Origin of the sequence: Colwellia echini (assembly GCF_002843355.2) — a bacterium.
GTDB classification, from domain to species: Bacteria; Pseudomonadota; Gammaproteobacteria; order Enterobacterales; family Alteromonadaceae; genus Colwellia; species Colwellia echini.
In genome coordinates this window covers 1-115,343 of the sequence record NZ_PJAI02000013.1, presented here as the reverse complement: position 1 = coordinate 115,343, position 115,343 = coordinate 1, and the positions used below count along the sequence as shown (strand labels likewise).

The 115,343-nt window shown below is 36.5% G+C and carries 86 protein-coding genes and 1 other RNA gene (1 of these 87 running past the window's edge); 47 read left to right on the top strand and 40 right to left on the bottom strand.

The window, feature by feature from the left end; all coding sequences use genetic code 11:
* Positions 1–203 carry the 3' portion of a VolA/Pla-1 family phospholipase gene (locus CWS31_RS12125; RefSeq protein WP_101342598.1) on the top strand. It extends 2,389 nt beyond the left edge of the window, so the window shows 203 of its 2,592 coding nt (coding positions 2,390–2,592); its start codon lies beyond the left edge, outside the window; its stop codon occupies positions 201–203.
* A gap of 302 nt (positions 204–505) precedes the next feature.
* The gene (gene sohB / locus CWS31_RS12120) at positions 506–1,555 is read left to right on the top strand and encodes a protease SohB (protein WP_101342597.1); all 1,050 of its coding nucleotides are present in this window, start codon (positions 506–508) and stop codon (positions 1,553–1,555) included.
* 378 nt (positions 1,556–1,933) lie between these two features.
* Here the strand turns inward: sohB and CWS31_RS12115 are convergent, their stop codons facing one another.
* Positions 1,934–3,259, bottom strand: coding sequence for a dicarboxylate/amino acid:cation symporter (locus CWS31_RS12115; protein WP_101342605.1), 1,326 nt, complete (start codon positions 3,257–3,259; stop codon positions 1,934–1,936).
* A gap of 359 nt (positions 3,260–3,618) precedes the next feature.
* Here CWS31_RS12115 and CWS31_RS12110 point away from each other — a divergent pair, with 359 nt between their 5' ends.
* Together CWS31_RS12110 and topA are read left to right on the top strand one after the other, a co-directional pair.
* Positions 3,619–5,937: a beta strand repeat-containing protein gene (locus CWS31_RS12110; protein ID WP_101342596.1), complete on the top strand. Its 2,319-nt coding sequence runs from the start codon at positions 3,619–3,621 to the stop codon at positions 5,935–5,937.
* A 540-nt stretch (positions 5,938–6,477) separates the two neighbouring features.
* Positions 6,478–9,204: a type I DNA topoisomerase gene (topA, locus tag CWS31_RS12105; RefSeq protein ID WP_101342595.1), complete on the top strand. Its 2,727-nt coding sequence runs from the start codon at positions 6,478–6,480 to the stop codon at positions 9,202–9,204.
* A gap of 303 nt (positions 9,205–9,507) precedes the next feature.
* Here the strand turns inward: topA and CWS31_RS12100 are convergent, their stop codons facing one another.
* Both CWS31_RS12100 and CWS31_RS12095 read right to left on the bottom strand, forming a co-directional pair.
* Positions 9,508–9,876 carry a ribosome recycling factor family protein gene (locus CWS31_RS12100; RefSeq protein ID WP_101342604.1) on the bottom strand — a complete coding sequence of 123 codons (369 nt, stop codon included), beginning with the start codon at positions 9,874–9,876 and terminating at the stop codon, positions 9,508–9,510.
* 120 nt (positions 9,877–9,996) lie between these two features.
* Entirely contained in the window at positions 9,997–10,767 is a 771-nt protein-coding gene (locus tag CWS31_RS12095) for a hypothetical protein (protein WP_101342594.1), read from the bottom strand.
* Positions 10,768–11,041: 274 nt separating this feature from the next.
* Between CWS31_RS12095 and cysB the strand changes: the two genes are divergently transcribed.
* Together cysB and CWS31_RS12085 are read left to right on the top strand one after the other, a co-directional pair.
* On the top strand, positions 11,042–12,016 hold the full coding sequence (gene cysB, locus CWS31_RS12090; RefSeq protein WP_101342593.1) for an HTH-type transcriptional regulator CysB: 975 nt from the start codon (positions 11,042–11,044) through the stop codon (positions 12,014–12,016).
* Positions 12,017–12,380: 364 nt separating this feature from the next.
* Entirely contained in the window at positions 12,381–13,223 is an 843-nt protein-coding gene (locus CWS31_RS12085; RefSeq protein ID WP_101342592.1) for an HDOD domain-containing protein, read from the top strand.
* A 127-nt stretch (positions 13,224–13,350) separates the two neighbouring features.
* Here CWS31_RS12085 and rdgC read toward each other — a convergent pair whose 3' ends face one another.
* Together rdgC and CWS31_RS12075 are read right to left on the bottom strand one after the other, a co-directional pair.
* A complete protein-coding gene (rdgC, locus tag CWS31_RS12080; RefSeq protein ID WP_101342591.1) occupies positions 13,351–14,274 on the bottom strand; it encodes a recombination-associated protein RdgC in 924 nt (307 codons plus the stop codon).
* Positions 14,275–14,373: 99 nt separating this feature from the next.
* Positions 14,374–16,116, bottom strand: coding sequence for a sensor histidine kinase (locus tag CWS31_RS12075; protein WP_101342590.1), 1,743 nt, complete (start codon positions 16,114–16,116; stop codon positions 14,374–14,376).
* 726 nt (positions 16,117–16,842) lie between these two features.
* Here CWS31_RS12075 and CWS31_RS12070 point away from each other — a divergent pair.
* The 10 genes from CWS31_RS12070 (at position 16,843) to CWS31_RS12025 (ending at position 28,894) form a co-directional block, all read left to right on the top strand.
* Positions 16,843–17,877, top strand: a complete 1,035-nt coding sequence (locus CWS31_RS12070) for a porin (protein WP_101342589.1) — start codon at positions 16,843–16,845, stop codon at positions 17,875–17,877.
* A gap of 251 nt (positions 17,878–18,128) precedes the next feature.
* Positions 18,129–18,836 (top strand): phosphate regulon transcriptional regulator PhoB, encoded by a 708-nt coding sequence (phoB, locus tag CWS31_RS12065; RefSeq protein ID WP_101342588.1) that lies wholly within the window; start codon positions 18,129–18,131, stop codon positions 18,834–18,836.
* A gap of 36 nt (positions 18,837–18,872) precedes the next feature.
* The gene (gene phoR, locus CWS31_RS12060; protein WP_101342587.1) at positions 18,873–20,177 is read left to right on the top strand and encodes a phosphate regulon sensor histidine kinase PhoR; all 1,305 of its coding nucleotides are present in this window, start codon (positions 18,873–18,875) and stop codon (positions 20,175–20,177) included.
* A 145-nt stretch (positions 20,178–20,322) separates the two neighbouring features.
* Positions 20,323–21,282, top strand: coding sequence for a PstS family phosphate ABC transporter substrate-binding protein (locus tag CWS31_RS12055; RefSeq protein WP_101342586.1), 960 nt, complete (start codon positions 20,323–20,325; stop codon positions 21,280–21,282).
* Between the two features lie 352 nt (positions 21,283–21,634).
* Entirely contained in the window at positions 21,635–22,564 is a 930-nt protein-coding gene (ispH, locus tag CWS31_RS12050) for a 4-hydroxy-3-methylbut-2-enyl diphosphate reductase (protein WP_101342585.1), read from the top strand.
* A gap of 532 nt (positions 22,565–23,096) precedes the next feature.
* The gene (gene pilV, locus CWS31_RS12045; protein ID WP_101342584.1) at positions 23,097–23,684 is read left to right on the top strand and encodes a type IV pilus modification protein PilV; all 588 of its coding nucleotides are present in this window, start codon (positions 23,097–23,099) and stop codon (positions 23,682–23,684) included.
* Between the two features lie 43 nt (positions 23,685–23,727).
* On the top strand, positions 23,728–24,738 hold the full coding sequence (locus tag CWS31_RS12040) for a PilW family protein (RefSeq protein WP_101342583.1): 1,011 nt from the start codon (positions 23,728–23,730) through the stop codon (positions 24,736–24,738).
* The gene (locus CWS31_RS12035; RefSeq protein WP_148747761.1) at positions 24,732–25,274 is read left to right on the top strand and encodes a pilus assembly PilX family protein; all 543 of its coding nucleotides are present in this window, start codon (positions 24,732–24,734) and stop codon (positions 25,272–25,274) included. Before CWS31_RS12040 ends, CWS31_RS12035 begins: the two co-directional genes overlap by 7 nt.
* A 65-nt stretch (positions 25,275–25,339) precedes the next feature.
* Positions 25,340–28,411, top strand: coding sequence for a pilus assembly protein (locus tag CWS31_RS12030; protein ID WP_101342582.1), 3,072 nt, complete (start codon positions 25,340–25,342; stop codon positions 28,409–28,411).
* Between the two features lie 93 nt (positions 28,412–28,504).
* On the top strand, positions 28,505–28,894 hold the full coding sequence (locus CWS31_RS12025) for a type IV pilin protein (RefSeq protein ID WP_425457529.1): 390 nt from the start codon (positions 28,505–28,507) through the stop codon (positions 28,892–28,894).
* 217 nt (positions 28,895–29,111) lie between these two features.
* On the opposite strand, the gene CWS31_RS12020 is transcribed toward CWS31_RS12025, so the two are convergent.
* From CWS31_RS12020 to CWS31_RS11995, 6 genes are all read right to left on the bottom strand, one after another.
* Positions 29,112–29,720 carry a GspH/FimT family pseudopilin gene (locus tag CWS31_RS12020; protein ID WP_101342581.1) on the bottom strand — a complete coding sequence of 203 codons (609 nt, stop codon included), beginning with the start codon at positions 29,718–29,720 and terminating at the stop codon, positions 29,112–29,114.
* A 231-nt stretch (positions 29,721–29,951) separates the two neighbouring features.
* The gene (gene pheA, locus CWS31_RS12015) at positions 29,952–31,127 is read right to left on the bottom strand and encodes a prephenate dehydratase (RefSeq protein ID WP_101342580.1); all 1,176 of its coding nucleotides are present in this window, start codon (positions 31,125–31,127) and stop codon (positions 29,952–29,954) included.
* 122 nt (positions 31,128–31,249) lie between these two features.
* Entirely contained in the window at positions 31,250–31,972 is a 723-nt protein-coding gene (locus CWS31_RS12010; RefSeq protein ID WP_101342579.1) for an LrgB family protein, read from the bottom strand.
* The gene (locus CWS31_RS12005) at positions 31,965–32,345 is read right to left on the bottom strand and encodes a CidA/LrgA family protein (protein ID WP_101342578.1); all 381 of its coding nucleotides are present in this window, start codon (positions 32,343–32,345) and stop codon (positions 31,965–31,967) included. The genes CWS31_RS12010 and CWS31_RS12005 overlap by 8 nt, the downstream gene beginning before the upstream one ends.
* A 6-nt stretch (positions 32,346–32,351) precedes the next feature.
* Positions 32,352–33,299, bottom strand: a complete 948-nt coding sequence (locus tag CWS31_RS12000) for a LysR family transcriptional regulator (protein ID WP_101342577.1) — start codon at positions 33,297–33,299, stop codon at positions 32,352–32,354.
* Positions 33,300–33,968: 669 nt separating this feature from the next.
* Positions 33,969–34,769 (bottom strand): DUF481 domain-containing protein, encoded by an 801-nt coding sequence (locus tag CWS31_RS11995; RefSeq protein WP_101342576.1) that lies wholly within the window; start codon positions 34,767–34,769, stop codon positions 33,969–33,971.
* A gap of 346 nt (positions 34,770–35,115) precedes the next feature.
* Between CWS31_RS11995 and CWS31_RS11990 the strand changes: the two genes are divergently transcribed.
* Positions 35,116–35,775, top strand: coding sequence for a DsbA family oxidoreductase (locus CWS31_RS11990; RefSeq protein ID WP_101342575.1), 660 nt, complete (start codon positions 35,116–35,118; stop codon positions 35,773–35,775).
* A 128-nt stretch (positions 35,776–35,903) separates the two neighbouring features.
* Here the strand turns inward: CWS31_RS11990 and lysA are convergent, their stop codons facing one another.
* The 4 genes from lysA to CWS31_RS11970 form a co-directional block, all read right to left on the bottom strand.
* Positions 35,904–37,181, bottom strand: coding sequence for a diaminopimelate decarboxylase (gene lysA / locus CWS31_RS11985; protein WP_101342574.1), 1,278 nt, complete (start codon positions 37,179–37,181; stop codon positions 35,904–35,906).
* 358 nt (positions 37,182–37,539) lie between these two features.
* Positions 37,540–38,061, bottom strand: a complete 522-nt coding sequence (locus CWS31_RS11980; protein WP_101342573.1) for an NADPH-dependent FMN reductase — start codon at positions 38,059–38,061, stop codon at positions 37,540–37,542.
* Between the two features lie 165 nt (positions 38,062–38,226).
* The gene (locus CWS31_RS11975) at positions 38,227–38,907 is read right to left on the bottom strand and encodes a DUF2982 domain-containing protein (RefSeq protein ID WP_101342572.1); all 681 of its coding nucleotides are present in this window, start codon (positions 38,905–38,907) and stop codon (positions 38,227–38,229) included.
* Positions 38,908–38,967: 60 nt separating this feature from the next.
* On the bottom strand, positions 38,968–39,420 hold the full coding sequence (locus tag CWS31_RS11970; protein ID WP_101342571.1) for a DUF4124 domain-containing protein: 453 nt from the start codon (positions 39,418–39,420) through the stop codon (positions 38,968–38,970).
* A 198-nt stretch (positions 39,421–39,618) separates the two neighbouring features.
* On the opposite strand from CWS31_RS11970, the gene CWS31_RS11965 reads away from it, so the two are divergent.
* A complete protein-coding gene (locus CWS31_RS11965) occupies positions 39,619–40,551 on the top strand; it encodes a peptidoglycan DD-metalloendopeptidase family protein (RefSeq protein WP_101342570.1) in 933 nt (310 codons plus the stop codon).
* A 235-nt stretch (positions 40,552–40,786) separates the two neighbouring features.
* Here the strand turns inward: CWS31_RS11965 and ruvX are convergent, their stop codons facing one another.
* From ruvX to CWS31_RS11920, 8 genes are all read right to left on the bottom strand, one after another.
* Positions 40,787–41,233 (bottom strand): Holliday junction resolvase RuvX, encoded by a 447-nt coding sequence (gene ruvX / locus CWS31_RS11955; protein ID WP_101342569.1) that lies wholly within the window; start codon positions 41,231–41,233, stop codon positions 40,787–40,789.
* Positions 41,234–41,307: 74 nt separating this feature from the next.
* Complete coding sequence (locus CWS31_RS11950; RefSeq protein ID WP_101342601.1) at positions 41,308–41,928, bottom strand: YqgE/AlgH family protein; 621 nt, start codon at positions 41,926–41,928, stop codon at positions 41,308–41,310.
* 110 nt (positions 41,929–42,038) lie between these two features.
* A complete protein-coding gene (gshB, locus tag CWS31_RS11945) occupies positions 42,039–43,001 on the bottom strand; it encodes a glutathione synthase (RefSeq protein WP_101342568.1) in 963 nt (320 codons plus the stop codon).
* Positions 43,002–43,080: 79 nt separating this feature from the next.
* Positions 43,081–43,815 (bottom strand): 16S rRNA (uracil(1498)-N(3))-methyltransferase, encoded by a 735-nt coding sequence (gene rsmE, locus CWS31_RS11940; protein WP_101342567.1) that lies wholly within the window; start codon positions 43,813–43,815, stop codon positions 43,081–43,083.
* A 251-nt stretch (positions 43,816–44,066) separates the two neighbouring features.
* Complete coding sequence (gene metK, locus CWS31_RS11935) at positions 44,067–45,254, bottom strand: methionine adenosyltransferase (protein WP_101342566.1); 1,188 nt, start codon at positions 45,252–45,254, stop codon at positions 44,067–44,069.
* Positions 45,255–45,470: 216 nt separating this feature from the next.
* Positions 45,471–46,313 carry a glutamate racemase gene (gene murI / locus CWS31_RS11930; protein ID WP_246143499.1) on the bottom strand — a complete coding sequence of 281 codons (843 nt, stop codon included), beginning with the start codon at positions 46,311–46,313 and terminating at the stop codon, positions 45,471–45,473.
* Between the two features lie 124 nt (positions 46,314–46,437).
* Positions 46,438–46,618, bottom strand: a non-coding RNA gene (gene ssrS, locus CWS31_RS11925) — 6S RNA.
* Between the two features lie 226 nt (positions 46,619–46,844).
* On the bottom strand, positions 46,845–47,153 hold the full coding sequence (locus CWS31_RS11920; protein ID WP_101342565.1) for a cell division protein ZapA: 309 nt from the start codon (positions 47,151–47,153) through the stop codon (positions 46,845–46,847).
* Positions 47,154–47,401: 248 nt separating this feature from the next.
* Here CWS31_RS11920 and CWS31_RS11915 point away from each other — a divergent pair, with 248 nt between their 5' ends.
* The 8 genes from CWS31_RS11915 (at position 47,402) to CWS31_RS11880 (ending at position 59,217) form a co-directional block, all read left to right on the top strand.
* Positions 47,402–48,004 carry a UPF0149 family protein gene (locus CWS31_RS11915; RefSeq protein WP_101342564.1) on the top strand — a complete coding sequence of 201 codons (603 nt, stop codon included), beginning with the start codon at positions 47,402–47,404 and terminating at the stop codon, positions 48,002–48,004.
* Between the two features lie 144 nt (positions 48,005–48,148).
* Complete coding sequence (pepP, locus tag CWS31_RS11910; protein ID WP_101342563.1) at positions 48,149–49,507, top strand: Xaa-Pro aminopeptidase; 1,359 nt, start codon at positions 48,149–48,151, stop codon at positions 49,505–49,507.
* 6 nt (positions 49,508–49,513) lie between these two features.
* Positions 49,514–50,836: a 2-octaprenyl-6-methoxyphenyl hydroxylase gene (gene ubiH, locus CWS31_RS11905; RefSeq protein WP_101342562.1), complete on the top strand. Its 1,323-nt coding sequence runs from the start codon at positions 49,514–49,516 to the stop codon at positions 50,834–50,836.
* Between the two features lie 56 nt (positions 50,837–50,892).
* Complete coding sequence (locus CWS31_RS11900) at positions 50,893–52,173, top strand: FAD-dependent monooxygenase (RefSeq protein WP_101342561.1); 1,281 nt, start codon at positions 50,893–50,895, stop codon at positions 52,171–52,173.
* A 386-nt stretch (positions 52,174–52,559) separates the two neighbouring features.
* Entirely contained in the window at positions 52,560–53,648 is a 1,089-nt protein-coding gene (gene gcvT, locus CWS31_RS11895; RefSeq protein ID WP_101342560.1) for a glycine cleavage system aminomethyltransferase GcvT, read from the top strand.
* Positions 53,649–53,932: 284 nt separating this feature from the next.
* Positions 53,933–54,319, top strand: coding sequence for a glycine cleavage system protein GcvH (gene gcvH, locus CWS31_RS11890; RefSeq protein ID WP_101342559.1), 387 nt, complete (start codon positions 53,933–53,935; stop codon positions 54,317–54,319).
* Positions 54,320–54,516: 197 nt separating this feature from the next.
* Positions 54,517–57,444 carry an aminomethyl-transferring glycine dehydrogenase gene (gene gcvP, locus CWS31_RS11885; protein WP_101342558.1) on the top strand — a complete coding sequence of 976 codons (2,928 nt, stop codon included), beginning with the start codon at positions 54,517–54,519 and terminating at the stop codon, positions 57,442–57,444.
* A 108-nt stretch (positions 57,445–57,552) separates the two neighbouring features.
* Complete coding sequence (locus CWS31_RS11880; protein ID WP_101342557.1) at positions 57,553–59,217, top strand: KAP family P-loop NTPase fold protein; 1,665 nt, start codon at positions 57,553–57,555, stop codon at positions 59,215–59,217.
* 772 nt (positions 59,218–59,989) lie between these two features.
* Here the strand turns inward: CWS31_RS11880 and CWS31_RS11875 are convergent.
* Both CWS31_RS11875 and CWS31_RS11870 read right to left on the bottom strand, forming a co-directional pair.
* Entirely contained in the window at positions 59,990–60,652 is a 663-nt protein-coding gene (locus CWS31_RS11875) for an HAD family hydrolase (RefSeq protein ID WP_101342555.1), read from the bottom strand.
* 373 nt (positions 60,653–61,025) lie between these two features.
* Positions 61,026–61,385 (bottom strand): VF530 family protein, encoded by a 360-nt coding sequence (locus tag CWS31_RS11870; RefSeq protein ID WP_101342554.1) that lies wholly within the window; start codon positions 61,383–61,385, stop codon positions 61,026–61,028.
* 513 nt (positions 61,386–61,898) lie between these two features.
* Between CWS31_RS11870 and CWS31_RS11865 the strand changes: the two genes are divergently transcribed.
* Positions 61,899–62,909: a sulfite exporter TauE/SafE family protein gene (locus tag CWS31_RS11865; RefSeq protein WP_101342553.1), complete on the top strand. Its 1,011-nt coding sequence runs from the start codon at positions 61,899–61,901 to the stop codon at positions 62,907–62,909.
* 146 nt (positions 62,910–63,055) lie between these two features.
* On the opposite strand, the gene CWS31_RS11860 is transcribed toward CWS31_RS11865, so the two are convergent.
* Entirely contained in the window at positions 63,056–64,303 is a 1,248-nt protein-coding gene (locus tag CWS31_RS11860) for a DEAD/DEAH box helicase (RefSeq protein ID WP_101342552.1), read from the bottom strand.
* A gap of 147 nt (positions 64,304–64,450) precedes the next feature.
* On the opposite strand from CWS31_RS11860, the gene CWS31_RS11855 reads away from it, so the two are divergent.
* Positions 64,451–64,933, top strand: coding sequence for an FKBP-type peptidyl-prolyl cis-trans isomerase (locus CWS31_RS11855; RefSeq protein WP_101342551.1), 483 nt, complete (start codon positions 64,451–64,453; stop codon positions 64,931–64,933).
* 99 nt (positions 64,934–65,032) lie between these two features.
* Complete coding sequence (locus CWS31_RS11850; protein WP_101342550.1) at positions 65,033–65,260, top strand: hypothetical protein; 228 nt, start codon at positions 65,033–65,035, stop codon at positions 65,258–65,260.
* Positions 65,261–65,288: 28 nt separating this feature from the next.
* Here the strand turns inward: CWS31_RS11850 and CWS31_RS11845 are convergent, their stop codons facing one another.
* On the bottom strand, positions 65,289–66,305 hold the full coding sequence (locus CWS31_RS11845) for an oxidoreductase family protein (protein WP_101342549.1): 1,017 nt from the start codon (positions 66,303–66,305) through the stop codon (positions 65,289–65,291).
* Between the two features lie 279 nt (positions 66,306–66,584).
* Between CWS31_RS11845 and CWS31_RS11840 the strand changes: the two genes are divergently transcribed.
* The 3 genes from CWS31_RS11840 to CWS31_RS11830 all read left to right on the top strand — a co-directional run bounded on the left by CWS31_RS11840 (position 66,585) and on the right by CWS31_RS11830 (position 69,158).
* On the top strand, positions 66,585–67,877 hold the full coding sequence (locus CWS31_RS11840) for a glycerophosphodiester phosphodiesterase family protein (protein WP_101342548.1): 1,293 nt from the start codon (positions 66,585–66,587) through the stop codon (positions 67,875–67,877).
* A gap of 304 nt (positions 67,878–68,181) precedes the next feature.
* A complete protein-coding gene (locus CWS31_RS11835; RefSeq protein WP_101342547.1) occupies positions 68,182–68,850 on the top strand; it encodes a YiaD family glycine zipper/OmpA-like lipoprotein in 669 nt (222 codons plus the stop codon).
* Positions 68,851–68,852: 2 nt separating this feature from the next.
* Complete coding sequence (locus CWS31_RS11830) at positions 68,853–69,158, top strand: hypothetical protein (protein WP_101342546.1); 306 nt, start codon at positions 68,853–68,855, stop codon at positions 69,156–69,158.
* A gap of 322 nt (positions 69,159–69,480) precedes the next feature.
* Here CWS31_RS11830 and argJ read toward each other — a convergent pair whose 3' ends face one another.
* Positions 69,481–70,740, bottom strand: coding sequence for a bifunctional glutamate N-acetyltransferase/amino-acid acetyltransferase ArgJ (gene argJ / locus CWS31_RS11825; protein ID WP_101342545.1), 1,260 nt, complete (start codon positions 70,738–70,740; stop codon positions 69,481–69,483).
* A gap of 427 nt (positions 70,741–71,167) precedes the next feature.
* Here argJ and CWS31_RS11820 point away from each other — a divergent pair, with 427 nt between their 5' ends.
* The 3 genes from CWS31_RS11820 (at position 71,168) to CWS31_RS11810 (ending at position 77,614) form a co-directional block, all read left to right on the top strand.
* Positions 71,168–73,825, top strand: a complete 2,658-nt coding sequence (locus CWS31_RS11820; protein ID WP_101342544.1) for a tetratricopeptide repeat protein — start codon at positions 71,168–71,170, stop codon at positions 73,823–73,825.
* 185 nt (positions 73,826–74,010) lie between these two features.
* Positions 74,011–75,915, top strand: coding sequence for a tetratricopeptide repeat protein (locus CWS31_RS11815; RefSeq protein WP_101342543.1), 1,905 nt, complete (start codon positions 74,011–74,013; stop codon positions 75,913–75,915).
* Between the two features lie 166 nt (positions 75,916–76,081).
* A complete protein-coding gene (locus CWS31_RS11810) occupies positions 76,082–77,614 on the top strand; it encodes a DUF1570 domain-containing protein (protein WP_170252861.1) in 1,533 nt (510 codons plus the stop codon).
* Positions 77,615–77,737: 123 nt separating this feature from the next.
* Here CWS31_RS11810 and gloA read toward each other — a convergent pair whose 3' ends face one another.
* From gloA to CWS31_RS11760, 9 genes are all read right to left on the bottom strand, one after another.
* Positions 77,738–78,130: a lactoylglutathione lyase gene (gene gloA / locus CWS31_RS11805; protein WP_101342541.1), complete on the bottom strand. Its 393-nt coding sequence runs from the start codon at positions 78,128–78,130 to the stop codon at positions 77,738–77,740.
* Positions 78,131–78,620: 490 nt separating this feature from the next.
* Entirely contained in the window at positions 78,621–82,373 is a 3,753-nt protein-coding gene (locus CWS31_RS11795; protein WP_101342539.1) for a glycoside hydrolase family 9 protein, read from the bottom strand.
* A gap of 192 nt (positions 82,374–82,565) precedes the next feature.
* A complete protein-coding gene (locus tag CWS31_RS11790; RefSeq protein ID WP_101342538.1) occupies positions 82,566–84,728 on the bottom strand; it encodes a cellulase family glycosylhydrolase in 2,163 nt (720 codons plus the stop codon).
* Positions 84,729–84,902: 174 nt separating this feature from the next.
* The gene (locus tag CWS31_RS11785) at positions 84,903–87,059 is read right to left on the bottom strand and encodes a cellulase family glycosylhydrolase (protein WP_101342537.1); all 2,157 of its coding nucleotides are present in this window, start codon (positions 87,057–87,059) and stop codon (positions 84,903–84,905) included.
* A gap of 302 nt (positions 87,060–87,361) precedes the next feature.
* Positions 87,362–90,466 (bottom strand): glycoside hydrolase family 9 protein, encoded by a 3,105-nt coding sequence (locus tag CWS31_RS11780; protein ID WP_101342536.1) that lies wholly within the window; start codon positions 90,464–90,466, stop codon positions 87,362–87,364.
* Between the two features lie 887 nt (positions 90,467–91,353).
* Positions 91,354–92,601: a lytic murein transglycosylase gene (locus CWS31_RS11775; RefSeq protein ID WP_101342535.1), complete on the bottom strand. Its 1,248-nt coding sequence runs from the start codon at positions 92,599–92,601 to the stop codon at positions 91,354–91,356.
* 267 nt (positions 92,602–92,868) lie between these two features.
* Positions 92,869–93,987, bottom strand: coding sequence for a polysaccharide lyase family 7 protein (locus CWS31_RS11770; protein WP_101342534.1), 1,119 nt, complete (start codon positions 93,985–93,987; stop codon positions 92,869–92,871).
* Between the two features lie 98 nt (positions 93,988–94,085).
* Positions 94,086–94,745 (bottom strand): peptidylprolyl isomerase, encoded by a 660-nt coding sequence (locus CWS31_RS11765; protein WP_101342533.1) that lies wholly within the window; start codon positions 94,743–94,745, stop codon positions 94,086–94,088.
* Positions 94,746–94,988: 243 nt separating this feature from the next.
* Positions 94,989–95,873, bottom strand: coding sequence for an NAD(P)-dependent oxidoreductase (locus CWS31_RS11760; protein WP_101342532.1), 885 nt, complete (start codon positions 95,871–95,873; stop codon positions 94,989–94,991).
* A gap of 662 nt (positions 95,874–96,535) precedes the next feature.
* Between CWS31_RS11760 and CWS31_RS11755 the strand changes: the two genes are divergently transcribed.
* From CWS31_RS11755 to CWS31_RS11740, 4 genes are all read left to right on the top strand, one after another.
* Positions 96,536–96,802: a DnaJ domain-containing protein gene (locus CWS31_RS11755; protein WP_101342531.1), complete on the top strand. Its 267-nt coding sequence runs from the start codon at positions 96,536–96,538 to the stop codon at positions 96,800–96,802.
* A 97-nt stretch (positions 96,803–96,899) separates the two neighbouring features.
* Entirely contained in the window at positions 96,900–97,361 is a 462-nt protein-coding gene (locus CWS31_RS11750) for a hypothetical protein (protein ID WP_101342530.1), read from the top strand.
* 120 nt (positions 97,362–97,481) lie between these two features.
* Positions 97,482–98,129 (top strand): hypothetical protein, encoded by a 648-nt coding sequence (locus tag CWS31_RS11745; protein ID WP_101342529.1) that lies wholly within the window; start codon positions 97,482–97,484, stop codon positions 98,127–98,129.
* 54 nt (positions 98,130–98,183) lie between these two features.
* Positions 98,184–99,104 (top strand): DUF6178 family protein, encoded by a 921-nt coding sequence (locus CWS31_RS11740; RefSeq protein WP_101342528.1) that lies wholly within the window; start codon positions 98,184–98,186, stop codon positions 99,102–99,104.
* 130 nt (positions 99,105–99,234) lie between these two features.
* Here CWS31_RS11740 and CWS31_RS11735 read toward each other — a convergent pair whose 3' ends face one another.
* Complete coding sequence (locus tag CWS31_RS11735) at positions 99,235–99,999, bottom strand: MipA/OmpV family protein (RefSeq protein WP_101342527.1); 765 nt, start codon at positions 99,997–99,999, stop codon at positions 99,235–99,237.
* 168 nt (positions 100,000–100,167) lie between these two features.
* Positions 100,168–100,899: a FadR/GntR family transcriptional regulator gene (locus CWS31_RS11730; protein ID WP_101342526.1), complete on the bottom strand. Its 732-nt coding sequence runs from the start codon at positions 100,897–100,899 to the stop codon at positions 100,168–100,170.
* A gap of 385 nt (positions 100,900–101,284) precedes the next feature.
* Here CWS31_RS11730 and CWS31_RS11725 point away from each other — a divergent pair, with 385 nt between their 5' ends.
* The 7 genes from CWS31_RS11725 to fbaA all read left to right on the top strand — a co-directional run bounded on the left by CWS31_RS11725 (position 101,285) and on the right by fbaA (position 111,738).
* Positions 101,285–104,632 carry a TonB-dependent receptor gene (locus CWS31_RS11725; protein WP_101342525.1) on the top strand — a complete coding sequence of 1,116 codons (3,348 nt, stop codon included), beginning with the start codon at positions 101,285–101,287 and terminating at the stop codon, positions 104,630–104,632.
* Between the two features lie 132 nt (positions 104,633–104,764).
* Positions 104,765–107,029: a polysaccharide lyase 6 family protein gene (locus CWS31_RS11720; protein ID WP_101342524.1), complete on the top strand. Its 2,265-nt coding sequence runs from the start codon at positions 104,765–104,767 to the stop codon at positions 107,027–107,029.
* A 157-nt stretch (positions 107,030–107,186) separates the two neighbouring features.
* Positions 107,187–107,585: a cupin domain-containing protein gene (locus CWS31_RS11715; RefSeq protein ID WP_101342523.1), complete on the top strand. Its 399-nt coding sequence runs from the start codon at positions 107,187–107,189 to the stop codon at positions 107,583–107,585.
* On the top strand, positions 107,585–108,886 hold the full coding sequence (locus CWS31_RS11710; protein WP_101342522.1) for an MFS transporter: 1,302 nt from the start codon (positions 107,585–107,587) through the stop codon (positions 108,884–108,886). The genes CWS31_RS11715 and CWS31_RS11710 overlap by 1 nt, the downstream gene beginning before the upstream one ends.
* 149 nt (positions 108,887–109,035) lie before the next feature.
* Positions 109,036–109,986 carry a sugar kinase gene (locus CWS31_RS11705; protein ID WP_101342521.1) on the top strand — a complete coding sequence of 317 codons (951 nt, stop codon included), beginning with the start codon at positions 109,036–109,038 and terminating at the stop codon, positions 109,984–109,986.
* Positions 109,987–110,005: 19 nt separating this feature from the next.
* Positions 110,006–110,623: a bifunctional 4-hydroxy-2-oxoglutarate aldolase/2-dehydro-3-deoxy-phosphogluconate aldolase gene (gene eda / locus CWS31_RS11700; RefSeq protein WP_101342520.1), complete on the top strand. Its 618-nt coding sequence runs from the start codon at positions 110,006–110,008 to the stop codon at positions 110,621–110,623.
* 38 nt (positions 110,624–110,661) lie between these two features.
* The gene (gene fbaA, locus CWS31_RS11695) at positions 110,662–111,738 is read left to right on the top strand and encodes a class II fructose-bisphosphate aldolase (protein ID WP_101342519.1); all 1,077 of its coding nucleotides are present in this window, start codon (positions 110,662–110,664) and stop codon (positions 111,736–111,738) included.
* Positions 111,739–111,918: 180 nt separating this feature from the next.
* Here fbaA and CWS31_RS11690 read toward each other — a convergent pair whose 3' ends face one another.
* Positions 111,919–112,860: a hypothetical protein gene (locus CWS31_RS11690; RefSeq protein ID WP_101342518.1), complete on the bottom strand. Its 942-nt coding sequence runs from the start codon at positions 112,858–112,860 to the stop codon at positions 111,919–111,921.
* A gap of 672 nt (positions 112,861–113,532) precedes the next feature.
* Here CWS31_RS11690 and CWS31_RS11685 point away from each other — a divergent pair.
* Positions 113,533–115,137, top strand: coding sequence for an ABC-F family ATPase (locus CWS31_RS11685; RefSeq protein ID WP_101344183.1), 1,605 nt, complete (start codon positions 113,533–113,535; stop codon positions 115,135–115,137).
* Positions 115,138–115,343 lie beyond the last annotated feature (206 nt).

The window sequence follows — 115,343 nt, the reverse complement described above, 5'->3', positions numbered from 1 at the left end:
CAGTAAGTGCTGCAGTTCGCTTCTTAAATGGTACTCACAGCTCACTACTTAACCCTGCAACTGAAACTGGTATAGCCGACGATGCAGCGGCTAACTTAGCCGTGACGGTTGAAATGCAAACTGAAGTTGCAGCATTTGCGAAATCAGGCGGTAAGTTGCTCTTGATAGCAGATGATGAATACATACAACCAGTTAGTGAATAAGCAAAAATATGATTTAACTTGTATTTAGCTTACTTATTTAAAGCCCTCTTTTGAGGGCTTTTTCATAACCAAATTTCAGTAAATATATAGTAAATATGGGTAGTAAATATTAGTAGTAAATATTTTTAACAACTGCCATCGAATATTACTTTTCATTCGCTTATAAACGTTACTTTTAAACATTATTTTAAGCACTGCTTTTAAACCTTACTTTTAAATAATATTTTCAATACAGTAAAATAGTGTAGAATTAGCGCAATTAATTTTATTCACCTTAAACGATTAAACCATCAGGAGTCCTCTTGGAATTTTTATACGAATACGGCTTGTTTTTAGCTAAAGCGGTTACCTTTGTTTTGGCGGTTATTGCCATCATTATTGCCATTGCTGGCGCGGCAATGAAAAAACAACATAAAAAAGGTGAGTTAGATATCACTGACTTGTCAGAACAATTTAGTGATACAGAAGAAGATATAATTCACGCGCTATTAAGTGAAGATGAATTTAAAGAAAAAGAAAAAGCAGACAAAAAGAAAGCCAAAGAGCAAGCCAAAGCAGATAAAAAGTCAGCTAAAGCCGGAGAAGAAAAACCAGCAAGTAAAGCTCATGTTTTTGTGATTGATTTTAATGGTAGCATTGACGCTAAAGAAGTTAGTTCTTTACGTGAAGAAGTAACAGCCATTCTATCGGTAGCAAAACCTGAAGACGAAGTTTTTGTTCGTTTAGAAAGTGGTGGTGGTATGGTTCATGGTTACGGTTTAGCTTCATCGCAACTTGATCGTATTCGTCAAAATCAAATTCCATTAACTGTTTCAGTTGATAAAGTAGCGGCCAGTGGTGGTTACATGATGGCTTGTGTAGCTAATAATATTATCTCAGCGCCTTTTGCTATTTTAGGCTCTATCGGTGTTATTGCTCAAGTTCCTAACTTTAATAAATTATTGAAGAAACATGATATTGATTACGAACAATTTACCGCAGGTGAGTTTAAACGTACAGTCACTATGTTTGGTGAAAATACTGAGAAAGGTAAAGAAAAGTTTATTGAAGAGCTTGAAGAAACACATGTTTTATTTAAAAACTTTGTTAGTGAACGCCGCCCTAGTTTAGATATTGCAAAAGTTGCCACAGGTGAACATTGGTTTGGTACAACAGCGTTAGAACTTGGTTTAGTGGATAGTATTCAAACCAGTGACGATTACTTACAAGCTAAAAGCAAGAGCCATAAAGTGGTAGCTATTAAGTATGAAGTGAAAAAAGGCTTAGCTGAAAAATTCTCGAAAGCAGCATCTTTATCTGCTGAAAGTTTCTTAGGAAAGTTATTACAACGTAATAATATATTTCCTGGTTAAGTAGCATTAAGTTACTGTTTATATAGTGATGAATTCATTGTATTAACTAACCTGAACTCAGGTTAACTAAAATCTCATATAAAAAAGCCTCGCTGAATTTATTCAACGAGGCTTTTTTTTGACGTGTTTATTAAAGCGTTTTAAAGATAAATATTGCTAAAATCTTATTCTATTATAACTATTTAACTTGAGTTCGGGATAATGAAAGTGAGTAGAATAATAATATCAATCACTTAGGATTTTACCTTTACAATAGTTTTAATTATTCGTAGTACAAGGCAGGAAAGCGAAGCCAATAACGGGTTATTGGGAGCTTTCATAACGAAGTAATACGGGTAATTAAGGCTGTTGTAGCATTTTGCTTATCCCGAACTCAGGTTATTTAATGTCGACATTTTCACTATTACTACCGGCTTGTGGATCTGAGTACATATCATTATCAAATTGATCTTCACTTTTAGCCACAACAATACTTACCATACTATCTCCTGTAACATTAACTGCAGTCCGCGTCATATCAAGTATGCGATCAACACCGATAATTAGAGCAATGCCTTCAACAGGTAAACCTACTTGCTGTAAAACCATAGCTAGCATAATTAAACCAACGCCAGGAACTCCCGCCGTGCCTATTGAAGCAAGAGTTGCGGTTAGCACAACCGTTAAATAATCAGCCAAGCTTAAATCTTGACTAAATACTTGAGCGATAAATACCGTTGCCACACCTTGCATTATTGCTGTGCCATCCATATTGATGGTCGCACCAAGTGGAACCGTAAATGAAGCGATAGAATTTTTAACGCCCATTTTCTTTGTTGCGGTTTCTAGTGTTACCGGAATTGTTGCGTTAGAGCTTGCTGTTGAAAAAGCAAAGATGGTAGCGTCACGCATTTTTTTTAAAAATATAAATGGGTTTAATCCGGTTAATATTTTTAAAATAATAGGGTAAGTAATAAAAGCATGCATAAGCAGTACAAAAAATACCACGAAGAAGTACTCAATTAAATTACCAAAAGTAGCGAGTGACACCGTAGTAAATAAGCTTGCTAGTAATGCAAATACACCATAAGGGGCAATATTCATTAAAATACTAACTAAGCGCATTACAACAATATTCATATCTTCAAAAAAGACAGCAATACGTTCACCTGCTTTACCTGAAAGCGCAATGGCCATGCCGAATAACAAAGCAAATACAATTATTTGTAACATATTGCCTTGTGCAAATGACTCAAAAGGGTTGGTTGGAAACATTTGAATAATAACTTGTGCTAAAGATGGTGCTTCCTTGCTTTCAAAAGTACTATCAGTTGTCATATTAACCCCTTCACCAGGGGACACTAATAAAGCTACCGCTATAGCAATACTAATCGCTATAGCGGTAGTGATTAAATACATGCCAACTGCTTTGCCGCCAATTCGACCAAGTTTACTGGTGTCTTTTAATGAGCAAACACCACATATTAAAGACACAAATACCAAAGGGACAACTAACATGCGTAAACTTGCCATAAATATTTGGCCAATTATTTCTAATAACCCGTCAACGATAAATCCCTTTAAAGAAAGATCAAACCAATAAAGCGGTATTAATTTATCTGTACCATTAGGCATCAACCATTGTAAATATGTACCAAATAAAATGCCGGTAACCATACCAAAGACAATTTTGCTTGTTAAATTCATATTTTTTAAATTAGCAATAATATGACTTAAAAACGTTGTTTTATTTAGATCTGAAGGAGGTTTACTGTCGATGGTCATAAGTTATTTTCACTTTTGGTAATTTTAAGATTGTTGATAGATATAGGAAATAATCACTAATAAAATAGAAAGTTAATCGAACCGAATTCGAATTATAAGGTTAGCAATAATTGACTAGATTAAATACCAATTTATTTAGACTCGTTTTGCGTTGTATTAAAACAGTATAAATAAAAAATGTTTTACTTAAAAAAGATTGTATTCTTTTTGTAATAAGCGGTACTTTTTTGTTGTTTATCAGTTAATATGTAAATAAGTGTAAACTATAAATAATATAATAAAAATTTGAGGATGCTTTTATGCAGTTACTTCGACGTTTAAGTTTTACCATGCTATTGATGTCAATGATGACATTGGTTGCATGTGGTGGCGGTGATATTTCTGGTGGCGATGACGGCGGCGATGGTGGTACTTCGGGCGGCGTTGCATTAACGCTAACAAAGTCTGATGGTGAATTATCTGCTGCCAATGCTATTACCGTTACTGCTACGGTGTTAGATTCTGATACTCCAGTAGTAAACAAAACTGTTACATTTTCTCTTGCTGTTGAAACTATGGGAGTTTTAGATCCTGTATCAGCTACAGCAACAACCGATGCTAATGGTGTTGCAAGTATTGTGGTGAAAGTAACTAATACCCCAGGTTCGGTTAATGTAATTGCTAGTTATGAAGGTGTTACTGAGGATATTAGTTTTCAAAGTTTAGGTGATGGCGCTCAAGTTATTGTTGGTGAGCCTGAAGCTGCATCAATTAGATTATTTGCTAGCTCACAACAACTTGCATCGAGTGGTGCTCAAAGTATTGTATTGTCGGCTATTGCTAAAGATATAAATAACAATCTACTTGAAGGTGTTACAATTAATTTTAGTACAGATTCAGGTGCTTTAGCTAACGTAATTAATGGGAGTAATACTACCCCGAATGTAACAGGAGCTGATGGTAAAGTTTCTAAGTTATTATCAACCTTAGATGAACCAACCAACCGAATCATTAATGTTACAGTGGTTAGTGGTGATATAAGTGACTCATTAGAAATTGAAGTGGTAGGTACTACTTTAACATTAACAGGTTCTGCTTCTTTAGCGCTCAATGACGAAGCTACATATATAGTCAAGGTAGTTGATTCTGATGGTAATGGGGTAGCTAAAACTGCTGTCGCTGTTGCTTTGACAGATACTGATGCAGAGGTAACTATTCCAACAACAGTCACTACTAACTCTGAAGGTCAAGCAACAATTAAAGCTACGGGCACTTCAGGTGGAACTAATACAATTACTGTTTCTGCATTGGGAGCTACGGCCAGTCAGAAGGTTTCTGTACAAGCTGATTCTTTTCAATTCACTAGCTTTAGTAACGGTGTAGATACTATTAATCCTTCTACTACTCCAAATACTCCAGATGTTTCGTTAATTCAAACAGCTTCTGTAACTCTTACTTGGACAAGAGAGGGTGCTACAGTGCCAGACGGCACCTCTGTTAGCTTTACCACTACTCGTGGTAGTATTAAAGATAGTGGCGGAATTATAATTAATGAAGCAACGACAGTTGATGGTAAGGTATCAATTCAATTAACGTCAACGGATGCGGGTAAAGCATTAGTGACATTTGTGGGAACTGACACTGTAGGTTCGGAGAAAATAGAGTTAACTAACCAGATTGAATTTGAATTTTATGCGTCTAGTGCAGCTACCATTAAAGCTCAAGCTTCACCTAATTCTATTGGACCTAATGCTCAGACATCAAGTATTTCAGTTGTTGTTAACGATGCGAATGGTAATTTAGTTAAGAACAAAAAAATTAAATTTGTATTAGAGGACGTAAGCGGTGGTTCTATTTTTCCTGCTACAGCGGTAACTGATAGTAATGGTAGTGCTTCAACTATTTATACATCTAATAGTACTTCTGCCAAAAATGCAGTATCTATTACAGCGGTTGTTGTAGATTCTCCAGCAATAACGGATACTGTAAACTTAACCGTTTCTGATCGTGAGTTATTTATTTCACTTGGTACAGGTAACGCGCTTGAAGAATTAGGTAGTACAGATTATGTGAAAGAGTATTCTGTTTTTGTAACTGATGTTGATTCTAATGCGGTTGAAAGTGTGGCATTAACCGTATCTGCAATACCTGAAAACTATTATAAAGGTAAATGGGTTAAAGGCTATGATTTGCTTGGAGATTTTGTGTCTTGGGTAACCGAAGGTCAAGTTTTAAATGAATCAAAAACAAAGTGTAGCAACGAAGATATCAATTTTAATGGTATCTTAGATGTTGATAGTAATGGTTTTACTGAAGACTTTAATGGCGATAATGAATTAACGCCAGGTAATATTGTCTCTATTGCAGGAACGTTAACAACTGATACTGATGGTCGTGCGGTTATTCGAATTTCATACCCACAAAGTTATGGCAGTTGGCTAGATGTAAAACTTGTAGTTTCAGGCAAGGTAACAGGTAGTGAAAGCTCGACCCAAGCAATTTTTACTTTACCTACTCTAGCTAGTGATGTTACTAACGAAGATGTAACTCCTCCTACTCAAGGTATTAACCTTAGAGGGCCATTTGGATTGTCTAACGATTGTGAATTGAATATAAGTCAAGATCCATCGTCGGATTAAAAATTATATATAAATATATTAAAGGCTCCTTAGGAGCCTTTTTTATATATGAATAGTTTGTAATTAACTATTTAGATGTTTAAAGATAATTAACTAGACCTTATTTAGTGGGTATAAAGGCACTATATACTTTTAAATGATGGATGCATTGGTGCCAAAATATTTCGATTATTTACATTTTTTAACAATATCCCCTTATGTTTTAACGAAAAGTCTATTATGATTGCCGCTAATTATCGGTAAATTATGACTAGTAAGGCATAAAGTCGTTCAAATTTACCATCATTTAACTCATAAGCTGGGTTAATAGAATTCCCAAAGAAGTAAATAATTACTTGTTTGTTAGACTATTTATAGATATACCTATAAATAGGTAAGCAGAAAATCATTTCCAGTAAAATATAAAACGAAGTATTAAATAAGATATTTTTTGATATCGCGATCTAATTTATAGTAAGTACGCTCGCACTTAATTGACTAGATTAGCGTTTGAATAAAAAGACAAAACGATTTGTCTTTATTGAAGGATTAGAAATTTTTATGGCAAAATCATTGGTTATTGTCGAGTCGCCAGCCAAAGCGAAAACAATTAATAAATATTTAGGTAGTGACTTTATTGTAAAGTCGAGTGTTGGTCATATTCGTGATCTTCCCCACAGCAGTACCGGTAAAAAAGTTCCGGCTAAATCTCCCGCTGAAGTGCGAAAAATGGCACCCGCAGCAAAAGCAAAATATAAAGCTAAACGCGATAAACAAGCGCTTGTTAATAGAATGGGTATCGACCCTGAAAATAACTGGGAGGCTAATTATCAAATACTACCAGGTAAAGAAAAAGTTGTAGCTGAACTTCAAAAACTTGCCGATAAAGCAGACACTGTTTATCTCGCAACCGATTTGGATCGCGAGGGAGAAGCGATTGCTTGGCATTTAAAAGAGATTATTGGTGGTGATGATGAAAGATTTCGCCGCGTAGTTTTTAACGAGATAACTGAAAACTCTATTCAGCAAGCATTTGCTACTCCGGGTGAGCTAAGTATGCCTGGCGTGAATGCTCAGCAAGCAAGACGGTTTCTCGACCGCGTAGTTGGCTTTATGGTTAGCCCATTATTATGGAAAAAAGTTGCCCGTGGCTTATCTGCAGGACGTGTACAATCAGTTGCTGTTAAACTTGTCGTTGAACGTGAACATGAAATTAAAGCGTTTGTGCCGGAAGAGTTTTGGGAAGTTACCGCTGATACACACGCAAGTACTGGTGAAGTGTTAACGTTAGATGTAACTCATGAAAGCGGTAAAGCATTTAAACCGACCAATAAAGCCGATACGGATAAAGCATTAACTATACTTAAAAGCGCTGATTATGCGGTAAGTAAACGCGAAGATAGACCCTCAAAAAGTACTCCGTCAGCACCTTTTATTACCTCAACACTTCAACAAGCGGCGAGTACTAAGTTAGGTTACGGTGTTAAGCGCACTATGGGCTTAGCTCAACGCTTATATGAAGCGGGTCATATTACTTATATGCGTACCGATTCAACTAACTTAAGTAAAGATGCAGTAGAAATGTGTCGTAATTACATAAGCGACAGTTTTGGCAAAAATTACTTGCCTGAAAACCCTAAAACTTATGGTTCAAAAGCAGGGGCACAAGAGGCTCATGAAGCGATTCGTCCATCAAATGTAAAACTTGAAGGGGCATTTCTTGAAGGTGTTGATGCCGATGCTAAAAAATTATATGAATTAATTTGGCGTCAATTTGTTGCTTGTCAAATGACAGCGGCACGTTATACGGTTAGTACCTTAACTATAAGTGCACAAAACTACGATCTAAAAGCAAAAGGTCGAGTAATGCAATTTGATGGTTGGACTAAAGTTCATCCACAATTAAGTAAAGGTGATGATAAACATTTACCAGATTTACAGGTAGGTGAAGCATTAACACTAGACAAGCTAGAGCCAACACAGCACTTTACTAAGCCTATTGCTCGTTTTGGTGAAGCATCATTAGTTAAAGAACTAGAAAAGCGCTCTATTGGTCGTCCGTCAACCTACGCATCGATTATTTCCACTATTCAAGATAGAGGTTACGTTCGTTTAGACAAAAAACGTTTCTATGCTGAAAAAATGGGAGAAATAGTTACCAACAGCTTATCAGGCAGTTTCGAAAAGTTAATGAGTTACGAGTTTACTTCGAACATGGAACAAGAGCTTGATGAGATTGCTGGCGGTACTGCAGATTGGAAAACTGTCTTAGATGAGTTTTATAAAAACTTTACGACTAGCCTAGCCAAAGCTGATCAACCATCAGAAGATGGTGGTATGCAAACTAATGAGCCGGTTTTAACCGATATTGACTGCCCAACATGTGGCCGTAAAATGGGGATTCGCACCGCACAAACAGGTGTGTTTCTAGGCTGTTCTGGTTATGCCTTGCCACCTAAAGAACGTTGTACTAAAACGATGAACTTAACCGCAGGTGAAGAAGCGGTTAGCGTTCTAGCTGAAGATGCTGAAACTGAAGCGTTAATGGCAATGCATCGTTGTAATAAATGCGGCACAGCAATGGATAGCTATCTTATTGATGAAACTAGAAAGCTACATGTGTGTGGTAATAACCCAACATGTGATGGTATTGAAGTAGAGCAGGGCACATTTAAAATTAAAGGCTACGATGGTCCTGTTTTAGAATGTGATCGTTGTGAATCGGATATGGAGCTTAAATCAGGTCGTTTTGGTAAGTACTTTGATTGTACTAACGATGAGTGTAAAAATACTCGTAAGCTATTAGCCAGCGGAGAAGCTGCGCCGCCGAAAGAAGATCCTGTACAGTTACCTGAATTAGAATGTGAAAAGTCAGAAGCTTATTTTGTATTGAGAGATGGTGCTGCAGGTATATTTTTAGCGGCAAATACTTTCCCTCGTTCAAGAGAAACGCGAGCGCCAAAAGTTGCAGAGTTACAGCGTTTTAGAGATCGTATTTCAGAAAAATTCTATTATTTAGCTGATGCTCCTGCACAAGATCACGAAGGTAATTTGTCCATAGTTCGCTATAGTCGTAAAACGAAAGAACAATATGTCATGACCGAATTGCCAGCTACAGATGACAGTAAACCAAAAGCAACAGGCTGGACTGCTAAATATATTGACGGTAAATGGGTTGAAGATATTCCGGCTAAAAAAACAGTTAAAAAGAAAGTTGCTAAAAAGACCGCAGCAAAGAAAACTCCAGCCAAGAAAGAAGCTAGTAAAGTAACTGAAAAATCAGATTGATTTAGTTGAAACGTTAGCGTGGAAGTAACTGCTGTTAATAAAAAAATAGATACCCTAGGTATCTATTTTTTTATCTGTATTTTAAGCGTTTTTACCCTGTAATAAAATTTGATTAAGTGTGTACTTAACTCCGAGCTCTGCTCGATGGGTAGCGAATATCGAATAATCTCTCAAAGGGCGAAAACCTAATAAAAAAGTAAAGGCTTACATACTGCGTTATTGACTTTAGTGGGGACACTGCATGGATGGTGTTATAAAGAAAATGCAGGAGCTATTATTCACCAGTAGGCTTTGAAGGAGTTATCAATCTAATCCTTCTAACTCATCTAGCACCTTCCTTGCTTGTGCTAAGGTGCAATCTGTTTGAGCCATTAAACTGGCTATTGTGAGGTTGCTTAATCGGTTAGCGACTAAAAGTAAATTTTCGTGACTTAAATGCAGGTATTCTTTTTTAAGTAATGTTGTTAGCCATAACCAACTATCTTCCTCTTCTTGTTCAATAAACTCTACTATTTGTTGAATTTGACTAACATTAGCTTTTAATTGCCAGTTTCTTGAACGACCAATACGACTTAAGTCACAACCTAGTTGTCGAATGTGGGCTTTTAAAGCATATGCTTTCATGGTGCGGCGAAGAAAGCTTGGTAAATTAATGGTATTAATTGGTTCCACAGGGTAACAGTCTTGAAAGTTAAACGTTAAATAAGCCAAGCTTTTATTAATTTAAAATACTGACTTAAACTGTTGGTTTAAGTACGAGCTTAAAAAGATGAGATTATATATAGAATTAACTTACCATTTTTTCTTCGGTTGAAATAATAGATCTAACTCATTCTCTTCACTTTTTGCTTTTTTAGCTGCATCTTTAGCATTGGTATGTTTTAACGCATCCGTGATCTCTTCTAATTGCTGTGTAACTTCTGCTTGTTTAGCTGATACATAATCACTTCTTACTGTACTGCTAGAAAGGCTTTGTAAGGCTTTCTCTAAATATTGTCTTGCCGAGCCAAGCATATTTTTATTAAACGCTTGAGTACCTCGTTTAACCAAACTTTCAATATTTATTTTAAGCTGCATAGCGGCTAATTTATTATCTTCGCCAGTAAAGGTTTGCGCATCTAAAGCGCCTTTACTTTGCTCTGATTTCAAAACCACACGTAATTTCTTAATGCATTGTAAAATACTGACAAGTTGTTGTTCGTTATCTGGCAAGGTGAAGTTTTCATCTGTAGTTTCTTGAGTGTTTGCTAAGTCTTGCGAGGCTTTTAATCTAGTCGCTAATTCTTGAACTCGTTTTTTTATACCTTTTACTTCAGGCATTAACTCTTGCATGTTTTTTGCCGCATTTAAACTGCGTCGATTTAAAATTTGCTGGATATTAGGATTACTGGGTAGATTGGCTAAATGAAGTATTAGCTCTTCGCTTTCATCAATAATCGCTTTTTGTTTAGCGACTTTAATTCGTTTTTCAGCTTCAATTTTTTCTTTATGTTGCTGAATGGACGTTACCACAACAACAATAACGATCAACGCAATAATTAACCCAACAATAATAGCAACCATCTAAGATTCTCTTGAAAATATAAACTATTAAGCAGTCTACAAAAAATGCCATGCTTAGCATAGTATTAGTTGCACATTAATCAGAGAAACAGCTACTGGCTTAATTTGTTCCACGTAAATTTCAATGGACTCTAAAAGATATTTATAAAAGTATCAGGATTTATTTTTAAAAAATATAATGGAATAAACTGCTGATTAAGTATATTATTTTGCTATAACAAGGTAAAAATCATCGTATTTATCAATGCGATTATCAATACGATTGGGTATTTACATGAAATTGCAGCAACTGCGCTACATCGTTGAAGTATTAAATAACAATTTAAATGTTTCTGCAACGGCAGATAGCTTGTATACCTCTCAGCCAGGTATTTCAAAACAAGTACGAATGCTGGAAGATGAATTAGGGATTCAAATTTTTGGTCGTAGTGGTAAGCATTTAACGCATGTGACTGAGGCTGGTCAAAATGTGATTAACATAGCGACAGAAATTTTATCAAAGGTGGAAGGGATCAAAGCGGTTGCTCGTGAGCATACCCAACCCGATGAAGGTAAATTGCGGATAGCCACAACACATACACAAGCTCGATATGCCTTACCTGGTGTTATTCAAGGCTTTATTAAAAAATATAATAAAGTGTCCTTACATATGTCTCAGGGTACACCTGCGCAAATAAGTGATGCTGCAGCAAAAGGTGATGCAGATTTTGCTATTGCTACTGAATCTTTACATCTTTACAACGATTTAGTTATGCTGCCATGTTATCACTGGAATCGCAGTATTATCGTGCGTCAGGATCATCCTTTAGCGAAAAAGCAAAACATTACAATTACTGATATTGCACAATATGCATTGGTGACTTATGTTTTTGGTTTCACTGGCCGTTCAGATCTTGATGCAGCTTTTGATGCCGCAGGAGCAAAACCTAAAATTGCGTTTACAGCAACTGATGCAGATGTGATAAAAACTTATGTACGCTTAGGGGTTGGCGTAGGTGTTATCGCATCGATGGCAATTGACGAACGTATTGACAGTGATCTTGTGGTTATTGATGCAAGTCATTTGTTTAAAGCAAGCACAACCAAAATAGGCTTTAGAAGAGGCAGTTTTTTACGTGCCTATATGTATGACTTTATTGAGCGCTTCGCACCACATTTAACCAAAGATATTGTTACCCGTGCTATGTTATTGAAAAATAATCATGAAGTAGACGAGTTTCTAGCAGATATCGAGTTACCAACAAAATAATAAAAGTTTAACCTATTACCTTTGCATAAATTATATTGTGTACATTATATTATGTACATTATGCCGTATAGTTGGTTGCCAAATGCCCCTTAAATTCAAATAATAAATTCAACTAACTAGAAGTGCATGGTTTTGTCTATGTATGCCTAGAGTAACCACTTTAGAATTTATTTATCCCTATTTGAACCGATTTTTTTATCAACAAGTTCTCATATCTTAAGTTGCATTATCATGCATTAAAGCTTAATTAAATTACTATTCAACAATAAACATCTATTTCCTTTAAAATCAGTAAGAAAAAAATTATTTATTTATAAGTTGTGCTATTTTTAATGGTAAGCACAATCAATATAAAGGTGAACCTATGGCAACTGAAAATGCCTTATATACTATTTTAGTTGAAAAAATCAGACAAGATACACTTGTACTCCCAACATTACCTGAAGTGGCATTAAAAGTAAGGAGTGCTGCGGATGATCCTGAGATAACTTTAAATAATATGAGCACAATTATCTCTCAAGATCCTGCTCTATCTTTAGGTATGTTAAAAGTGGCTAATAGTGCACTTTTAGGCCGTAGTATTAAAGTTGAAACAGTTTCACAGGCAGTAACCCGTATAGGATTAAGACAAATAAAAAGTATTGCTACCGCGATGGCTATTGAGCAAGTATTTGTTTCTAATAACGATGTTGTTGCTATGTATATGAATAAAGCATGGGCAAAAACGATTGATATAGCGTCTGTAGCAATTAGTTTAATGACCTTATATTTGAAAGGTCATAAACATACCTCACTGTCTTTAGATAATATTACGTTAGCAGCTTTAATACATAATATTGGCATATTGCCTATTTTAACTGAAGCTGAAAATCACCCTGATGTATTTGCTAACCCTACTTTTTTACAACAGGCAATTGTTAAACTTTCAGGTCGTATTGGCGGGGAAATTACCCGTAGTTGGGGGTTTTCAGACGAGTTTGTATTATTAGCCGAAGGATGGAGTGATTTAAGTATTTTACCTAAAGAAGCGCATTATTTAGATTTTATTCGTGCTGGTGCTGTATATCATAATGTCTTCAAAAATGAATCGACCAAAAAAGCACTATTAAATAATTATGCTAAAAAAGGTATTTTGCCAGACATTGATTATATGGAGTCTGAGGAATTTAAAGCGGAATGTGATAATGTTAGAAGTATGTTTAACTAACATAGCTTGTAATAAATATTGTTTCAGGGCGATTAAATTGAACAGAAACAAACTAAACAGGTACAAATAGAACAGATCAAATAAGGGCGATATTTTATCACCCTTATTAAGATATCTAATAATACATCTAATCTTTTTCTAAAGGATCTGTTGTTTTCATTGAGAATTCAGCTAATAAATCAATAATGAATCGATTTAACTCGCCAGACATTAAGGCAAAATCTGCATCAAGTTTAGCTATCACGTCATCACTATCAATATCATCATTTTGTTCATGAATTACATCAAAAAACTTAACGCGTTTGATAGCTAAATCATCACATAATATAAATGATAAAGACTCATCCCATTCAAGTGCAACTTTCACCACATATTTATCGGCATCAAGGTGTGATTGAATTTCTTCGCCTATTAGATCTTGATTTTTAACTCTAACTATTGCGCCATCGTCGCCTAAAGCGTTAAATTCAGCTTCCATACCTAAGGTGAATTTATCACCTAAACTGCGTTTATTTAGCCAATCAGTCATGGTTTCATCAACACAAATATCAGGATCGAAACTAGTAACAGGTAGGGTGCCTATAACTTTTCGTAATAGTGCTAATAAATCTTCAGCTTTACCACGAGAACTTGAGTTAATAACAATAATATTATTAACTGGGCTAATGTATGCGTGAGTATCAGTAATGCGAGAAAAAGCACGAGGCAGTAACTCAAAAGTGATATCTTCTTTGAATTGTTCTTTTTCTTTTTTTGTAGCGCCACGACCTTGCTCTTGTTCTAGCAAGTTTACCTTTTCTTCTATCATGTCTTTAATAACAGAAGCAGGTAGCATTTTTTCTTCTTTGCGAGCACAAATAAGAAAGTTACCATTGGCACTATGAACGCTAGTATCACCATGTTTACCTAAGGCGTTAATCCAACCAAAGTGCGACATTTCAGTTGAGCCTAATGGGGTAAAAAGGTGTTCTGATAAGTGTTTCTCTAAGTCTTCTTCACTTAATTCAAATGGGCGAGTAAAGGCGAAAAAGTATAGGTTTTTAAACCACATAAGTAAATCCTAGGCTGATAAGGGAATGTTTTGCCGATATCATACCCCAATTTTGCGCTTTACACAGTAGCTTTTAGCCTTCGTTTTAGTTTGTTTTTATTAGGTATAACGCATATCTGGGAATGTTATGCGATAACTTAATCCTTCACCTAGTGTTGAGTTAGCGTCAATAGAGCCATTAAGGGTATCAATAACAAGATTTTGAATGATATGCGTGCCTAATCCTGTATTGCCTTTATCCGCTTTTGTAGTGTAAAACGGCATAAAGAGTTTCTCCAGTTGGTCGGGACTAACTCCTACGCCGTTGTCTTGATAAATCATTACTAATCTTTGTGCTTCAGCACTAATTTTTATAGATATGATGCCACGGTTAATATCAGCAAAACCATGCGTGATTGAATTGATAATTAAATTGATCACTATTTGTGCTATAGCACCAGGATGAGTATAAATCTCAATATGTGGATCACAATCAACCTTAACATGATGATTAGTTTTCTTTAATTTAGGGTGAAGGGACTGAATTATTTCATCTAAGTACTTTGCAACACTTATTAATCGTATTTTATCGTTAGTTTGATCTACAGCTACTTGCTTAAAGCTAGCGATTAATTCAGCAGCTCTTTGTAAATTATTTAGTAATAATGCCACACTGTGTTGGGCATTTTCGATAAAGGTATCGATAGTACGCTTTGACAGTTTTTGTTCATTAATATCTTGTTGTAGTTTGTTAAGAATGTCAGCGAGATAGCTTATAGAAGTAATACTTATACCAATAGGAGTATTTATTTCATGTGATACTTCGGCACTAAGTTGACCTAGTGAAGACATTTTCTCAGCCTCGAGTAATCTATCCTGTGCTTTACTTAGCTCCATAATAGAGTTTTTTAAATCTTTATTGGTTGTTATTAAAGTGTTTTCTGTTTTACTGCGGCGGCTATTCTCAGCTTCTAATTGATGCTGTTGGGTCAACATTTCTTTTTGCTGAACTTCCATACGCAGTAGAGTACTGCTTAATGTGGATGTTTTTCGCGCAACTTCTTGCTCGAGCAATAAATTTTGTTCGTCTAACTTTTCATTCGCTAAGTTTGTTTCGCGTTGAGATAGTGCTAATTTATCTTTGAATTCAATTAGCTCATCAATAAGATTGTTATAAGCATCTTCAAGTACATTTAGTTCGTTAGTTTCATTACTCATACGATGAAATTTAGAGGCATCTGGATCATGTAAATCCAGTTGCTTCATTTGGTTGGTAAGTGCTTGTAATGGTTCAGTGAGTAGCTTGTTAAATGCAAGGGAAAATAAAAGAATTAAAAATGCAGTTTTGACAATAGCATTGCCTATAAGAAAGTAGATACCAACTTCAATACGGCTAAAAATAACGTCATTACTAGAGAGAAGAGTTACTGTACCAACGGTAGTTGTGCGCCCTGAAAATTCGAAAATTAAAGGAAACGAGTGGCCAAATAAACCTTCACTGATAGAGCTGATAATATAGTGTTCGTTATCTCTATTTGGCGAGTTTTCAGGATTAAGTGAAAGCACTTCACCTAATTGGGTAATAACATTCTTTGCTTCATCAGTTACCGTGATGCCCTTGATCATTGGAATTGCAATTAAACCTTCTGAAATATCAACTGCTTGCTGGGTGTTTAGCTCCCAAACTGCCCGGGTTAAACTGCCACTAATTGTTTTTTGTAAAGTAAGTAACTCACTATTAATGTGACTTTTAGTATTAAAATACTCAGCAATAATCTGTACGCCAGTAACGCTGATCGTTAGAATAAAATAAACAGAGAGGACTTTAGATAGCAATTTACGCGATATGCTAGTTATTTTCATTTCAATTATCTTTTGAGTAATTTATAGGAAGTAATTGTTAATTCTAGCTAATCATTTATAAAGTGCGTAAAAATAATATTTTAGTCTAGAATAATATTTATTATATACCTTTGAGCTATAAAAATGCGAGTTGCAATAACAGTTGATTAAAATTGAGCTATTGTTAGTAAGGCTTAGTTAGTCAATGTGTTTATGGTTACTCATAAATAAATATCCTGCGCTCTGAATAATTAAATTGTAAAGTATAACAGTATCAACTATTTGTACTCACGCATCTACAATAGGCTGAGTTAATAGATTTAGTTATTCGTAGTACAAGGCGAGAAAGCGAAGCCAATAATGAGTATTCGGGGAGCTTAACTAAGGAGTACGGTATAAATAAGGTTGTTGTAGCACTTTGCTTAATCCCGAATTCAGGTTGAACAGTGTAAGTATTACAGTTTGATGTACTTTTTATGAATATATATCGTCCATTGTAATAAAACAGTAATAAAAGTGTCATAGAATATTTATCATTAGTTCTTCGCACTATTTATACAACTCCATTAATTAGGTGGTCTATTTTATAGATAGAACATCGAGAAAATGGCCAAATACATGATGTTTATTTTAATACACCTTGTTCTAATTATTAAATAAATCATGACGTAATTGGCTGTTTTAACAAGCATAAATGCTCATATATTTATTGGGATTGGTATTAAACATATAATTTTAGGAATTCTTATGAAACTGGTTAAAAGCTGTATTGCAATGACGATTTGTACTTTAATAAGCACAACGTCTTTTGCCGCCGAGCAAGATGCTGTTAAATCTAAAGAAGTTACAGCTAAAGCTGTTAATGAATTTTACGGAAAATTAAATATTTCGATACAATCTTCAGATGAAGATGGTGAAAAATTTAATGACTTAAAAAGTAACGCCTCTCGCGTTGGTGTAAAAGGAAAGTATCATTTAGATAGTGGTTTAACGGCTATCTACCAACTAGAATGGCAAGTAAACGTTGGTGACGACTCTAAAGATTCATTAACGGCACGTAATCAATGGATTGGTTTAAGAGGTGATTTTGGTGAAATTACTGCTGGTGTTTCAGATACAACCTTAAAAGTATCCCAAGGTAAATTTGATTTATTTAACGATTATGAAGGTGATTTAAAACATCTTTTTATCGGAGAAAACAGAGAAACTAACTCAATAACCTATAAATCACCTACATATAAAAAGCTTCAGTTTTTAGCAAGTTATATTATTAGTGATGAGCCAGAGCAATCCGACCCGTATTCAATAGGTGTTTATTTTGGTGATTTAAATTTAAAGAAAACTAATTTTTTCCTATCGGCTGCGCATGACGAAAATATGCCTGTTAAGTTTGTAGGCGTAAATAGTTCGGGCGCTACCAATACACTTTCCGAATCTTTAGCTAATACTCGTGTTACCGGTATGTATAAATTTGGTGATATACGCTTAGGTGCTATGTTGGTTGACACCGAAGTACTTGATTTAGGTAAGTCTGAAACAGGTTATGCCGTTAATGCTTCTTATAATATAGGTAGTAAAATTGTCGCTAAACTACAGTTTCAAGAATTTGCAGGTGCAGATTCAATAAGTGTTGGCGCTGATTACAAATTAGGCAAAGAAACCAAAGTCTATGCTTGGTATACAGACCGTGAAGGAGATGAAGTTATAGGAGCTAATGACTTTACGTATACACTTGCCGAAGCAGGTAAGTATTTTGCAATAGGCATGGAACAAAAATTTTAATAACTAAGCTATTTCAACTTCAAGTTAGAGCCACAAATTTAATACAAAAGCCGTTACTGTTATAAGTTAACGGCTTTTTTGTGGGAGTAGCCTTGCTAATGCATTAAACTTGCTGGATAATTTTATTTTGTCATAAAACTGTCATGTAACTTCTGCACAATAACCTATCAAGTGTGATCTATTGTTAATGTTTGTTTCATTACTAAGACATTCAATACATCATCTGTTAGTCATATTATTAGGATGTAAAAATGAGTCGAAAAATTTTAGTGGTTGAGGATGAAACACCAATCAGGGAAATGATCACTTTTGTATTAGACCAAAATGGTTTTAATGCGATTGAAGCGTGTGATATTGAAGAAGCTTTAGCTAAAGTTCATGAACCCTATCCTGATTTGATTTTACTCGACTGGATGTTACCTGGTGGTACTGGTGTTTCGCTAGCAAAAAAGCTTAAGCAAAATGAATACACCCGCAATATCCCAATTATTATGTTGACCGCTCGAAGCGATGAAGATGACAAAGTTAAAGGTTTCGAAGCCGGTGTTGATGACTATGTAACTAAGCCTTTTTCCCCAAAAGAATTAATTGCCCGTATTAAAGCGGTGATCAGACGCGTTTCACCTACTTCTCTTGAAGAAGAAGTTGATTTTCATGGTCTTAAACTTGACCCAGTTGCACATCGCGTTGCTATTAATGGGAATAGCTTGGATTTGGGGCCGACTGAATTTAGATTGCTGCACTTTTTTATGACACATCCTGAAAGAGTTTATTCGCGTGAGCAATTACTTGATAATGTTTGGGGTACTAATATTTATGTTGAAGACCGTACTGTTGATGTACATATTAGACGTTTACGTAAGGCCATATCAGGTGAAGGTCATGAAGACTTTGTTCAAACTGTTCGTGGCGCCGGTTACCGCTTTTCAAGTAAATTAAAGAAAGCTATCTCAGTATAAAAAGCAATTCGCTGTTGGAAAGTAATTAAAAAAAACATGCACTTTCGTTTATCTATTACCCATATTATTTATCGCTTACTTGTTATTTTACTTGCGAGTGCTTGTGTTGGCTGGTTAATTGGTTTTGTTTTCTTAACCATGTTATTAAGCACTTTGGTTTTATTGCTTTGGAATTATCATCACCTCTTAAAATTAATTAATTGGTTGTGGCAATCTAAGTCGCTATCTCCTCCTCAATCCGAAGGAATATGGGGCGATTTATTTGATGGCTTATATCATCAAATAAAGCAGCAACGAAATAAACAGAAACTGTTAAATGAAAAAATAAGACGTTTTCGAGATGGTGCAGAAGCGCTTCCAGATGCAGCATTAATGTTATCCGAAGAGTGGACTATTGAGTGGGGAAATAAAAAAGCGCAGCGACTTTTAGGAGTTCGATGGCCAGATGATTATGGTCAACGTATTGATAATTTATTAAGAGCACCTGAGTTTGGCGAGTATTTAGCTCATAAAAACTTTGATTCGCCATGCTTGTTAGTTTCACCTATGAATTCGGATATGCAACTTGAAATTAGAATTATGGCTTATGGCAGCGACGATGTTTTGTTGTTGGCAAGGGATATTTCTAATATTCAGCGCTTAGAAGATATGCGTCGAGATTTTGTTGCTAATGTTTCACATGAGTTAAAAACCCCATTAACAGTGGTTCGCGGTTATGTTGAAATGATCCAAGCGGCTGATAATACATTCGAACCACTTTGGCAAAAAGCATTTCAAACTATTGAAGGCCAGGTTTCTCGCATGGATCGTTTAGTCGAGCAATTGCTTAATTTGGCTAAAGTGGAAAATAATAGTTCTGATGATAAACAAACCGTCAATATGGCGCATTTAATAAGTACTTTAGTTGATGAAGTTACGTGGCTAAATCAAGAAAAAAATCATCAAATTGAATTAAATATCACAACCGATGTTGGCGTTGTTGGCTATGAAACAGAACTAAAAAGTGCTTGCGCTAATCTAATATCCAATGCCATTGCTTACACGCCTGCTAATGGTTGTATTGACGTTAGTTGGCAGATGATGGGGAATAAGGCTGTTTTTTCTGTCAAAGATAATGGCGATGGCATTAAACCTGAACACGTAAACCGTTTGACTGAACGTTTCTACCGTATAGATAGATCACGCTCTAGAGATACGGGAGGTTCGGGTTTAGGTCTTGCTATTGTCAAACATGTTTTACATCACCATCAAGCTGAATTAATCATTAATAGCTACTGGGGACAAGGAAGTGAATTTTCTATTCATTTTGACCCGAGCACGCTTTCAGTATTAAAAAGTTAATATTCCTCTCGAAAATTTATGATATGAGAGCTAATTGTTACTCATCTTTTTCGTAATAATTCTGTAATAAATAAGACATATAAATGTCATATTAAGTTCGTATAGTGTACACAATTAAACAATATAAGCTCTTATAGGAAACATCATGAGTATTAAGAAAGTTATAACTTCAATCGGTTTATCAAGCATGATCAGCATGTCTGCTTTTGCATTGGATGAAAACTTACCAGAATATAAAAAGGTAAGTGGTATCTCTGGTAATATCTCTTCTGTAGGCTCCGACACTTTAGCCAATATGATGACGTTTTGGGCTGAAGATTTTAAGCGTATTTATCCTAATGTAAATGTACAAATTCAAGCTGCAGGCTCTTCTACAGCTCCACCGGCATTAACTGAAGCAACTTCTAACCTTGGACCTATGAGCCGAAAAATGAAGTCTCGCGAAATTGAAGCTTTTCAAAAACGTTACGGATATAAGCCAACGGCGGTTAGAGTTGCTATTGATGCATTAGCCGTATTCGTTCATAAAGATAACCCACTTGAAGGTTTAAACATTGAACAAGTTGATGCTATCTTTTCGATAAACCGTAAGTGTGGCGCACCTAAAGATATTGACCGTTGGGGTGAGCTTGGTTTAACAGACGCATGGACAGGTAAAGATATACAGTTATATGGTCGCAACTCTGTTTCAGGTACTTACGGGTATTTTAAAAAGAAAGCACTATGTAAAGGCGATTTTAAAAATAGCGTAAACGAGCAACCAGGTTCAGCTTCTGTTGTTCAATCAGTTTCGGCTTCGCTAAATGGTATTGGTTATTCAGGTATTGGCTACCGTACATCTGGTGTACGTGCATTACCTTTAGCTAAAAAGGGTAATAAATTTATTGAAGCAAATATGGATAATGCGGTTTCCGGTGATTACCCATTATCACGTTACTTATACGTTTATGTAAACAAGCACCCAAATAAACCACTTCAACCAATGGAAGCTGAGTTCTTAAAATTGATACTATCTAAATCTGGTCAAGAAATTGTAGAGAAAGATGGTTATATTCCATTACCAAACTCAGTTGTTACAAAAGAGTTCAAAAGCTTAGGTTTATAATATCTAAGGTTTATAAAAGCTTAGATTTGTAAAAACACGAAAATTAATAGCTTACTTTAGGGGGGACATTTTTCAATGTTCTCCCTTTTTTGTTTTACAACTACGAATTATCCGCATCATCACTATCTACTTATACGTAAAACTATGATTTTATGGAGTGAAATATCTAAATTTTAGTAGAATTGCAATAGTAACTATCTGTTTTAAAGGCTGTAAATTATCACTTGTATAAGATTCAATTGACAATTAAAGCACAAAGCATAAAGTGTCATCTGTTAAAATATATATAATTAATGAATTTCATTGATATAATAAAGCCTTGTTTATGTTATCGCTTAATTGAAGGAAAGGTATGGAAATTATTTTAGCAAACCCTCGTGGTTTTTGTGCGGGTGTTGATCGGGCTATTAGTATTGTTGAACGTGCTTTAGATTTATTTGGCGCGCCTATCTATGTTCGTCATGAAGTGGTACACAATAAATTTGTTGTTGATGGCTTAAAAGAGCGAGGGGCAATCTTTGTTGATGAGCTTGATGAAGTGCCAGATGACAATACAGTTATCTTTAGTGCGCATGGCGTATCTAAGGCGGTCAGAGAAAAAGCAAAAAATAGGGCGTTAAAAGTTTTTGATGCAACATGCCCATTAGTGACTAAAGTACATATGGAAGTATCTCGTATTAGTCGTAAAAATATTGAATGTATTCTCATTGGCCATGCCGGACACCCAGAGGTTGAAGGTACAATGGGGCAATACAGTAGCGAATCAGCCGGTATTTATTTAGTTGAATCACCAGAAGATGTTGCAAATTTAGTAGTTAAAAACCCAGAGAAACTCTACTTCTGTAGTCAAACGACATTGTCGGTAGATGATACGATGGAAGTCATCGAAGCCCTTCAAGCAAAATTTCCGATGATTGAAGGCCCTCGTAAAGATGATATTTGTTATGCGACTCAAAACAGACAAGATGCTGTACGTGAAATAGCTGATAAAGTTGATTTAATGCTAGTTGTAGGAGCAAAAAACAGCTCAAACTCTAATCGTTTAAAAGAATTAGCCAGTAAAATTGGTGTGACTTCTTATTTGATTGATACTGCTGAAAATATTGAAGCAAAATGGTTAATTGGAGTAGAAAAGGTTGGCGTTACAGCAGGAGCATCAGCACCAGCTGTATTAATAAAACAAGTTGTTGAAGCATTAAAAAACTATGGTGGCCATGAGGTTATCGAACATCCTGGAAAAGAAGAGAATATCGTATTTGCAGTACCTGTAGAATTACGCTAGTCTTAATCTATTATAAAAAAGTTAAATAAACTTGTTATGTTAACACTTTGTTGCAAATGTATTGTGCATAGTGTTAATGTACAGTTGTCGGTTTTTGTATTTCGAACTCGTAATCTATACTGGTTTTTATGCTACTTATTTTAGACGAATAATTAGATGAATGGTGCAGTTATAGCTTATTGATTATAAACCGTGAGTAGTCACTGTACGCATTTAAAAAAATAATAATGAAGTATTAAAACTACTCTAATGAGTTGTATTGGCTTGTGCACGTTTGTACATCCGTATAATTAATTTTTGACCATGCGAATGGTAGAGTGGTAATTATGCAATCAAAATATAATAAAAATATAGAGAGATTATTCAAAGTCTCTCTATCTCTCCATACTCATCTGTTTAAAATGTTTAGGTTTTTTACCCCGCGACATTACACTTTCCAATACTCCATAATTTTTTACTTCTTTATTCAAAAACAAGTTTTTACATCATCTCAATTTGAGCAAGATGAATATATGCGGTACCTGGATTTAATATGAATAAAATTTCAACGTTACACCAATTAAAACGTAAACAACGCGGTATGACTTTTTTGGAAGTCTTGATTGCGGTTGTGATATTAGTTACAGGTATATTAGGGGCTGTAGCATTACAAGCGGTGGCCAAAAAAAGCAGCTTTGACTCTATGCAACGTTCACTTGCTTCCAGTTTAGCGCAAGACATTGTAGAACGTATGCGTGGTAATAGTTCTAATAATTTAGCTCTATATCAGGTCGGTAGTCCATTTGGCGCAGGTAATGCAGCTGAACAAGATTGTTCAGCTGCCTGTACTCCAACTCAGATAGCATCGTATGATGTTTATGAATGGGAACAAGCTTTAATTGGAACTAGCACTAAGAGTGGTGGTGTAAATGGCACTGATGTAGGCGGTTTAGTTAACGGTGTTGGATGTATTAATGTAGTTGGAAATAGGGTGACAGTTGTTGTTTCTTGGCAAGGAAAAACAGAACTTGCTGATGGTGGCAGTTCTGGGACAGGTGTAGCTAACTGTGGCTCTTCAGGTGCTGAAGATGGAGACAATAATAAACGTCGACAAGTAGTTGTAAATGCCTTTATTTTATAATCAATAGAACAGTAGTTTTAAATGCCTAAATGGTGCGGTTAATATGAAAAGTAGCTTTAAAAAATATAAAAATAATCAACATGGCTTTACCTTATTAGAGTTAATACTTTCTTTATCAGTTGGTGTTGTCATTTTAGCTGGTGTTTCAAGTGTTTTTATTGGCATGCAAAGTACAGTTAAAGAAACCTCAAACTATGGTGAATTACAAGAAAATGCACGTTTTGCTATTAGCTTAATAACCGATGACTTAATGCAACAAAACTTTTGGGGAGATTACAGTGGCTCAATCAATGCTAGTAATCTGAATGGAGTAATTCCAGTAAGTGCAGGTGTTGAGTGTATTGGTGAAGGAACAAATAATGGTACTTACCCCTTAGCGACAGGACAATTTAGAACGCTATGGGGAGAAACGTCTTCTCCTACCGGGGTTACTGCTATAAGTTGTATTGGTGATGCTGCAGCTAATTCTGATGTTATACAATTTAAACGAGTAATTTCAAACCCTTTTAATACAACAGATGCGACGCCACCATCCCCACCTGTAGGTTTTTCTTATTTCATTTCAAATGTTGATGAAGCGGCTATTTATAAAATACCTACAGTTGGTGTTGCTGTAGCTCCAGTAATTAAAAATAGTAGGATTTGGCAATATCAGCATCATATTTATTATGTAAGAGCAGGGGTTCCTGTTCTCATGAAATGGCGTTTAACAACCCAGATGATAAATGAGCCCGTAGTTGATGGTATTGAACGAATATACTTTATGTATGGAGTGAGTAACCAGGTCGATCCGTCTCAACCAGGTTTTGGTGTGATTAATTCCTATATTTCAGCCGAAAATATGACCGCAGCTCAGTGGGATAATACTAATAGCCGTATATTGGCTGTAAAAGTTTATGTTTTGGCAAGAAGTATTTTACCGGATGATAAATACAAAAATGAAAATACCTATGTTTTAGGAGATCAAGCACCTTATACACCAGATGATAATTTTCGGCGATTACTACTTAGCTCAACGGTTACCCTATTTAATGCGGAGATAGACACATGGTAATAAAAAATAAAATATTGTTTAAGCAACAAATATTACCTAAAAACTCATTAGACTCAGCTGTTTTATCTAAACAAAAAGGTGTTGTACTAATTGTCTCTTTAGTTTTTCTTGTTGCGTTAACTGGCGTTGCCGCGGCATTAATGCAAAATACGACAAGTGATATGAAAATGACGGGTGCTAGCACTGAAAAGTTAGTTGCTACGCAAGCCGCAATAAGTGCGATTGATGAAATAATTGATACACAAAGAGGGGCTGGAGCCAATAACCTGTTTACAAAAGGTTTAAAACCAATGTCGACATACAAAACAGCTGACTTGTTACCAACAGACACAACTACAAAAGCACAAGCAAGTGCAGATGTAATTAATAACCTTACATTTGATGAATCTCCCTGTCCTCGAGCCAGGGTAGCTTCATCTACGGGAGTTATTGAATGCAATGTTTTTCAAATTCAAGCAACGCGCTTGTATGGAAAAAGTAACACAAGCAATGTTGTCGTCGATGCCACAATAGCGCAACAGTTATTAAAAAATTAGACATATTATATCTACGAGATTATTAAATAATCATGCGTATTAAGTATTAAAGTTAAGGACTAATCATGAAAAAATATTTATTAGTAATGCTCTTAATGGCGTGGTCGAATCAGTCCTTAAGTGATGATATTGACTTATATATTAAAAATGACAGCGATACTACACCTCGACCTACAGTGCTTATCATTTTAGATAACTCAGGCTCTATGTCTGATAATTATGCAGATAATACATCTGTACCAAGTAGCTTAAGGAGTGTTAATACGCCGAATACAAGGTCCCACGTTGCACGAGAGATTATTATTGATTTGATTAACGATAACCCAGAGGTGGATTTTGCCTTACAGATTTTTAATAATAACAACCAAAATAATAGAAATGGTGGGCGAATTATTTCTGGTTTCAAAGATTTAAGTGTAGCCGCAAATAAAACTGCTTTAATCGACCTTTTAGATAATGATACCGATAATACAAATAATAACTATACCCTACTAAGAGAATCTCATACCCCCTTGTGTGAAAACCTTTATGAAACCTATCGTTATCTTTCCGGTGGTGATGTCTATTATGGTATTCAAAATACAAACACGCCACTTAGTATTGTAACTACAGGTAAATATACTAGCCCTTTCAAAAATATAAAGTGTGATAAAACTGTTACCATTATATATATTACTGATGGAGAAGCGACAAATGATACCGATGCTAATAATAGGGTTAAAAACCTAACGGGAGCTAAAAATAGTGATAAAGTTGCGAATAGCTTTTTAGCTGCATTAGGGAGCTGGATGGGAACTCGAAATTGGACCAAGCTAAATGGAGTTGATAATGATGATAAAACTGATGCTAATACTAGCATTAGTAACTCGCTAAAGAGTGGGGTGTTAGGAAGTGTGTCAATTCATACCGTAGGCTTTGGTAATATTAATGAAAATACTAGTGTTGTTGAATTGCTAAAAAAAACAGCGCGTCATGGTGAAGTAGAACAAGAAAAAAGTGGCTATCATACTGTTCCGGCAGGTGGTAAGTATCATCAAGCTTCTGATGCTGAAGCTTTAAAAACAGCATTGCAAGCTGTGGTTAAAATCGTACTTGATAGCCGAACCTTAACGTCTGCTTCCGTATCTGCAAATAGTTTTGATCGTACTCAAACATTAGACTCTGTGTATTATGGTGTGTTTGAACCAACAACAGCTGCAAGATGGCAAGGTAATATTAAAAAATATAAAATACGCAACGGTGTGCAGGTAGACGCATTGTCTAAAGCAGCTATTGATAATAATGGAGAATTTAAACAAGACGCAAAAAGCTTTTGGTCTGATACTGTTGATGGTAATGAGGTTGATAAAGGCGGTGTTGCTGAAATGTTAAGAGCTACAGACACAGCTAATAGAAAGTTTTTTCATGATATTGATGGTGCAGATAAACCTCTGGTTGCATTTGATAAACCCAGCGACATAATAAGCAAGTATGCTGGTGATGAAGAACGATTAAAAACTACATTTGATGTTACAAATACTACAGATGTAACAAATCACATCAAATGGGCTATGGGTATAAATGTTGATAATGTTAAGGTCGATAACATTATACCAACTATTAGACCTGATGTTTTTGGTGACCCATTGCACTCTAAACCTATAGTGGTTAATTATGGTACCGGTAATTCGCGTATTGTTATTGGTACTAATGCCGGTGTGTTGCATATGTTTGAAGATAAAAGTGACACAGAGGTAGTTGAAAGTTGGGCATATTTACCACAAGAGTTTTATAGTAACATTAAAAAATTACGTAATGATGAGATTACTGTAGGTAATAAGGTTTACGGTATAGATGGAGAAATAACTCTTCATATTAATGACAAAAATAAAAATGGAATTGTTGATGAAACCGACACGGCTTGGTTGTTTTTTGGGCTTAGACGAGGAGGTAGTAGCTATTACGCACTTGATATAACTAGCCCTGATGCCCCCAAGTTAATGTGGCATATAAAAAATACAGATGACTTTAGTGAGTTAGGTTTAACATTCTCAACACCGCAAGTTGTGAAGTCAGCACTAAATACTACTGAAACAGATAAGTTAGTCGTTGTTTTTGGTGGTGGTTACGATGATACTAAGAAGGATGCAAACACCATTAATGCGCATGATGACACTGCGGGCGCATCAATATATATGGTAAGCGCTACAACCGGTAAACGTTTACTTAAAGTTGATACAGATAAAAAGAATGGTATTGCTGCATCCGTTGCAACTTTAGATAGTGATAGCGATGGTTTAGTTGATAGACTTTATGTCGGGGATACAGGGGGTAGAGTTTGGCGCGTAGATATACCTGACGCTACTGTTGCTAATGTATCACTTACTGAACTTGCAAACTTTTCTGGTACATCACACAGTGATGATATACGCTTTTTTAATCAACCAACGATTGTCAGAACTTATCTTTTAGAAACCTATGACGTTGGAACAACATCTGAGCCTAATGTTATAAAACAAGAAATCCCCTATGATGCTATTTTATTAGGCAGTGGTGATAAAAGCGATCCGTTGAGTAGTGAAACTAATGATAAGTTTTTTATGCTTAAAGATCGATACATAAAAACTCAAACTTTTACTACTGCACCTGCTGAATATCCTATTACGTTAAGTAAATTATATGATTATAGCGATAATCCTTTTGAAGGTTACCCTATATTAACAGCTAAGCAGCAGGCCGATTTATTAGTGGCGAGTCAACAATCTGGTTGGTATTTTGATTTAGCGTTAGATGGTGAAAAAAACACGGCTCAAGCTATTGTGCTTAATAATGTTGTTTATTTTACTAGTTATGTGCCTGAATCAGAAACAACCTGCTCTGTTCAACCTGGTAATGCCTGGTTGTATGCCCTTGACCTAGCACAAGGTATTCAAAAGTTTGATTGGGGTGATGATGCAGATAACCGCGGTGATAGAATTAAACACATTGGTAGTCAATTTCTAGGAGCCCCTACATTAATTTCTACCACAGTTGAGACTATAGTTGATGATGAAACTATATCTGAAACAGAGGGTAATCTTATCGTTGGCAAGGAAGTACTCCCTGTAGGTTTTTCTTTACAGACTATGAGAACATCTTTAACCATTCCAGAAAACTAAAAAGGCGGGATAGTAGTAATGGTAAAATTAAAGCGAATGATAAGTTCGGATGATAAACAACAGGGAAAAGCTTTGAATAAAAAAGTTAACAAAATGCAATTTGGTTTTACTTTAGTTGAGGTAATGATCACTGTAGGGATTGTAGGTATTTTAGCTTCTATTGCATATCCTTCTTATACAGAATATGTCACGAGTTCAAATCGAACAGAAGGACAAGGTGAACTATTACGCTTTGCTAATTTACAAGAGCAATACTTTGTCGATTATCGAACGTATACGAAAGACTTGAAAAAATTAGGCGAGAGTTATACTAAAATTGATACTGCACATGGTCATTATGAAATTGAAGTTGCATCGGCAGACGGAGTTACTTTTGTTATAAATGCTACCCCTAAAGGTGCTCAGGCAACCAATGATAGTGGTTGTGCCCCGTTAACTATTAATCAAGCCGGACAAAAGGGACCTGAAGGTTGCTGGGATTAAGTATCCTACTTTTATAACCCTGTAGTGATTTAATAAAACCTATTAACGTAAAGTTCATAGGTTTTATTTTTAGAAGTAATTAAATATAAGAGGAAAGGGGGGGGAAGGGAATATATACCTTGAGTGCTATTATGTCGTTAGAGTATTTCGTTAGAGGTTAATTCTTCATAGGTAATTTTTATGTTTTCGTGTGTATTATAACGTCGATGTAAACCAATTAAGGGCTAACTACACAAGTAAAAGCAGCACTATTTCTATCAACATATTTGTTTGATGAGTTTAATGTGCCTATGTAAGTTCTTCCTGAAGTCGATATATCAATCCCATTTGACTTTTCTGCATAATCTTTAGGGCAATAGGTAAATTTATTTGCCGTTGCGTTAATTGTTCTGCCTGTCGCTGCATATACTATCGCACCATTGTTAGATATTTTAAATACATCACTGTTATCTATAGCTTCTTTGGTTTTTATAAGTATATCGTTATCATCAAGCTTATTAGTTGTGTCTGAGCTGTTAGTAAATACTGAAATCTCACCTTCCCAATCATTAGTACAAGTCATTGTGCTTGTATCTAAAGGACACACAGTTGTATTTAAACCCGTATTAATTGCAGTATTTCTTGCTGTGATCAGCAAACGATGGACTTCACTGAGTTGATTTTCTACACGAGTATCAACTAAAAAAACATTTAAATTTGGCAAAGCTATTGCCGCTATAATACCCGCAATAGAAATAGTTACCATAAGCTCGATTAAAGTAAAGCCTTTATTAAAGCCCTTAGAGAATTGGTAAAGGGGAGACGATAAGTTGTTTTTATTCACCATGAACGGCCTAAATTACAATGTAATGCTATGACATTATTTATAACATTTTTATTGTTGTTAGGCTAGCAAGGTTTGAAGGGAGTTAAAAGTCATCACTTGAATTCAAGACTTGATTACATTGTTTAAATCAAATTTAAAGGAATTTAGCTTGGCCTAACGATACATAAAATTAAGCTATATATTAGTAAGCTATTTATTAATGTATCGTTAAGCGAACAGGTATGCTTTTATCTACAGTTCACTACTCGGCACACTCGTTGGCGTAATATGCTCAATAGGATAACAACCTAACACTTTAATAAAGTTTGTGTAGGGTGACATTTCACTAATGGCTTCTTGCAGCGCGAAACTTGTTAAATTGGCTTCTACATCAATGTAAAACATTTCCTCCCAAGGGCGTCCTTGAATAGGGCGCGACTCAAGCTTACACATGTTAATACCTTTTTCTTTTAGCACTAATAAGCACTCAACTAACGCACCAGCTTTTTGATCTGTAGCTAAAATGATCGCAGTTTTAGCGGGTATCTGCTCTGCAACTTCTACTGCTTTACGGGCAACTAAAATGAAACGGGTATGATTTTCTTTTTGATTAGCGATAGATTGTTCTAATGCGTGCAACTTGTATAAATGACCACCTTCTTCACTGCCGATTACTGCCACGGTAGCATCTTGTAACTCTGCTACTTGTGCCATTGCGTCTGCTGTACTGTCGCAGTATTCAATACGGATATCTTTTTGTTTATCAAGAAAGTTACTACATTGAGCGAAAGGTTGACCATGTGCATAGATGGTTTTAATTTTATCTAAGCTGGTATTCACCGCAGTGAGTAAACAATGTTTAATCGGTTGGGTAATTTCACCAACAATAGATAAACTAGTGTGCTGTATTAGGTCGTAGACCTCGTTAATACCACCAGAGCTTGTATTTTCAATGGGTAGCATACCGTAGTCAACTTGACCTGACTCTACTTGTTGTAAAATTTCAGCAAAGCTTTGACAGCCTGATTCAATAATTTTTTCTGCACGACGTGAGAAATAGCGATGACTAGCAAGGTAACTATAAGATCCTTTGTCCCCTAAAAATGCAACACTGACCATAGGTGATTGAATGTTAGGGTTCGCTAAGCTTTGTAAATAAGCTTGTTGATTTAACACTGAGTCTTCAATTATTGTTTGAAATATATTGGTAACGTAGTGAGCGTCTAAACCAAGTGTTTTACCGTGCTTAATTAAACGGATTAACAACTCTTGTTCACGTTGTTGATCACGAATAGGGCGAATTTGTTGTACTTTACTCTTTGCCACATTAAGTGTTAATGCTCGACGCTTGGCGAATAAAGCTAATAAATCTTGATCTAAAAGCGTTATTTCTTTGCGGATTTCGTTTAAATCTAACTTTTCGCTCACGGGTGTACCTTATATATTTTGTTGATATCTTTGTTATTGATATTTCTTGAAGACGTTACTCTAGCTAGCTTAACAAAATTTTGCCAACTATTCTTTAGACATTTTAACGCTTTATTTTAACGTTAAATTAATACTTGTTGTAATAATGGCACTAACCAAGGACTTATTAATGCCGTCAGTAGTGCTGATATAATCAATGCCACAGAGCTATAAGCACCATGCTCTGCGCTAATTCTTACTAATACTGCTGTACCAATAACATGGCTCGCACTCCCTACAGCTAAACCTTGAGCCTTTGACGATGTTACACCAATAAAGTTAAGCCAAGTTGGACCAAGTAAGCCGCCAAATAACCCGGCAAGCATAATAGCGAATGCAGTAATTGAGCTATCGCCTGTAAGTTGATCGGTTAAGGTGATGCCTATCGGCGTTGTTACTGATTTTAATGATAGGGCTATTGCAATTTCAGGGGCTTTAATCAATATTATTGCCATGAAAAAACTAATACTGATCACCACTACTACTCCTAACGCTAAAATTGAAATAATCTCTCGCCAATGAAATCGTATCTGCCTAAATTGTTGATAAAGCGGATAGCCTAAGGCCACAATCGCTGGCTCTAACATCATATTTAAAACATACGTAGCTTGACTGTATTGTTGATAATTAATATCAAGTAACACTAGTACTGGTACCAATATTAAAATAGTTATTAACATGGGGTTTAACCATATAGATAGCCATTTTTGCTGTAGATTAGCTGCTAATTGATAGATAGATATTGAAATGAAACAAATGAATATTGCCGACAAAACGGGGTAATTGATAAGGAAGTTATTAATCATTATCAGCCCTCATGTCGGAGGTTTCGGTGACAGACTTAATTAAAAAACGTTCGCTGAGTAAGCCTATAAAGGTTATTAGAATAAACGTGGTACTGAAAATTATACCTACTAATGCTAGGCCATGTTGTTGTAATAATTGAAAATGGTTGATTATTCCTATTGCTGCTGGTACAAAGCAAACACCCATATGTCGAATTAGCCACTGGTTTGTTACGGCAACCCTATCTGCGCTCAGCCAATTAAGCTGTAGAAACACAGCATAAAAGATCATTCCATATAAACTAGCAGGTAAACCAGCTAACAAATAATTAGCAAGCTTACCCAATAATAAACTTATGCTGATGGCAAAAAGAGTGTAAAACAAATTTGTCATAGTGAGTTACATGTTAATCTGGCATTTTTCTGCGGCGGCAACAACTAACTGTCTAAACCAAATATGGCTGGCATCATGATGGAGTAAAGGGCTCCAAATCATTTTTAATTCTATGCCTGGGATATCAAAAGGTGGTTTCACAATAGTGTAATTATTGTCATTTCTATGTAAAAGAGCTGCTTTGGTTGGCAGAGTTGCAATTAAATTGTCTTCATAAGCTAACTGCATGGCAACATGATAATTACGAGTAAATACTTTTATGTCTCGTTTTTTACCTAAACGGGCTAGGGCTTCATCAACCCAGCCTAGCTTTTGAAAATCTTTTGGATCCATACCAACACCAACACCAAAACCTGTTTTTGAAACCCAAACATGTTTAGCGCTTAAATAAGCATTTAAGTTGAATTTCTTCACCAATGGGCTTTCAGCACTTAATAAACAAGAAAAAGTATCGCGCCAAATAGTTTTTTGGTGGAAAGATTGTGGCAATTCATCAAATCGGTTGATTGCCATATCTATTTTTCCAGCTTCAACATCATGAAAGGTAACATCACTCGGTGTCATTATGTCTAAAGTTACATTAGGAGCAACTTTATTGATCGCTTTTAATAAGGTTGGAATTAAGGTTGATGCTGCATAATCACTGGCCATTACTCTAAACACACGGTGACTATTTAATTCGTTAAACTCTTCTTCACCTTGTAATGCTTCTTCTAGTTCGAGCAATATTTTACCAATACTCGGTGCAAGCGAGCGTGCCCGTTCTGTTGGTACCATGCCGTCAGATGTACGGACTAATATAGGGTCATTAAAAAGGGTACGCAAACGCTTTAAACCGTTACTCATTGCTGGTTGAGTGATGTTAAGTTGGTTAGCTGCCCGAGTAACATTTTTTTCTCTTAATAATACATCTAAATAAACAAGTAAATTCAAATCAATTTTAGAAATATTCATGCTGTTAATGACTCTATGAGTGGGGATAAGGTAGATAAATATAAGTTAGATTAATACATGTCAATGAACAGCTAAAATAAGAAATCTTATGATAATTGTTAAAAATCGTATAACAAGTCAAATACGCTTATAATTTCATTCATATTATGAATGATGTGTAATGTCATTATACAATTTAAGAATAGATAAGTCATGAGTAATCTTACGAGCGGCGGTAAATCTCTCTGATTTAAAGGTAGAGTTTGTCAGCTAAACGAGGATTAGAATTTTAGAAGGTGAAAAAAGCCTGATTATTTAAATGATTAAATAATCAGGCTTTTTAAAATTTTTTTTTAGGTAATTACTTTAGGGTCTGTTGATCTTTCAGGGTTAAAATTTATTCAATTTAGAACTGATTTAATCGCGGCGCGAGCTTTGTATCATAGTCATTCTATTAAAAAAGCGAGTAACAATAAGTAAATTTGTTTTAAATGAACCCTAAAGGCCAGCACTTGTTTGAAATTTATACTAGGTTATTGTATGTGACGAGTAGCTAGCTACACGTCACATACTCTGCCTTGTTTAAATACCAAACAAGTTGCTGTAAAAGTAATCTCGAAAGTTCAACAGACCCTTGTATTATTTTAAATTGAACATAAAATGTTCAAAAAAGTAATTTAAAAGAAACAATTAGAAGCTATATAGTAAAGTTACAGCTGTTTCAGTATTAGTGTTTTCATAACCTTCTTCAACTTCTGTGTCGTAATCAACACGGAAACTGAATTTAAATTGTAATGCATCAATCAATTTAGCTGTTAATGCTGTTTCTGATTTGTAAATACTGTTTTGGTCGTCTTCAAATGCTTGTTTTACTATAAAGTATTGCTTAAATTCAACATATTCATTTAACTTATGTTTGTATAATGCTTGCGCTTGTAAAATTACCGCGCTTTCGCCGTGCTCCTCAATTACAGGAGTTGCTGTAGGATCAGCACGCAATTCATCATATTTTATACCCGGACCGATATCGGCAAAAAATGAAGTTTTTTCATTATCTATCCAATGACGACCCCAACCGATAGAGGCAGATGTTTGGTAATTAAAGCTGCTGAATTTATCTTGCTCGTAATAAGCACTACCGTAAAGATAATTTTTACCTTCTTCACCTATTGAATAGTTTGTCTGACCGTTAATGTTCCACTTGTTTTCAGTACTTTCATAAACTTCTTCACCAGTAACAGCGTCTTCTTGCTCACTTTTTTTAGCAAGGGCATTAAAATTTAATAAGTTTAACCACTTACCATTTTTATGATCCATACTAAGACCTAATTTAATATCACCGCTTCTGTTATCACCAGTTTGAAATAAAAAGCCTAATTCAGCAGAAAAAGTTAATGATGGTTCTTCTACAGGAGTAGCTTCTTCAGCCATGGCGTATTGGCCAGACACGGGTAATAATATAAGCGCTGCAATAGCTAATTTAGATTTCATGTTTATCCTTAAAAATAAATAATATAAAGTTTGAATGTTTTTCAATGTTGAAGGTCTAATATTGTGTGCGATCTTATCAAATTTTTAGTTTGTAGCCAACGTGAAACTACGTGTAACTAAGTGTAAATATAAAAACTTTGTAAACTATTACATTATAGATACCATCATGGTCATTATTCAGCATAATATTAACAATTTACGTACTAAAAATAGACGTTACAAGTTAAGAGCTTTACAAATATTGGATTCAAATAATCGTATTTATGTCTACTTTAATTATTCTTTAAAGTGTAATAACTGATAATCTAACGCTATAAATATTTGATTTAAATAATAAGGTAATAAGATGACACAACCGATAATCATAGAGTATTACAGTGATGTTTTGTGTGTATGGGCATGGATAGCTCAGCGACGGATTGATGAATTAAATAAAGTATTAGCCGATAAAATTGAGGTGCGTTATCGTTATCTGGATGTTTTTGGTGATGCGAGTCATAAAATACCTACACAGTGGCAAGAAAAAGGTGGTTTCTCTGGTTTTGCTAAGCATGTACAACATTCAGCGCAAGAATACCCTGACGCACCGGTTAATTCGTTACTGTGGGAAACTGTGAGACCCAAGTCATCAGCCAATCCACATCTTGTTTTAAAAGGGCTAGCCTTAACTCAAGGTGAAGATGCTGGCATTGAAATGGCTTTAATCATTCGTAAAGCATTTTTTATTGATGCGAAAGAAATTAGCCAACTTGATGTTTTATTTGAACTGATAGCACAGGCTGGTTTCGACGTTGATAGTGTAAAAGCAGCATTAAATGATGGTACTGCAATGGCGGCATTAATGGCTGATTATCAGCAAGCTAAAGCGCAATCGTTAAAGGGAAGCCCAACCTACATTATTGATAACGGTAGACAGGTGCTTTATGGCAACGTAGGTTATAGGGTATTGCTAGCAAATATTGAAGAGCAGTTAAAGTCACCAAGTAATGAAGCTAGTTGGTGTTAAGCGATATACTTGTTAATTGGTAATGTATTAATATTGAGTATTAACTTCTTTATTCTTTAATACTCAATAGCTTAATTGTTAACTCTGGGTTCGTATAATCAGAGAGCTTTTAAAAAAGGGGGGGGGAATTATAACCAGTCTGGTGTTATGTCTTGTTTTATTACATCTTCATAGCTTGGGCGTATTCTCACGAGTGAAAAATCACAGCCTTTTACCATCACTTCAGGTGCTAACATACGCGTATTATAAGTAGATGACATTACTGAACCATAAGCGCCACTACTCATAATGGCCATTAAGTCACCGGTTTTAGCCTCATGGACTTGCCTTGCTTTTGCAAAGGTATCACCTGTCTCACACACAGGGCCCACAATATCATAAGTTTTTAAAGTCTTGCTATCAGCATTAGCTGTACTGGTATCTACCGCAATTATCTGATGATAAGCATCGTACATGCTCGGCCTGATCAAATCGTTCATACCTGCATCAATAATTAAAAATTCACGTTCTTCACCACTTTTAACAAAAACCACACTGGAAACTAGAATACCTGCGTTGGCTAATAATGAGCGACCGGGTTCAATGATAATTTTGCAATTGAGATGGCCAAGTTGAGCATTAACCATTTGGGCGTAAGTTAGTTTACTAGGAATAATTTCATCAGCATATGTTACACCCAAGCCACCACCAACATCTATTACATTGATATCATGACCATCCGCTCTCAACTCTTCTACTAATTGGGCAATATGTTGATATGCTTCTTCAAAAGGTGCCAAGCTAGTTAATTGTGAACCTATATGTACGTCCACACCTTGTACTTTTATACCTGGTAATAATGCTGCTTGTTGATAAGCTAATCGTGCCTTTGAAATAGGTACACCAAATTTGTTTTCGGCTTTTCCGGTCGATATTTTCTCATGGGTTTGGGCGCAAACATTTGGATTAATACGAAAAGCAATAGCGGCAGTTTTATTAAGTTCGGTAGCTACTTTTGAAATGAGGCCTAATTCAGGCTCTGACTCAACGTTAAACTGAAAAATACCTAAAGAAAGTGCATAGTTGATTTCTTCTTCGGTTTTAGCCACACCAGAATAGACAATTTTATTGGCGGGAATACCAGCTAAGATTGCTCGTTTTATTTCACCCATAGAAACAACATCAGCACCAGAGCCTAATTTTGCCAATGTAGTGAGTACAGCTTGGTTGCTATTGGCTTTTACCGCATAACAAATTAAAGCATCTTGATCGCTAAAAGCCATTCGGTAATCGTCAAAGCTAGTAGTAATAGCTCTATGTGAATAACAATAAAAAGGCGTTTGCACCTGTTTGGCAATATCACTAACAGCAATATCTTCAACAAACATTTGGTTATTTTTATGCGGGAAGTAGCTAGTTGGTGTCATAGAGTTATCATTGGGTTTATGGCTAATAGATTGTAGGTAAATTTATGCTAACTTAAGAGACTATTCAAGGAATCATTTTAAAGGCTGATTAAAGGGGTAATTCAAGAATTTACAGTAAATGTTAACTTTAAGTCAGACTCAAGGGAGCACTGAGGAAATTATTAATACAACCTTCACTGAATATTAATTTTCACGGTCATGCCTGGTCATGCCCCAATAGTGACAATGAAGTTGGTTAATAAAAACGGTTAAACAGCTTAACCGTTTGTAAATGAATTATTAGCGAGTAAAAATGTGCTGTAAATACGATATTTAAGCATATTAAGAAACACGATAACTAAACAGATAAATAAAGGAACTAAAGTAAGGCAACAGCGGCTTTTAACTGTTTAACTAACTCAGGGTTAGTTACTTCTTGCTTTTCGCGATCAAAATTTTCAAAGAAATTAGGAATCGAAATACTGGCTTTAACATCAGCAGCAAAATAAGGTGCTGAGGCAGTAGCAGCTCCTAAAACCGATTTTGCCCCGCCAGGACCTGGCGATGTGGCAAGAAAAACCACTGGTTTATTTTGAAATAACTTCATATCTATACGTGAAGTCCAATCAAATAAATTTTTATAAGCGGCTGTGTATGAACCATTATGCTCCGCAAAAGATATAATAATCGCATCGGTCTGACCTAGTTTGGCATAAAAGTTTTTTGCCGCCTCAGGTTGACCAATTTCTTGTTCTTTATCTTCACTAAATATTGGCATTTCATAATCGTTAATATCTAATATTTCTACCACCGCATCCAAAGCTAATGAAGCTGCGTAAGTCGCTAATTGTTTATTGATTGATTTCGAACTACTGCTAGCTCCAAAGGCTAATATTTTCATAATGTTAATTCCTAAATGTTTATAAATATGATGATTGTTTTCTTGATATTCGAGTTGTTACTTCGTGGGGCTTACAAAGCTGATAACGTCATAGCGTAATATAAATGTGAAAAAAGTGCTGTAATTTACCTTCACCGATATTATTTTTATTGAAGTCTTCGCGTTTTATTCATTGTACTGTACCGAATACTGCTTACATTTTATTAGTAGTGAGCAGAACTCATTGAGTTCTCGATCCAGTGCGGTTTGAGGTAAAAACAAATGATAACCCAGAGCACTATGTAATAGTGTCGTATGATGCATAAAAGCCGCAATTGGTCCTTTTAAAACCTCACCTGACGGTAATATATAAGGATCAAAATTAAGTTGGCTTTGCTCCAAGGTTAAATAATCCAGTCTTATAGCAAGCGCTATTAAAGGTCTTTGTTCATGAATAAGCCGATTAGCTAAACGTGGAGATATTTGATTTGGCAGCACGCTAAGATCGAGTAAACGTATCGCAATGTATGGCGGCTGAACTTGTGTTAAACCATAGGTTTCATTCATTAATGCGATACGTTGAATTTGTTGCCAGTCAAGCTGCCACCGGCCATATCTATGGTGATAATAAATACCTTTAGGGCTTAAACGTAAACTGTATATTGGCTCAAGATACTTAGCTAAACCGGTAATAAATACCACTAATGCGGATAGATAAATAAAAATAAGCACTAATTTAAATTGTAGCCAATGACCCTGGCTGAAAGCTAAAGTGGTAAAAGTAACAAATACAGCCGTTAGCATTAAAAAAATCGCATGATGATTACTCTGCGCTTTAATATTTATGAAAGGTAATTCTGTATTCATCCTTACCTCTATAGTGCTGGAGGAGATTGCTTATTTTATCAAAAAATTAGTTGCAGTGGCTTAGCTGCACTTTTGTTTAAGAAGTTTTGTTAACTCTTTCGTTTTAGCATTCATTTCACTTTGATCTTGGTAGACACGTGTTCCGTCCGGCTGCATTGTATAAATACGTCCGCCTTGTTGATAAATTGCTAAGTCACTTTTTAAGTTATTACAGTAAGTTTCTTTTTCTTGTGCACTTTGTGCTTTATTAATGGCTTGCTCTTTTTTGGCTTGTTGTTCTTTTTGAAACTCTTGTTCCCATTCACTGTTGGGATCAACAGCATCAGACAAGTTAGGGGTTTCAATAGGTTGCAATTCAACTACATTTTCTTCGCTGATAGGTTTATCACTGTAATTCACCGTGCCATCTTTATCTATCCAAGTATAAATTTCAGCTTGTAAATTAAATGATAAAATACTCGTTGTGAATAATAAAACACAACTTAATAGTTTTACGTTTTTAGAGCAAATCATTATATATTCCCTTATATCTTAATAGTTTTGAGTTCATTATTTTGTTTATTATTTTGTTAAATGTATTATCGAAAAATAACTCTTTATTTGTATAAATATTAACACAGCTTTATTAGCATGTGGCAGCTTGATATGATTAATTATTTATATTATTAAAGATTTTACTGGAAGGTTTAAATGCATGGATTGTGTTTACTAATGAGTCGGCTTGCATTCTCGTTCTCATCATCACTAATAATAACACTAAGAATAGCGTTAGTTATATCAATTGCGCATAGTAATATAAGCATCGCGGGGCAATTATATAAATATAAAGATGCTAACGGACATTGGGCTTTTAGCGATAAACCGCCTGAAACAGAACAAACATTTGAAACACTAGGCTATAGTAAAAATAAAAAATCAGTCAGTAATGTTAGACTTTATTACGTTAAAAATAGCGAAGGTTTTGACTTACATGTGCAAAACAAACTTTATGCTCCAATTGAAATTGAAATTTTAAATCCTGAAACAAAAATTACGACTAATAAAGTTATAGCAGCAAAGGGCGATGAGCGGTTATTTTCCCTTAAAAATAAAGCGGGTAAGCTAAACTCTCGCTGGATAATGGGAGATCCTGCCACGAATATTGATGATTATAACTACTTTCCGCCATTTTCATCACCTAAGGGACATCGTATAACACAAGGTTTCAATGGCAAGTTTTCGCATAAAAGTGATTACAGTAAATATGCAATTGATATTGCGATGGATGTTGGTACTTATATAACAGCTGTACGCGCAGGTACTGTTGTTCGGGTAAAAGATGATTATCATATGAGCGGAACAACGCAATACTTTTTAGATAAAGCCAATGTCATTATGGTTTTACACGATGACGGTACAATTGCATCTTATGCGCATATTTTAATGGATACAGCTATCGTAAAAGAAGGTGATAAAGTCGCGATTGGCGATAAATTGGCTCGCTCAGGATCGTCAGGTTTTTCAACGGGTCCACATTTACACTTTTCAATCATTCGTAATGCCGGTTTGAAGAATATTTCAATTCCGTTCACGTTTATTGACACGAAAGGTTTAGTGTTTACACCTAAACGCGCAATGTATATTATTGGCTCAACGCAGCCGTAAAAAATAACAGCAAATTATATTTAAATTAATCTAGTGTCTTTTTAAATGATAAAGCTGCCACAAATAAGCCAAAACAAGTAAAACCTATCAACCAAAGCATATCAAAACACATATCTACTACTGCGACATCTCGTAATACAACACCGCGTATTAACCTAATAAAATTCACTACTATTTTGTAGGGTAACTACTGAGGTAAGCTCATCTAAAAATAGAATGGTTAAAAGACTGATAACTAGGAATATTGTTGTTCAAAATAACTTTCGATAATTAAGCGTGCAGATTCCGCATCAATATTATCTTTTTTCAAGTTCTTAAAGCCGCCACGTTCAAATAGCTGTGCTTTAGCGTCGGCAGTGGTTAAACGTTCATCTTGAAACTCTATTTTAATGCCAAAGCGACCATGTACACGATTACCAAACTTCTTGGCATCTAAAGTAAGTTGTTGCTCACTACCATCCATATTTAACGGTAAACCAATAACGATAAAATCAGGCTGCCATTCGGTTAAGAATTTAGCTAGATTATCCCAATGAGGAATACCATCATTTGCTTTAACTGAGCCAAGTGGTGTTGCACTACCCGTCATTTCTTGTCCGACAGCTACGCCAATATACTTTTTACCAAAATCGAATCCGATTACAGTACGTTGGCCAATCGGCGTTTTGGTTGTTGTTGACATTTTCTTCCTTCAGAGCAATAGCTAAGCTATTGCTTTTAATAATTAATTGGGAGCAACACAATATAGCCATGCTGTTATGCATGGCCAATTTCAGAAGATAAATGTGCTAAATCAATACCTAATTTTTCAGTGGCTTTTTTCCAACGTTGTTCTATTGGTGTATTGAATAATATTTCAATATCAGCGGGCGTTGTTAACCATGAGTTTTCTTGTAATTCTTGTTCTAATTGACCAGGCCCCCAACCAGCATAACCTAGGGTTACGACAAAGTCTTTAGGGGCTTTTTCAGTGCCCAAAGCCATTAAAATATCTTTTGATGTGGTGATCATTAATTCATCACTTAATGACAAAGAGCTAGCCCAACCTTTTTGCGAACTATGTAAAACAAAGCCACGTTGTTTAGCAATAGGACCGCCAGTTAATACTAATTGTTCCAAGCTGTTGGTAATATCAAGTTTACTTTCAATTAGGCTGCTATCAGTAGTCAGTGAATCTTCGACAGCGGCAGACTCTTCTACATCGTCAGGTTCAATTTGTTTTAGTAAATCAGACAAAGTGATATTAACAGGTAAGTTAATGATTAAGCCCATAGCGCCTTCTTCATTATGCTCACAAATATAAGTCACCGTTTTATTGAAGTAGGGATCACCCAATGAAGGCATAGCGATTAAAAATTGATTTTCTAAGCTTTGCATCATTAACGGATCATCAATATTCAAAGTCGTTGCCGTTGGTGGCAATTGCGTTTTTGTTTCTGAAGTTTTAGTTAGATCTGTTTTGGGTGATTTTGTCATATTATTTACCCTTATTTTTTTATGTTATCTTCTATAGCATCCATTAACTTACCGCTAATGTTAATTGGATAAGCTGCTTCAATTTCACGAATACAAGTAGGGCTAGTGACATTAATTTCTGTCACTTTATCGCCAATTACATCCAAGCCTACAAAGTATAGCCCACGTTTTTTCAATTCGGGAGCAATTGCATCAGCAATCGCTTTATCACTTACACTAAGAGGTTGGGCAACACCACGTCCACCAGCCGCTAAATTACCGCGAGTTTCGCCTTGTGCTGGTATACGCGCTAAGCAGTAAGGCATTGGCTCACCATTAACAATCAGTATGCGTTTGTCGCCATCGGCTATTTGCGGCATAAATTCTTGTACCATGGCATATTGCTCGCCATGATTGGTTAAGGTTTCGATAATTACGCCAACATTAGCATCATTTTCTTTAATACGGAAAATTGAAGCGCCACCCATACCATCAAGTGGTTTAATAATGACATCTTTATTTGACTGATGAAACTGACGAATTTTATCGCTGCTGCGTGTTACTAAAGTTTTTGGTGTAAACTCGCTAAACCATGCAGTAAATAATTTCTCATTACAATCACGTAAGCTTTGTGGTTTATTTACAATTAAAGTGCCTTCTACTTCAGCACGCTCAAGCATGTAAGTAGCGTAAATAAATTCGGTGTCAAAAGGCGGATCTTTACGCATTAGTACTGCGTCTAATTCACTTACCGCAATATCTTGAGGATCTGACAATTCATACCAATGTTCGCTATCGTCAAACACCTTTACTCTTTGTGTAGTAGCGCGACACTGACCTTGCTCTAAGTATAAGTCTTTCATTTCCATGTAATAAAGTTCGTAACCACGTTTTTGAGCTTCAAACATCATTGCCATGGATGAATCTTTAGCGACCTTAACTTTTGAGATCGGGTCCATTACTATGCCTAGTTTAATTACTTTATTTATTGTCATTATTTATCCTGTTCAGTGTTAGTTATAAACACTGTCGTTGAAAGCGTTTAATATTGTGGTGTCAAAACTGTTAAAAAGTTTATTGCAGGTCACCATACTTACATTGCAATGCGGTAATTGCCGTTAATGCTGCTGTTTCGGTACGTAATACTCTAGGACCTAATAGCACATCTTGAAAGTTATTTTCATTCGCTTTTGCTATTTCATCGTCGGTTAAGCCACCTTCTGGGCCAATGAGTAATCTAACGCGATTGTTTTGCATCGGTAAACTCATAATGGAATGTTGTGCTTTAGGGTGTAAATTAATCTTTAGGGCGGTAGTTTGTTGTATTAACCAATCATTTAGTAACATAGGCTCTGCAACAACAGGCACAATGGCACGGCCGCTTTGCTCACAGGCGCTGATCACAATCTTTTGCCATTGCTGGCGCTTTTTCTCAAGTCGTTCGGCATTTAATTTTACCCCACAACGCTCAGTAAATAATGGTGTTATAGTATTTACGCCCAATTCAACAGACTTTTGTAGGGTAAAATCCATTCTATCGCCACGCGAAATACCTTGTCCTAAATGAATGTTCAATGGGGATTCGCTGTTATTTTCCTGCTGTGAGGTTATTTTAATATCAGCCGACTTCTTATTTACATTACAAAGTTCTGCCGTGTATTGAAAGGGCTCTTCACCATTAAAAATGGTAATAGCATCACCTTCATTAAGGCGTAAAACTCTTACGACATGGCCAAAAGCATCATCGGCTAAAGTTATTGTTTCATCAACTATCAATTGACCAGCTTGAAAAATCCTAGGGTTACGCATAAAAAGAGCTTAAAGGTGAATATAATTATCTATATAAAGTAAGGGCAGTAGAGTAAAAAAACAATGAAAGGATGGATAAAGTTATTAGGCGTTAATTTTTAAGTGTTTTGAAGTGATTAATAAAACCAATTTTATTAATAATAAACTATAAAAAAACCAGTATATTTGATCAATATACTGGTTTTATCTGTTCAATAACTTAATGAACATTATGCCGTGAATTAAGGACCTTGAAATAAGGTACAGTGAACTTAAATACCGGCAGCAATACGTAAATCGTCTGCTTTATCTGTTTTTTCCCAGCTAAATGCTGTGAAAGTATCATCACCAACAGTCATTTCAAATGGTTCGCGACCAAAGTGACCGTATGCTGCTGTTTGTTGATACATAGGGTGTAAAAGATCTAACATTTTAGTGATGCCATAAGGACGTAAATCAAAGTGTTCACGTACTAGCTCAACTAAACGCTCTTCAGTTACTTTACCTGTACCAAAAGTATCAATTGAAATAGACGTAGGCTCTGCAACACCAATAGCATAAGACACCTGAATTTCACAACGATCAGCAAGACCTGCGGCAACAATGTTTTTAGCAACATAACGACCTGCGTAAGCAGCACTACGATCGACTTTTGATGGATCTTTACCTGAGAAAGCACCACCACCATGACGAGCCATGCCGCCGTAAGTATCAACAATAATCTTACGACCAGTTAAACCACAATCGCCTACCGGACCACCAATAACAAAACGACCCGTTGGGTTGATGTGGTATTTAGTATCAGCAGTTAATAATTCTTCAGGTAATACATGCTTAATAATGTTTTCCATTACCGCATCAATTAAATCTTCTTGTTTGATTTCAGGGTTATGCTGAGTAGAAAGTACAACAGTATCAATTGCTACTGGCTTGTTATCTTCATAGATAAAAGTTACTTGTGATTTAGCATCAGGACGTAACCAAGGTAAAACACCTGATTTACGTGCTTCAGCTTGACGCTCAACTAAACGATGCGAGTAGTAAAGTGGTGCTGGCATTAATGTTGGGGTTTCATTGGTTGCATAACCAAACATTAAGCCTTGATCGCCTGCGCCTTGATCTTCTGGTTTAGTGCGGTCAACGCCTTGTGCGATTTCAGGTGACTGCTGACCAATTAAGTTCATAATGCCACAAGTTGCACCATCAAAACCTACATCAGATGAGGTATAACCAATGTCACTGATCACGTTACGAGTAATTGTTTCTAAATCAACCCAAGCATCAGTTGAAACTTCACCAGAAATAATAGCAACACCGGTTTTAACCATAGTTTCACAGGCAACACGGGCATTTTTATCTACAGCGATGATGGCATCTAATACCGCATCAGAAATTTGATCGGCTATTTTATCAGGATGACCTTCAGAAACAGACTCGGAAGTAAAAAAGTGTCTAGACATAAATCCTCAGAAAAAATTGAGTTGTACTTTGTGCTGTACTTTAAGTAATAAAGTGCAAATCTGTACAAAAAATAATAAGGCAATTCTACACGGGTTAAAAAACATTTTCTACTGTTTTTACGCCTAGACGGCTAAACGTCTCTAATTTTTAACGTTAGGTGTATTGTTATTTACCGAGTACTTCATTGCCTGATTTATTGAGGATTTTTCTGATGTTTACTGATTTTTATTGATGGATAAAGGTGATACTTGTATTTCATTCTGCCAAAGTTGGCTAAATAAAATATTTTGTTGCTGCTTTTCAAGTGTACTAAAAAAGTAATGTTCTCCCTGTTGGCAGGGATCTGCGTTCAAATTATTTTCGTTTAGTTTTTTAATTAATTGCTGAGTTACGGGCACGGTTGTTTCAATAATAGTGATGTTATTACCAACAATATTACGTATTTGATGTTGTACAAAAGGGTAATGGGTACAGCCTAAAACCAAGGTATCAATATCTAGTGTAATTAGTGGCTCAAGATATTGTTGTAATAAACTAATACAAGCCGCGCTATTTTGTTGACCTTGTTCTATAAATTCGACTAAACCAGGGCAGGGTTGAATAATAACTTGTGCGCCATTATGGTGTAAGGCTATTAAATCTTTAAAACGTTGATTTTCGCTAGTCGCTTGGGTTGCTAACACTGCTATCTTTTTAGTGATACTTTGTAAGGCTGCCGGTTTAATTGCAGGCTCAACGCCAATAATCGGAATATTAACCTGTGAGCGAAGTTGCTCAATGGCGTTTACTGTTGCGGTATTACACGCAATAACAATAGCTTTAACACCTTTGTTAATTAATTGCTGGGCGATAATATTGACTCGCTCAACAATAAAATCAACCGACTTTTCGCCATAAGGCGCATACAAACTATCAGCAATATAAATAATATTTTCATGAGGCAATTGTTCACTAATGCACTTGGCAATAGAAAGCCCACCAACGCCAGAGTCAAAAATACCGATAGGGGCTGAATTATAAATGTTTGTTTGCGAATTGATGATGTTAGAGCCAAGCAATATAAATGTAGTGAATAAATTGTATTGCCTTTAATAGTGATAAAGCAAACTTAATTAAAGGATTAATGATTTGAGGCAGGATGTACGGGATTATCAATGATAATTAGGTTTTAAGAAATAAATTAACGCTTCCAAGGTGCCGCAGCTTACATAGTCCTGAACACCGTGTGTTCAGGGCGGGATTATCATGTTAACCGTAGGCTTCCCGATACGAGCCGGGCTTGCACAATAGCTATCAATCAATTCCCTAAGGTAAAACTTATCGGCTCAGGGACATAGTTCGCACACAAACACCCCAGAAGACAAAGTAAGTATAGCTAAAAATGGCTACGCTATTAAGGTTTTTTTTATAAAATATGGTTAAGTGCTGAGTAATTATTCGTTATGTTTTATTTTTAAACTGCTTTATCCAACAGCTTAACTTTAATTTATTCAACTTTATAACTTTAGAATTTAGATTAAGGGAGGGAAGTTATCGTTTCGAATTCTTTACTATCCGAATTCATCATACAGACTCAGTAGCTGAGCAGGTTATGCTCTTTTTTTACGAGAAGGGGAAAGTGCTTGCTCAATAGTTGATTGCAAAAGTGCGATTGTTCTCTCGTTTTCTTGTTGTTCAACTTTTAATTGCTGCTGTGTTGTTATTAAATCATTAGCTAGATTTAATGCAGTCATTAATAGCGTTTGCTCAGGAGTACTAATAACTTTACTTGCAGATACTTTTTTTAAACGATCACTTAGTTCTTGCGCTGCCGTTAATAAGGCAGTTTCTTGCCCTATTGGGCAAGCTACTTTTAGCTTGCGATCAACTATGTTGATTTCTACGGTGCGTTGCGACATTTATAAAAAATTCCAAGGTATATTAATAATATAGGCGTCATGTAGCTATTTTCAATCCATTATTTCAATGATAACGATGCAATGCGTTTGATGCAAGCGATCAATGCAAGTAATGTCAATAAGATCAAAGTTAAGTTGTAACGATCTTTTTAATATTTGAACAGGCTTTTAAGTTATTTTCCTTTTCTGTGATTTTCCGCGGTGATACCATTACTTATAATTCCCCGTAATATAATAGAAAAGTAACCATGACTGATAAAAGTTCAAAGAAAGACTCAAACCATAATGTAATAGACTTTGCCACTCTGCAGGCTATTTTAACGAGCGAAAGTGTTGAGTGTCATGCCAGTGAATTGCATGGTGTATTAACAGGTTTAGTTTGTGCGGGGTTTGAATTTGAAGATCAAGGTTACCTTGCCATGCTCAACGATTTATTCAATGAGGGCGACAGCTTTCCTAGCGCGGTAAAAACAGCACTTAAGCAAATGTTTAGTGAGTTATGGAGTAGCATTTTAGATGATACTTACAGTTTTAACCTGTTGTTGCCTGACGACGATGACTCTATCGCCGAGCGAGGTCATGCGTTAAGTATGTGGGTACAAGGTTTTAATTTAGGTTTTGGCTTACAGCAAAAAGATAACCCTGTTTTATCGGAAGAAGTAAAAGAAGTACTGACCGATTTTGGCGAAATTGCTAACTTGTCTGATGAAATGGAAGAAGATGAAGATACTGAGCAAGCTTACTTTGAAATTGGTGAATATGTTCGAATTTCAGCGTTATTATGTTTTAGCGAATTAGCGACACCACCTAATCGAGAAGGTAACAATACTGTCGCTAAAATTCTTCATTAAATGCAGAGCTTGATTTTTGTTCTTAATTGCAGAAATTAATTTCGGATATTAACGCTGTATTTTATATAAGATATTAACCTTGTAATTTTTTATAAAAGTTAGCTTTTAAAAACTAATTCTCACCTATCAATAATAAGCTTAACAATGACCAAAGCCCAATTAAGTAAATTACCTTTAAGCGATTTTGCTAAGCATCGCGCCGCATTTATCACTAAAATGGCAAATAACACTATTGCCATTTTTCCTGCCGCTAGTGAATTAACGCGCAGTAATGATACCGAATTTGCGTTTTGTCAAAATAAGAATTTTTATTATTTAACAGGGTTTAACGAGCCTGACGCGTTATTAGTTTTAGTAAAAAATGAACAAGGTGAAGCACGCTCCATCTTATTTTCCTTACCTAAAGATCCTTTACATGAAATTTGGCAAGGTCGTCGCATTGGGCAAATTAAAGCAGTAGAAGATTATGGCCTAGATAAATGCTTTGAAGTGAAGGATATTGACGCTTTATTACCTGATTATCTTAATGGCAAAAGCCAAGTATTCTTTAGTTTTAGTGATTTAGCCTTTGCTCATCATACTTTATCTGCTCAAGTTTTTATTTGGTTAAAGCAAGTGAAAAGTCGTAGCCGCCAAGGTGTACAAACACCACAATGTTTAATGGACTCTGACCCCATTGTTGAAGAATTACGTTTAATTAAATCAGATAACGAATTAGCTTTAATGCGCCAGGCTAATCACATTTCTGGCTTAGCACATCAACGTGCTATGCAAAAATGCCAAGTCGGTAAGTTTGAATATCAAATTGAAGCAGAAATATTGCATGAATTTGCTAAGCATGGTGCAAGACATCCAGCATATGCCAGTATTGTTGCCGGTGGCGATAATGCTAATATTTTGCATTACACCGCCAATAGTGACGCCCTTAATAATAATGAGTTATTACTCATTGATGCGGGTGCAGAATTAAATGGTTATGCCGCAGATATTACCCGTACCTTTCCTATTAATGGCAAATTTACCCCTGCACAAGCGACACTTTATCAACTTGTACTAGATGCTAAAAACTTAGCGATTAATGCGATTAAACCAGGAATGACTTTCGCTAAATTAAATATATTAACGAATGCTTTTTTAACTCAAGGTTTACTTGATTTAGGTATTTTCCATGGGGATATCAACGAACTTATTACGGATAAAAAAATTAAGCAATACTTCATTCACGGTCTAGGTCATTGGCTTGGCTTAGATGTGCATGATGTTGGTGACTATCAAAGTAATGAAAAACGAGAGCAAACTCGAGTGTTCGAGCCTGGTATGGTAATGACCATAGAGCCGGGTCTTTATATCCCTCTTGATGATTTAAGTGTTGAACAAAAGTGGCGCGGGATTGGTATTCGAATTGAAGATAATATTGCAGTAACAGCAACAGGCTTTGAAAACTTAACTGCCAATTCACCTCAAACAATTGCAGAAATTGAAACGCTGATGGCTAAGAGCTAAGCATCAATGACAACGACGAACAATACACATCAACATTTTGATGTCATTATCTCTGGCGGCGGTTTATCGGGCAGCTTAATGGCGTTAAGCCTAAGCCAATTGACTAAAAAAGATGGTAGTTTACTTTCTATTGCCATTATTGAAGCACAAGAAGTTGAGGTGCAGGAAGTTGAAACACAAGCAACCAATAAGGCTAATACTGCAGATGAAAGCAGTTTATTCGATGCACGTGTTTTAGCCTTATCTCATGGTAGTGCTAAATACTTAAATGAATTAGGTGCATGGCAATATTTAAAAGAGCAAGCATGTGCTATCACGGATATTGATATTTCTGATCGTGGTTATTTTGGTAAAGCGCGACTAACTGCGCAAGAATATAATGTCAATGCGCTAGGCTATGTTATTGATATGGCTAAAATTGGTAAAGCGCTACTTACCGTATTAAAAATAAGAGCAGCAAATACTAGGAGCAATATTCACTGGTTTAGTCCTGACTCCATTATTGCTATTGATTGGCATTCCAATACGGCAAGTTCAAACCAAGAGCAAGTAACCGTTACCTTAAACTCAAGCAAAACCCTATCGGCAAACTTATTACTTGCTTGTGACGGTGTACAATCTCCAGTTAGAAAACTCGCTAATATAAAGGTAAATGCTGATGAGTATCAGCAAGTGGCACTTATTGCTAATGTATCTACCAGTAAAGCACATCATAATAAAGCCTTTGAGCGCTTTACCGAGTTTGGTCCTATTGCTATGTTGCCACTAACTAATGTTGGTGTTAAATCAAATAACGAGAATACGGACTCAAACCGTTGTTCATTAGTGTGGACAATGACGCCAGAACAAGCTGGCACGATTAGCCAACTGGATGATGAAGCATTTAAACTTGAACTTGAACGTGCCTTTGGCAGTTACCTTGGCGCTATTACCCAAGTAGGAAGTCGTGCTACGTATCCGTTAGTATTATTACAAGCGCAGCAGCAAACGTTTCACCGTATGGCGTTAGTTGGTAACTCCTCACATACTATTCACCCTATTGCAGGGCAGGGTTTTAATTTAGGTTTGAGAGATGTAAAAGTAATGTCGAGCTTAATTGATGCAGCATTACAAGAAGAAAAAAATATAGGTAATTTTGCGTTATTACACGCTTATCAAACCAACAGAGCTAAAGATCAACGCGAAGTGATAGCATTAACAGATTCACTCGTTACCCTATTTGCCAATGATTTACCGCCGTTAGTCTTGGGTAGAAATATAGCCTTACAAGCATTGAATTTTATGTCACCGCTTAAAAATTCTTTAGTTAAAAAAACGATGGGTTATTAACCCATAAATATCTATGAACTTATTTGAACTTTCATTTCAATTGAAGAAGACAAAACATGCAAAAATTTGATGTGTTAATTGTTGGCGCAGGCATGGTGGGCTTAACACTTGCACTGGCGTTGCGTAAAACTAGCCAATTAAAAATTGCCATGGTTGACACACAAGCGGTCACTCAACTCGATGATAATATTGACGTGCGAGTTAGTGCGATTAATGTTGCCAGTAAAAACATCTTTTCGAATTTAGGTGTTTGGCCTGCAATTGAAAGTAATCGCGCCCAAGACTATCAACATATGCATGTTTGGGATAAAGCAGGTTTAGGTAAACTCGATTTTTCAGCACAACACAGCGACATTTTCCCAACCGAAGATAATTTAGGTTGGATCATTGAAAACAAAGTGATCCGCCACGCCTTATGGCAACAAGCTGAACGTGATGAAGGTATTCATTTTTTTACTGATAACAAGCTTGCCAGCATTAGTCATGGTGACAGTGAAGTGTTTGCCACCTTTGAGCAAACCGAAAATAGTCCAATGACCACGCCGATCATTAGTAAATTAGTGGTTGGCGCTGATGGTGCAAACTCTTGGGTTCGTAAGCAAATGAACATGGAAATGATCTTTAAAGATTACGACCATCATGCCATCGTCGGCACTGTCGAATGTCCGCAAGGTCATAAAAATACAGCATGGCAAGTCTTCCTACCATCAGGTCCACTAGCATTTTTACCATTACAATCAGCTGCTAATAATAATTCTGCTGTGGATTTATGCTCAATTGTATATTCCACCGCGCCTGATGATGCAGCACGTTTACTTGCTCTTGAACCTGTTGAGTTTGCGAAAGAATTAACCGCAGCAAGCGATGGCAAATTAGGTGATATTAAACTTATTAGCGAACGTTTTAGTTATCCGTTAACTATGCGTTTAGCGCAAGACTTTGTAAAACAGCGTGTGGTTCTTATTGGCGATGCGGCCCATACTATTCATCCTCTTGCAGGGCAGGGTGTTAACTTAGGTTTACTAGACGCCGCAGCATTAGCGCAAACCTTAACAGCTAAACTTGATGAGCATGATGAAAACTACACTGACTTTGTAAACGCTACTGATCTCAAAGCATTTTCACGCTGGCGTAAAACTGAAGCCACTGAAATGATTGCCGCGATGGCAGGAATAAAACAAGCTTTTGAACCACAGCAATCACCTATAAAGTTATTACGTGGGCTTGGTATGAATTTGATCAATAATTTCACCCCAGTTAAAAATAAACTTATTGCCCAAGCACTAGGAATAAAAGCAGATTTGCCTGAGCTTGCTTACCAAAAAGATAATTTATAAAAAACTTAACTCATAACGCTTAGCTTCCGAAGCCCAACCTCCCAAGTTTAGCGCTTGGGAATATCGCTATTAAAAGCCGTTATAAATTTCATAAAAATCACATCAAAAAGTCATTTAAAGATCATTTAATAGTCAGTAAAAAATAAATAATTGCCTTTTATTTGTTTTATGGCTTAAACACTCACTCACTATCGTTATTTATTTTTATAGTTGAGGGTATTTGAAATATAATTCGGTATCATCTTATTAGGCTGTCATATGTTCCTGATAGCTTGCTTTTTGTTGTTGAATCAACAAAAGGGCAGCGTTATAATTGCCGCACTTTTTAGTAAGCTAACATAAACTTTAATTGTTAATGCTTATTCGTAAAACATCAGGTGAAACACATGACCAGTAAAACAGTATTACATGCCAAACATATAGAAGCTGGCGCAAAAATGGTTGATTTTTATGGCTGGGAAATGCCAATTAATTACGGCTCTCAAATTGAAGAGCATAATGCGGTAAGAACTAAGTCTGGCATGTTTGACGTTTCACACATGACCATTGTTGACGTGCAAGGCAAAGATGCAAAAGCATTTTTACGTCGTTTAGTAACTAACGATGTTGCGAAATTAACCGCGCCTGGCAAAGCATTATATGCAGGCATGTTAAACGAAGCTGGCGGCGTAATTGATGATCTTATTATTTACTTCTTCTCAGACACTGATTACCGTTTAGTGGTTAACTCTGCAACACGTGAAAAAGACTTAGCGTGGATGAACAAACAAGCTGCTGGTTTTGAGCTTAGCATTACTGAGCGTCCTGAATTTGGCATGATCGCCGTACAAGGCCCAGAAGCTAAAGCACAGGTTGCTAAGTTACTAAGCGCGGCACAAAATGATGCTATAGCTGATATGAAGCCATTTTTTGGTGTGCAAGCAGATGATTTATTTATCGCAACTACTGGTTACACTGGCGAAGATGGATATGAAATCATTGTTCCTGAGAATGACGCTGCAGACTTTTGGCAAAAACTATTAGATTTAGGTGTTGCCCCTTGTGGTTTAGGTGCACGTGATACTTTACGTTTAGAAGCTGGCATGAACCTTTACGGTTTAGATATGGACGAAACTATTTCGCCAATTGCTGCTAACATGGCGTGGACTATTAGCTGGGAACCAACTGACCGTGACTTTATCGGTCGTGACGTATTAACAGCACAAAAAGCGGCAGGCGATCAAACAAAATTAGTCGGCTTAGTGATGACTGAAAAAGGCGTACTACGCTCGCATCAAGTGGTTGTTACCGAATTTGGTAACGGTGAAATAACTTCAGGTACTTTCTCACCAACGCTCGGCCACAGTGTTGCGTTAGCGCGTGTTCCGCGTAGCGTAAACGTAGGTGACGTAGTTGAAGTTGAAATGCGTAAAAAATTAGTAAAAGTTACCGTAACTAAGCCAAGTTTCGTGCGTAACGGTAAAAAAGTATTCTAATTCGTCATAATTGAAACTACAGCTTTATTGTCTTCGCTACTCGCCTTGTCACGTAGTAAACTACGCTCCAACGGCTCGAAACTCGACGGCTTCGCTGTAGTTCCAGCTGTAGTTCCAATTATTTAGAATTAGCTTAGAATTAACTTAGAAAGACTTTAGAGTTTATTTAATCATTATTTGAAATTTATTTAATAGTAATTTAAGCATTAAAAACTGATTCAATTATCTACTTCTTTTGTGCTATATAAATGTACAGAAATTAAAATATTAAACAGGAATATAAAATGAGCAACACACCTTCTGAATTAAAATACGTAGCTACTCACGAATGGGTTAGCGTTGAAGAAAATGGCATTGTAACGGTTGGTATTACCGATCACGCCCAAGGCCTTTTAGGTGACATGGTATTTGTTGAATTACCAGAAGTGGGTGATGCAATCACTACTGGTGACGATGTTGCCGTTGCAGAATCAGTAAAAGCAGCTTCAGACATATATGCACCAGTTACTGGCGAAGTAGTTGAAATCAACGAAGCACTTGAAGATTCGCCAGAGTTAGTTAACTCAGATGCGTTTGGTGAAGGCTGGTTGTTTAAAGTGAAAGTAGAAGATCTAAGCGAGTTAGAGACATTACTTGATGCTGAAGCCTACGCAAATTCTATCGAAGACTAGTATTTAACAGAGCTAAAATTTTCAGTCACATTCAACGTTTATACGGCGTTGCTAAACATCGACTGTTTATGAAAAACTGTTAGTTAAACTTGTAGACCCGTTAATACTTTTAGCGAAATATTGAAGCCTCTTTTCTTTTATGAAAATTGAGGCTTTATTTTATTTATTCTTAGAACATTTTATTTAAGTGAAACTGTATGACCTCCAAAGCAACTGTTAACACCTCAGCATCTTCTACATTGGCAGAGCTAGAGCAAACTCAAGACTTTATTCGTCGCCACATTGGCCCTAGCGAAGCGCAAACGCAAGATATGTTAAAAGATCTAGGTGTTGATTCTGTTGATGCTTTAATTAGTGAAATTGTGCCAAGTGATATTCGTTTAGCTGATTTGCCAAATATCCAAGAGAGTAAAACAGAAGTTCAAGCATTGGCTGATTTAAAAGCCGTTGCTAGCTTAAATAAAGTAAACGACACCTACATTGGTTTAGGTTACTACGGCACCTTAACGCCGAACGTTATTTTACGTAACGTGTTAGAAAATCCAGGTTGGTACACAGCGTACACACCTTACCAACCAGAAATTGCCCAAGGTCGTTTAGAATCATTATTAAACTACCAACAAATGTGTATAGACCTTACCGGTCTTGAGCTTGCTTCTGCTTCATTATTAGATGAAGGTACAGCCGCGGCAGAAGCCATGGCATTAGCTAAGCGTGTTTCTAAAAACAAAAAATCAAACTTATTCTTTATCTCTGATGACGTTTATCCGCAAACAATTGATCTAGTTAAACAACGTGCTGATATGTTTGGTTTCGACATCATTGTTGCCCCAGCAAACCAAGCGCCAGAGCATGATATTTTCGGCGCACTAATTCAATATCCAGGCGCTAGTGGTGAAGTTACTGACATCAGCGAATTAATTGCCAGTATTCAGGCAAACAAAGGTATTGTTGCCGTAGCTGCAGATATCATGAGTTTAGTATTACTTAAATCACCAGGTGAATTAGGCGCAGATGCAGTAATCGGTTCAAGCCAACGTTTTGGTGTGCCAATGGGATACGGTGGTCCTCACGCAGCATTCTTTACTACATCAGACAAATATAAACGCTCACTGCCGGGTCGTATTATTGGTGTTTCAAGAGACACACGCGGTAACAACGCACTTCGTATGGCAATGCAAACACGCGAGCAACATATTCGCCGCGAAAAAGCTAACTCTAACATTTGTACAGCCCAAGTTTTACTTGCCAACATGGCAGCGTTTTACGCGATTTACCATGGTCCACAAGGTTTAAAAACTATTGCTAATCGTATACACCGTTTAGCTGACATTTTATGTTTAGGTACAGCAATGAAAGGCTTAACCGCTACTCATGCTAACTACTTCGACACGTTAACATTCAATCTAGATGCTATTGATGGCTTTAATAAGGAAGAAATCGTAGCGCGCGCATTAGCCGCTGGCGTTAACTTCCGCACTGATGTTGAAGGTCAAATTTCAATATCAATTGATGAAACCACTACCCGTCAAAACATCGCGCAACTTTTCGATATTTTATTAGGCGAAGGTCACGGTTTAAACGTGAGTGAGCTTGATGACAAAATTGTTGAATGTGGTCATTCTTCAATTCCAACTGCATTAATTCGTGAATCAGAAATATTGACTCATCCAGTATTTAACTCATACCACAGCGAAACAGAAATGCTTCGTTATATCAAAAAACTTGAGAACAAAGATTTAGCATTGAACCACTCAATGATCTCTTTAGGCTCTTGTACTATGAAGTTAAATGCAACCGCGCAAATGATACCAGTGTCATGGCCTGAGTTTGCAAACATGCATCCGTTCGCGCCAATTGACCAAGCGCAAGGTTACAAAGCCATGATTGACGAATTAGCCGAATGGTTAGTTGAGTTAACAGGTTACGACAAAATGTCGATGCAACCTAACTCTGGTGCACAAGGTGAATACGCAGGTTTAATCTCAATTGTTAAATATCATGCAAGCCGCGGCGACAGCCATCGTAACATTTGTTTAATTCCATCATCAGCGCATGGTACTAACCCTGCAACAGCAAACATGGTTGGTTTTAAAGTAGTTGTAGTGGCGTGTGATAAAGAAGGTAATGTTGACATGGCCGACTTAACAGCTAAAGCTGAAGAGTTACGTGACAACCTTGCGTGTATCATGATCACATACCCGTCTACGCACGGTGTTTATGAAACCACTATCGCCGAAATTTGTAACATTGTTCATGACAATGGCGGCCAAGTTTACCTTGATGGCGCCAACATGAACGCACAAGTAGGCTTAACATCACCAGGTCATATTGGCGCTGATGTTTCGCACCTTAACTTACACAAAACCTTTGCTATTCCGCATGGCGGCGGTGGTCCAGGTATGGGGCCTATCGGCGTTAAAGCGCATTTAGCCCCGTTCTTACCTGATCACGCAATCATCAATGTAGATGCAAGCACCGCAGGCAATGGCGCAGTATCAGCAGCACCATTTGGTAGCGCTGGTATTTTATGTATCTCTTACCTATATTGTGCCATGTTAGGTAAGCAAGGCGTTACCGATGCAACTAAATATGCAATCACCAACGCTAACTACGTAGCCACTAAACTAAGCCAACATTACCCATTGTTATACACAGGTAAAAATGGTCGTGTTGCCCATGAGTGTATTATTGATTTACGTCCACTTAAAGCATCATCTGGTATTACCGAAGTTGATATTGCTAAGCGATTAATTGATTACGGATTCCATGCTCCAACTATGTCGTTCCCTGTAGCCGGCACGTTCATGATTGAACCAACGGAATCAGAATCTAAAGTAGAGCTTGATCGTTTTATTGAAGCGATGGTATGTATTCGTGATGAAGTACGTAAGGTAGAATCTGGCGAGTGGGCTTTAGACAACAACCCATTACAAAATGCTCCGCATACGTTAGCAGATATTACTGATGTTTGGGATCGTGGTTATACGGTTGCAGAGGCAGTATTTCCAGTGCCAGCGGCAGCAGCTAACAAGTTCTGGCCAACGGTTAACCGTATTGATGATGTATACGGCGACCGTAACTTGGTGTGTTCATGTCCTCCAATTGAAACGTATATTGATTAGGTAACTATCTGATATAGAATCTAAAAAAGCGAGCTAAGGCTCGCTTTTTTGTTTGCTTTACTTTAATTCTTCCATCAATATGATAATAGAAATATATGAGGGATTAAAATGACGGACACTATAGATTTTGATTGGACTGAAAAATTAGAAATAAAAAGTAATGTCTCTGCTTCAAAGTTAATTGAAACATTTCCTGAAGATAAGTTGGAACGTGCTAAATACGCTAAGTTTTTAACAAAGTATTTGAAATCCACTTCATATGATGATTCTACATCAACTCATCTTAACTATGTTTTAAACCTAAATTCCGAATGGGGTGCAGGTAAGTCTTATTTCTTACGACGGTGGGCTAATGATTTAAAAACTCAACACCCTGTCGCATATATAGATGCTTGGAAACAGGATTATTCAGAAGATCCATTGATGACGGTGATTTCATCAATGATTAGTCAATTAAGCGATCAAGCACCTAAATCAGTTACAGCTTTTAAACCACCTAAAAAATTAATTGGCTTATTAAAGGCCGCGGCACCAGCAGTCGCTAGAGGGGTAACAAAGCGATATTTAGGTATTGACCCAGTGAAAATCATGGAGTCAGATGACGAAGAAGAGATCGGTGAAAATATTAAGGATGAGAATGGGAATCCCATAGATATGGGAGTAGCAGCTTCTAAGATTGTAGAAAATTTAATAAGTGATCATGATGCTAAGTCTAAGGCAATTGAAAGTTTAAAAGTCACCGTGGGATTATGGGTTAAATCTGTTATTGAAAATGGAAAGAATAGTCCGGCATTTATATTTATTGATGAACTAGATCGTTGCAGGCCTAGTTATGCAGTAGAAATGTTAGAAACTATTAAGCATATTTTTGATATTCCAGGTGTGATCTTCGTTGTCGCCACAGATACTGAACAACTCCAACATGCAGTAAAAGCTATTTATGGGGAAGGGTTTGACGCGAGAACCTATTTAGCTAGATTTTTTGATAGCCGTTTCAGTTTAAAATCACCTAATTTTAATAATTTACTTGAGGTTCATTGTCAAAAACAAAAACTGTCTAAAGAACACTTTGATGAATTAGATATCCTTGTTTGGCCAGAAAATGAAGGCTATAAGCTAATGATGGATAATATCACTGCTGTTTTATCTTCATTTCATTTATCTACAAGAGCTGCAATTCAAATTACTGAAAAAGTGATCGCCATCACATCTAATTTAGATAAAAATTCTAAGTTAGATATGTTGATGTTAACTACTTTACTTTGTATTAGAGAAAAAGATGAAGAACTTTATGAAGAGATCTTAAGCTTAAATTTTATAAAATTGAATGGTGATAAAAGTATTACTCTTGATAACTACCTTAGTGCTCGTTTTTCTTTTGAAGCTAAAGAAATATTAATAAACTTTAATAAAATTAATAAGACTTATTTTGAAACTAATATTTATTATTCGGATTTATCTTTTTATATTAAGAATATTTTCGCTCCATTTTTTGACAGTAAATGTGGACCTACCAAGATCACTAGTTGGGCTTTAGGATCGAATCAAGGTAGAGAACAAACTAAAGAAGATAAAGTTTTAGAAGAGCTTCGGTCTTTATATAGAGATGCTAGAAATAACGGAGATCGTGTTAAAGGTGATTGCGCAAATAAAATTCTAGAATTTTTAAATATTAGATCACAAGTTAATTTATTAAGACCTCAGTTTTATAAAGATCTGGTTGAGATAGCTTCTGCAATTGATTGGATTGATGATGAAGAGGTAGGTGAATAAATAATATATTGTCGCGGTGGCGACGGCACCCAAAGGGAGACTGCCTCCGGCCTCCCTCTGGACTCCCACGGAGCTGCTACATCAACGTTATCCTATATTCAGCACAATATCTTCGACGTAACAGCCATGAAGGCACATCCATGTGCCACATGGCTTTTGCCATCATCCATGATGGCAATACGTGAATATTGTGCTTCATTTCGGCGTTTGATGAAGCAGACTTGGTGTTTGTTTCTTCTATGGCATTCAGCTACCCCGTTACAAAACATGCCTGCTTGTTGGTTTACACTACCGTTGCCAAGAATGCTTAATCCCATCTCAGCAATTCCATCACCAACTAGCAAAGGTAGGCCTCGACCCGAGACAGGACGTCGAGGGCTGCCGTTGTTCAGGGAAGATAAATCGGCAGGAATCGTGGTCTACGCTAGTTGTTGATGGAATGTTTTGCTGAGTAGGGCGCCATGGGGATTCCAAAGGGGCATTTGGCGTGTAACGCCCCTTTGGGTGTTGTCGCCACCGCGACGCCAAGCAGGAAATTAAACTCCAAGCGTTTGAGGTTATAAATCGACGCTTACGCTAGTTGCTGATGAAATGTTCTGTTGAGGAGAGCGCCTTGGGGATTCCAAAGGCCGAGCTTAATATGAGCGGCGTGTAACGCCCCTTTGGGTGTGTTCGCCACCGCGACGCCAAGCAGGGAATCAAACTCAATCCTACCAGTTAAACATTAAGTCTATGATAATGGTTGTTATTATTAGTTTGCTGTATCAATTAACTACAACAATTCCCCAAAACTCCCCAATTCTTTATACAATCGACTTTTCACTTCGTCATTAAATGCAACAAGATCTGGAATGCCAATAACATAACAACCAGCATCTAAGGCGGCGGTTGCTCCAGCATTTGAGTCTTCAAACACTAAGGCACGTTGTGGGTCAACTTGTAGCTTTTCACATGCTAATAAATACGGGGCAGGGTGTGGTTTATATTGGCTAACCTCATCACGGCTAATAACCACGTTAAATGCGTCGTAAAAGTCATAATGCATAAAGTTGGCGGTAACGCCTGGTCGAGCACTTGAGGTTACTATGCCTAGTGGTTTGTTAAGTGTTTTTAGAAATCTTAAGTATTCTAAAAAGCCTGCTTTTAGCGGTACGGCTTGTTGGTGTAATTCGTGTAGATTTTGGTAGTAACTTTCTGAAAATAATTGCATATCAACAGTGTTTTTTGTGCCGTTGCTGCTGTTAAACCAAGTACCCGCAACTTCCATACAGCTTGGTGTAGTCATGCCAATAAAGTTTAAATACATTTCATCGGTAAACTCCTGATCGTATTGTTTAGCGGTGATTTTCCATGCTTGGCGATGAACGGTTTCTGAGTCAAAAATCGTGCCGTCCATATCAAATAAAATGGCATCAAAGTTATCGTAATTCATCATTTGGCTTTAGTTCCTTATTAACGGTGCAATCAGCATAATATCTAAATAAACATATACCTAAAAAGCATATACCCAAAAAGCGTAAGTTTTTTTTATAGATTTATTGTGAGGGATAAAGGTTTCACCTAAGTTACAAAGGTTGTAATCTCCCCCGCGAATTATGAGAATAAATGGATAGAGTAAATTTAAATGCTTTGTCGAGTTTTAGTCGCGACCACACAGCTAAGCAGAGCAATTTCAACAACAATGAGCTCCAAGCCGAAGACGGTTAGTCTATTCGAGATTCAAATAAATAGAATTACTAAGCAAAGCATCGAGCAAAGCACCAAGCAGAGCAACACCTTGATGTTTTTCCTTTAAATGGATAATAAGTCTATTTCTTTTTCGCTGTTGGCCAAACAAAGGGAACTTTCTTGCTATTAGCTAGTTTGTTACCACTGGGCTTGTTAGAAGTGGTATCTGCCACTTTATTATCTTGGGCGAGTATTGCTCTGATAATTTTACCCGTTTCTGGATGTTTACTACAAAAAGTTTTTAGGTATAAAATTTCAACTCTACTGCGTGCCCAAGGAGTGGTACGCAAAAATTTCAAACTTGATTTAAGGCGTGGTTTATTCTGGAAACAACGAATGCTAAGCATCTCACCCATCTTCTCCCAACCAACTTTCTTCTCTAGTTCGGTTAGGATCTGTTCAAGTTTTATGCCGTGTAGTGGATCATTACTATTATTCATAGTCTACCTAAAATAAAAAATAGCATTGTAACAAGTTTCCTAAATATTGATAGATTTAAGCGTTTAGCTTAGACAAAAAAGCACAAAGAACTTAGAGAAAAGTTATTTTTTTACCGGTTAGACGAGTCGTGTAAAGCATCCTTAAAAAATTTTAAATAGAATACTAAGATGATTGAGGGGGTTAAATATAAAGGTTACTGAAACTGTGAATAGACCACGTTATTTAGCTTTTTACAGTAAAACTTCATTAGAACGCTACCTCAGGTTTACGTCCCTCAAGTTAATCAACCTCAGCTAGATTATGAACAAAGTTGTTGAAATATTGTGTGATGTCGATTATTTTGGTCGCGTAATTATTCCTCAATGAGGAAAGCAGTTAACTACTAACCTGAGTCTTTCTAATAGTTATCTCCCATCTTAATGCCTTGTAGACCAGATGTGTCTTGTCATTAGATTAAACTAATCGCTGTTATCAGTGCAAAATACAAATTTCATTCAGGGTAAAAAATAATAATGACAATCCAACCCCCAGCGAAGCGTTATTTATGGATATGGTTTCTCTGGCTTGGCATCTTTTATGTCAGCTGGTTTAGCCTAATACACTTTACTTCAGCATGGCAAACCACCGCTGAACATTGGCCTATGGCAGTGGCTATGGCACTTGGCAGTTATGCCGCAGGATCTACCCCTATGGGCGGAGGCACAGTTGGCTTTCCCGTGTTGGTACTCTTGTTTGATTTGCCAGCAAGCCTTGGAAGAGACTTTAGTTTTGCCGTGCAATCAATCGGCATGGTTAGCGCCAGCATTTTCATTTTAGTACGCCGCCAGCCGGTTGCTTGGCCGATACTAAAAGGCGCTACACTTGGGGCATTATTTGGTACCCCTTTAGGAATATTTTTTATAGCACCTGAGGTACCCGATTTATGGATTAAAGTCATTTTTGCGATTATTTGGGGTAGCTTTGGCTTGCTGCACCTTTATCGAATCAATGAGATCTCTACTAACACAGGTATGACCGAATTTGATGAAAAATGGGATCACAAACTAGGTTTTATTTTAGGCCTTGGCGCTAGTGCGCTTGCAGTATCTGTTACGGGGGTAGGCATTGACATGGTTATTTACGCAGCACTCGTTTTACTCTGTCGCGCCGATCTTAAAATTGCCATTCCCACGTCAGTTATCATTATGGCGTTTGCTTCGGTTTATGGTGTTGTTATTAAAAGTGTAACCAATAGTTGGCAACCAGGTGTTTATGAAAACTGGCTGGCAGCTGCACCAGTTGTTGCTTTAGGCGCACCTTTAGGTGTTTTTGTTGTGGAATTTATCAACCGTAAATACACGCTACTTATTGTAGCTACATTATGCGTAGGTCAGCTATTGTGGACCTTTCAAAACGAATATGACGCGCTAGGCGTAGGAGGCATTGCACTTGCCGTTATTGCGGTAGGTTTATGTTTATTAGTATTTGAAAAATTACGTGATTGGGGAGCCAAACTCACCAGTGAGAACCCTACAAAACTATAACCCTAAAGGCTTACTTGCTGGTCATTTTAACAAGTAAAATGACCATGTTCTTATTTTTATAGGTATAGGTATTGATGTTAATACCAATACCAAGTTGAAGTTAATTAGTCCGGTAAAACTAAACAGGCTTTAAAGTAAGCCTGTTTTTATTTTCTTTTCGCTCTAGACTTATTTGGCTTACTAGATCTGCTTGGCTTTTTAACTTGTTTCTTTTTCTTAGCTTGTATCGGCGCTTTTGCAAACTCTTTATGGAAAGGTTGCTCTGTTACAACAGGAATAACTTGGCCTATGCTATTTTCAATATTTGTTAATTGCCTAATATCATTTTCTACTGCAAATGAAATAGCCATGCCGCTTTTACCTGCACGCGCAGTGCGTCCTATTCTGTGTATATAGTTTCTTGGATCTTCAGGCAGGTTGTAGTTAATAACTAACGAAATGTTATCAACATCAATGCCGCGCGCGGCAACATCGGTTGCCACCAATACTCGTAAGTTAGCATCTTTAAAGTTTTGTAAGGCTTCTTCTCTCATCGCTTGAGTTTTGCCACTGTGTAAGCTTGCCGCAGTTATTGATGCGCCTTCTAGTGCTTTAACAATAATGTCAGCACCATATTTTGTTTTACAAAAAATGAGTACTTTTTCAAAGTCAGCATTTGCCAGTATATTAAATAGCGCTGGCACCTTATTTGATTTTTCGAGGTGGTAAACACTTTGATTAACCAAGTCGATTGTTACTGTTTCAGGATCAATCTGAACTTTTTTAGGATTAGTTAATATTGCTTGTGCAAGTATTTCTATTTCAGCAGGCATAGTTGCTGAAAACAATAATGTTTGTCGTTTTTTTGGCAATTTAGAAATGATGGTTTGCACATCGTTAAAAAACCCCATATCAAGCATGGTATCGGCTTCATCTAATACAAATACTTCTAATGCCTTAAAGTTGATATCGCCAGTTTCAATTAAATCTAGCAATCTTCCAGGAGTAGCTACTAAAATATCAAGCCCAAGCTTTATAGCATCAACTTGACCTTGTCTGCCTACGCCACCATAAACAACCTTAGTTTTCAGTTCCAAGTCTGTAGAGTAGTCATCAATATTTTGCATTATTTGCGAGGCAAGTTCACGTGTAGGCGTTAATATCAGCGAGCGTGTACTTTTGGCTTTATTATCAACCTTATCTTGGCCAATTTTATCTCGTCCAAACTTATTGATAATAGGTAATGAAAAGGCCGCAGTTTTTCCTGTTCCCGTCTGTGCAATACCTAGCAGGTCGTTACCATTAATAAGTGCGGGGATGCATTCTTTTTGTATCGGGGTAGGTTGCTTGTAACCTTTCAGAGCAACGCGGTCAATAATTGACTCTAAAAGTGAAAATGCTTTAAATTCTGACATGCTGGCTCGGGGTATTTAATCAATAGGCGGCTATTCTAACAGAATGCGTTCACATATTTAAGTCAGACGTTATTTACTTAACACAAGCTAATGTTATGATTAACAGCATAAATCATAACGTTATCTATTTAGTAGTTGAGATTAAAAATGTTAATTCGTAATTTGTTTGTCAGTTTAACTTGTACCTTGATGTTTGCTTGCGCCAGTTCTAGTAACTCTAATGGCGGTTATACACAAGAAGAGATCAATGCCCATTGGTTCAACATGAACCTTAAAAAAGAAGGTGTTGTTGAGACCGAGTCTGGATTACAGTACAAAATTTTGTCAAAAACGAATGATTGTAAACCTGATCCCGATGCAAAAATTACCGTGCATTATCAAATGATGTCAGCCAAAACTAATAAAATCATCGACAGTAGCTATCAACGTGGCTCTCCTGATGAGTTTCAGTTATCTAAAATGATTAAAGGCTGGCGTGAAGGTGTACCTATGATGAATATTGGTGAAACATGGGAGCTTTATATTCCACCAGAATTAGCCTATGGCAGTAAAGGTATACCAGGAGAAATTGCGCCGAATAGCGTGCTTATTTCTGTTGTTACTCTTATTAAATCACGTTGTGATGACTAATTGAATTGAATTGAATTGACTTGACTTGACCTGGCTCGAGCTTAGTTATTGTGAATTTTTTTGTTGTGTCTTTTACAAATATAAGGTTTAGAATTTATTATGAAAAACACCTTAAATGTTAATATCGCTTTAGTGGTAATGCTATCAGTAGCTTTATGTTCATGCAGCAACAAGCAGTTGTATAAAGCTGGACAAGAATATCAACAAAGTGCATGTATTGAAAAAGCAGCGACTGAAGGGCAGTATAATGATTGTATTCAAAGCCAAGAAAAAACGTTCGAGCAATATCAACGTGAGCGTAATGAGGCGTTAACTAAGCAAAACTAAGCAAAGCTAAGCCTAAATAAACTTAGCATTAACTGCTTAGATGTTGTGTTAAAACTATATCCGTTTGAGCTTGTAAATAGCTATTGATTTTCTGATGCTCGGGGCTCCAACCTTGTAAAAAACGATGAAAATCAGCATTCGCAAAACTGTATAACTGACGCCATTCAGTTTCTAATTCGGTAAAGTTAACCGCTTGTTTATAGTCAATGCACGCTTGCTTTAAGTGGTTAAAGTAGTAATCGAGCAGTTCATTGTGTACTTGAGTTAAATCATTGTCGGTTAAACAACTTCCTAAAAAATAGGCTAGATCTTTTACGCCAACACCTTTACCCACATATTGAAAATCTACCGCGGCTACGCGCTTGGTTTTATGTTGAGGCTCACCGCTAATGTCTACATTAATATTTTCAGCCGTAAAGTCACCAAAACAGAAATTCGCTAATTTTGCATCACCATGGACTAAGGTTTGATACTTTGCCTTGTTAAGCTGATTATCAATAAAATGCGCAGCCTGTTTTAAAGGCCCATTTTCCATGGTGTTAAATTCATCTTGCCTGGTCGCTAAATGCCAATAAGTCCCTACTGGCCATAAGTCATTGGCTTGGTAATTGATAAAACGTGCATGAAAGTTTGCTAGCCAGTGAATAACGACTTTAATGTCGGTTAACGATAGCGCAGGTTCGTTATCGTTAAAGCCTAAGGCTAGTAAGTCTTCCATCACTAATATTTGTGTGGTTGAGGAGACTTTTGAAAAGCTCATAACTTGCGGTACATAACAATTTGTAGTGCATAAATGTGCATAGTTCTGATAAAAATGGGCTTCTATTTTGTAAGAGTCTAATTTTCGCTGATGACCAAGATCACTGTGCCAACCTCGAGGGTGATTAACTTGTTTAGGTGGGCTAATTGATTTTACGATAACCGAAGCTGCTAGGTTAGGGCTGTAATAACGGGTAATTTCACCATAACCACTCCACAATTCTTGCAGTGTTTCTATGTAAGTTAATTGAGGATCGTTTATTAGTTGTTGCAGCGTTTTAAGCAAGGGATAACTCTATTTTAAGCGAATAATTTATAGAGATTATACCTGATTTTTATTAATAATTATGACAAGCCTAAATTGGGAGGATAGAATTTAGATATTCGTCATAAAAGTATCACTTAAATGCCTTAATCATCATTTAGCATAAAGACGACGTTGTTAAATTTCACTTCATGACGTAGTTAACTTTCACTTAATTAAGCTAAGCCAAGGTAAACTAAGCCAAACTAAATTTAATTAATTAAATTTTAGAGTGAAATAACATAAATACAAGGATTGGGTATGCAAACTTCTGGCTCAAAAAAATATTGGATTGTACTGGCGTTAATCGCTACTTTTCTGCAAGTAGGTTGTAACGACGCCAAAGATAATAGTGTTGATGACACATCTATTGCAGCCATTCCTGATGTAGCCGATAAAGTGATCGCTAAGGTAGGCGTAAGACCATTATTTTTAATAAACGAAATGCAAACAAGTGAGTTAAAAACTAAGCTAGAACAGTGTAAAGACAATACTTTTTATCGCTCTGACTTTTCAATAGGTCACCGTGGTGCTTCAATGTTATTTCCAGAGCACACTAAAGAAGCCTATCAAGCGGCCATTGATTCAGGCGCTGGTATTGTTGAGTGTGATGTAACTTTTACTTCAGACAAAGCTTTAGTTTGTCGTCATTCTCAGTGTGACTTAGCAACAACCACCAATATTTTAGCTGTGCCAGAGCTTGCAGCACAATGTTCAGAGCCTTTTTCTCCAGCTGATACGGCCAATGGTGTTGCAGCAAGCGCTAAATGTTGTACCAGTGATATTACCTTAGCCCAATTTAAAACCTTGAATGGCAAAATGGATGGCGCTAACCCGCAAGCAACTACCGTAAAAGAGTACTTAGCAGGCACACCTGATTGGCGCACTGACTTGTATGCAGGCTCTGGAACTTTAATGACGCACGCCGAAAGTATTGATATGTTTAAAAATGCCGGTGTTAAAATGACACCTGAATTAAAATCAGCCAGTGTATCCATGCCGTTTGATGGCTTTAGCCAAGAAGATTACGCACAAAAAATGCTAGCTGAATATATATCTGCCGGAGTGCCAGTTTCTCAGGTGTATCCACAATCGTTTAATCTTGAAGATGTACAATATTGGATAGCAAATAATCCTGAATTTGGTAAACAAGCGGTATTTCTTGATGATAGATATGATAGCGCGAGCTTTGATCATCAAAACTCAGCGACTTGGACACCGAGTATGCAGCAGTTAAAAGATCAAGGTGTTGAATATTTGGCGCCGCCATTATGGATGTTAGTGACGTTAAATTCAGCGGGCGAAATTATCCCTTCAAAATATGCTATTGCAGCGAAAACCGCTGAACTTAATATTATTGCTTGGTCGCTTGAGCGTTCAGGTTTTTTAGCAAATGGCGGCGATTGGTACTATCAAAGTATATCTGAGGCGATAAATAGCGAAGCAGATGTATTAGTATTATTAGATGTCTTAGCAAAAGATGTTGGTGTTGTTGGTGTATTTTCAGACTGGCCTGCAACGGTTACTTATTATGCCAATTGTATGGGATATTAATAACCTCTAATCATATTTAGAGGGGATTAAATCAAACATACTCCTTTGTAACTGAGCTAATCATTTTTCGTAAACTTGTATGTAATATGTATTAAGTATAGTATTTACAAGGTAATAGAGTTATGTGATTTCGTGAAATATTTAAACCCGATTTCAGATCGGGTTTATTATATCTAGCGCTTAGTATTAGTTATTTGCATAGTTAGGCATAATAAATATGTGCTACGTCTCTAATCTCCATTTCTATTAATATACCCAAGTAAACCTGCTCACAGGTTAATCACAAAACGAATACAGGAAGTTTATGAAAAAAATAATTGTTGCCGCTTCAGCCATTTTATTATTACAGGCTTGTACAACATTTGATCCTTATACCGGAGAAAGTAAAACAAGTTCAACCGCTATTGGCGCTGCAACTGGTGCAAGTTTAGCCGCTGTTGTTGCTTATCTAAAGAACAAAGATGAAGACAGTAATACCCGTAATAAACGTATTCTTGCAGCAGGTGCAGGTGGTGCGGCTATTGGTGGCGGTATAGGTTACTACATGGACTCGCAAGAAGCTAAGTTACGTAAACAGTTACGTGATAGTGGCGTAAGTGTTGAGCGAGACGGCGATAGAATTAATTTGATTATGCCCGGTAATATTACCTTTGCAAGTAATAGTACTAGCATTAATAATAAGTTTATCAGTGTATTACATTCAGTAGCTTTAGTACTTGAAGAGTATAATAAAACGCTTATTCTAGTATCAGGTTATACTGATTCTGTTGGTTCTACACAATATAATCAGCAGTTATCTGAAAATAGAGCTAACTCTGTTGCTAAGTACTTTCTTGGCCAGAATATTCTCATTGACCGCCTTGAAATAGTAGGGTTTGGTGAAACTCAACCTATTGCAACTAACGATACCGCGGCAGGTCGTGATCTTAACCGTCGTGTAGAAATTACCTTATTACCAGTAACGGAGTCATAAAAATGATTAAACAACTAAGTACAACAACTATATTACTAACCACTATTGTTTTAGCGGGCTGTCAAACAAGTAGTGCTATTAAAAGCGCTTCAGCTGACGGTATGACAAATATGTTTAGCTGCGACAAAATAGAAACAACTTTTGAAGCATATGACCAAGATAGAAATTCTTTTGCTAAATTAGAAGGAATTACTAGCATGATTGGTATTGATAGCAGTAGCTTTGATAATACACAAGCCGCTAGTTACTACAACACGGTTAAATCAGGTGTTAATTCAGCATTAGCACTTAAAGGCTGTACTTTATAATTGAAGCAGCAGTAGTTTCTTATACCCTTTGAAGATGATTTAGTCTTTCATTAATGGTTATTTAACCTGAGTTCGGGATAATGGAATTGTAAAGTATAAAAATATCAACTACTTGTATTCACGTATCTACAATAGTTTTAATTATTCGTAGTACAAGGCGGGAAAGCGAAGCCAATAACGGGTTATTGGGAGCTTTCGTAACGTAGTAATACGGATAATTAAGGCTGTTGTAGCATTTTGCTTATCCCGAATTCAGGTTATTTAAAAACTAAAGAAAATAAAAAGGTGACAGTTGTCACCTTTTTTAATCGCTTTTTAAAACTTAAGTGCGATATTCGGCATTAATTTTTACGTAATCGTAACTAAAATCACATGTCCAAATGGTCGCTTCTTCATTGCCACGGTGTAACTCTACAGTAATATCAATTTCAGCTTCATTCATTATTGCTTGGCCGTCAGCTTCTTTGTAACTTGCCGCACGACCTCCTTTTTCAGCTACTAACACATCGCCAAAGTATAGCTCTAAGGTGGTGGTGTCTAAATTCTCTAAAGATTTACATTCTCTTGACGCGTAACCGATTGCGGCAAGCACACGGCCTAAGTTTGGATCAGAAGCAAACATTGCAGTTTTAACTAGTGGACTTTTACCTATTGAAAAACCAATAGTTTTCGCTTCTTCGTTAGTTAAAGCACCTTTTACCGTTACCGTAATAAACTTAGTGGCTCCTTCGCCATCACGAATAATCGCTTTCGCTAAATATTGCGAGGTTTCAAGTAAGCCATTAAAAACTTCACTAAAACCTTCACTGTTACGGTTGGTAATTGCAGGGGCATTACTTTTACCGGTGGCTATAACAATAAATGAATCGTTAGTTGAGGTATCGCCGTCAACTGAAATACAGTTAAAAGATAAGTTAGTTATTTCTTTAGTGATTTCATCTAACAAAGGCTGTGCAATGTTTGCGTCAGTTGCGACATAACCCAACATGGTTGCCATATTAGGGTGAATCATACCAGCGCCTTTAGATATGCCGGTAATATTTACTTGCTCAGCACCAATGCTTACCTTGGTTGAATAAGCCTTAGGTGCAACATCTGTAGTCATAATGGTTGAAGCAGCATCAGCCCAATTAGTTGCTGTTAAGTTATTAACGGCGTGCGGTAAACCTGCTAACAGTTTAGCCATAGGTAAATGCTCTAATATTACTCCTGTTGAAAAAGGTAAAATTGACTGAACCGGAATAGCCATAATTTCAGATAAATTTTCACAGGTTGTAATAGCATCTTTCATGCCTTGTTCACCTGTTCCTGCGTTGGCATTACCAGTATTAATCACTAACGCTTTAATGCCTGTAATATCATTACTTTTAACCGCATTTAAATGTTTTTTGCATAAAGTTACTGGCGCAGCACAAAAACGATTTTGAGTGAAAACACCAGAGACGGCACTACCATCAGCTATTTCCACTACCAACAAATCTTTACGATTTTGATGTTTAATATTCGACTGAGCCCAACCAAGGCGAATGCCTTCGATGGTATTAAGCGACGCGGGGTTTATTTCAGGTAAATTAACAGGCATAAGAGAATAGTAATAATAAAAAAAGTAGATAAATATTACGCTTTTCTGGTTTTTTATGCAAAATATTATTGTGCTGCAACTCGACTAAAATCGCAATGTAACGGCTTAAGTAATAGTTAGCCTACAAGGTAGTTAATTAAGTCGCTAATTGGCTCGTTTCTGGTGTAGTTAATGGGGTGAGTAAATTGCTTGCTAAATAATAGCGTTAACTTAGTAACGGGGGATCACAGCTAATGTGTGCTCAGTCCATTTTATTATTATTTACAGTTGCGGTCAGTGTAAAAGTAAACTAGCTTTAAAGAGTTAACGCTTATTATCATTGAAGATGAATTACTTTAGGAATTATTTATAAGAATTAATGACGATAAAGTGACTTTAGGGCAGCAACAGAGTTTATAAGTTTCTACATATAGCCAGAGGTTTTCCTATGTATTATCGACTGCCCGCTTATATTTATTTAACGTTATTTACGTTACTTTTTTATAATAATAGTTTTGCTGTAACAAATGATGACGAACAAAGCCCTCAAGCATATTTAGATTATGCTATTAGTCAACAAAAAGTCGATTTAAACATAGCCAAAGAGTCACTCCAAAAAGCCTATGATCTTGCGAAAGTGGGCAATAACCGTTATATCATCGCTAAAATTATCTTAGAGCAAGCACAAACAGAAAAACTTCAAAAAAATTATCTTGATGCACAACAATACCTTGTTAAAGCCCAAGCAATTAGTGACAGCATAAATAATGTTGCATTAACTGTTGATGTGTTAACCAATATGTCATCCGTACAACGTAATTTAACACATTATGAAAAAAGCATGGAATACGTGCAAAAAGCGATAACTATTGCACGCGATAGCCGTGAACCAAGCTTGATAATTAAATCGTTACAGACTAAAGGTACACTTTTACAGGTGATGGGGTTATATGAAGACTCAATTACTACTTATTTATTAGCGCAACGTTACATCTCAGGGGTAAGTGAAGAAAGTAAAATTAATTTGTTTTTAGATACTGCGAACGCCTACAGTAAAGTAAATGAATACGAGTCGAGTATTCGATATTATAAAAAGGCCATAAAACTACTTGAAGATACTAATGATATAGACGGTTTAGCCAAGAGGTTAATTGACTTAGCTAACACTCATTCTAAAAGTGGTGAATATGGTAAAGCATTGGAAAGTGCGAAAAGATCTTTAGCTATTGCTCGTGAATCTAACAATGAAAAATATGTACTAAAAGCATTAGTAACTCTTTCTATAGTGTATAGAAAAATAAGTAGTTATGAAGAGGCGTTGAAGCACGGACTTGAAGCTATAGACATCTATCAAGAAATTAATGATTTCAATGGACTTGCCGCTTCGTCAAACTCTATTGGGCTTGTATATATACATTTAAATCAGAGTGAAAATGCAAAAAGTTATTTTACGCAAGTTATAGAACTCCCCATAAATAAAATTAAAACTAAGTATCGTGCTTCGGCACTTCGCGACTTAGGCAAGTTAGCTTCAGATGAAAAAAATTATCAACAAGCTGTAGAACTGTCTAATAAGGCGTATGCTCTTTATGAAAAAATAGATGACCGAAAAGGGGAGGCTACGGTACAAAAAAACTTAGGCTACATCTACGCTAAAATGGGCAAGGAAAAGGATGCTATTAATGCTTACAGTATCTCTATCGAAATATTTAAAAAAATTAATGATAGCTGGAATAAAGCAGAAAGTAAGGCTCAATTATCTTTAGTGTTGATTAATATTGATATAAAAGAATCGATTCGTTTAGCGCAAGATAGTTTAGTTTTAGCTAAACAGCTAGGGGCAAAATCAGTTGCAGAGCAAGCCTATAGTGCTTTGATTTTAGCCGAAGAAAAAGGAGAAAATTATAAACAAGCATTAGCTTATGCTAAAAAGAAAGAAACACTGATTAATGAAATAAAAACTGATGCCATTAACAAACGATCAGCTGAAATGTATATTATTTTAGATGTAGAAAAAAAAGAGCGAGCCCTTGAAATTCTTAAGCAAGAAAAAGCGGTAATATCATTAGAGTTAGATAATCGAGACAGTAAGTTAAGGTTACTTGAAAAAGAAAAAAGAATTGATGATTTGCAAGATCAAAATACCTTAATTATTGTGAGCGTAATTACAATTACCGTGCTGATCGTATTATTAGTCCTAGGTAGGGTTTATTTTAATATGCGTTACAGCTTTATTATTTCCATGATTATAGTTGTTATCACTTTACTTTATTCACTTAACTCAAGTGCCAAAGATATTATTAAGTTAACTGCTGGGCAATCACCGTTAGATGTACGTCCGCAATACAGTTTGTTAGTTCTTAATGAAGCGCTTGAGTTGAGTCGTGAAAAATATGGTGATTATGAAATTAAAATTATTAATGAATTTATCACAAATGATGTCAAAAGATGGGCAGTTTATGATGGCACTAATATTAATTTGACGATGGCTATGACCTCACCAGACTGGGAATATTTAACAATACCTATACGTATTCCTATTAGAAGAGGGGTAGGAAGCTATCGTTTACTGGCTATTAATAAAAATAATCAACATCGCTTTACCGATATTAATACAATTAAACAACTGAAAACGCTTACCATTGGTTTGCAGCAAGAATGGATAATGAATGATTTATTTGAGGAAGAGGGGTTTAATATTGTTGAAAGTACATCGTATGATGGTATTTTTAGAATGCTTAATAAAAACAGGTTTGATTTTGTACCACGTGGTATCAATGAAGTGTATGACGAAATATCGATACGCGCCGATGAATTAACGGATATTATGATTGAACCTAATATTGCAATACGTATTCCGCAACCTTATTATATATTTGTTTCGCCTAAGTACCCTGAGATTGCAGAAAGAATTGAATATGGTTTAGAAAAAATGATATCAGCAGGTACTTTACAAAAAATGTTTAATGAACATTATGCTGAGTTTATCAAAAGAGCGAACTTATCAAACAGAATAATTATTAATGTGGGAAATAAATATTTACCCAATAAAACCCCTATTGAACGCAAAGAACTTTGGTTGCAATTTGATTTTGAACAAAATTAAATAAATACTGAAGATAATTATAAAATTTCATTACACTTTTCATCAAACCCATATCGACTTTTGTAGTACTTAGCCATTAATTGAGTTTAAGGGATTATTTTTAAAGGCGCAGGGAGTGCAACCGTTTTAGTTACTAATTTATTTAGCTAAATCAGTTGGCTAAATCGGTTAGCTAAGGCTTATTTATGTTTTATCGTTTTTCTAGTTATTTACTTTCACTACGGTTAGCAATACTTAGTGCAGTATTTATTGTGCTATTTGCAGCTAACAGTGCAGCACTTGAAGCGACTGAATCCGCCCCAAGGTATATAGAATATGGTGTAAGTATACAAAAAACGAACCCAGACGCGGCTAAAAAAGTATTACAAACCGCTTTTGATCTCGCAAAAAAACAAAATGATAAATCATTAATGGCAAAAGCTATTTTAGAACAAGCGCAAATAGAAAAGCTTCAGAACAATTACCTCGATGCACAACAATTTTTACTTAAAGCTGAGGCTATAAGTCATTCATTAGATAATTCATCTTCATATAATAATTTATTACTGGTCGATATTTTTACTAATATGGCCACGGTGCAACGTATTTTAAAAGATTATGAAAAGAGTATGGCATATGTCGAAAAAGGCTTAGCTATTGCCCAAGCAAGTCTTGAACAGCAGCTTATCTTTAAGAGCTTGCAAATTAAAGGTACGCTGTTACAAACCATGAAACGCTATGATGACTCTGTTGCAACGTATTTACTTGCTGAAGAATATATGTCAGATGCTAGCGTGGATGACAAAATACGGTTATTACGTAATATTGCCAATGGCTACAATAAAGTAAATGAATATCAATTAGGTATTGAATACTATGAAAAAGCCGTTGAACTGTTAATAGAAAATAATGATACAAAAGCTATTTCGTTCACCTTATTAGATATTGCCAAAACACAGGCAAAAATTGGTGGTTATGGACAAGCTATTGACAGTGGTAAGCGTGCTTTATCTATAGCAAGAGAGCATAAAATTGAAGATGTTATCGTCGAATCATTAGTTGTCCTGTCAATTGTTTATCGAAAAATTAGTAGTTATGAAAATGCTTTGTTATATGGCTTAGAAGCGTTAGCTCTGTACGAAAAAAACAAAGATTTTAATGGTATCGCCGCCTCATCAAACTCGATTGGGTTAGTCTATTTTTATTTAAATCAAAGCGATAATGCACAAAGTTACTTTAAGCGAGTATTAAATATCCCTGTTGATAATATCGAGAGTAAGTATCGAGCTGCCGCGCTTCGCGACCTCGCTAAATTACTCTTTGCTGAAAATAAGCACGACACAGCCATTGAATTATCTAACGAAGCTTATGCAATTTATGAACAATCAGGTAATCGCAAGGGAGAGGCTGGGGTATTAACTAGCATTGCTTCATTTTATTATCAAATGGGGAAATTACCTCAATCAATTAATGCCTATAATACCTCTATTGCCATTTTACAAAAACTTAAAGATGTGTGGAATGAAGCCGCTAGTAAAGCCCAGTTGTCTATTGTGTTAGTTAATATTGATTTAGATAAGTCTATTTCATTGGCACAAGAAAGCTTAATGTTAGCGGCTAATATAGGTGCTAAATCCGTTTCTGAAGAAGCTTATACTACGTTAATTTTAGCCGAAGAAACACGCGGTAATTATAAAAAAGCTCTTGAATACGCGAAACAAAAAGAAGCACTGGTTAATGAAATAAAAACAGATGCGATAAATAAACGCTCAGCTGAAATGTTTATTATTTTAGATGTAGAAAAAAAAGAAAGAGCGATTGAAATACTTAAACAAGAAAAAGCCTTTATAACCCTAGAATTAGATAATCAGGACACCAAAACCAGATTAAAAGCGCAAGACAGCATTATTAAAGAATTGAATGCTAAAATTACCAATATCATTATTGGTGTTATTGTTTTAACTTTACTCTTTGTCGTTCGTATTTATTTCAACCTTAATATTCATTATTTTATCTTAATTTCGCTTGTCGCTAGCCTGATATTGTATTCGGTTAGTGCCTACAGTGTTCAAGCTGCATCCTCAGCAGTTATCAATAGACTTACCTCATAAACAATTCACTTAAGTATAAATTTCTATATTGATACTGAAGTTGAGATTTATATTTATGCTGAGGTAGATGTTGTGTTTATTTGATAGTTAATTATTGGTTTTCGTTATATATTGCCTAGGAAAAATATGGGCTCAAATAATAATAACGATGCATAGGATGCACAACATGAATAAATTAAAACGACTGCACCTTTTTTATAAGGTGATTTACGGTGTGCTACTGTTAATTTTTAGTAGTAATGTTGCTTATAGTGAAGGTAATAGAACAGCTAATATTGCAGACTTCAATAGTGTCTTTTCACAACATCAACAACTGGTTGCACAACAAAAATATCAAGCAGCACTACCATTAGCTAAACAAAGCTACTTGTTAGCAAAAACTAATTTTGAGCCGTTAAGTAATAATAGATTAGTTGCTACCGATAATTATGCGCTTAATTTACAAGTCACTAATAATCCTGTGTTGGCAAGAGCCGTATTCATTGAATTATTAGGTTTATACGAGCTAAAGTACGGTAAACATGCACTAGAACTATTACCGATATTAAACGATATAACCGCCTTAAATACTGAACTTGCAGAGTCACCAATAAAATCTTTGGCTAATAGCGTTGATGCTGATGAAGCAAAAAACTATGCCATACGCCAATATAAACTTTACCTGCGTTATAACAGTGATGACTTTGTTAAGCAGTTTGCAGATCCCAAATTACCGACAACCATTCATGCTGAAAATACCTTGGAAAAATTAGAAAGCCATCTTGATAAAGATTTTGCTATTTATGAATCTGACCATTGGAGCATTATTTATCCCCCTGAAGAATTAACTTATGTTCAAGACGATATGTCAAAATTAATGGAGCAAACTTATACAAATAACATTAGTTTTTTAGTGGCTATGGGCTTAAGAAACAAACCAATAGATGAAAAAATGACGGCGGTTTATTTTTCAAATCAAGCAGATTATGTGTCATATATTACCGCGATAACCGGTGATAGCTATGCAGCTAATGCGTCAGGTGGAATTTATTCTCCAAGTGCCAGAGCAATATTCGTGTTTGATAAACATTATGGCAAAAGCAAAAAACGCAAACGCCCACCAGAGCAAACTATTGCTCATGAGGTTAGCCATCAGGTTTTATATGCAACGGGGTTTAATGCCTTAACCTATGTACAGCCTAGATGGTTAATCGAGGGGACAGCAGCTAGTTTTGAATACCATAACAGTGAAGAGTCATTTGGTCCGCACACTAGTAATTATGCTTTTAGACGAGTGCTTCCAGTTAAAAAGCGATTTGAAAATAATTCATTAATTTCACTTGAAGAATTAATTGGTTTTGATGGTGATGATGAAGATTTTGAGTCTGCGTATAACCAAAGTGATATTTACGCGCTCGGTGCTATGTTAGTGCGCTTTTTATATACCTATTACCCTGATGAATTTAAGGATTATTTAACTATATTATCAAAATCGAGATCAGTGCTTTTTGGTAAAAATGTTAGGTTAAAACAATTTAGAAAAGCCTTTGGTGAGCCTGAAGCGATGCAAGCTCAGTTCTCTGCTTATATTGCACAAGTGATTGCAGAAACTGATATTGCTTATGCGGAGGTTCAAGCTTTGAAAAAGGCGAAAAAGAAAAAAGAGAAACAAGAAAAGTCTGCTAGAAAAAGTAAAAAAGATATCTTAGAAAAGGTTTAGAAAAACTCTAGAAAGAACTTAAGATTACATACACTAAAAAGCCTTATTATCCATACATTCATGCTACGTAACGTAAAGGAAGCTAATAATAAGGCTTTTTAAAAATAGTGTTTTCAGTGATATTTAACTAAAACGGTGTAACTCTAACAATTCAATTTTATAACCGTCAGGATCTTCAACGAACGCCAGTATTGAAGCGCCGCCTTTGTTAGGACCCGCTTCACGAGTAACTTTTCCGCCTGCCGCTTTAATTTTATCACAGGCTTTATAAACGTCGTCAACGCCGATGGCGATATGACCAAAAGCCGTCCCTAATTCGTAATCTGACTCATCCCAGTTATAGGTTAATTCAATAACCGCAGTGTCACTTTCACTACCGTAACCTAAGAAGACTAAACTATAGCGACCTGTTTCGTTGTCACGTTGTCTTAATATTTCCATACCCATAACTTCAGTATAAAATTGAATAGATTTTTCTAAATTTTTAACGCGTAACATTGTGTGTAATATGCGCATACTGCACCTATTTGATAATAATTATGTGGGTGCTAGATTACTCAAACCTCATGGTTTTGGCAATATATTAGAAAGGTGTAATCTAGATAATTATGCTTATACCCGTTACCAATCAAGATGCGTATTTCAGAGTGCTTGAGCGATATCAATTCAAGGCAGTGCTTTGTAATAATGGTCGTTCCCTTATAAAAAGCACTAACGAAGAAGTGATTTTGCTCAAGCGCTTCTTCGATGGGTCTAAAAACAATTTATGCCGCGTTATTAACTTTAGTAAGGGAGTAACCATGACGTAAACTTGATGCCTTGCCTAAATTGTTTTTAGTTCCCACTGAAACCTGCATCTTGAATGGTAACGGGTATATACCTACTATCAAACATAAAAAAGCCTCATCACTGATGAGGCTTTTAGTTATTCAGTTGTGTCTAACTTAGTTAGACAAGTTATTTAATACAAGTTATCTAGAATAAAGCTAAGGCACAATTACTTCTTCTATTCACAAGTTGGCAATACTAATGCGCCACTGTAACTTGCTTGGAAACCTAAGGTAGTTGATGCATTTGGCGCTAAAGAGCCATTCCACGGCGCATTCGATAAAGTAATATTACCTGTGGTACCACTATACTCCCCAGACCAACTGTTACCAATAGTTTGCCCATCAGGTAAATTAACAGCTACCTGCCAGTCGTTTACTGCGCTGCTACCTGTGTTAGTTATAGTAATTGCTGTGGTATAACCGCTATTCCATGAGCTAACAACTATGTCACAGTGAATGTCACTGCCATTTCCACCATTATCGCCACCGCCATTGTTACCGCCATTACCATTAGAGTCGTCCTGCTCTACGGTAATGTTAACAGTTGCAATGTTTGATACATTACCATCGTTATCAGTCACACTATAACTAAAGCTATCATCACCAGCGAAGTCAGTATTAGGTGTATAAATAGCAGTATCATTGGTTATTTCAACGCTACCGTTATTTGGCATACTTTCTAAATCATAAGCGCTAATTTCGCCATCATCAGTTGCTGATAAAGTGATAGTTACCGAGCTATTAAACGTTGTAGTCGCTGATTTATCATCGGCTATTGGATCGCAGGCAACACCACAAGCAATTACATCAATATTTACCGTTGCTACTTCAGAGTTTTGACCTTCGTTGTCAGTCACAAAATACTGAAAACTGTCAATGCCAACAAAATCACTATTAGGTAAATAATTCACAATATTAGCATTGGCTGAATCAGTACTTAAGGTTGCAGTACCGTTTACAGGTTGAGTGCTGATTGCATAGCCTGTAATAACGCCGTTACTATCAGTACCTACTAATGCAATATCTACTGCGGTATTTTCGGTAGTACTTGCTGAGATTACTTGGGCAACAGGGATACAAGCATCACCACAAACTTGCGTTAAGGTAATACTTACTTGTGCTGGTTGAGAATCTGCACCGTCGTCATCGGTAACGGTAAAGCTAAAGCTATCGTTACCAATATAACCGGCTTCAGGCTGATAAGTTGCTACGCCCGAATCACTAATAGTCACTAAACCATGCATCGCATCTGTTGATACTTGATACGAAGTTATAGTGCCATCACTGTCAGAAGCTGTAAGGTTTATTTGCAAGGTTTCATCGCTATTACCATTAACGGTTTTACCGAGAGCGCTAGGAGCATTGTTAGGGCAATCTTCTAAACAAGGCTCAGTTACCACATCATCAATAGGCGTTAGCGCAGGAGCAGTTTTATGAAAGGTTTTGTCAGAGGTTAACCAAATACTACCTTCGTTGTTAAAATCACTAACATCTGCGGTAAAGTTTGCATTCCCTGTTCCATCAAGTGAGAAGCGAGACGAGCTGCCCCAATTTGGCATACTAAAGTGGAAAGAGTATGACGGTGCTTGATGAAATTCATAATGGTACCAACCTTTACCTAAGTTGGTTTTAGGCGCTTCTGGTTGCACAGTAGCGCCAGTACCAACGTAGTCACTCATGGCTGAGTTGTCAGGTTGATAATAAATTTCATACGCAGTGGCTGCACTGGTTGTAGTACATATTTCGCTAGATTGTACCGACGTTAGACCAATATAATCTTGTGAGGCTACTTTAAAACAATATTGTGTATTTGGCGTTAAAGGCACAAATGATGAAAAGGTCGACATTGTGCTGTCATACAGATCATAACTGCCGCCTTCAGGCTTCATGTACACTTTATATTTACGTACTTGTGCATTATCGCTAGCGCTATTCCAGCTAACTTCAATAGATGAACCACTGGTTGGCGTGGCAACAATATTAGTTGGCGCTTGTGGCGCTACTGTATCTTGAGGAGCGGGTATCGCTTCTTCAATATAAGCAAGTACCGCAACTAAGTTGGCATTCCAGTTAACGGTAATTTCATTCGAAGAATAGTTATTCCAATGATCTGAAAAACTTTTAGCGGGCTCTACACAAGGTGTTCCTGGTGCTTCTACACCACTAGTCCCGTCTTCTACTAAATCATTTTGTGGACCACCTGCAACAGCTCCGGGGTAGGGAACCGACACTGCTTCGGCAATGGCCGTGACAGGGTTCGCTTTCGATTTCAACCAAAATCTGTGATGTGGTTCAGTGGTTGGGTTTTCACCGTAGCCTGTCATGTAGGCGCGATCTAGTGCATTAATACCTAATACATGATCCATACTACGAGTTACGCCATCAAGGTATTTTTGTTCACCTGTCGCGCGATGCGCACTAGCTAAATGGATACCTTGGCTTAATACGCCAGAGCCAATTGACCCCCAATAGTAAACGTGATCGCCAGTACACTCTCCGCCATTAGGACTTGCATTAGTTGCGGTAATTGGCGTCATGTAACCTTCGCTATCAATATTATTTAATAGGGTGTCGGCAAAACCACTTACGCCTGCAACTAATTGTGCATTTTGTTGGGTAGTTAAATCAGAATCAGCTTGGTGAATGAGTAATGATAAACTACCGGCTACGTGAGTTTCTGCCCAGTCAAAACCGCTAAACTCGGCAAAATGAGGGCTAGCTAAAAGATAGGTTTTGTACTTTTCTTTTTTAGTGGTTAAGTACAGCTCGGTTGCTGCCCAGTAAAATTCGTCACTGACTTTATCATCGTTGTAAGGTCCACTGCCTTTTGAGGCATCAGCTGAGGCAAATAATGCAGGTGATGCAACGGCGGCGTCCCAAGCAAGCTCAGCTTTTTCAATTAATGTTTGGTAATAAGGTAAAGTGCTACCGTCAAAGCCCGGCGCTTGTGGGTAGTTTTGCCATAAACGAGCCGCTTGTGCCATAACCGCTGCGCCGTTTAATGTGGCAGCCGTTGATACCGGTTTAATGGTTCGTTTACTTTGTGGATTACTCCAGTAAATGCCGTTATCGTCTGCAGGAACCAGTGGGAAAGGCGCCCAGTTTTGCCATGATTTTTTATGATGGATCATGCCAGGGTAAGGAGAAAAATTTTGCGGTACTTGCATACGGGCGATAAAGTCGAGTTCGATACGAGCTTCATCTAAAATATCAGGAATGCCATTACTGCTTTCTGGAATTAATAATGATCCATCAGGGTAGGCAGCTGGGTTTGCTTCATAAACGTGTTGTAAAAGCCAAGTATAATAGCCGCCGTTTACAACATAACCGCCATAATCGCCAGCGTCAGCGTGTCCGCCTTCTACATTTAAACTATAAGTACAGGCAACACTGCTTGGCCAGTCTGACGGTAAATCGTCATCACAGGCAAGATTGTTATCAAAGGCGTGTCCTGCTTCACGAGCAAATTCTTCACCAACAAATTCAGCTAATACAGGCATACCAAAGCGTTGATGATAAAAATACATCAAGGCATCTTCTTTCATAAAAGTGTATACGTAGTCACTGATTTTAAAAGGGTAACTGGTTTGTGAGCCTATTTGTAAAACGTAGTCGTCGCCTTTAGTGCTAACGTTTGAAAAGTCGATATGAGAAACCGTATCGCCAGAAGCTATATCAGTACCATGGTCAGTTGTTTTACCTGTGGCAACAACTTCACCAGAACTATCTTTTAATTGCCACGTTTCACCAGCAGCTCCTGTATATACAGCATGTTTAGGCTGGCTAGGTAAATAACCATGTTGGTTTACACGTACACTGTTTACAGGTTTAATTTCTGCGTTAACTGAGAAGCTACCTAGGGTTGCTGTCGCTGTTAATAGAGTTAGGGTTGCGAGACTAATTTTACTTAACTTAAAATTGGATTTCATAGGATATTCTCACTTTTATTCTTATAGTATTTGTATGGTATTGATACGGTATTTTTAGACATAAATAACAGGTTAACTTAATGAAAAACCCTCGAAAGCAAATGGCTAATTTACTAGCTTGGTGCAATAGAGGGTTTTATATTTAATTAGCAATCAATTAACCATGATCTGCTAATTAAATAGCTAAGTTAATTACTTAGCCCACAGCCATTTCAACAAGTCTGTTTTTCTTTCGTCGAAATCTAACCAGAAACCCCAATCACTAGTGTTACTCACAGGGTCATAACCGTGTAAATAAATACCACCTGTATCGCCCGATTCTGGATTGATTGACCAGTAACAACCTTGAATATCTTTCTCTTTCATATAATCAACTAAGGTATTTTGCCATTCACGATCTACGCCTGGTTCAACATGACTCCACATTGCTTGCTCGGCAATACGAGTATTGTTTGGCCAATCCATGTTGCCACCAAACTCACCAATTACCATGGCATAGCCTTGCTCACGTAAATAACCAAAATGCTCATCCCAACCCGCTTTAATTATGGTTGGATTAATGACTATATTACAATTTGCTTCACCTGCTTCATCACCACTTAAACCAGTACATTCTGGTTGTGCGGGATCCATAAAGTGTTGTTGTGCAAACACTGATGGACCATAAGTATGTGGAGAGATAACCAAACGATCTTTAGGAATATTTAAAGGATTTGTTTGATGTTCAAAGAAGTTTTCACCCCAGTTAGGGTTCGTTTCAGGATTACCATGAGGAACTTCTATACCGTCTGATGTTCCGGCAGAAATACCTTCGACAAAAATAAGTACATCTTGGTTAACTTCATTAATTGCGGTATATGCATTTTCAGATAATGTTTTCCAATCTTCCCATGTGTAATCCCACGGTTCATTGAAGATATCAATACCCATGATGTTGTCGACACCAATCTCTTCAGCAAGACCAGCAATTTCTCTTAAGTTATCTAACCAAATTTCTTCATTGTATTCATGAACTGTTACACCTTCACCTGCTGCTGAACATGCGTAATCTTCACGCGTAAATTCATAACCGACTCTATCTTTATCTGCATATGGTGGTTTGGAGTCAAGTTTACCTGCGCGCCAGCCAATGTAGTTTGAACAAGAGTGAATATCGATGATCACTTGCAGATCATTGTCATCAGCTTGTTTGATGAAATCAACCATCGCTTGACGAGCATTGGTTTGACGAACAGATTCATGATTTTTCAGTGCGCCACCGTTATTAGCAAAGCCCATTCCTTGAGGATCGGTTTCATCTAAGGTTTGTGGTGCGATAGGAAGACGGATTACGTTAATGCCCTGTGCTTTGATCTCATCCATAGTTTGTTGAATAGTACGACCTGTACCTTCACCGCTATTTGCCCACCACATGTTACCAACGTAAAGCTCCATTGGTGCGCCACCAGGGTTGTTAGCAGAATCTGAAGGCTCATGTTGACCTTCTAAGCCGAACCAGTTACCACACTGTACTGGTAATACGGTACCATTTTTAGTGATGTTACCTGTTGCATCAACACGGAAAATACCATCTACAGCACAACCCGTTACACTAACAGCTGTACCTGCGGGTGTATCAGGACATTGATCAAGATGATCGGCAACGCCATCATTATCTGTATCTATGATAGGCGGTAAACTACAACCTAATGCATCAACTTCATCATCGATTGGTGTATCAGGACATTGATCTACAGAATCAATAACGCCGTCGTTGTCTGTATCGGGTAAAATAGTACAGCCTACCGCATCAACTTCATCGTCAACAGGTGTATTAGGGCATTGATCTACACCATCTTTTACGCCATCTTGGTCGGCATCAAAAATAATAGTACAACCCATTTCATTAACTGTATCGCCTGCCGGGGTGTCGGCACATTGATCTAATTCATCAATTACGCCATCGTTATCACTATCTGCTGGTGGAAGCGCGCCACAAATATCGCCAGTTACTAAAACTGATGGCGCTGGGCTATTAGCAGGTTTACTGCCTTGTAAACCAAAGACAACACTGCTACCTGGCGCTATAGTGCTATTCCAGCCTAAGTTGCTCGCGGTATAAGGGTTTGAGCCACTAACATTAGCGTTCCAAGTGTTATTAGAAACGGCATTATCATAAGCCCATTGAACTTCCCAACCTTCAATTGGAGTGGCACCGTCGTTAGTGATACGTATTTCAGCAACAAAACCTGTTGGCCATTCATTTTGAACTATATGTTCACATTGTGCTGCCTGAGCTACACTTGCATAGCTACCAGCCACGCCAAGCAAACCTAAGAGGATGGCTTTACGTAATGGTGTAATTTTACTTTTCATTATTGTATTCTCCATTGTTATTGTTTTTTACTGTTTTATAACGCTTTTATGGTTTATTCTTTTAACCGAGTAGATAGCTCTAGCTATGACTACTCAGTTAAAAAGAATGCTTTGTATTTACTCATTAGCTATAGTTATTAGCTGTTGAGTAAATGAATCTTTATTAACTAATGATTAAGGCGTACAGCTTGGTAAGGTGAACTCTCCTGTGTAGCTGCCTTGTACGCCAATAGATACCGAGCCATTAGCCGCTAACGTATTGTTATATTCAAAGTTTGATATTTGAACGGTACTGCTATCAATCACGGTTACTTTGCCGCCCCAACCACTGTCAATGGTTACGCCTGCAGGTAAGTTAAGATTTACCGACCAGCTATCAAGCGCTTGTGAACCAGTATTTGTGACAACAATGTCGCTCAGTACAAAGCCGCCTGGCCAAATGTTACTCGCGCCTAATTCACAGGTTAAACTGGTAGGCTCGTTGATAGTGATATCGATAGTTTGTTGGGCATTTAGTGGTTGTAAGTTTTCATCAAGTGCAGTGACCGAAAGTGGAGATACACCACTTGTCGCATTGGCGGTAAAGGTTGCAGTGTTGCTGTCAGTGATAGTTTGACTTACACCATTAAAGTCAGCTTTGAATGCGGCTGCATTGGTTAAAGCAACTTCAACAGTAAAATCGGCACCTTGTTCAACACTAAAACCTGATGCAGGTGTGGTGATTTCGATGCTTGCCGGTAGGATTATTTCATTAACGCTTGCAAGCGCTATGCTAGCCGTTACGTTGGTTTCGTTGCCATCAGCGTCAACGCCAACCACTTTCACGGTAAAGTCTTTTTCCGTTGCGGGTGCTTTAATTAACGCGCTAGTAGAGCTGCCAATAGCAACTTTTACATTATCAATATAAACAGCTGTACTGCTTAGTTTGGCAAGGTCATAATTAATGGTTACATCACTATTAATGGTAACTTGGCTGCCATTTAGTGGTGAGGTAATTTCTACTGATGGGATCAAACTTTGGTAATAATCGCTGACGTTAGTACCAGTGGCTTCGCTACCTAAATTAACTTGATGATCTAAACCAATGTATTTACCGCTTTCACTTTTCCATAATGACGGCTCAAAGAGGGCGTATTTTTCTTCATCCCACGTTACCCAGTCATTTAATAATAATCCGCCTGTGTCGCCAGAGTTTGGATTAAGACACCAGAAAGTGTGATGTAAACCATTTTCAATAATTAATTCACGTAAGGCCAGCATCCACTTTTCATTATCGCCGCCGTCCATGAAACCGCCCCATTCACCGATAAGTAGTGGTGATATTCCTTGCTCATGAATAAACATCCAGTTGTCTTTCCAAACATCTTGATAAAGACTGTCTTTATCAAATCCTTCGTAAAACCAACCTTGTTTGAATACTAAAGGGCCATAATCATGAGGTGAATAGACCAGTTGATCTTGATTAGCGCCTAGGTCAATAGGGAAGTCTTTAACGCCGCGTAAGTTACCGCCCCACCAGTTATTGTGATAATCGTTTTTGTCAGCAGATGTCCAGTTAATGCCGTCTTTCGGATAAGATTCAATACCTTCACATAACACCAATACTTTAGGGTTTATGGCTAAAATGGCATTGGATACATCTTCACAAGCAAATTTAAAATTGTTTTCGTCGGTTGAATCGTCCCATTTAGCAAACTCTTGCGCACCCCAAGGTTGTCCGTGTGGTTCATTTTGAATATCAAAAGCAATTAATGTGTCGTCATTCGCATAACGCGCGGCAACCCATTCCCAGCTTTCTTTAAAGTCAGTTGAGGTGATGTCGCCTTTATACCAAAGTGGGGCAAAATGTCCTGAGTTATCAGCTTCTGCACTGTGTACATCAAGTAATATTTTTACACCATATTTTTTCGATACTGCAATGACTTGATCAAAAACTTCTAGGTTATTAAGGCCTTCAAGTTCAGGGTTTACATAAGTATTAATACTTGGCGTAGTGGCAATGCCTTTGCTCCATTCAACTAATAATTCAGTTGAAATAGGCACCCGTAAAATATTGATGCCGCGATTGGCAATGGCTGAAATAGCTGAGTCTAAGTTAACCGCCCATAAACCATGAAAAGTACGTTCTGAGGCGTTAAAACCAAACCAGTTGGCACCGGTTAACCAAACTTTGTTGCCTTGTTCGTCAACAATGGTATTACCTTCAACATGTAACCAATCGTCATTATTTAGTGGCTCATTTGCCGATAAATATGTTGGCAGCAAACTGGCGGAAACGATTAATGCGCCTAATGCTATTTTGATATTTTTTGATAAAAGTGAATTTTTCATTTTAATATCCTGCTATTTTAAATTAATAGTTTAAGTAACTGTTTTATATTGTTAATACCCATAGTTAGGTATTTTAAATGTTCAGTTTTTATTAAATTTTGAATGCAAAAATTCTTGCCTGAATGCTGTGCTCAGCAAATAGACGAGTATTTATTTTTTAAACAAGTTAAGTCGTACGTTAAGTCATAGTTTGTTAAGTCATAGTTTGTTAGGCATAGCTTAAAAAAGTATGCAGTAACTAGCGCGAGGGGAAGTCACCCTAGCTACCACATCAAAGTTACAACGAACCGTACTAATTATTACTAGTTACAAACATCACCGGTTACTGTTGGTACCACTGCCGGCGAATCATTTACACCTTTAGTGCCTTGCATACCAAACTCAACTGAACCACCTACTGGAATAGTGTTATTCCATGAAAGTGATGTTGCTGTGTAAGGATTGTTACCTGTAACATTGGCATTCCAACCTTGGGTTCTTGCTGTACCGTCATCATAGCCCCAGCTAACTTCCCAGCCATTAATTGGCGTACTGCCATTATTGGTGATACGTATAACGGCAACGAAACCAGCATTCCACTCATTACTAACAATGTATTCACACGAACTGTTACCGACAACAGGCTCTGTTACCGTAACATTTTGTGTTGTTACATCAGTATGACCTTGACCATCATCAACGGTTAACGAGACGGTGTAGGTTCCGGCAACATCATAGGTGTGATTGGCAATTACGCCGTTTTCGCTTACACCACTTTCATCACCAAAGTCCCAAATGTAAGTTAACGAGTCGCCATCAATATCAGAAGACTGTGACGCATCTAGCACAACGCTTAGTCCTGAGGTATCTACAGTAAATTGTGCATCAGGTGCACTATTTTCTGGTTGTTCAATGGCAACTAGGTTAACGCTCTGGTTTGCATCTAAGCTATTGCCATCGCTATCTAAAGACACTACTTCAATGACAAACGCGCCGGTTACTTCAGGGGCAGCAACAGTAGCAGAGGTTGCTGTTGTTGCTGCAACAACGATTGCACCATCAAGCATAATGTTTACCGAAGCAGCATTAGTGAAACTGTACTGAACGGTGATATCTTGCCCTGTAAAAACTTCACTACCCGAGGTAGGAGAAGTGATCGCAACACTTGGGATTATTGCTTCTGCTACGCTGACATTAACGGTTGCTGGGGCAGATACTGCGCCGTCATTATCTGTTGCGGTATAAGTAAAACTATCATTGCCAGAAAAGTTATCATTTGGTGTATAAGTACGGGTATCGCCAGAGCCACTTAATTGACCAAATGATGGTTGTGTAACTGTATAACCCGATATTGAACCATCGCTATCTGCTGCTGATAAGTTAACGGTAACCGGTGTTTCAAAAGCGGTTGAAACGTTTGAATTTTCTGCAGTAGGAATACAATTTATACCTGTGCTGTCACCGCAACCTGCAGTAGGCTCAGAGCCCCAAACAAGTGTATCGCCATCATATAAAGCAATTTGTGGTGCTGGCGCATAAGCATTACTGTAATTAGCCCACGAAGGATCTTCGCTGTTATCCCATTCACTTAAATTACTTGAACTAGGTAGTGAGATGCGAAATTGTACTTCTTTTCTTGAGGCTGACTGACCACCTGGGAATATTTCAACCCCTGCAAATGAAACGTCTGTGTAGTAAATGTTATCAGCCGCATCACCCCAACTTTGTAATTGAGATACACTGCTAGCTTGTGAGTAAGCTGCTGTAACTGATATGTCAGAAGCGCTATAGCCTTTTTCCATTTCTGCTGTTAAATCAACCCAGTAACGTAAAGTAAGGTTATCACTTACTTTAGCTGGCCATGCTGAATGGTTATGAGTTAATGAACCAATTTCAATATAGCGAGGACCTGTTGAGTTAACTTTAGCTTCCACGTAAAACTCTAAGTCTTTTTCTTCTTTAGCTGGAAAATCTGCTTCTGGAATTGGTGTTCCACCAAACTCAAGATACATACGCGCAAGTGCTGATGTAAAGCCTGCGTTGTAATCAGTGGCCACTTCGTTAGCAATATAATCATCACGATCATCTTCATATGCATCGCCTGAGCCTGGACCACCTACTAATGCGCCTACTAATAAATGACGACTTTGTACTGGTACGGCTGAGCTATCAGACCAGCTACCGTGTGCTGTTCTATGATGTGGGTTTTTAGGGCCATTAGCAGCCATACCAATTTGATAAGGAATACCTTTAGGGTTATCACCCATAATGTATTCCATTTGACCAATTGCAAAATCTTTATACGCTTGAACGCGGCTATTGGTTGGGTCTGCTTGGTTTAAGTAATCAGAATATAATAACGCAATAAATGAAGTATTGGCCGCATAACGCGTAGCGCCCCAGCTAGAAAGTTGTGCTAAACCACCTGCCGTGTAGCTAACACGTTCACCGTTATAGCCTGTGCTCCAAAAATCTAACCAACGTTCTGCATCAGCGCGGTAAGTTGGATCACCGGTTAATTGTGCTAATAATACATACGAGCCGTAAGCTTTATCATCCCAAGCATGGGTCCATTTGTATGATTTTATTGTGGTTTGGTTTTCAACACTTAAATCGGCATAATCCGCTTTTGCAGCGTCAAGGTATGATGCTTCACCTGTTGCTTTGTGTAACCAAATGGCAGACCACACTAACTCATCGTGATAGCCACTCCATGAATTATAAAATGCTGTAGCATCTGTAATACAATCGCTGTATTTACCTAAATATGTTTTAGCAAAGGTATAAAGTTGACGAGAATGAGCAAGTAATTTAGCTGAGTAGGTAGGCTCATCGTCAGCAAAAACCATAGCAATAGCAGCAAGTGCTGCTGAGGTTTCACCTGCAAGATCAGAGCCTGGACAGGTTGCCGATACAGCATAAGAGGGTCGGTTAGATGCCGCTCGAGTCGTTGATTCTATTACCTCAACAGGCCCCCACCATGAATGGTCGTCAGCACCAGAGCCTACTTGCCCGTAAAGTACATTAGTAGAAGGATGGGCACTAACAAAATAGTCAGCAACAAAACGTAAGTTGTTTTTTATATGCTGCATTTGACCGCTTTGTTCATAAGCTTGAGGATATTCAACAACACCCCAAGCGAGCATGGTAGCACTAGCTGCCATTGGAAAACCAAATTTAACGTGGTCGCCGGCATCATACCAACCACCAGAAAGGTCAATGTTGTTATCACTACCATCATTTACCGTTGAATCACCACGCCATTCGGTTCTATTCCATTCAGGTAAAACACCAGACTGTTGAGCTTCATAAAAATAGATAGATTTTTGTAGTGCTTCTGCGTAATTAGGTGTTTCAGCATTAGCTAGAGCCACGGCTGAAAAGTTGAGTGTAAGGGCTATTTGTAACGATATTTTTGCAATTCTCATTATGCTAATTCCTTCTCTTAAAATATTTTAAGATCTAATGCCTTAATTATATTTTGGGTTATTAATATGATTAATAAAAACGCTGTAAAACATTAACCTCGTTATGCTCATTATGTTTATACAGCAGTAAATTTTTTATAATTTGTCGGATTTTTTATAGATATAAAAAATATTTTCTGATTATTATTCATCCATAGCAAAGACAATATAATCAAACCGCACTGTTTAACATTATTTAAACATTTAATTAATGTAAGCGCTTACATAAAGGTAGGTTAATAATAAAATATGGTCAATATATTTTTAAATATTAATTAAAGCTTTTACACTAAGAATAATTTTCATATGAAAAAAATCGTCTAGAGTATTTTTTAGTTATTGATATATATGTTTTTTATGTTTTGTTTGTACTTTGTAATAGCTTGTAATTGAAAAGTACAAAATAAACTGCCTATTTTTTGTTCTTTGTTTGTTAGGTTTATGTAGTAATGGATTTAGCTTGTAATTCTCAATTGTAAATGTAATTTTTATGTTAAATTTAATCATTTGGTAAGGTGGTTTTTATAATATTTATTATTTTTATCTAGATTAATCGCTTATTAAAATTTAAGGAGAGGAATAAAGGAAGAGTAAATAGTGAGTGTTGAAGTGATCGGGTAAAAATGTAGTTCAACGTAAATTGAAAGAAGAGTTACGGTTGGGGTTATAGTGCCTAAATTTAAGATATTGAGTTTGCGGTATTGAAGGGGGAGGTGCTTTAGGGATAAATCATTACTTTTTTGACTTGTTTAAGTAACAAGCCAATAAGTAATAAACGTATTATTATTTGCTGGTTTAACTAATCATTTTAAGTGTTTACTCGTAATTGGCTTACTCGTAATTGAGTACTATTTATTCAAGATTAATTGAATTGTAGAGAAAACACTTTGGTTTGGATAGCCATCAGCAATCAGTTGATTTTTAAGTTGAAAAGAGCGAATTGCATCTCGGCTTTTAGGCCCCCAAATGCCATCAGGTTTACCCGTCTCAAAACCTAGTGCGTTTAATTGTTCTTGTAAAGTTTTCATTTCAGCTACGCTATAAACTCTTGGTTTATTACTTTCGTCTTGCTTAAAGGTGAATCCCTCATCGCCTATTAATTTATTCGCTAATATACCCACTGATAGGGCATAGCTTTTAGATAGATTCCAGGTCATGATCACGTTAAAGTTTGGATACAGCAAAAAGGCGGGTCCTTGATGTCCTGATGGCAAATAAAGCTCAGCTTGAATATCATAATCGGCTAATGGTTGATTATTGGACTTATGAACACCAAGCTCTTGAAAATAGCTTAGCGGGTAATACTTATCAAAGGTAACTTTCTCAAAGGCAAAGTTATCAGGAAGTTTTACTTCTCGGCCCCAACGCTCTTTGGTTTGCCAACCTATTTGATTTAGATAATTAGAGGCAGTAGTTAAGGCATCTGCTTCACTTTCCCAAATGTTTACAGTGCCGTCGTTATCGGCATCAATAGCATATTTTAAGAATGCTGTTGGCATAAACTGCATATGGCCCATTGCACCAGCCCAAGAGCCTTGTAACTGCTCTACAGTAACTTTTTTGCTATCAATTAGAGTGAATAAGTTTAAGAGCTCTAAAGTAAAAAATTCACTACGACGCTCATCACACGCTAAAGTAGCTAATGAGTTAAGTACTGACATTTTGCCTTTGTGCTTACCAAATACCGTTTCTAATCCCCAAAAAGAAACTAAGTACTGTCGTGGAATACCATACTGTTTTTCTAGTTGATCAAAGAGTGCTTTGTTTTGTGCTAACTTTTCTTTACCAACACGTACATGATAATCGGTCACTCGCGCTTTAATATATTGCTCAAATGTTTGCGTAAATTCAGGTTGTTTTTTATCTAAAGTTATTACCCGTTCAATAGGTGAAATATTACCAATAACTGTTTCTGTAATGTATGGAGAAAACCCGGCTGATTCGGCGCGAATAATCAAATTACTTTTACATTGATTAAAGTCTGAATCCGCGATACTTGCTTCGGTAATAACAGGGAAAAATAAGCTAGCGATAATTAAGGTTTTGTATCGAGTTAGGTTGAAGGTTTTTTTTACGTGAGCGGGAGATAAAAGCATGGATGCATTCCTTGGCTAAACTTTAAATTAAAATTTCAGCGAAATATGAGGTTATAATTTTGCTGTTAATAACCGATAAGATTAAGACGAATAATGATCTATACCATGGCTAAAATTTGTGAAGATCACAACCATTAAATTATCAACTTTAGATAATAAAAAAGGTTTATCTCCGAAGAAATAAACCTTATTCATTAAAGTAATGTTTGGTGATTTTAAAAGTAACAGAAGTCGTTACTATAAAATCAGTTAAAAATTATTGATAAATTACTTAGTTTTAGGACCAGACGTAGGTGGTGTTGATTCACCTATTACTAATTTAGAGAAAGAAACGCTAGTGTAGTCGCCATTTGATTTATCTGTTGCCCAAACACCTGTACCTGGACAAGCGGTATACCAAAAAGCTTCGTCGTCTTTAGTACTACATTGGTTATAAGCACCGGCTTTAAAGTAGTTGCCGTCAAGTGCATAACCATAAGGGTTATCTAATGGATCAGGGTTGCCGTAAGCATCAACATTGTTTGATAAATCTATTTCATATTTAACTTCAGGGTGATCTTTCGCAGTAAAGGTTAAATACATGATATTTTCATGAACATTAATGATATAACTGAACTCTTCACCTAAAGCTATACCTTCAGCGCCTGGGTCGCTAGGATCGGTCCAAATATTTCCCCACACAGGGTAGGCAATATCAGTTCTGTTTGGATCATCTTTAGTTAAGTTACGTTCATAGTTCCAAAATACAGAGCCTTTGTCGTGATTTGGCCATTTCTTGTAATAAATTTTAATTGGTTCATTACCCCAACCAAAATCACCTTTACCTTTAGTTGCTTGCTGTAACTTTTTGTTTTTATCTGCATGAATTTGACCAACAACAACCGAGTAAGCTGGACGTTTATCAGGATAGCCTGCTCTTACCGATACGGCGTCTACTTTTAGTGTTGCTTCCATTTTTCCGCCTACAGAAGCGAAGTGCTCTGATAACGGATTGACAGCGATGGTGAAGTTGTTACCTGGATCATGGGTGCCAATTTTTTTGTTGTCACCACGAAACATTTGACGTAATTCACTACGCGTATTTGATGAACCACTTGTTGTTGTGGCTTTGTTTGGTACGGTAAATACCATATAACCATCATCGTCTAGATAAAAAAAGTCAGGATGAGCGTATGTTTGGATATCTACAACATCAATTTCATCAATTTTTCCGTTATTGTCGGCATCTAACGGTAATGTGATTTTCCAGTGACTTAGGTCAAATTTATCAGCAGGAACTGGACCTGATACTTGTTTAGTTTCTGGGGTTGTGGAATTACAAGCTGCCACTAGGCAAGCTAGACTAATTGAAGCAAATAAAGTTTTACTTGTTGATATTTTATTCATAAAACACTCTCTTATTATTAATACATATAATGGATTAGTTCCATTATTGAATTTAGTAAATTATATTTTATTTATTGCTGTTTTAGGATAATCAATATTTATTGACTATCTGCTACCCTAATACTGGCATTATTGATTATTATTGGCTCTTTAGTTTTACCACTTCGGCTGCCTAAATTTTCAATATTAGTTAAGCTCTGTTCTGAGCCACTAATGATTTTACCAAATACAGTATGCTTTCCATCCAAGAATGGCGTAGGGGTAAATGTTAAAAAAAACTGACTGCCATCAGTGCCAGCTCCTGCATTAGCCATACTTAATGTACCAGCAGTATCATGAGTGGCTTTGTCATCAAACTCACCATTATATTTATAACCAGGATTACCAGAACCCGTGCCCGTAGGGTCACCACCTTGCGCCATAAATCCTGGAATGACACGATGAAATGTCAAATCATTGTAAAACCCTAATTTTGTTAGGTATATGGTACTAGAAACATGCATAGGTGCAGTGTCAGTTAATAATTTTATAGTGATATTACCTTGGTTAGTTTTTAACTCCCAAAAATAATCTTTGCCTTCAGTAAAGGTGAGTAAAGGTGGCTTGGTTAATTTGGTTTTCCAAGTAGGATCTTTTTTATCTACTACTTGCTCAGTGATAAATTTATTGATTTTATTAAGCGCAATATCACCGCCGCAACATGCGGTAAGAGGTAGAACTAATAGCAATACTGCAATAATATTATTTTTATACTTCATACAATTGGCCTTGTAGTTTTTAATCACTCATTTTTTGAATTGTAATATAAAACTAAAGCCTGAAAAACTACAGCGATATAAACAAAAATCCGACAGTTAAAGCTGTAAAACAAATTTTACCTTGAAGGTTTAATTCGGTTAATACAAATTCAATTGCCGGATTTTATCTAAATACAGAATCACTAATGTAATAGTAATGCTGTATTTAGTTATTCTTAAATACTTTTAATTTACTTCGTAATATTACTTAGCGAATAAAGTATTAAAGTAATCGAAAACTACAGGTACGTCGTTGTTACCAAGACCAGCATCAACAGCAGCTTGTAAGTTAGCAGAAGTACCTTGAGCGATTAAAGATTCGCCGCCTAAGTCAGCAACCATTTGGTTGAAGTAACCAAGATCTTTGTTAGCGTTAGCTACAGAAAAACCTAATTTTTCTTCGCCGTCTACAGCGTAGAATTTAGTGAATTGCATAAATGGTGAGTTAGAAGGACCAGCTGACATGATGTCAAATAATTGTTGGCCATCAACACCAGCAGCTTTTGCAACAGCAAATGCTTGAGACATAGCAGTAACAGTAGTCATACCAATGAAGTTATTGATTAACTTAGTTGTGTGACCAGCACCTAAAGCGCCAAGGTGGAAAACGTTTTCGCCTTGCTCGTCAAGAACTGGCTTAACTTTGTTGAAAGTTTCGATATCACCAGCAGCCATGATGTTTAATAAACCATCTTTAGCGTGTGCAGGAGTACGACCTAAAGGAGCATCGATCATGCCACAACCTTTAGCAGCAAGGTCTGCGCCGATTTTACGAGTAGAATCAGGAATAGAAGTACCAAAATCGATTAATGTTTTACCTTCTGACATACCAGCTAAGATACCATCTTCAGCGTAAACTACTAATTCAACAACTTTTGAAGTAGTAAGAGCAAGCATAACGATATCGCTTTTTTCTGCTAATTCTTTACCAGAAGAAACTTCTGTAGCATTGCCACGAGCAATAACTTTTGCAACAGCATCTTTATTAAGATCCATTACGTTAACTTGAAAACCGCGTGTTTGTAGGTTTTCAACCATGTTGCCGCCCATAAGGCCAAGACCGATAAAACCGATTACTGGTTTAGACATTTTCTAACTCCTAGAATGATTAATGTGTATTTAAATTTAAAGCTAAATTTATATTTTCATAATATACGCATGTGACCAATTTATCAATCTCAAAAGATGATTTAATTACCAATTCTTGGTTTTTCTATATCTTTGGTAATATAGGTTGGCTGTAATATTATGTTAATTGGTAATTCATCTGGTTGTTTTTTATTTTAAAACAATATATTAGCTATTTTCGAAAGAAATTGTATTGATTCTAAAGCAAGAATGATTATAAAGAAACATTCTGCGACACTTGTGTGAAAATATAATTAATTAAACTATTTTGACTGAGCTAGTTAATATAAATAAGGTTAGCAAGAATGAGTTGATTAGATTAAAATAACGGTCAGTGAGTTGCTAGCTAATTATGAATTACTCTTGAATATATTCAATAATATTTCGCTGAATATATTGCTCTGAATTCATCGGCCTTGACTATGGTATTCTTGAATATGTGACTCTTAGATCACCAGAGGCCTGATTATCAACTACTTTAATTAGCACAAATAATATAACAGCTAGTTTCTCAGTCGTACGCTTTAGCTTTAACATATTTAGCTTTAACTTAGTTGTTAAAACCTACAAATTATAGAAAACTTGGCTATAGCGACCCTACAATAAAAGGTGTAAGTAAATCGATGGATTATTTTGAACAATTAGGTGTAGGTCGAGATGCAACAACGACTGAAATTAAAAAAGCTTATCGCAAACTTGCTAATAAATATCACCCAGATAAAAATAATGATAGCGGTATTGATGTTGAAGAGCAGTTTCAGCTAATTAAAACCGCTTATGACACGCTTTCAGATCCTCAAAAGCGTAAATTATATTTAAAAAGTAATTATACCTTAATTACTGACCCACGAGAGGTTGCTGATTCATTTTGGCAAAGTGCATTAAGTTAACTTTGTAGCTGCAACCGCACTTTGTAGCTTCAGCCGCATAACAGAGCCTTGTTTTAAACTTAAACTTTCATTGATACATACCAATTAGGAATAAATTTTGCAAACTGACCAAAATATACCTGATTATTTAACCGATGACTTTTCTATGTATTTAGAAAATATGAGTTCGTTAACCGATCCTGAAAACCCAGAATTACTATCCATTTATTTAAAAAACGTATTTGACCAGTTAAAAGCGAGTCCTTTGTTATTTAGTGGTATGGTTGATCAACTTGCTATGGCAATCACAACTAAAATTAGAATAGATAGCAAAAACCTAGCATTACTTGATTTAAGCAATGAGCCTGAATGGGCAGACGTTAAGCCTTTTATAGGTGTACATGCTGATGCAAGGGCTTGTATCACAGTTATGATGAATGAAGCTGAACAAGACTTAAAAATAGCCATATTACTTATTCATTTTTATAATCGTTATGATGCAACACCACTAAAAGCAGAAGAAGATGATTTTGAGCAAGTTGATGATTATGAATCAGAAGATTTTGATGAGAACTATTAATCTGATTTTTTAGATATTGGTTCCATCTTTTAATTTTTATATTTTTATTTCTCTACAATAAAAAGCCCAGTTGATATAAAGGCTTTTTGGGTTAAAAAAACATACTTCTAAGGAAATACAGTGACAAAAAATGCATTAATTCTCGCTACCGATATTATCGAAATAGCACAACAAAGTGGTAGACGCGCAGGTACTTCATTAGAAGCTATTGCATCTGAGCAAGGCGATGAAACAATGCTTGCGGTGTTAACTGAAATGGATATTTTAACGGTAGCAAAAATAGTACGAGAGCATGATGCGACAATTCCTTCTATTGCCACTTGGTTAATGGATGCAGAATCAATTAAGCAATTATTAAATGTTGAACCGTCTTATTGGCAAAACATGGACGAAGATAATGTTTTTTGTGCGCAAACAGAAGCACACAGTTTATTATCACAGATTTTTCTTTCTACAGATGATGACGTGAAACAATTAGAGGTTTTACAGGCTATTGTTGAAGATGACTTCGGATTACTATATTTATCTTTGCCTTTTGTTGGTCATGATTTTTCAGAAATAGAAGAAGATGAAGAACAAACCTCGGGTAGTATTGAAGAGCTATTAATGAAAATAAAATCATTAAGCGAAGAGGCATACCGTGAAGTAATGACAGTTAGTAGTAATGGTGCACTAGACAATATTGAAAAAATATTAAAACAAAATGCTAATAAGCAACGTGTTAGTTCGGTTGAAATGGATACCGACGATATGTTTGCGCCACTATAAAATATCATACACGCGTTAACTACCGCTTTATAGGTACATAAATAAGGTTCATTAATGAGAATTGCAGAGTTAAGAAACCACCCGTTTTTATTGTTGATATTAAAAGATGGGGAAAACGACGGTTATTTTTCAGAAGAGTTAGCCCATAAGATCAAACAACAATTAATTGATATGTCTTTACGTATAGCATCAGATAATCTATCAATTATTTATGCAGACCAAATCAGAAAAGGCTGTGAAATTGTTCTTGGTATTACCAATTTAGGTTTGTTAGATCTTTGTGGTAATGACAGTGAGCAAGCGAAAGAAATCATAAAAACTCAAGGAATTGTTTACTGCTTCAGAGCAGGCTGGGCGAAATACGCACAGTTAAAAAAAATATCACCTTCCTATTTTGAGAGTATTTCTCTTAATAGTTATGCTTTAGGTATTAACGACACTTCAGATATTAGTGCTTTGCATGCTAGCTTTATGAAAGCAGGATATAAAAGTGCCAAACTATTAGATGTATATAAAAGCATTGCGGATAGTTATTGCGCTAGTACCTTGTTGATTGATGAGGACGAAGAAGTTTTAATTTTTGAATTACAACGTTTTCTTAATAGCGCTGTTGCCTTATTAATGATTGGCTCAGATAAAAAAGTATTTACTAGCTCTATATATCAAAACCTTATCGACTATTTAACAACGACAGAATCAGAAGTATTAGTTGAAAATTTAGAGGCAAGTATTGTTCAACTTAAAGCACAATTGTCGCTAATTACTAAAAACTATCTTCAAGAAATTGAATTGTTAGATTTTAGTGAATTTAAAGGTATTATCAGCCAACATGTTGATGTTGAACTTTTTATGCCTGAAATTTTAGAGCTGCCTATTACTATTTCTAATGAATTAAATGATGATTTCGATGGCGGTTATGACTTTCACTCTGATGATGAAGATGATATTGCTTACTTAAGGCCTGATGAGTATTAAATTACATTTAGACTAGAGTGTTAAACCCAAGCATGAAACCCAAATATTAAAATAAGTTGGGAGTTAATCAGTGCTCTGGCTTAAGTTATAATAGCTTAAGTCGAGTGAGTTGTTCACTAAGGTCTGTTGATTAAAAGAATTTACTGAACAACAGGCGGGAGCTTAAATTTTTATCATCATCTACTAATGGACTATCGCTTATTCCCGCACCAAACCAAGTATAATCAAATGCAATTTGAGTAAAACCACCCCATAAAATTGGTGTTGATATTGAAATACCAATAGCAGTATTAACTGTTGATTCACCTTGGTATTGGTAAGTATATGGATTAACTTCGTTTGCTTTTACGCCGTAGTAATAATTAACATTTTTTGCATCTAAATAGCTTACACTGACTTTAGGTTCAAAAAATAACGGCCCTCTACGTATCACTCGAGATAGATTCGCAGTTGCCTCAAAGCCATTTGATCTTCCCAGCACGTCATACATACCAGAAAAAGATATTTTCCAATCACTTTTTTGATAATTCAATCCAAAGCCAGCATCCATTGAAAACTTTCTTGGCGCCATATTTTCAAAAATATAACTGTCAGAATCATCAAATCCTTGAAACCTAGGAGCTGCTTGTAGGCTTAATTTTATATCATAAACTTGAAAAGCATCATAACTAACGAAAGGACCTAAAATACGAAAGTTTTCACCACGATAACCAATAATAGGTAGAGGTATAACCTTGTAGTCATAACCTTTATAGATTTCTTGTACTATACCTAAACCAAAGCCATACAATAATCCATTGGGTTCTATTCGCTCTCGAGCATCACCTCTATTTTGTTCTGCAAAGGCGGTAGAAGAGAGTAAGGCTATAAGTAAAAATATAGAGTAAAACTTCATACTCACTCCTTTATGCTAGCGTTAACGGTAGATTTTAGGTCAGGTCAGGTTTTGTTTTGAATGAGGTATGCTTGAATAAAACCTCTAAACAAGTTTATATAAAGTTGTATAGAGGTTTGAATATTTCGTTGAATTAACATAGCAGAATTATAATGTTTTGGGCTATTGCTAACTATTTAGAGAAGGAATGGAGTATAAATCTCGCTTTTCACTATTCTTACGTTTAATTTCTTCTAATGCCTTGGTTTCTACAACATCAAATAAAGAATTAATTAAGCGATTAAAATGACCGTGCATAGCATGTCTAGCTTCGGTCGCATTGCCTGATTCTAAAGCAGTATAAATAGCTTTATGCTCAGCTAAGGTTTTAGTGTTGTCGCTACTACACACACTGTCGTAATCATCAATAATTTCAGGTGTTAACGAACGTAGTCGCCATAAGTTTTCTACTGATAAAATCATTGCGGCATTGCGTGTTGAATTAGCTATTATTTTATGAAACTCTTCATCTGCTGCTTCAATATCCTTGCCTTTTTCCATGGCAATTAGCGTTGCATTAAGCTGTTTTAATTCATCTCTATTGATAGTTGTTGCCGCTATTGCTGCAACTTCACCTTCAATAAGGGCTCTTGCCTGAGTAACTTCAAAAGCGTTAATAATTTCATTGGAGTTAGTATTGTTACCTGTGTCTAGAACGTAAACGCCTGAGCCAGTCTTAACTTCTATTTTACCTCTAACTTCTAAAGCTATTATTGCTTCTCTAATCGTTGGTCTACTTACGTCAAATGTTTCAGCAAGCTCTCTTTCTGGCGGTAATCTACTTCCAGTTGAGTAATGGCCTGAGTCGATAGAGGCTTCAATATTTTCGACGATTCGCCAAAACAACCTGCGGTTACTCATAACTTTTCCTTAACAATAACAATATAAGTTATATAAACATTTTTATAAAAACTTAAAACTAATAAATTATTTTGCACAGCTATGCAAATTTGGTGTGCATTATACGGTAATTAAAACAAAGAGTAAAAATACTTATTGTTTGTCAAACACAATTATTACCTATAAAAATAATGCGCTAATTTTATAAGTTACACTAAAGGTATTGGTAATACAAGATGGTAACTATCATTGCTTGATTGGTAATGTTGATTGGTAATATAAATCCATTGACAATTTGATGCTAAATTGGTTACATTGATGTAAGTAGCACACAGTGGCTATCAACATATTATTATAAATAACAAAATATCAAATATAAAATATAAAGTAGTCAGGGGAGATAAAGATGAAATTAAATAGAATTAGCTCTGTTCTTAGAGCCAATAGAACAATCAAAAATAAAGGGAAGGCAGCACTCGTTACGTCTGCTTTTTTAACCTTATTAAATGCAACTGCTTATGCTGAAGAAGCAGTTGCAACTTCAACGTCAGCTGAAACTGCAGCTCCAACTGCAGCTGAAACAAAAGCAAAAAAATTAAAAACTAATGAAGTTGAAGTAACAAATGAATACGGCGATGTTGAAGTTATTGAAGTGCAAGGTATGCGCGGTACAATGACACGTTCATTAAATGAAAAGAAAAACAACGCCGCTATTGTTGATGCTATTGCTGCTGCAGACTTTGGTGATTTACCAGGTTTATCTTTATCTGACGTTATTGAAAACATTTCAGGCGCTTCTGGACACCGTTTAAAAGGTAGCCAAAACGAAATTTCAATCCGTGGTCTTGGCTCCTACTGGGGGTACGCAACTTTCAACGGTCGTACTATTACTAACTCTGGTGAAGGTCGTGCTGTTAACTTTAAAAAATTCCCATCTGACTTAGTTGATAAAGTAACTATTTATAAATCACAACAAGCTAATTTAGTTGAGGGTGGTACTTCAGGTACTATCGAAATTGGGTCAGTTCGTGCTGTAGATTATGGTAAGAGTAAAACTTCAGTTGAAGCACAAGCACAATATAATGATTATTATAGTGATACAGGTAACCAATCGCCATGGGGCGGTAAACTTACCATTTCTACCATTCAAAGTTTCGAAACAGAAAACTTTGGTGATATGGGCTTTAGTTTAGGTTATGTACAAAGCAAATCAGCTAACCCTGAAGAAAACTATGGTAGTAGTACAACACTAGCAGCTTGTAGTTTTAAAGCGGCCGATGGTTCACCACTTGAAGTAACCAATGGCGATAATGAGCGTTGTGGTGATCGCGACACTGATCCTGCTACAGGCATGCCAGACAATGCTACTATGGTAAGTCCTGGCCGTTCTGAAGACCTTGTTACTTTAGGGCCAAATGCAGATCCTGATATTTATGGTGTGAATGGTGCAGATCATTTAGCTAAATTTGATCCAAATTCAATATTCTACATTCCTGATGATTCATACTGGCGTACCGGTGACGATAATGATGAACGTTCAAGTATTGTAGGTACTTTTCAATGGGTACCTAATGATCAGTGGGACATTAACTTTGATTACGCGCAATCTCGTTTAGAGTATACCGAAGAGCGAATGGAGTTAGCACAAGAGCGTGGTAAACAACTTAACTCTGACACCCTTATTTTTGACTCTACAGGTACTCTTCTTTATGAAGAAGGTATGGGTAAATTAACTTTACAAGGTGAAGATCGTAACCAAGTAGATGAATTTGATGGCTATGGCTTAAATGTTGAATTTTTACCAAGTGATAACCTTACGTTAGCTGTAGATGCTTCATATAATAAATCTTACCGCTCTCGTGTACGTCAACGAGCAAAATTCCGTAACGATTCTACTACAGCGTACTCGTTAGATTCTCGTGGAACTGTACCTAAGTTATATCTTGGTGATAGCTTAAATATTGATGATGCTAATTTTTATTACAAGAATGTTAACGGTGAGTTAGTTCAAAATGAAGATTACGCTGGCCCAGCATTTGATGTAAGTTCTTATGATAGTTTCATTGGCTCTGATGGTACAGCTTATTTAGAATATGGTCGTGAGAGTACTGACACTCAAGATGAAATTTGGGCAGTTAAATTTGATGCTGAATATACTATTGATGACAACTCTTTCTTCTCAGCTGTAGAAGCCGGTATTCGTTATTCAAGTGAACATCTGACTGATTATGCTGACATTCAAACTGCATTTAATGTTGAAGATGGTTCACGTCGTCCGATTGATGATAACTGGAATTCAGGCGATAACGAGTTTGATGAAAACTACCCAGCTGAACATGTAACATTGACTAATGCAGCAGCAGATTGTGGTAGTAATGGTCATAGTTTTGATGGCTTTATGGCAGCATCTGGTGGTGATGGCGATGCTACTGATTTCATGACATTTGACTCTAAATGTATTATAGGTGCATATTTAGGTGGCGTAGGTTTTGCTAACGACCCAGCAACAAATGACCCAGATATAGGTTATTACGATATAGGCCCAAATCCGGATCAACAAAGCGGTCAATTAGTTGATGTAACAGAAGATATTACCGCTGTTTATGCTATGGCTTGGATCGATACTGAAATGGCAGGTTTACCAGTAACAGGTAATATGGGTATACGTTACGTATATACTGCAACAGAATCAACTTCTTGGGCGCCTAATGCTGTTCTAACTGAAATAATGGGTACTGATGATCCAACTACCCCAGATGTAGATGAAAGTGAAAATTCATATTGGCAAACTGCATATACTACGGGTCCTATATCATTAGAAGATGATTACTCAGAATGGTTACCAAGTGTCAACCTTACTTTCCATTTGTCAGATGAATGGTTATTAAGAACAGCAGCATATCGTTCAATGTCTCGTTTTTCATTAAATGCTATGTCAGCGGGTCAAGTTATTAGTGACTGTGGTAGCTCGAGTGAAGGTGATGAAGATAGTTCATGTAGTAGCTATGATGATCAGTTACAAAATGGTGTTGCTCAAGGTAATATGATGGCACCTTATACCGCCAACAACTTTGATTTATCACTTGAATGGTACCCATCTTTAGATGTAGCTGTAACATTAGCTGGTTATTTGAAAAAGTTTACTGGTGGCACTGAATTAGTAACAGAAAACCGTGTACCTGAAGTTACTAGTGTTTATCTTGATGGTACTACAACGGTAGGACCTTACAGTCATTCTATTCCTTTTAGTGCAAACCAAGTAAAAGAAGAAGTATCAACCATTAACGGTTTTGAATTGACTTACCAACAGCATTTTACTGAATTACCAGGCGTATTAAGTGGATTAGGTTTTAAAGCTGCTTGGAACCATGCGGTGTCAGATTTTGATAGTGTAGAGCCAGCAAACTGGGGTATATCTCCAGATGCTAACGTAATGGGCTTCTCTAAAAACGTAGGTTCAGGGTCTATTTATTGGGAAGGTGATGATTTATCAATGCGCCTAATGTATAAGTACCGTTCTCGTTACTTCCAACCTAATAACTTACCTTTCCCTCACAAAGCTAACCGTTGGGTAGAAGATAGTGATTATTTAGATGCCGCTATTAAATACAAGTTTAACAAGCATTTCGAAGTATCACTTAAAGCGCTTAACTTGTTAGAAGAAGCTCAGGTTATGACTCGTGGTACAGGTACAGTATCTGATTACTCATACTCAGGTCGTAAGTTCTTCTTAGGCATGAAAGCTAAGTTCTAAGATATAACTTTGTAAGTTATATAGGGCTCTCTATTACAGGAGTAGAGAGAGCCCTATTTATTTCCAGTTAAACAGCTCACTTATTTTTCCACTCAATATTTCAATTAAATACTATATTTAAAAGAGAGATTCATGTATTCAATAAAGACTCCTCGTTATTTTAAAACCTCAATTCTTTCTGTTTTTGTTCTGTTGGCGTCAAGCCAAGTTGCCGCAAAAGATTGGTTGGTCAAAACCCAAGACGCTTATCAAGCAGCACTGAAAAAAATTGAAGCAGGCGATAAAATTATCCTTGCTGATGGTACATGGAACGATTTTGAAATCCTTTTTAAAGGTAAAGGGACAAAAGAAAAACCGTTACAATTGACGGCACAAACCAAAGGTAAGGTTATCTTATCTGGGCAATCAAATTTAAGATTAGCGGGTGAACATCTTATTGTATCCGGTTTGGTATTTAAAAATGGTTATACGCCAAGCAATGAAGTCATTGCATTTAGAGCCAACAAAGACGAATTAGCTAACTACTCACGTGTCACCGAAGTGGTTATTGATAATTATAGTAATCCAGATAGATTCGAATCAGATTACTGGGTAGGTTTATTCGGTAAATATAACCGTTTTGATCACAGCCATTTAGTTGGCAAAAGAAATAAAGGCGTAACCATGGCGGTTCGTTTAAATACGGAAGAAAGCCGTGAAAACCACCATAGAATTGACCATAACTATTTTGGCCCAAGACCTATATTTGGCTCTAATGGTGGTGAAACCTTACGTATAGGTACTAGTCATTATTCACTATCAGACTCCCTAACAGTAGTTGAAAATAACTACTTCGATCGTTGTGATGGTGAAGTAGAAATTATCTCGGTTAAATCAGGTTCAAATAAACTGCTTAACAATACTTTTTTTGAATCACGAGGTACGTTAACACTACGCCACGGTAACGGTAATGTTGTTGAAGGTAATGTATTTAAAGGTAACGGTGTTGATCACACCGGTGGTATTCGTATTATCAACCGCGATCAAGTAGTTAGAAATAATTACTTAGCAGATTTAACCGGCTATCGCTTTGGTAGTGGTTTTACTATCATGAATGGCGTTCCTAACTCGACTATTAATCGTTATCATCAAGTTGTTAATGCAACCGTTGAAAATAACTCATTTATTAATGTTGAACACATTCAATTAGGCGCGGGTAGTGACGCTGAGCGTTCAGCAGCACCTAAAGATTCAAAGTTTAGTAATAACTTATTTTTCAATGCAGATAATAAATCACCATTCTCTGTTTTTGATGATATCAGCGGTATTTCATTTGTTGATAATGTGTCTAACCTTTTAGAAGACAATGAAATTAAGTCAGGTATTAATGTTGATATTATGACCTTGGCTAAAGCAAGTAATGGTTTAATGTACCCAACAGAAAGTAATATAAATGTTGGTGTTGCAAAAGACTTAAAACCAACAACGAAAGCTGACACCGGTGTTTCTTGGTACGAGAAAAAAGAACCTATTGTTGAGTTTAATTCAGGTAAAACAATTAATGTTACGGCGGGTGAAAATGCTATTTTTGATGCTGTAGAAAAAGCTTCTGACGGCGATACGTTATTATTAGCTGAAGGTACCTATGTAGAAAACAAAATTGTCACTATTAATAAAACTTTAAGTATTAAGTCAGTAATTCCAAAGCAAGCTAAAGTGACTTTTAGTCGCTCTACATTGTTTGCAATAGTTGACCATGGTAGTTTAAATATAGATGGCTTGACAATTTCAGGTAGTGAAAGCCCTGACTCTACAGGCAATACTTTAATCAGAACCGCTAAATGGGGCATGACGGTTAACTATCGCTTTACGATGACAAATAGCATTATTGAAGATTTAACCATTAATCATTCTTTCCACTTCTTTGATTCGGGTAGTCGCGCTTTTGCTGATAGTATTACTGTTTCAGGTAACACATTTAAAAATATTACTGGTGACATTTTCCGCTTAAACAAAGAGCAAGATGACCTAGGTATTTATAACGCCGAATATTTAACGATTGAAAACAATAGCTTTAAAGACGTTGGTGGTAGTATTGTTAACTTATACCGCGGTGGTAAAGATGAAAGTACTTTCGGACCACATTTATCATTTGTTAACAACAAAGTTATTGATTCTTCAAAAGATAAACGTAATAAGAGCTCTGCAAGTGTTTTTGTACACGGTGCTCAGGTAGTTTTAATTACCGAAAACACTTTCAATAATTCAGCGCCTATCATTATTGAACACACTGTCGGTGAGCCAGTAACTGTGATTACAGATAACAAATTTGTACAAACAGATGTTATTGATGTTGTAGAGTTATATGCTCCAATGCCACATACAGCTGAGCTGAAGAATAACCAATATAGTAAGTAACTTGATAGTTTAAACAAACTAATTAGCTTATTTAACTTATATATTAGTTAAAAATATATGAGTAATTAATTTTGCTAACCATCATTTGACGTTGGTTAGCAATATACATTGCAAATGAACACCCCAAAATTTAATTAAGTATTATCAGGAGAGTCCTATGAGCCAGAGTGACATTTTTACATCAGTAGACACCGCAGAAATTGAAGATATAGGCGGCGGTTTAAAACGTCAAATGTTAGGTTACAATCATGAATTAATGGCTGTTAAAATTTATTTTGAGAAAGGTGCTATTGGTTACAATCATGCTCATCGCCATTCTCAAGTAACTTACGTAGTTGAAGGTGAGTTTCACTTTAACATTGATGGTGTAACAACAATCATGAAAGCAGGTGATAGTTGTTTAATCCAACCATGGGCAGATCATGGTGCTACTTGTCCAACAGGTGGTATTTTAATCGACACTTTCAGTCCTCCACGTGAAGACTTCTTACCTGAAGGTGTTTTCGACAATATTGATGTTGAAAAGCTTAACAGTAAACCTGCGGAGACTAAGTAATGGAATTAAAAGGATTACGTTGGTGGGTTATTGCATTAATTGCATTAGCTACCGTTATTAACTACATTGACCGTTCGGCATTAAGTGTTTTATGGCCTGATATTGTAGAAGAGTTATTCCCAAATGAAACAGCATTAGAGCGTAAGCAAATTTATGCAAATATATCGATTGTTTTCATTTTATCTTACGCCTTTGGTCAAGCAATCTTTGGTAAGATTTTTGACTGGGTTGGTACACGTTTAGGCTTTGTACTTTCAATTGGTGTTTGGTCTATTGCGACAGCATTGCATGCTTTTGCACAAGGTGTTTTAAGTTTCAGTATCTTCCGCGCTATTCTAGGTGTGGCAGAAGCGGGTAACTGGCCAGGTGCTGCAAAAAGTAATGCGGATTGGTTCCCAACTAAAGAACGTGCTTTAGCACAAGGTATTTTTAACTCAGGTGCTGCTATTGGTGGCATTATTGCAATCCCATTAATTGCTTACTTAACGGTATACTTTAGCTGGCAAATGGTTTTTGTTGTTATTGGTGCTGTTGGTTTATTATGGTTGATCCCATGGTGTATTTTAGTAAAAGCTCCACCAGGAAAACATCCTTGGATTACAGCAGAAGAACGCGAATACATCTTAAGTGGTCAAAAAAATACTGAATCTACTGAAGAAGTATCTGAAGAAGATGAGTACAACCCAACCACAGGTCAAATCCTTAAGCACAAACAGAGCTGGGGCGTAATTATTGCTTCTGCGGCAATTGACCCAATTTGGTGGTTATTTGTATTCTGGATTCCAATTTACTTAAACGAAGTATACGCAATGGATGTTAAATCAATTGGTATCTACGGTTGGGTTCCTTATGTTGGCGCTATGTTTGGTGCTTGGTTCGGTGGTTTGTTAGCACAAAATCGCTTAAAAGCAGGCTGGAATACTGATAAAACTCGTAAGCTTACCATTACTCTAGGCTGTTTAATTATGCTACCTGCGTTATTAGCTATGGCTAATCCTGGTGGTCCAACTATGGCTGTAATTATCATGGCTGTTATCTTATTTGGCTTCCAAACAGCAATTGGTAACGTACAAACTTTACCAAGTGATTTATTTGGTAAGAAAGCTGTTGGTACTTTATCTGGTTTATCTGGTATGGCTGCAAAATTAGGTGCATTAGGTTTAACTGCATTAGTTCCAATCTTAACTGCAGGTGGCAACTATGCTCCAGCCTTTATTATTGGTGCTTCGTTAGCGGTTACAGCAATACTTGCTGTTTGGATTCTTATTCCAAAAATTGAACCTCTTAAGCCTAAAGCCTAAAACAAAGCTTGAAACCAAGAGTAGAGTGTTTATACTATTTTTAGACTAGTTAAGCGCTATAGCTAAGAAATAGAATTAATTTAGTCGATAATATGGTAACGTATTATCGACAATTTTTTATTTAAGATAAAATTAAGAAGGTTTTGTAAATGAAAAACATTTTTTTATTCGGCGAATGTATGATTGAACTGATGTCGGCTTCTAAAGAAGGCTCATCAAATACTTTGAAGCAATCGTTTGCTGGAGATGTTTTTAACACCGCAGTTTATCTAAAGCGCACTTTTTCAAAAGTAAATACGCATTTAGTAACCGCCGTGGGTAAAGACAAATTTAGCCTTGATATGATCGAATATTTCAAAAGTGAAAATATTAGTTCAGATTTTGTTTTTCAGTCTGAAACAAAAATCCCCGGTTTATATTCTATTCAACTTGATGATAAAGGTGAGCGTAGCTTCACTTATTGGCGTAACGACTCTGCCGCTCGTCAAGTTATGCAACACATTGATGATGAAGTAACTAATTTATTATCAAAAGGTGATATGTTCTTCTTTTCAGGTATTTCTTTGGCTGTTATTGAGCCACAATCAAGAACTGCATTCTGGGCTTTAATTGATAAATTAAAAGCTGCTGGTGTGCAAATAGTTTTTGATCCAAATTACCGTCCTCGTATGTGGACAGGTCCTGAAGAAGCGCAAGAACAGTTTGAATTAGCTTTACAAAAATCAGATTTATCGCTACCTGGTGTTGATGATTTTGAACAATTATTCGGTATGACTACCGTTGAAGAAGTTAATAATTATTGTAAAACGTTTGATTTAAGTGAACTAATCATTAAAAATGGCGAACAAGGTATCTTGGTAGTGGTTGACGGAGACGTTTCTCACTTTGCTATTACACCTGTAGAAAACGTAGTTGATACTACGTCGGCTGGTGATTCATTTAATGGTGTTTACCTCGGTGCTCGTGCTGAAGGTTACTCTGTAAATGATTCAATTACCTTAGCATCGAAAGCAGCCGGTTTCGTTATACAACATAGAGGTGCTATTGCACCAGCAGATGAGTACGATACGTTTATCAAAGCTCAACTGGCATCAGTTTAAAATTTAATAAGGATCTATCATGAGTTCTTTCTCATCTTTAATGGGTACACAAACTCTTTTACCTATCATTCAAGCAAATACTGCTGAAGAAGGTTTAAACATTGCTAAAGCAATGGGCGCTGCAGGTATTAACTTAGTTGAAGTAGTATTACGTACTCCTGCATCTTATGACGTTATTAAGCTTATCAAGCAAGAATTACCAGACATGATTGTTGGTGCAGGTACTATTCTTGACGAAGCTATTTTAACTAAAGCATTAGAAGCAGGCTCTGATTTTATTATCACTCCAGCAACGTCAGCTAAATTATACGAAGCCTTAGCTAAGTGTCCGGTACCTGTTGTTCCTGGTGTTTCTAATGCTTCTGATATTTTATTAGCTTATGAAAACGGTTATACCGAAGTTAAACTTTTCCCAGCTTCTTTAGCAGGTGGCGTACCATTTTTAAATGCAATGTCTTCTGTATTCCAAACCATTAAATTCTGTCCTACTGGTGGCGTTAACGCTGCAAACAAGTCAGAATTCTTATCACTTCCTAATGTTATTGCTGTTGGCGGTACTTGGGTTGCAGATAAAAAATGGGTTCAAAACGAAGATTGGGCTGCTATAACAGCGGCTTGTGTTGACGCATTAAATTAATCGCTTAATAAATCCATCATTTACTATAAGAAAATAATATGACCAAATTATCTGATTTAGTACCTACCGGTGTTATCACTGGAAAAAATGTATTTGCTTTATTTGAATTCGCTAAAAGTAATAACTTTGCCTTACCTGCTGTTAATGTAATTGGCACAAGCTCGGTAAATGCTACGTTAGAAGCGGCTCGTAATGCTAATTCTCCTGTAATTATTCAGTTGTCTAATTCAGGGGCTGCATTCTTTGTGGGTAAGGGAGCTAACTTATCAGGTATCGAGGCTTCGGTAGCAGGAGCTTCGGCTGCCGCACATTACGTACGTAGTGTTGCCAAGTATTATGATGTGCCTGTTATTTTAAACACTGATCATGCTGCTAAGAAATTATTACCATGGATTGATGGGTTACTTGATGAAAGTGAAGCCTATTTTGAATTACATGGTGAGCCATTATATAGCTCTCACATGATTGATCTTTCAGAAGAGACTCTAGAAGATAATATCGATATTTGTGCACGTTATTTAGAGCGCATGAGTAAGATTGGTATGACATTAGAGATTGAATTAGGTTGTACTGGTGGTGAAGAAGATGGCGTAGATAATACTCATCTTGATAGCTCAAAATTATACACGCAGCCTGAAGATGTTGCTTATGCTTATGAGCGTTTAATTAAGATCAGCCCTAACTTTATCATTGCTGCTTCATTTGGTAATGTTCATGGTGTGTATAAACCAGGTAACGTTACGCTTACGCCTAAAATTTTGAAAAACTCGCAGTTGCATGTTGCTGAAAAGTTTGGCTTAGCAGCACAGCCGTTGAATTTTGTTTTTCATGGTGGCTCAGGCTCAGATGCAGCAGACATAAAAGAAGCTATCTCGTACGGTACTATTAAAATGAATATTGATACTGATACGCAGTGGGCAACCTGGGATGGTGTATTAAATTACTATCAAGAGAAAGAAGGTTATTTACAAGGGCAAATTGGTAACCCTGACGGTGAAGATAAGCCGAATAAGAGTTATTATGATCCTCGCGCTTGGTTACGCAAAGCTGAAGAATCAATGTCTGCCCGTTTAAAACAGTCTTTTGCAGAGTTAAACTGTATCGATAGATACTAATTTCACCTGTTCACTTTTGACATTGTTATTATCGCAGTCATATTTTAGTAATATTTGAAAAATGCCGTTAAGCTTGCTTAACGGCATTTTTTTAATTGAATTGATGTTATGCATAAGAGATTTTATATAAGCGATAATTAACGATGAACCCTCTAGCTAAAGAAAAGTACCTGTAAGTGTTTACGAGGTTGTTTCTAACGGCTCTTTTATAATGTGTTGCTTGGTTACTTTTTTCTTAACCGCTTGATCTAATTTAATCATATATGAATTTCTTCCTATACCATTAAACTCCTCGTCAGTGAAAATAACGGTATTATTATCAGAAAACGTTACCGCCTCCTTTTGCGTTACTATACCTAACTCTATTTTATAAGCATCACCAGAGAAAAAATCATCACCTTGCCAGTTTTCAAATAACCATAAACGCTCAGAGTCCAATAAAACTAACTTAGTACGATCAGGGCTCAATGCAGCAGATGTTATCCAACATAACGTCGCATGAGTGGTACAAGTATTAAAATTACTTACAAAGTCAGCTTGGAAGTTAGCCGCATGATCGCCAATTTTATATAAGTTGGTATCACCATCAAATGGCTCTGTTCTATTTTTAGAGAATAAATATAACCTTCTTTTGTAAAACACAAAGGCTTCTAAATCAAAATTCTTTTCTGATGCTTTTGGTGGATAATTTAATTGCTTTGGAAAGGTAAATTTAATTATTTCGGCTTGGGTTTCAGTGCCTTTAATATCTATGGGGTTTTCAATTTTATAGACGGTAAACCATTTTCTTATATTGTCATTATTGCCAAAGTCGCCTATGAAAAAATGTCCAAAATCATCTTGAGTCATGTCTTCCCAGTCAACATTTTTTGCGTTGGTAATAGTAATAGATTTACTAACACTACCATCTTTTTCAACGCGATGAAGTAGGGCACCGTTGTCACCGTCATTTATTGCCCAAAGGTTGCCTGCTTTATCAAATTCAATACCAGAGACTTCTTTTAATTTACTGTCTAAGGTAAAAAGCTTACTACTATAAAGTTGATAGGTAGCGGTAAGTGCAATAGCTAATACAGAAAAACTACTAACAAATAGCGCGGCGTAAATGGATCGTTTTATCATGAAATGCCCGAGTAAAACTGAATGTTAACAGTAAATATTGTTGATAACTCATGTTGCGTAGTCGTTATGCTTATTTATTGATTCAGCTAAATATTATTGCTCGAAGGTTATAACTTTAATGTCATTAAATGTAGTAATTTGCTAATTTAACTAAAGTAATATTCGAAGTAAAATATAAAATTAATTTACTATAAAATAACACGAATTAACTTATTTTTATGCTGTTTTTTAATTTGATCCGAACTTCATCAGTGAAATTTAATCAACTATGTAACCTGAATACGGGATAAGCAAAATGCTACAACAGCCTTAATTATCCGTATTACTGCGTTTTGATAGCTCCCAATAACCCGTTATTGGCTTCGCTTTCCCGCCTTGTACTACGAATAATTAAAACTATTGTAGATACGTGAATACAAGTAGTTGATATTTTTATACTTTACAATTTCATTATCCCGAACTCAGGTTATGTAAATATTTTAATCGTAAATTCGTTTTTTATCGCAAAATGGTAAGTCATAACAGAGTGCTATGACAATATATTTAGTTTTTCATTGTTCGTGACTAAAAATCAAACAATTAATATAAAGAGATGGTGGGGTTCTGCTGCTTAATACTATATAATACGCGCCTTAAAATTGTCTATCTCATCAGCAACACTAGGAATCTCTTTTGATCACTACATCAAACATTACTATGCAATTTGGCGCAGAGCCGTTATTTGAAAACATTTCGGCTAAATTTGGCAACGGCAACCGTTATGGTTTGATCGGCGCAAATGGCTGTGGTAAATCAACGTTTATGAAGATACTTAGTGGCGAACTTGTGCCAAGCTCAGGTAATGTTTCTGTTACTTCAGGCAATAAAGTCAGTACTTTAGGACAAGATCAGTTTGCTTTTGAAGAGCATAACGTTATCGATACCGTTATTATGGGAGATATGGCGTTATGGAAAGTAAAACAAGAACGTGACGCTATTTATGCACAAGCTGAAATGAGTGAAGCCGATGGTATGCGCGCTGGTGAATTAGAAAGTGAATTTGCTGAAATGGACGGCTACACCGCAGAAAGTCGTGCAGGTGAAATCCTGCTTGAAGCAGGTATTGAAGAGTCTTTCCATTTCGGGCCAATGGCGAATGTTGCCCCAGGTTGGAAGTTACGTGTTCTACTTGCTCAGGCTTTATTTGCTAATCCTGATATTTTATTACTTGATGAGCCTACCAACAACTTGGATATTCATACTATTAGTTGGTTAGAAGGCGAATTAAATAAGCGTAAATGCACCATGATTATTATCTCGCATGATAGACATTTTCTTAACTCGGTTTGTACCCATATGGCCGATATTGATTATGGCGAGCTACGTATTTACCCTGGTAATTACGAGTTTTATTTATCTCAATCAGCGTTATTACGTGAACAGTTATTATCAGGCAATGAGAAAAAAGAAGCAGAAATTGCTGAACTTCAAGATTTCGTAAATCGTTTTGGCGCTAATGCGTCAAAAGCAAAACAAGCTAGTTCTCGCGCTAAGAAAATGGATAAAATTAAATTAGATGATGTTAAATCATCAAGCCGTATTACCCCGAAAATTGCTTTTGCGCCAGGTAAAAAAATGCATCGTCAAGCGTTAGAGCTTGAAGGTTTGACGCATGGCTTTGATGGCGAAACATTATTTAGCGATGGTGATTTATTATTAGAAGCGGGTGCTAAGCTTGCTATTATTGGTGAAAACGGTGTAGGTAAAACAACTTTATTACGTTGTTTAATGAATGAATTAGAGCAAACAGCGGGTGTTGTTAAATGGTCTGAAAATGCCTCTGTTGGCTATTGTCCACAATCGAGTGGCTCATTCTTTAATAACGATTTAACGTTAATGGATTGGATGTCGCAATGGCGTAGACCTTGTCACAACGATTTAAGTGTACGTGGCATGCTAGGTCGTATGTTGTTTACTGATGATGATGCTAATAAAAAAGCACGTAACTGCTCTGGTGGTGAAAAGAACCGTTTATTATTTGGCATGTTAATGATGGCTGATGTTAACGTACTTATAATGGATGAACCAACCAACCATATGGATATTGAAGCGATTGATGCGCTAAATAATGCGTTGAAAGACTTTGAAGGTACGCTTATTTTTGTAAGTCATGACCGTGAATTTGTTTCAAGTTTAGCCACACGTATTATTGATATTAAAGATAAAAAGCTAATCGACTTCCAAGGTACATTAGATGAGTACCTTGATAGCCAAGAAAAAATGAAAAAAATAGCGTAATTATTAGAATTACAGGCTAAGTCTGCAATATAAAACTACCGCTAAGCCTAGAGTATGAGGCTAGGTTGTTAGGTATATAACAATCTGTGAATATTACGAGAAAAGTTAAGTTCATTTTATGATGTTCTTAACTTTTTTGTTTATTTTGAATGTAAATAATACCAAATTGATTAAGTTCTTTCCCACTCAGCGAGAATTAAAAGGTT

Coding starts and splice junctions, on each gene's coding strand:
- CWS31_RS12110 (WP_101342596.1), top strand. CDS start 3,619: ATGCAGTTACTTCGACGTTTAAGTTTTACCATGCTATTGATGTCAATG.
- topA (WP_101342595.1), top strand. CDS start 6,478: ATGGCAAAATCATTGGTTATTGTCGAGTCGCCAGCCAAAGCGAAAACA.
- CWS31_RS12095 (WP_101342594.1), bottom strand. CDS start 10,767: ATGGTTGCTATTATTGTTGGGTTAATTATTGCGTTGATCGTTATTGTT.
- cysB (WP_101342593.1), top strand. CDS start 11,042: ATGAAATTGCAGCAACTGCGCTACATCGTTGAAGTATTAAATAACAAT.
- CWS31_RS12085 (WP_101342592.1), top strand. CDS start 12,381: ATGGCAACTGAAAATGCCTTATATACTATTTTAGTTGAAAAAATCAGA.
- rdgC (WP_101342591.1), bottom strand. CDS start 14,274: ATGTGGTTTAAAAACCTATACTTTTTCGCCTTTACTCGCCCATTTGAA.
- CWS31_RS12075 (WP_101342590.1), bottom strand. CDS start 16,116: ATGAAAATAACTAGCATATCGCGTAAATTGCTATCTAAAGTCCTCTCT.
- CWS31_RS12070 (WP_101342589.1), top strand. CDS start 16,843: ATGAAACTGGTTAAAAGCTGTATTGCAATGACGATTTGTACTTTAATA.
- phoB (WP_101342588.1), top strand. CDS start 18,129: ATGAGTCGAAAAATTTTAGTGGTTGAGGATGAAACACCAATCAGGGAA.
- phoR (WP_101342587.1), top strand. CDS start 18,873: ATGCACTTTCGTTTATCTATTACCCATATTATTTATCGCTTACTTGTT.
- CWS31_RS12055 (WP_101342586.1), top strand. CDS start 20,323: ATGAGTATTAAGAAAGTTATAACTTCAATCGGTTTATCAAGCATGATC.
- ispH (WP_101342585.1), top strand. CDS start 21,635: ATGGAAATTATTTTAGCAAACCCTCGTGGTTTTTGTGCGGGTGTTGAT.
- pilV (WP_101342584.1), top strand. CDS start 23,097: ATGAATAAAATTTCAACGTTACACCAATTAAAACGTAAACAACGCGGT.
- CWS31_RS12040 (WP_101342583.1), top strand. CDS start 23,728: ATGAAAAGTAGCTTTAAAAAATATAAAAATAATCAACATGGCTTTACC.
- CWS31_RS12035 (WP_148747761.1), top strand. CDS start 24,732: ATGGTAATAAAAAATAAAATATTGTTTAAGCAACAAATATTACCTAAA.
- CWS31_RS12030 (WP_101342582.1), top strand. CDS start 25,340: ATGAAAAAATATTTATTAGTAATGCTCTTAATGGCGTGGTCGAATCAG.
- CWS31_RS12025 (WP_425457529.1), top strand. CDS start 28,505: ATGCAATTTGGTTTTACTTTAGTTGAGGTAATGATCACTGTAGGGATT.
- CWS31_RS12020 (WP_101342581.1), bottom strand. CDS start 29,720: ATGGTGAATAAAAACAACTTATCGTCTCCCCTTTACCAATTCTCTAAG.
- CWS31_RS12010 (WP_101342579.1), bottom strand. CDS start 31,972: ATGATTAATAACTTCCTTATCAATTACCCCGTTTTGTCGGCAATATTC.
- CWS31_RS12005 (WP_101342578.1), bottom strand. CDS start 32,345: ATGACAAATTTGTTTTACACTCTTTTTGCCATCAGCATAAGTTTATTA.
- CWS31_RS12000 (WP_101342577.1), bottom strand. CDS start 33,299: ATGAATATTTCTAAAATTGATTTGAATTTACTTGTTTATTTAGATGTA.
- CWS31_RS11995 (WP_101342576.1), bottom strand. CDS start 34,769: ATGAAATCTAAATTAGCTATTGCAGCGCTTATATTATTACCCGTGTCT.
- CWS31_RS11990 (WP_101342575.1), top strand. CDS start 35,116: ATGACACAACCGATAATCATAGAGTATTACAGTGATGTTTTGTGTGTA.
- lysA (WP_101342574.1), bottom strand. CDS start 37,181: ATGACACCAACTAGCTACTTCCCGCATAAAAATAACCAAATGTTTGTT.
- CWS31_RS11980 (WP_101342573.1), bottom strand. CDS start 38,061: ATGAAAATATTAGCCTTTGGAGCTAGCAGTAGTTCGAAATCAATCAAT.
- CWS31_RS11975 (WP_101342572.1), bottom strand. CDS start 38,907: ATGAATACAGAATTACCTTTCATAAATATTAAAGCGCAGAGTAATCAT.
- CWS31_RS11970 (WP_101342571.1), bottom strand. CDS start 39,420: ATGATTTGCTCTAAAAACGTAAAACTATTAAGTTGTGTTTTATTATTC.
- CWS31_RS11965 (WP_101342570.1), top strand. CDS start 39,619: ATGAGTCGGCTTGCATTCTCGTTCTCATCATCACTAATAATAACACTA.
- ruvX (WP_101342569.1), bottom strand. CDS start 41,233: ATGTCAACAACAACCAAAACGCCGATTGGCCAACGTACTGTAATCGGA.
- CWS31_RS11950 (WP_101342601.1), bottom strand. CDS start 41,928: ATGCAAAGCTTAGAAAATCAATTTTTAATCGCTATGCCTTCATTGGGT.
- gshB (WP_101342568.1), bottom strand. CDS start 43,001: ATGACAATAAATAAAGTAATTAAACTAGGCATAGTAATGGACCCGATC.
- rsmE (WP_101342567.1), bottom strand. CDS start 43,815: ATGCGTAACCCTAGGATTTTTCAAGCTGGTCAATTGATAGTTGATGAA.
- metK (WP_101342566.1), bottom strand. CDS start 45,254: ATGTCTAGACACTTTTTTACTTCCGAGTCTGTTTCTGAAGGTCATCCT.
- CWS31_RS11920 (WP_101342565.1), bottom strand. CDS start 47,153: ATGTCGCAACGCACCGTAGAAATCAACATAGTTGATCGCAAGCTAAAA.
- CWS31_RS11915 (WP_101342564.1), top strand. CDS start 47,402: ATGACTGATAAAAGTTCAAAGAAAGACTCAAACCATAATGTAATAGAC.
- pepP (WP_101342563.1), top strand. CDS start 48,149: ATGACCAAAGCCCAATTAAGTAAATTACCTTTAAGCGATTTTGCTAAG.
- ubiH (WP_101342562.1), top strand. CDS start 49,514: ATGACAACGACGAACAATACACATCAACATTTTGATGTCATTATCTCT.
- CWS31_RS11900 (WP_101342561.1), top strand. CDS start 50,893: ATGCAAAAATTTGATGTGTTAATTGTTGGCGCAGGCATGGTGGGCTTA.
- gcvT (WP_101342560.1), top strand. CDS start 52,560: ATGACCAGTAAAACAGTATTACATGCCAAACATATAGAAGCTGGCGCA.
- gcvH (WP_101342559.1), top strand. CDS start 53,933: ATGAGCAACACACCTTCTGAATTAAAATACGTAGCTACTCACGAATGG.
- gcvP (WP_101342558.1), top strand. CDS start 54,517: ATGACCTCCAAAGCAACTGTTAACACCTCAGCATCTTCTACATTGGCA.
- CWS31_RS11880 (WP_101342557.1), top strand. CDS start 57,553: ATGACGGACACTATAGATTTTGATTGGACTGAAAAATTAGAAATAAAA.
- CWS31_RS11875 (WP_101342555.1), bottom strand. CDS start 60,652: ATGATGAATTACGATAACTTTGATGCCATTTTATTTGATATGGACGGC.
- CWS31_RS11870 (WP_101342554.1), bottom strand. CDS start 61,385: ATGAATAATAGTAATGATCCACTACACGGCATAAAACTTGAACAGATC.
- CWS31_RS11865 (WP_101342553.1), top strand. CDS start 61,899: ATGACAATCCAACCCCCAGCGAAGCGTTATTTATGGATATGGTTTCTC.
- CWS31_RS11860 (WP_101342552.1), bottom strand. CDS start 64,303: ATGTCAGAATTTAAAGCATTTTCACTTTTAGAGTCAATTATTGACCGC.
- CWS31_RS11855 (WP_101342551.1), top strand. CDS start 64,451: ATGTTAATTCGTAATTTGTTTGTCAGTTTAACTTGTACCTTGATGTTT.
- CWS31_RS11850 (WP_101342550.1), top strand. CDS start 65,033: ATGAAAAACACCTTAAATGTTAATATCGCTTTAGTGGTAATGCTATCA.
- CWS31_RS11840 (WP_101342548.1), top strand. CDS start 66,585: ATGCAAACTTCTGGCTCAAAAAAATATTGGATTGTACTGGCGTTAATC.
- CWS31_RS11835 (WP_101342547.1), top strand. CDS start 68,182: ATGAAAAAAATAATTGTTGCCGCTTCAGCCATTTTATTATTACAGGCT.
- CWS31_RS11830 (WP_101342546.1), top strand. CDS start 68,853: ATGATTAAACAACTAAGTACAACAACTATATTACTAACCACTATTGTT.
- argJ (WP_101342545.1), bottom strand. CDS start 70,740: ATGCCTGTTAATTTACCTGAAATAAACCCCGCGTCGCTTAATACCATC.
- CWS31_RS11820 (WP_101342544.1), top strand. CDS start 71,168: ATGTATTATCGACTGCCCGCTTATATTTATTTAACGTTATTTACGTTA.
- CWS31_RS11815 (WP_101342543.1), top strand. CDS start 74,011: ATGTTTTATCGTTTTTCTAGTTATTTACTTTCACTACGGTTAGCAATA.
- CWS31_RS11810 (WP_170252861.1), top strand. CDS start 76,082: ATGAATAAATTAAAACGACTGCACCTTTTTTATAAGGTGATTTACGGT.
- gloA (WP_101342541.1), bottom strand. CDS start 78,130: ATGCGCATATTACACACAATGTTACGCGTTAAAAATTTAGAAAAATCT.
- CWS31_RS11795 (WP_101342539.1), bottom strand. CDS start 82,373: ATGAAATCCAATTTTAAGTTAAGTAAAATTAGTCTCGCAACCCTAACT.
- CWS31_RS11790 (WP_101342538.1), bottom strand. CDS start 84,728: ATGAAAAGTAAAATTACACCATTACGTAAAGCCATCCTCTTAGGTTTG.
- CWS31_RS11785 (WP_101342537.1), bottom strand. CDS start 87,059: ATGAAAAATTCACTTTTATCAAAAAATATCAAAATAGCATTAGGCGCA.
- CWS31_RS11780 (WP_101342536.1), bottom strand. CDS start 90,466: ATGAGAATTGCAAAAATATCGTTACAAATAGCCCTTACACTCAACTTT.
- CWS31_RS11775 (WP_101342535.1), bottom strand. CDS start 92,601: ATGCTTTTATCTCCCGCTCACGTAAAAAAAACCTTCAACCTAACTCGA.
- CWS31_RS11770 (WP_101342534.1), bottom strand. CDS start 93,987: ATGAATAAAATATCAACAAGTAAAACTTTATTTGCTTCAATTAGTCTA.
- CWS31_RS11765 (WP_101342533.1), bottom strand. CDS start 94,745: ATGAAGTATAAAAATAATATTATTGCAGTATTGCTATTAGTTCTACCT.
- CWS31_RS11760 (WP_101342532.1), bottom strand. CDS start 95,873: ATGTCTAAACCAGTAATCGGTTTTATCGGTCTTGGCCTTATGGGCGGC.
- CWS31_RS11755 (WP_101342531.1), top strand. CDS start 96,536: ATGGATTATTTTGAACAATTAGGTGTAGGTCGAGATGCAACAACGACT.
- CWS31_RS11740 (WP_101342528.1), top strand. CDS start 98,184: ATGAGAATTGCAGAGTTAAGAAACCACCCGTTTTTATTGTTGATATTA.
- CWS31_RS11735 (WP_101342527.1), bottom strand. CDS start 99,999: ATGAAGTTTTACTCTATATTTTTACTTATAGCCTTACTCTCTTCTACC.
- CWS31_RS11730 (WP_101342526.1), bottom strand. CDS start 100,899: ATGAGTAACCGCAGGTTGTTTTGGCGAATCGTCGAAAATATTGAAGCC.
- CWS31_RS11725 (WP_101342525.1), top strand. CDS start 101,285: ATGAAATTAAATAGAATTAGCTCTGTTCTTAGAGCCAATAGAACAATC.
- CWS31_RS11720 (WP_101342524.1), top strand. CDS start 104,765: ATGTATTCAATAAAGACTCCTCGTTATTTTAAAACCTCAATTCTTTCT.
- CWS31_RS11715 (WP_101342523.1), top strand. CDS start 107,187: ATGAGCCAGAGTGACATTTTTACATCAGTAGACACCGCAGAAATTGAA.
- CWS31_RS11710 (WP_101342522.1), top strand. CDS start 107,585: ATGGAATTAAAAGGATTACGTTGGTGGGTTATTGCATTAATTGCATTA.
- CWS31_RS11705 (WP_101342521.1), top strand. CDS start 109,036: ATGAAAAACATTTTTTTATTCGGCGAATGTATGATTGAACTGATGTCG.
- eda (WP_101342520.1), top strand. CDS start 110,006: ATGAGTTCTTTCTCATCTTTAATGGGTACACAAACTCTTTTACCTATC.
- fbaA (WP_101342519.1), top strand. CDS start 110,662: ATGACCAAATTATCTGATTTAGTACCTACCGGTGTTATCACTGGAAAA.
- CWS31_RS11690 (WP_101342518.1), bottom strand. CDS start 112,860: ATGATAAAACGATCCATTTACGCCGCGCTATTTGTTAGTAGTTTTTCT.